This window comes from Kitasatospora sp. NPDC101176, assembly GCF_044768035.1.
Taxonomy (GTDB): Bacteria; Actinomycetota; Actinomycetes; order Streptomycetales; family Streptomycetaceae; genus Kitasatospora.
Map to the genome: position 1 here is coordinate 172,456 of NZ_JBIWPA010000001.1, position 112,705 is coordinate 285,160.

General features: G+C 74.7%; 96 protein-coding genes, 2 pseudogenes and 1 riboswitch (2 of these 99 running past the window's edge). Of the genes and pseudogenes, 39 read left to right on the forward strand and 59 right to left on the reverse strand.

From position 1 onward, the window contains the following. The 8 genes from ACIRS1_RS00685 to ACIRS1_RS00720 all read right to left on the reverse strand — a co-directional run. Positions 1-635, reverse strand: the 5' portion of a protein-coding gene (locus tag ACIRS1_RS00685) for a hypothetical protein (protein WP_360219838.1). The gene continues 247 nt to the left of window position 1, outside the view; 635 of the gene's 882 nt are visible here — the first part of the coding sequence; it begins with the start codon at positions 633-635; its stop codon lies beyond the left edge, outside the window. Beyond that, positions 632-1,591 carry a type II secretion system F family protein gene (locus ACIRS1_RS00690; RefSeq protein WP_402835720.1) on the reverse strand — a complete coding sequence of 320 codons (960 nt, stop codon included), beginning with the start codon at positions 1,589-1,591 and terminating at the stop codon, positions 632-634. The genes ACIRS1_RS00685 and ACIRS1_RS00690 overlap by 4 nt, the downstream gene beginning before the upstream one ends. Further along, positions 1,591-3,246, reverse strand: coding sequence for a CpaF family protein (locus ACIRS1_RS00695; protein WP_402835722.1), 1,656 nt, complete (start codon positions 3,244-3,246; stop codon positions 1,591-1,593). Before ACIRS1_RS00695 ends, ACIRS1_RS00690 begins: the two co-directional genes overlap by 1 nt. Continuing rightward, positions 3,236-4,861, reverse strand: coding sequence for a hypothetical protein (locus ACIRS1_RS00700; RefSeq protein ID WP_402835723.1), 1,626 nt, complete (start codon positions 4,859-4,861; stop codon positions 3,236-3,238). The genes ACIRS1_RS00695 and ACIRS1_RS00700 overlap by 11 nt, the downstream gene beginning before the upstream one ends. After that, positions 4,861-5,796, reverse strand: coding sequence for an SAF domain-containing protein (locus ACIRS1_RS00705; RefSeq protein WP_402835724.1), 936 nt, complete (start codon positions 5,794-5,796; stop codon positions 4,861-4,863). The genes ACIRS1_RS00700 and ACIRS1_RS00705 overlap by 1 nt, the downstream gene beginning before the upstream one ends. 176 nt (positions 5,797-5,972) lie before the next feature. Continuing rightward, positions 5,973-6,947, reverse strand: a complete 975-nt coding sequence (locus ACIRS1_RS00710) for a hypothetical protein (RefSeq protein ID WP_402835725.1) — start codon at positions 6,945-6,947, stop codon at positions 5,973-5,975. Then, positions 6,941-7,420 carry a hypothetical protein gene (locus ACIRS1_RS00715; protein WP_402835727.1) on the reverse strand — a complete coding sequence of 160 codons (480 nt, stop codon included), beginning with the start codon at positions 7,418-7,420 and terminating at the stop codon, positions 6,941-6,943. Before ACIRS1_RS00715 ends, ACIRS1_RS00710 begins: the two co-directional genes overlap by 7 nt. Positions 7,421-7,701: 281 nt before the next feature. Then, positions 7,702-8,556 (reverse strand): hypothetical protein, encoded by an 855-nt coding sequence (locus ACIRS1_RS00720; protein WP_360219857.1) that lies wholly within the window; start codon positions 8,554-8,556, stop codon positions 7,702-7,704. A gap of 198 nt (positions 8,557-8,754) precedes the next feature. Here ACIRS1_RS00720 and ACIRS1_RS00725 point away from each other — a divergent pair, with 198 nt between their 5' ends. The 3 genes from ACIRS1_RS00725 (at position 8,755) to ACIRS1_RS00735 (ending at position 11,439) form a co-directional block, all read left to right on the forward strand. Continuing rightward, positions 8,755-9,198: a pyridoxamine 5'-phosphate oxidase family protein gene (locus ACIRS1_RS00725; RefSeq protein ID WP_360219860.1), complete on the forward strand. Its 444-nt coding sequence runs from the start codon at positions 8,755-8,757 to the stop codon at positions 9,196-9,198. A gap of 187 nt (positions 9,199-9,385) precedes the next feature. Then, positions 9,386-9,838, forward strand: coding sequence for a MaoC family dehydratase (locus tag ACIRS1_RS00730; RefSeq protein ID WP_360219863.1), 453 nt, complete (start codon positions 9,386-9,388; stop codon positions 9,836-9,838). Positions 9,839-10,236: 398 nt separating this feature from the next. Further along, the gene (locus ACIRS1_RS00735) at positions 10,237-11,439 is read left to right on the forward strand and encodes an MBL fold metallo-hydrolase (RefSeq protein ID WP_402836280.1); all 1,203 of its coding nucleotides are present in this window, start codon (positions 10,237-10,239) and stop codon (positions 11,437-11,439) included. Between the two features lie 91 nt (positions 11,440-11,530). Here ACIRS1_RS00735 and ACIRS1_RS00740 read toward each other — a convergent pair whose 3' ends face one another. Together ACIRS1_RS00740 and ACIRS1_RS00745 are read right to left on the reverse strand one after the other, a co-directional pair. Then, complete coding sequence (locus ACIRS1_RS00740) at positions 11,531-14,269, reverse strand: DUF6493 family protein (protein WP_402835730.1); 2,739 nt, start codon at positions 14,267-14,269, stop codon at positions 11,531-11,533. Between the two features lie 92 nt (positions 14,270-14,361). Beyond that, positions 14,362-15,777, reverse strand: coding sequence for an SWIM zinc finger family protein (locus tag ACIRS1_RS00745; protein ID WP_402835731.1), 1,416 nt, complete (start codon positions 15,775-15,777; stop codon positions 14,362-14,364). Positions 15,778-15,913: 136 nt separating this feature from the next. Here ACIRS1_RS00745 and ACIRS1_RS00750 point away from each other — a divergent pair, with 136 nt between their 5' ends. Further along, on the forward strand, positions 15,914-16,813 hold the full coding sequence (locus tag ACIRS1_RS00750; protein ID WP_360219872.1) for an acyl-CoA thioesterase II: 900 nt from the start codon (positions 15,914-15,916) through the stop codon (positions 16,811-16,813). Positions 16,814-16,970: 157 nt separating this feature from the next. Beyond that, the gene (locus ACIRS1_RS00755) at positions 16,971-17,630 is read left to right on the forward strand and encodes a TetR/AcrR family transcriptional regulator (protein ID WP_402835733.1); all 660 of its coding nucleotides are present in this window, start codon (positions 16,971-16,973) and stop codon (positions 17,628-17,630) included. Positions 17,631-17,798: 168 nt separating this feature from the next. Here the strand turns inward: ACIRS1_RS00755 and ACIRS1_RS00760 are convergent, their stop codons facing one another. Continuing rightward, positions 17,799-19,148, reverse strand: coding sequence for a sulfite oxidase (locus ACIRS1_RS00760; RefSeq protein ID WP_402835734.1), 1,350 nt, complete (start codon positions 19,146-19,148; stop codon positions 17,799-17,801). A 523-nt stretch (positions 19,149-19,671) separates the two neighbouring features. Here ACIRS1_RS00760 and ACIRS1_RS00765 point away from each other — a divergent pair. From ACIRS1_RS00765 to ACIRS1_RS00780, 4 genes are all read left to right on the forward strand, one after another. After that, positions 19,672-20,442, forward strand: coding sequence for an alpha/beta fold hydrolase (locus tag ACIRS1_RS00765; RefSeq protein WP_402835736.1), 771 nt, complete (start codon positions 19,672-19,674; stop codon positions 20,440-20,442). A gap of 81 nt (positions 20,443-20,523) precedes the next feature. After that, the gene (locus tag ACIRS1_RS00770; protein ID WP_402835738.1) at positions 20,524-20,907 is read left to right on the forward strand and encodes a MerR family transcriptional regulator; all 384 of its coding nucleotides are present in this window, start codon (positions 20,524-20,526) and stop codon (positions 20,905-20,907) included. A 181-nt stretch (positions 20,908-21,088) separates the two neighbouring features. Beyond that, on the forward strand, positions 21,089-22,732 hold the full coding sequence (locus ACIRS1_RS00775; protein WP_402835740.1) for a BCCT family transporter: 1,644 nt from the start codon (positions 21,089-21,091) through the stop codon (positions 22,730-22,732). 120 nt (positions 22,733-22,852) lie between these two features. Beyond that, positions 22,853-23,032 (forward strand): hypothetical protein, encoded by a 180-nt coding sequence (locus tag ACIRS1_RS00780; protein ID WP_402835742.1) that lies wholly within the window; start codon positions 22,853-22,855, stop codon positions 23,030-23,032. 166 nt (positions 23,033-23,198) lie between these two features. On the opposite strand, the gene ACIRS1_RS00785 is transcribed toward ACIRS1_RS00780, so the two are convergent. Beyond that, positions 23,199-25,103 (reverse strand): DUF2398 family protein, encoded by a 1,905-nt coding sequence (locus tag ACIRS1_RS00785; protein ID WP_402835744.1) that lies wholly within the window; start codon positions 25,101-25,103, stop codon positions 23,199-23,201. A gap of 310 nt (positions 25,104-25,413) precedes the next feature. Between ACIRS1_RS00785 and ACIRS1_RS00790 the strand changes: the two genes are divergently transcribed. Next, positions 25,414-26,172: a lysoplasmalogenase gene (locus tag ACIRS1_RS00790; RefSeq protein WP_402835746.1), complete on the forward strand. Its 759-nt coding sequence runs from the start codon at positions 25,414-25,416 to the stop codon at positions 26,170-26,172. Between the two features lie 83 nt (positions 26,173-26,255). Here ACIRS1_RS00790 and ACIRS1_RS00795 read toward each other — a convergent pair whose 3' ends face one another. The 7 genes from ACIRS1_RS00795 to ACIRS1_RS00825 form a co-directional block, all read right to left on the reverse strand. Continuing rightward, positions 26,256-26,843 (reverse strand): hypothetical protein, encoded by a 588-nt coding sequence (locus ACIRS1_RS00795; RefSeq protein ID WP_363362972.1) that lies wholly within the window; start codon positions 26,841-26,843, stop codon positions 26,256-26,258. A 234-nt stretch (positions 26,844-27,077) separates the two neighbouring features. Then, positions 27,078-27,881 (reverse strand): exodeoxyribonuclease III, encoded by an 804-nt coding sequence (locus ACIRS1_RS00800; RefSeq protein WP_402835748.1) that lies wholly within the window; start codon positions 27,879-27,881, stop codon positions 27,078-27,080. Between the two features lie 96 nt (positions 27,882-27,977). Continuing rightward, the gene (gene ggt / locus ACIRS1_RS00805; protein ID WP_402835750.1) at positions 27,978-29,765 is read right to left on the reverse strand and encodes a gamma-glutamyltransferase; all 1,788 of its coding nucleotides are present in this window, start codon (positions 29,763-29,765) and stop codon (positions 27,978-27,980) included. A gap of 257 nt (positions 29,766-30,022) precedes the next feature. Continuing rightward, the gene (locus ACIRS1_RS00810) at positions 30,023-31,132 is read right to left on the reverse strand and encodes an ROK family glucokinase (protein WP_402835752.1); all 1,110 of its coding nucleotides are present in this window, start codon (positions 31,130-31,132) and stop codon (positions 30,023-30,025) included. Then, positions 31,129-31,944 (reverse strand): ATP-binding cassette domain-containing protein, encoded by an 816-nt coding sequence (locus tag ACIRS1_RS00815; protein ID WP_360214022.1) that lies wholly within the window; start codon positions 31,942-31,944, stop codon positions 31,129-31,131. Before ACIRS1_RS00815 ends, ACIRS1_RS00810 begins: the two co-directional genes overlap by 4 nt. Then, positions 31,941-32,972 (reverse strand): ABC transporter permease, encoded by a 1,032-nt coding sequence (locus ACIRS1_RS00820; protein WP_402835754.1) that lies wholly within the window; start codon positions 32,970-32,972, stop codon positions 31,941-31,943. Before ACIRS1_RS00820 ends, ACIRS1_RS00815 begins: the two co-directional genes overlap by 4 nt. Next, complete coding sequence (locus tag ACIRS1_RS00825; protein WP_360214018.1) at positions 32,969-33,988, reverse strand: substrate-binding domain-containing protein; 1,020 nt, start codon at positions 33,986-33,988, stop codon at positions 32,969-32,971. The genes ACIRS1_RS00820 and ACIRS1_RS00825 overlap by 4 nt, the downstream gene beginning before the upstream one ends. 310 nt (positions 33,989-34,298) lie before the next feature. Between ACIRS1_RS00825 and ACIRS1_RS00830 the strand changes: the two genes are divergently transcribed. Next, the gene (locus ACIRS1_RS00830; protein ID WP_402835756.1) at positions 34,299-35,444 is read left to right on the forward strand and encodes an alpha/beta hydrolase; all 1,146 of its coding nucleotides are present in this window, start codon (positions 34,299-34,301) and stop codon (positions 35,442-35,444) included. Between the two features lie 196 nt (positions 35,445-35,640). On the opposite strand, the gene ACIRS1_RS00835 is transcribed toward ACIRS1_RS00830, so the two are convergent. After that, complete coding sequence (locus tag ACIRS1_RS00835) at positions 35,641-37,233, reverse strand: PucR family transcriptional regulator (protein WP_402835758.1); 1,593 nt, start codon at positions 37,231-37,233, stop codon at positions 35,641-35,643. A 424-nt stretch (positions 37,234-37,657) separates the two neighbouring features. On the opposite strand from ACIRS1_RS00835, the gene ACIRS1_RS00840 reads away from it, so the two are divergent. The 5 genes from ACIRS1_RS00840 to ACIRS1_RS00860 all read left to right on the forward strand — a co-directional run bounded on the left by ACIRS1_RS00840 (position 37,658) and on the right by ACIRS1_RS00860 (position 44,574). After that, a complete protein-coding gene (locus tag ACIRS1_RS00840) occupies positions 37,658-38,545 on the forward strand; it encodes an FAD binding domain-containing protein (RefSeq protein WP_360214012.1) in 888 nt (295 codons plus the stop codon). Next, entirely contained in the window at positions 38,542-39,030 is a 489-nt protein-coding gene (locus tag ACIRS1_RS00845; RefSeq protein WP_402835760.1) for a (2Fe-2S)-binding protein, read from the forward strand. Before ACIRS1_RS00840 ends, ACIRS1_RS00845 begins: the two co-directional genes overlap by 4 nt. Then, a complete protein-coding gene (gene pucD, locus ACIRS1_RS00850; protein WP_360214008.1) occupies positions 39,027-41,393 on the forward strand; it encodes a xanthine dehydrogenase subunit D in 2,367 nt (788 codons plus the stop codon). Before ACIRS1_RS00845 ends, pucD begins: the two co-directional genes overlap by 4 nt. Positions 41,394-41,700: 307 nt before the next feature. After that, positions 41,701-43,191 carry an NCS2 family permease gene (locus tag ACIRS1_RS00855; protein WP_387897255.1) on the forward strand — a complete coding sequence of 497 codons (1,491 nt, stop codon included), beginning with the start codon at positions 41,701-41,703 and terminating at the stop codon, positions 43,189-43,191. A gap of 177 nt (positions 43,192-43,368) precedes the next feature. Next, positions 43,369-44,574, forward strand: coding sequence for an XdhC family protein (locus ACIRS1_RS00860; RefSeq protein ID WP_402835763.1), 1,206 nt, complete (start codon positions 43,369-43,371; stop codon positions 44,572-44,574). A gap of 195 nt (positions 44,575-44,769) precedes the next feature. Here ACIRS1_RS00860 and ACIRS1_RS00865 read toward each other — a convergent pair whose 3' ends face one another. Beyond that, positions 44,770-45,078 (reverse strand): hypothetical protein, encoded by a 309-nt coding sequence (locus ACIRS1_RS00865; RefSeq protein WP_402835765.1) that lies wholly within the window; start codon positions 45,076-45,078, stop codon positions 44,770-44,772. A gap of 159 nt (positions 45,079-45,237) precedes the next feature. Between ACIRS1_RS00865 and ACIRS1_RS00870 the strand changes: the two genes are divergently transcribed. Continuing rightward, positions 45,238-45,531, forward strand: a complete 294-nt coding sequence (locus ACIRS1_RS00870; RefSeq protein ID WP_402835767.1) for a hypothetical protein — start codon at positions 45,238-45,240, stop codon at positions 45,529-45,531. Between the two features lie 52 nt (positions 45,532-45,583). On the opposite strand, the gene ACIRS1_RS00875 is transcribed toward ACIRS1_RS00870, so the two are convergent. The 12 genes and pseudogenes from ACIRS1_RS00875 to ACIRS1_RS00930 all read right to left on the reverse strand — a co-directional run bounded on the left by ACIRS1_RS00875 (position 45,584) and on the right by ACIRS1_RS00930 (position 60,548). Further along, positions 45,584-46,204 carry a LysE family translocator gene (locus ACIRS1_RS00875; protein WP_402835769.1) on the reverse strand — a complete coding sequence of 207 codons (621 nt, stop codon included), beginning with the start codon at positions 46,202-46,204 and terminating at the stop codon, positions 45,584-45,586. Positions 46,205-46,363: 159 nt separating this feature from the next. Next, on the reverse strand, positions 46,364-48,121 hold the full coding sequence (locus ACIRS1_RS00880; RefSeq protein ID WP_402835771.1) for an SDR family oxidoreductase: 1,758 nt from the start codon (positions 48,119-48,121) through the stop codon (positions 46,364-46,366). Then, a complete protein-coding gene (locus ACIRS1_RS00885) occupies positions 48,118-49,065 on the reverse strand; it encodes a M24 family metallopeptidase (RefSeq protein ID WP_402835773.1) in 948 nt (315 codons plus the stop codon). Before ACIRS1_RS00885 ends, ACIRS1_RS00880 begins: the two co-directional genes overlap by 4 nt. Positions 49,066-49,203: 138 nt before the next feature. Beyond that, positions 49,204-50,289, reverse strand: coding sequence for a PDR/VanB family oxidoreductase (locus ACIRS1_RS00890; RefSeq protein ID WP_402835775.1), 1,086 nt, complete (start codon positions 50,287-50,289; stop codon positions 49,204-49,206). Positions 50,290-50,483: 194 nt separating this feature from the next. Further along, entirely contained in the window at positions 50,484-51,398 is a 915-nt protein-coding gene (locus ACIRS1_RS00895; protein ID WP_402835777.1) for a metal-dependent hydrolase, read from the reverse strand. Between the two features lie 252 nt (positions 51,399-51,650). Further along, positions 51,651-52,430, reverse strand: a complete 780-nt coding sequence (locus ACIRS1_RS00900) for an IclR family transcriptional regulator (RefSeq protein WP_402835779.1) — start codon at positions 52,428-52,430, stop codon at positions 51,651-51,653. 382 nt (positions 52,431-52,812) lie between these two features. Beyond that, positions 52,813-54,273, reverse strand: coding sequence for a catalase (locus tag ACIRS1_RS00905; protein WP_360213990.1), 1,461 nt, complete (start codon positions 54,271-54,273; stop codon positions 52,813-52,815). Positions 54,274-54,572: 299 nt separating this feature from the next. Beyond that, positions 54,573-55,619, reverse strand: a pseudogene (gene alc, locus ACIRS1_RS00910) (allantoicase); the annotation flags it as partial. Positions 55,620-55,628: 9 nt separating this feature from the next. Further along, positions 55,629-57,032 (reverse strand): allantoinase AllB, encoded by a 1,404-nt coding sequence (gene allB / locus ACIRS1_RS00915; protein WP_402835781.1) that lies wholly within the window; start codon positions 57,030-57,032, stop codon positions 55,629-55,631. Between the two features lie 125 nt (positions 57,033-57,157). Beyond that, positions 57,158-58,300, reverse strand: coding sequence for a glycerate kinase (locus ACIRS1_RS00920; RefSeq protein WP_402835783.1), 1,143 nt, complete (start codon positions 58,298-58,300; stop codon positions 57,158-57,160). Between the two features lie 445 nt (positions 58,301-58,745). Beyond that, entirely contained in the window at positions 58,746-59,633 is an 888-nt protein-coding gene (locus ACIRS1_RS00925; RefSeq protein WP_360213982.1) for a 2-hydroxy-3-oxopropionate reductase, read from the reverse strand. A 69-nt stretch (positions 59,634-59,702) separates the two neighbouring features. Further along, the gene (locus ACIRS1_RS00930; protein WP_402835786.1) at positions 59,703-60,548 is read right to left on the reverse strand and encodes a TIM barrel protein; all 846 of its coding nucleotides are present in this window, start codon (positions 60,546-60,548) and stop codon (positions 59,703-59,705) included. A gap of 214 nt (positions 60,549-60,762) precedes the next feature. Here ACIRS1_RS00930 and ACIRS1_RS00935 point away from each other — a divergent pair, with 214 nt between their 5' ends. From ACIRS1_RS00935 to ACIRS1_RS00965, 7 genes are all read left to right on the forward strand, one after another. Next, on the forward strand, positions 60,763-61,008 hold the full coding sequence (locus ACIRS1_RS00935; protein WP_360214040.1) for a thiamine-binding protein: 246 nt from the start codon (positions 60,763-60,765) through the stop codon (positions 61,006-61,008). Continuing rightward, positions 61,005-61,385 carry a helix-turn-helix domain-containing protein gene (locus tag ACIRS1_RS00940; RefSeq protein ID WP_402835788.1) on the forward strand — a complete coding sequence of 127 codons (381 nt, stop codon included), beginning with the start codon at positions 61,005-61,007 and terminating at the stop codon, positions 61,383-61,385. Before ACIRS1_RS00935 ends, ACIRS1_RS00940 begins: the two co-directional genes overlap by 4 nt. Before the next feature lie 240 nt (positions 61,386-61,625). Beyond that, complete coding sequence (gene uraD / locus ACIRS1_RS00945; RefSeq protein ID WP_360213976.1) at positions 61,626-62,129, forward strand: 2-oxo-4-hydroxy-4-carboxy-5-ureidoimidazoline decarboxylase; 504 nt, start codon at positions 61,626-61,628, stop codon at positions 62,127-62,129. A gap of 216 nt (positions 62,130-62,345) precedes the next feature. Then, positions 62,346-62,681, forward strand: a complete 336-nt coding sequence (uraH, locus tag ACIRS1_RS00950) for a hydroxyisourate hydrolase (protein ID WP_350602013.1) — start codon at positions 62,346-62,348, stop codon at positions 62,679-62,681. A 33-nt stretch (positions 62,682-62,714) separates the two neighbouring features. Further along, complete coding sequence (gene pucL, locus ACIRS1_RS00955) at positions 62,715-63,635, forward strand: factor-independent urate hydroxylase (RefSeq protein ID WP_360213974.1); 921 nt, start codon at positions 62,715-62,717, stop codon at positions 63,633-63,635. Between the two features lie 281 nt (positions 63,636-63,916). Then, positions 63,917-65,374, forward strand: a complete 1,458-nt coding sequence (locus ACIRS1_RS00960) for a nucleobase:cation symporter-2 family protein (protein WP_360213972.1) — start codon at positions 63,917-63,919, stop codon at positions 65,372-65,374. A 68-nt stretch (positions 65,375-65,442) separates the two neighbouring features. Further along, positions 65,443-66,828 (forward strand): 8-oxoguanine deaminase, encoded by a 1,386-nt coding sequence (locus tag ACIRS1_RS00965; RefSeq protein ID WP_360213970.1) that lies wholly within the window; start codon positions 65,443-65,445, stop codon positions 66,826-66,828. Positions 66,829-67,151: 323 nt separating this feature from the next. On the opposite strand, the gene ACIRS1_RS00970 is transcribed toward ACIRS1_RS00965, so the two are convergent. Then, positions 67,152-68,402 carry an MFS transporter gene (locus ACIRS1_RS00970; RefSeq protein ID WP_402835792.1) on the reverse strand — a complete coding sequence of 417 codons (1,251 nt, stop codon included), beginning with the start codon at positions 68,400-68,402 and terminating at the stop codon, positions 67,152-67,154. A 55-nt stretch (positions 68,403-68,457) separates the two neighbouring features. Between ACIRS1_RS00970 and ACIRS1_RS00975 the strand changes: the two genes are divergently transcribed. Then, positions 68,458-69,477, forward strand: coding sequence for an ArsR/SmtB family transcription factor (locus tag ACIRS1_RS00975; protein ID WP_402835794.1), 1,020 nt, complete (start codon positions 68,458-68,460; stop codon positions 69,475-69,477). A gap of 226 nt (positions 69,478-69,703) precedes the next feature. Here ACIRS1_RS00975 and ACIRS1_RS00980 read toward each other — a convergent pair whose 3' ends face one another. Beyond that, positions 69,704-70,105: a gamma-glutamylcyclotransferase gene (locus ACIRS1_RS00980; protein ID WP_387897239.1), complete on the reverse strand. Its 402-nt coding sequence runs from the start codon at positions 70,103-70,105 to the stop codon at positions 69,704-69,706. Between the two features lie 144 nt (positions 70,106-70,249). Next, positions 70,250-71,902, reverse strand: coding sequence for a malate synthase A (gene aceB / locus ACIRS1_RS00985; RefSeq protein ID WP_387897237.1), 1,653 nt, complete (start codon positions 71,900-71,902; stop codon positions 70,250-70,252). 188 nt (positions 71,903-72,090) lie between these two features. Here aceB and ACIRS1_RS00990 point away from each other — a divergent pair, with 188 nt between their 5' ends. Next, positions 72,091-72,888 (forward strand): IclR family transcriptional regulator, encoded by a 798-nt coding sequence (locus tag ACIRS1_RS00990; RefSeq protein ID WP_360213960.1) that lies wholly within the window; start codon positions 72,091-72,093, stop codon positions 72,886-72,888. A 186-nt stretch (positions 72,889-73,074) separates the two neighbouring features. Beyond that, entirely contained in the window at positions 73,075-73,638 is a 564-nt protein-coding gene (locus ACIRS1_RS00995; RefSeq protein WP_402835797.1) for a hypothetical protein, read from the forward strand. Positions 73,639-73,769: 131 nt separating this feature from the next. Here ACIRS1_RS00995 and ACIRS1_RS01000 read toward each other — a convergent pair whose 3' ends face one another. Beyond that, entirely contained in the window at positions 73,770-75,038 is a 1,269-nt protein-coding gene (locus ACIRS1_RS01000) for a hypothetical protein (protein ID WP_402835799.1), read from the reverse strand. A gap of 8 nt (positions 75,039-75,046) precedes the next feature. Further along, a riboswitch (cyclic di-AMP (ydaO/yuaA leader) is annotated at positions 75,047-75,205 on the reverse strand. Positions 75,206-75,648: 443 nt separating this feature from the next. Here ACIRS1_RS01000 and ACIRS1_RS01005 point away from each other — a divergent pair. Beyond that, entirely contained in the window at positions 75,649-75,978 is a 330-nt protein-coding gene (locus ACIRS1_RS01005; RefSeq protein ID WP_360213953.1) for a MoaF-related domain-containing protein, read from the forward strand. 60 nt (positions 75,979-76,038) lie between these two features. Here the strand turns inward: ACIRS1_RS01005 and ACIRS1_RS01010 are convergent, their stop codons facing one another. Next, positions 76,039-77,181, reverse strand: a complete 1,143-nt coding sequence (locus ACIRS1_RS01010; protein ID WP_360213951.1) for an alpha/beta hydrolase-fold protein — start codon at positions 77,179-77,181, stop codon at positions 76,039-76,041. Positions 77,182-77,565: 384 nt separating this feature from the next. On the opposite strand from ACIRS1_RS01010, the gene ACIRS1_RS01015 reads away from it, so the two are divergent. Next, on the forward strand, positions 77,566-78,003 hold the full coding sequence (locus ACIRS1_RS01015) for a PPOX class F420-dependent oxidoreductase (RefSeq protein ID WP_402835803.1): 438 nt from the start codon (positions 77,566-77,568) through the stop codon (positions 78,001-78,003). Positions 78,004-78,074: 71 nt separating this feature from the next. Here the strand turns inward: ACIRS1_RS01015 and ACIRS1_RS01020 are convergent, their stop codons facing one another. After that, positions 78,075-78,695 (reverse strand): TetR/AcrR family transcriptional regulator, encoded by a 621-nt coding sequence (locus ACIRS1_RS01020; RefSeq protein ID WP_402835806.1) that lies wholly within the window; start codon positions 78,693-78,695, stop codon positions 78,075-78,077. A gap of 138 nt (positions 78,696-78,833) precedes the next feature. On the opposite strand from ACIRS1_RS01020, the gene ACIRS1_RS01025 reads away from it, so the two are divergent. Then, positions 78,834-79,598: an SDR family NAD(P)-dependent oxidoreductase gene (locus tag ACIRS1_RS01025; protein WP_402835808.1), complete on the forward strand. Its 765-nt coding sequence runs from the start codon at positions 78,834-78,836 to the stop codon at positions 79,596-79,598. A gap of 155 nt (positions 79,599-79,753) precedes the next feature. Here ACIRS1_RS01025 and ACIRS1_RS01030 read toward each other — a convergent pair whose 3' ends face one another. The 5 genes from ACIRS1_RS01030 to ACIRS1_RS01050 form a co-directional block, all read right to left on the reverse strand. Then, a complete protein-coding gene (locus ACIRS1_RS01030; protein WP_402835810.1) occupies positions 79,754-80,341 on the reverse strand; it encodes a GNAT family N-acetyltransferase in 588 nt (195 codons plus the stop codon). Positions 80,342-80,442: 101 nt separating this feature from the next. Further along, positions 80,443-81,393, reverse strand: a complete 951-nt coding sequence (locus ACIRS1_RS01035; protein WP_402835812.1) for a phosphotriesterase — start codon at positions 81,391-81,393, stop codon at positions 80,443-80,445. Further along, positions 81,390-81,920, reverse strand: a complete 531-nt coding sequence (locus ACIRS1_RS01040) for a carboxymuconolactone decarboxylase family protein (RefSeq protein ID WP_402835814.1) — start codon at positions 81,918-81,920, stop codon at positions 81,390-81,392. The genes ACIRS1_RS01035 and ACIRS1_RS01040 overlap by 4 nt, the downstream gene beginning before the upstream one ends. A 16-nt stretch (positions 81,921-81,936) precedes the next feature. Then, the gene (locus tag ACIRS1_RS01045; RefSeq protein ID WP_402835815.1) at positions 81,937-82,593 is read right to left on the reverse strand and encodes a DUF4865 family protein; all 657 of its coding nucleotides are present in this window, start codon (positions 82,591-82,593) and stop codon (positions 81,937-81,939) included. A 224-nt stretch (positions 82,594-82,817) separates the two neighbouring features. Beyond that, positions 82,818-83,384 carry a TetR/AcrR family transcriptional regulator gene (locus tag ACIRS1_RS01050; RefSeq protein WP_402835817.1) on the reverse strand — a complete coding sequence of 189 codons (567 nt, stop codon included), beginning with the start codon at positions 83,382-83,384 and terminating at the stop codon, positions 82,818-82,820. A gap of 353 nt (positions 83,385-83,737) precedes the next feature. Here ACIRS1_RS01050 and ACIRS1_RS01055 point away from each other — a divergent pair, with 353 nt between their 5' ends. Beyond that, the gene (locus ACIRS1_RS01055; protein WP_402835819.1) at positions 83,738-84,727 is read left to right on the forward strand and encodes an aldo/keto reductase; all 990 of its coding nucleotides are present in this window, start codon (positions 83,738-83,740) and stop codon (positions 84,725-84,727) included. Between the two features lie 138 nt (positions 84,728-84,865). On the opposite strand, the gene ACIRS1_RS01060 is transcribed toward ACIRS1_RS01055, so the two are convergent. From ACIRS1_RS01060 to ACIRS1_RS01085, 6 genes are all read right to left on the reverse strand, one after another. Continuing rightward, the gene (locus ACIRS1_RS01060) at positions 84,866-85,939 is read right to left on the reverse strand and encodes an LLM class flavin-dependent oxidoreductase (RefSeq protein ID WP_402835821.1); all 1,074 of its coding nucleotides are present in this window, start codon (positions 85,937-85,939) and stop codon (positions 84,866-84,868) included. A gap of 3 nt (positions 85,940-85,942) precedes the next feature. Continuing rightward, entirely contained in the window at positions 85,943-86,848 is a 906-nt protein-coding gene (locus tag ACIRS1_RS01065) for an ABC transporter substrate-binding protein (protein ID WP_402835823.1), read from the reverse strand. An 86-nt stretch (positions 86,849-86,934) separates the two neighbouring features. After that, positions 86,935-87,681 carry an ABC transporter ATP-binding protein gene (locus tag ACIRS1_RS01070; RefSeq protein WP_402835825.1) on the reverse strand — a complete coding sequence of 249 codons (747 nt, stop codon included), beginning with the start codon at positions 87,679-87,681 and terminating at the stop codon, positions 86,935-86,937. Next, on the reverse strand, positions 87,678-88,484 hold the full coding sequence (locus ACIRS1_RS01075; RefSeq protein ID WP_387897506.1) for an ABC transporter permease: 807 nt from the start codon (positions 88,482-88,484) through the stop codon (positions 87,678-87,680). The genes ACIRS1_RS01070 and ACIRS1_RS01075 overlap by 4 nt, the downstream gene beginning before the upstream one ends. Before the next feature lie 110 nt (positions 88,485-88,594). After that, complete coding sequence (locus ACIRS1_RS01080) at positions 88,595-89,623, reverse strand: NrtA/SsuA/CpmA family ABC transporter substrate-binding protein (RefSeq protein ID WP_402835827.1); 1,029 nt, start codon at positions 89,621-89,623, stop codon at positions 88,595-88,597. Between the two features lie 191 nt (positions 89,624-89,814). After that, positions 89,815-90,783 (reverse strand): ABC transporter substrate-binding protein, encoded by a 969-nt coding sequence (locus ACIRS1_RS01085; RefSeq protein WP_402835829.1) that lies wholly within the window; start codon positions 90,781-90,783, stop codon positions 89,815-89,817. A gap of 586 nt (positions 90,784-91,369) precedes the next feature. Here ACIRS1_RS01085 and ACIRS1_RS01090 point away from each other — a divergent pair. Beyond that, positions 91,370-92,152, forward strand: coding sequence for an IclR family transcriptional regulator (locus ACIRS1_RS01090; RefSeq protein WP_402835831.1), 783 nt, complete (start codon positions 91,370-91,372; stop codon positions 92,150-92,152). A gap of 192 nt (positions 92,153-92,344) precedes the next feature. On the opposite strand, the gene ACIRS1_RS01095 is transcribed toward ACIRS1_RS01090, so the two are convergent. The 5 genes from ACIRS1_RS01095 to ACIRS1_RS01115 all read right to left on the reverse strand — a co-directional run bounded on the left by ACIRS1_RS01095 (position 92,345) and on the right by ACIRS1_RS01115 (position 99,013). After that, entirely contained in the window at positions 92,345-92,935 is a 591-nt protein-coding gene (locus tag ACIRS1_RS01095; RefSeq protein ID WP_402836283.1) for a winged helix-turn-helix domain-containing protein, read from the reverse strand. A 1,197-nt stretch (positions 92,936-94,132) separates the two neighbouring features. Then, positions 94,133-94,777, reverse strand: coding sequence for a GTP-binding protein (locus ACIRS1_RS01100; protein WP_402835832.1), 645 nt, complete (start codon positions 94,775-94,777; stop codon positions 94,133-94,135). After that, entirely contained in the window at positions 94,758-95,087 is a 330-nt protein-coding gene (locus ACIRS1_RS01105) for a DUF742 domain-containing protein (protein ID WP_402836285.1), read from the reverse strand. The genes ACIRS1_RS01100 and ACIRS1_RS01105 overlap by 20 nt, the downstream gene beginning before the upstream one ends. Before the next feature lie 335 nt (positions 95,088-95,422). Further along, positions 95,423-95,842, reverse strand: coding sequence for a roadblock/LC7 domain-containing protein (locus ACIRS1_RS01110; RefSeq protein WP_360213917.1), 420 nt, complete (start codon positions 95,840-95,842; stop codon positions 95,423-95,425). Between the two features lie 129 nt (positions 95,843-95,971). Next, positions 95,972-99,013: a nitrate- and nitrite sensing domain-containing protein gene (locus ACIRS1_RS01115; RefSeq protein ID WP_402835834.1), complete on the reverse strand. Its 3,042-nt coding sequence runs from the start codon at positions 99,011-99,013 to the stop codon at positions 95,972-95,974. A gap of 856 nt (positions 99,014-99,869) precedes the next feature. Between ACIRS1_RS01115 and ACIRS1_RS01120 the strand changes: the two genes are divergently transcribed. The 4 genes and pseudogenes from ACIRS1_RS01120 to ACIRS1_RS01135 all read left to right on the forward strand — a co-directional run bounded on the left by ACIRS1_RS01120 (position 99,870) and on the right by ACIRS1_RS01135 (position 104,096). Then, positions 99,870-101,819 carry an AMP-dependent synthetase/ligase gene (locus ACIRS1_RS01120; RefSeq protein ID WP_402835836.1) on the forward strand — a complete coding sequence of 650 codons (1,950 nt, stop codon included), beginning with the start codon at positions 99,870-99,872 and terminating at the stop codon, positions 101,817-101,819. 328 nt (positions 101,820-102,147) lie between these two features. After that, positions 102,148-103,278, forward strand: coding sequence for a polysaccharide deacetylase family protein (locus ACIRS1_RS01125; RefSeq protein WP_402836287.1), 1,131 nt, complete (start codon positions 102,148-102,150; stop codon positions 103,276-103,278). 202 nt (positions 103,279-103,480) lie between these two features. Then, a pseudogene (locus tag ACIRS1_RS01130) lies at positions 103,481-103,771 on the forward strand (nitroreductase/quinone reductase family protein); the annotation flags it as partial. 40 nt (positions 103,772-103,811) lie between these two features. Beyond that, the gene (locus ACIRS1_RS01135) at positions 103,812-104,096 is read left to right on the forward strand and encodes a hypothetical protein (RefSeq protein WP_402835838.1); all 285 of its coding nucleotides are present in this window, start codon (positions 103,812-103,814) and stop codon (positions 104,094-104,096) included. 114 nt (positions 104,097-104,210) lie between these two features. Here ACIRS1_RS01135 and ACIRS1_RS01140 read toward each other — a convergent pair whose 3' ends face one another. From ACIRS1_RS01140 to ACIRS1_RS01150, 3 genes are all read right to left on the reverse strand, one after another. Next, entirely contained in the window at positions 104,211-105,008 is a 798-nt protein-coding gene (locus tag ACIRS1_RS01140) for an SGNH/GDSL hydrolase family protein (RefSeq protein WP_360219625.1), read from the reverse strand. A gap of 522 nt (positions 105,009-105,530) precedes the next feature. Further along, on the reverse strand, positions 105,531-106,211 hold the full coding sequence (locus ACIRS1_RS01145) for a hypothetical protein (RefSeq protein ID WP_402835840.1): 681 nt from the start codon (positions 106,209-106,211) through the stop codon (positions 105,531-105,533). Between the two features lie 220 nt (positions 106,212-106,431). Then, entirely contained in the window at positions 106,432-107,280 is an 849-nt protein-coding gene (locus ACIRS1_RS01150) for a hypothetical protein (protein WP_402835842.1), read from the reverse strand. Between the two features lie 535 nt (positions 107,281-107,815). Here ACIRS1_RS01150 and ACIRS1_RS01155 point away from each other — a divergent pair. Then, on the forward strand, positions 107,816-108,985 hold the full coding sequence (locus ACIRS1_RS01155) for an exonuclease SbcCD subunit D (RefSeq protein WP_402835844.1): 1,170 nt from the start codon (positions 107,816-107,818) through the stop codon (positions 108,983-108,985). Beyond that, complete coding sequence (locus ACIRS1_RS01160) at positions 108,982-112,095, forward strand: AAA family ATPase (RefSeq protein ID WP_402835846.1); 3,114 nt, start codon at positions 108,982-108,984, stop codon at positions 112,093-112,095. Before ACIRS1_RS01155 ends, ACIRS1_RS01160 begins: the two co-directional genes overlap by 4 nt. 12 nt (positions 112,096-112,107) lie before the next feature. On the opposite strand, the gene ACIRS1_RS01165 is transcribed toward ACIRS1_RS01160, so the two are convergent. After that, a complete protein-coding gene (locus ACIRS1_RS01165) occupies positions 112,108-112,326 on the reverse strand; it encodes a hypothetical protein (protein ID WP_387897204.1) in 219 nt (72 codons plus the stop codon). Positions 112,327-112,490: 164 nt separating this feature from the next. Between ACIRS1_RS01165 and ACIRS1_RS01170 the strand changes: the two genes are divergently transcribed. Beyond that, positions 112,491-112,705: the 5' end (the start) of a DUF1990 family protein gene (locus ACIRS1_RS01170; protein ID WP_402835848.1), read on the forward strand. 352 nt of this gene lie beyond the right edge of the window; only the first 215 of its 567 coding nucleotides appear in the window; it begins with the start codon at positions 112,491-112,493; its stop codon lies off the right edge, out of view.

Sequence of the window (112,705 nt, forward strand, 5' to 3'; positions counted from 1 at the left end):
AGCGCGTCCAGTCCGGCCCAGGGCGGGAGCCGGTCGGTGGTGGCCCGGTCGAGGGCGTCGCGGATCCGGCGGAACACCGCGCCGCGCCCGACCGAGGCCGCGCGGTGCAGGGCCTCGGCGGGGCCGCAGTCGGCGGCCCGCTCCAGTGCGACGAGCTCCAGGTAGGCGGCGATGCCGTGCAGGTACTCGGTGCGCGCCTCCTTGGCCTCGCCGCGCACGATGGCGTCGGGGACGAACCAGAGCAGGCCGGCCAGCAGCGGCCCGGCCAGCAGCGGCAGGGCGAACGGCAGGCCGACGTCCATCACCACGGCCATCGCACCGAGGTAGGCCGGCAGCACCAGGCCGATCGCGGCGAACAGCAGCTTGTGCACCATGAAGCGGGCCGGGGTGCGGCCGATCAGGGCGAGTTCGCGGTGCGGGACGGACACCCCGCGCAGGTGGACCGAGCGCTCGCCGATCCGGTCGTACCAGCGGGGCCGCTCGTCGTCCGGGTCGACGGCCCGGTCCGCGGGGGCGCGGTGCAGCCGGTCCAGCGCCTGGCGCAGGTCCGGCGGGGCCGGCCGCAGTTCGGCGATCAGCACGGCGAGGCCGCCGGCCGCCGCGGCGCCGGCCAGCACGGACCAGGGGGAGATCACCGGACCTCCCCGAGCTGCTCGGCGGGCTCGTCCGCGCGCGCCGGGGTGCGGCGCCCGCTCCTGCTCCGCCGGTCCGGCGCCAGCAGCCGGGGCACCGGCGGGTGCGAGGCGAGGGCGCGCATCCAGGCGATGATCGCGACGAACAGGGCGGCGACCACCGCGAGCACGACCTGGCCGAGCACCGTCCCGTACGGCCGGGTGTACTCGCTGTTGAAGGAGCCGACCGTGACGACCAGCACGATGATGCCGACCAGCCAGCGGATGGTGGTGCGGTGCTTGGCCCGGTCGGCCTCGATGGCGCGGCGCTGGCGGACCTCCTCGCGCACCGAGTCGGCCATGTCGGACAGGGCGCGGGCGAGGCCCGGGCCGCTGTCGCCGGAGCGCAGGACGAGCGCGGCCAGCACCTTGTCGGCGGTGGCGTCGGCCAGGCTGTCGGCGAAGGCCTGCAGCGCCTCCTCGGGCCGCCAGCGGGCCTGCAGCCGCGCGGCGAGCTCGCCGATCTCCTCCTCCAGGGCGGCGGGGGCGGTGCGCCGGCTGGTGACGATGGCCTGGTTGAGGCCGACGCCGAGCAGCAGCACGTCGGCGATGCGCTGGGTCCACTCGGACAGCGCCTCCAGCCGTTCGATCCGGCGGGTGTCCGGGCGGGTGGTGTCGAACAGCCAGGGCAGGCCGAAGACGGCCAGCGGCACCAGGAGCGCGCTCAGCGGGATGCCGGTGAACAGCCAGCCGAGCGGCGCGCCGGCCAGGGCGACCGGCAGCTGGATCCGCCGCAGCCGCACCATCCGGGAGGAGGCGGTGCCGGGGGCGCCGTACCAGAGGATGTGGGCGCGCCCGGCCAGCGGGTTGTCCGGCCGGAGCGCCTCGTCCTCGTCCGCCGGCTCGCTGCCGCGGGCCCAGGCCACCAGGGCGACCAGGCCGCCCGCGACCGCCAGCCCGCACAGGGCGAAGAGCAGCATCACCGCGCGCCACCGCCGATCCGCAGCTGCAGCGGGGAGGCCCAGCTCCCGTACCGGGAGCCGAGCAGGCCGGCGTCGAAGCCGGCCCGGCGCAGGTCGTCCAGGCACTGCGGCGGGGTGTGCGGGACGGCCCGCGGCTCGCCGATGTCCAGCCGGGGGCCGAACACCGTGTTCAGCGCGGGCCGGCCGCTCTCGCCGAGGCCGGCGACCTCGAGGACGTGGGAGACGAAGCGGTGCCGGCGGCCGCCGACGGCGGTCTCGTCGACCATGGTGACGTGCACGATGAGGTCCAGGGCGTTGGCGGTGAGCCGGTAGGCGAGCGAGTCGGTCATGTGCGAGCCGTACTCGAGGCAGAGTTCGGCGATGCGGTCGACGACCATCTGCGGGCCGCGCGCGTGCAGGGTGCACATCGAGCCGCCCTCGCCGTTGGTCATCACCCGCAGCATCGGGACGACCTCGCCGGAGCGGACCTCGCCGACGATGATCCGCGACAGGGTCATCCGCAGCGCGGCCGGGATGAGGTCGCCGATCGTCAACTCGCCGGCCAGCCGGCCCTCGACGCGCTCCCCGTTGCCCTCCCTGGCCTCCATCGGGACGACCTGGCGCAGGTGCCCGAGGGTGTGCAGCCACAGCTCGAACTCGGACTCCAGGGTGCCGATCCGCTCGTCCGGCGGGATCTCGGCGGCCATCGCGCGCAGCAGGCTGGTCTTGCCGACGCCCTGGGTGCCGGTGATCATCACGTTCTTGCGGGCCCGGATGGCGGCGGCCAGGAAGGCCGCCAGGGTGCTGTCCAGGGTGCCGAGTTCGACCATCTCGGGCAGCGTCGCCGAGGCCACCCGGTGGCGCCGGATCGCCACGTACGGGCGGGGCGTGACCTCGGTCAGCGCCTGCAGGCGCATGCCGCCCTCCAGGCGCAGCGCCAGGGTCGGGCTGGCGGTGGAGAGGCTGCGCTCACCGCCGCCGTGCTGGCGGGCCAGGTCCTGGAGGAGCTCGACGAGTTCGGCGTCGCTGTCGGCCACCGGCGGGACCTGGCGCAGGGGTTGGTGCACCCGGGAGATCCACACGTCGTCGCAGCCGTTGATCAGGATGTTCTCGATCTCCGGGTCGTCCAGGTAGGGCTGCAGCCGCCCGGCCCGGAAGAGCAGGTCGAAGACCGCCTCGGCGAGTGCCCGGTCCTGCTCGCGGGTGGGCGGGATGCCGTGGGTCTGCGCGTAGGCGTCGGACCAGCGGGCGACGGCCTCCTCGATCAGCGCCCGGCCGCGCTGGCGGCGGGTGGCGCGGTCCGGTTCGGACCCGGAGGCGCTGGTCAACCGGGTGATCTGCTGGTGCAGTTCGGCCGCGACCTGGCGCTTGAGCTCGCGCGCCACCTGCGGGTCGACGGCCGGCCGGGTGGCGGCGCCGCGCAGGTCCAGCGAGGGCAGCCCCGGCGGGACGGCGGTCGGCGCCGCGGCGCCGCCCTGGTGGGCGTACGGCGGGGCGGGCTGCGGAACGGGCTGCGGGGCGACGGGGCCGGGCCGGTAGGCCTGCGCCGTCGCGGACGCCTGCGCCGCGGCGGGACCGGGCGCGGGAGCCGGAGCGGGTGCCGAGGCCGGGGTCGCCCAGGGCAGGGCGGCCGGGTCGGCGGTGGGGTGCTGGTGCAGGGGGCTACCGCGCACGGAGCACCTCCCCGGGGGTCTGCGGCCGCCGGCCGTCGGCGGACTGCTGGTCGGGTGTCCCGGCCGGCTGCTGGAGCCGGTACTGCTGCTCGTCCCGGGCGGCCGCCGGGTGGCCGTGGGGGTCCTGCGGGTCGGCCTGGCCGGCCCGGCCGGACGCGTTCACCGGATCGCGCGGGTCCTGCGGGTGCTGAGGCTCCTGCAGGTCCTGCGGGTGCTGAGGCTCCTGCGGGCCGTACGGGCCGTGCCGGCCGTGCCGGCCGTACGGCTGGTGGGCCTGCTGCGCCGGGTACGGGGCCTGGACGTGCGCCGGGAACGGCGCGGGCGCGGCGGGCTGGGGCGCCAGCCCGGCCAGCGGCGCCACCGGTCCGGTGGTGATCACCGGCGGGACGGGCTGCGGGGGCTGGTACGAGGGCTGCTCCCCCGCCACGGGGCCGTACGCCACCGGCCCGGGCCCCACCGGGCCGTACGCCGTCGGGCCCTGCGTCACCGGCCCGTACGCGACCTCGCCGTACGTCGCCTCGCCGTAGGGCACCTCGCCGTAAGCCACCTGGCCGTAGGTCGGCGGCCCGGAGGACGCGTCCCCGGAGCCGGTCCCGCCGTACGCCGCGGGCGCCGGGGGCGTTCCACCGCGGGCGGCCGACTCGTACGCCTGTGCCGGGACCGCCTCCGCCGGGACCGCCGGTGACCCGACCGTCGGGCGGTAGGCCGCCGGTGCGGGGGCCGCCACCGGCCCGGGCACGGACGGCCCCGGGCCCTGCGGCTGGGCCCGGTCCGGGGCGGTGGGCAGGGCGGGCACGGGCACCGGCGCCGACGCCGGCGCCGGGTTCGGCGCGAGCCGCTGGCGCCGCCGCCGGACCAGCAGCTGCACCTCGTCCGCCGCCGAACGGGCGGTGCGCATCAGCTCGGAGCGGATGAAGCGCCGGTCGGTGGTGTCCCCTCCGTCGGAGAGCACCCGGGCGGTGCGGACGGCGTGCGGCAGCAGCCCCAGCACCGGGAGCCCGAACTCGCGCGACACCTCCGCGCCCGAGTAGGGCCCCTCGCCGACCAGCAGCAGCCCGAGCGCGTCCGAGCCGGTGCCCGCCGTGGCGAGGTCCTCGGTGAGCGCGGACAGCCGGGGGCGGGCGGAGCTCAGGCCGCGCAGCGTGGTGCGGACCGTCACCGCCACCACGTCCGCCCGGCGGGCCAGCACCGCGCTCGTACCGGTGGCGCCGGAGCGGCCGAGGTCCAGGATGACGTCGTAGCCCTGCGGTTCGAGCCCGTGCAGCAGCTCGATCAGCGGCTCCCAGGTGTAGGCGAGACCGGGCGCCTGGGTGGGGTCGGTGAGGCCGGGCAGCAGCAGCCGTTCGGCGGTGCCGTCGGGCGACAGGTCGATCAGCTGTTCCCAGATGGTCTGGGCGAGCAGGCCGCGCCGGTCGGCGACGGCCAGGTTGCGCAGCCCGTACACCGCCTCGACCCGGCCCTCCAGGGCGCCGGCGAGCACCGCGCCGCCGTCCGGGTCGGCTTCCACCAGCAGGACCCGGCGGCCGGGCTCGAGCGGCCAGGCCAGCAGCAGGGCGAGGGCCGTCGTGGTCGCGCCGGGCGCGCCCGGGCCGCCGGCCACCGCGATCACCGCCATCAGGCGCCACCCGCCCCGGCGGGGGGCACGGGCGCCGTGGCCGCGCCGGAGGGTGCCCCGGTGGCGGCCCCGCTCGGCGCGGCGGTCGGCGCGGCCGTGCCGCCGGTGCCCGCGGTACCACCGGTGCCCGCGGTCGCGCCGCCCGCCGAGGCGGCGCGCGGCGCCAGCAGCACCTGGATCCGCCCGCCCGCCACCCACTGCGCCAGCCGGGGCCCGTCCGCGGCACCGACGGCCACGTCGATGACCTGGCTCCCGTCGGTGTCCACCCGGCCGACGGTGATGACGGTGGCGGGCATCGAGTCCGCCTTGCTGTTGTCCGGGGTGAAGACGACGACGATCTGCAGCCCCGGCTGGAGCCGACTGGCCGGCAGCTGGGTGCGCTTGGCGGAGACGCCGACGACGATCTGGCCGGGCTGGACGGCCAGGTTCTGCGCCAGGTCGGTCGGGGTGAGCATGGCACCGCGCTTGAGGTCGGTCGCGGCCCGCATGCCGACCGCGGTCCGCCGGTCCACGGCGGAGACCGGCCGCAGCGCCGGATCGCCCGCGATCCGGGCCACCACCAGGTCGTCGTCGGTGATCACCTGCCCCCACGGGACGTCCCGGGCGAGCGCCAGCACCGCGACCCGCTGGCCGGTGCTGTTGTAGAGCACCGCACCGCCCAGGCCGCCGGCCGCGATCAGTGCGACCGCCATCGCCAGCACGGCCGGGCGGCGGCGCCGGGCCCGCAGGGTACGACCGGGGGTGTGCGGCGCGGCTCGCTGGTCCTCGCCGCCCGCGCCGCCGCCCGCGCCGGCGCCCTTGCCCCGGCCGCCGGCCTTGCCCGCGCCGCGGCCACGGGCCCGGCCCGCGGCCGCTCCCTGGTCCGGGACCGCCACGGACACCGCGGCGCCCGCGGGTGTGCCGGATCCCGGCGTCGCGAATGTACGGTTCTCCACCGGGTTCCGCCCTTCCTCGTGCTCGTTCCGGGTCGTTGGTGCTGGGGGTCGAAGTCGTGGGGGGTCGAAGTCGTGGGGGGTCTAAGTCGTGGGGGTCGGAGTCGTGCTCGGCCCGTGTCGGCGCCGGTCCACGCCCGCGCCGGAGGCGGACCGCTCCGGGGTGGACCGGCCCGGTGTCAGTTGAGGACCTGCACCTCGGCGACCTTGAGCCTGATGTCCGTGGACTGCGGGATCTTGACGTCGAAGGTCTTCGCGTTCGGCCCGGTGACCACGACGTGCCCCACCCAGTTCGCCGTGACGGTGCCCGCGTAGACGCCGTCCTTGCGGTTGGCCGAGCCGACGGCGAACTCGTAGCCGCAGTCGGGCGACTTGGCCGCGCCGTACTTCGGGTCGTACGGCGTGCCGGCGGTGTCGCAGTTCACCGTGACGTCCTTGCCGAAGTCCCAGGTCACGCCCTTCAGCAGGGGCGTGACCGTCACCGAGGCGCCGGGGACGGAGAGCGTCTTGGGCGCCGGTGCGACGACGTTGTCGACCCAGAGCCAGACCGGCGCCTTCACCACGGCGGTGCCCTTGGGGGCGACGCCCGCGGCCGGCTTCGGGAAGCGCATCTCGTGGGCGTAGCTGACCCCGATGTCCGCCAGGTTCAGCACCGGCGGACCGGCCGGCGTGGTGGCCTCGAACACGATCTCGGCGCCGCCCATCCCGCCGCCCGTCTGCGGGCAGACCTTGGAGTAGAGCGCGCCCTCGGACGGCTTGTGCCCCTGCCACTCCGGGGCGCCCTCGGCGGGCGGGTTGTCCAGCGGGCGGTAGTAGCAGCCGGAGCCGCTGTTGAACCAGCCGAGCTCCGGATCGTGGCAGGCCCACTGCTGGTCGTGGTAGCTGCACACCTGCGGGCCGTCCTCGGTCCCGCCGCCGGTGCCGCCGGGCTGGCTCGGGCCGGGTACGGGCTTCTTCCCGCCGGAGTTGACCCCCGAACAGATCACGTCCGGATAGCACTGTTCGGCGCCGCCGCCCGGTGGTTCGTCCGCCGCCGCCGTGATCGCCGAGGCCAGCAGCAACCCGGCGGACAACGGCGCGAGGATCGCCAACCGCCCGGCCGGTTTCCTGGGGCTCGGCTTCCTTCGGTTCGTCGTGTTCAGCGCGTTCAGCATGTCCGGTCCACCTCCCGCTTGAAGTCGTAGATCAGCCAACGTGCTTGGAACCAGCGCAGGGACGCGGTCGCGACGTAGCGGTTCAGCCGCTGGCCCGGATCCTTGGCGGCGCGGGTGACGGCGTCGACGCGGCGCCAGTCCGACACGTCGACGCAGTCCTCGATCACCGCGGTCTGCGGATCGGATGTGAGATCAATGGTCTTCACCGCGGCGGAATTCCGCGGAGTACCGGTCATCACCATTTTGGCGTCGCGGAGTTGGCGGAGACCGACCAGGGCGTCGGCCAGCGCCCGGCCGGAGGAGTACGTCTCCAGAGCGAATCCGTCCGAATCCGTTCGCCCGAATGCGTCCGCCTGGGCCTGCCACCAGTCCTGATACGTCTTCAGGGCAAGCCGCCCCATCGCCCCTTCCGGCCCGTCGGTCGGCGCGATCGAGCCGTTTACCGAACCACCCGAAGGAGTTACCGGATCCACTCCCGCAACACTGGGTGCAGCCGTCCCGAGACGATCGACGGAACCACCGGCACCACTGCTCGCACACGCCCCGAGGAGCAACGCCAGAACCACCCCGCCGATCCCAACCGCCCCAGGGCGCAACACATTTCCGCGCTGCCGCATCGCCCCACCTCATCGCGACCGACCCGGTCAGTGATCCGTGGCCGCCAGAAGAATTCCGCTGTCCCGCCGGTGTTTCCGCTGGGGATCGATTCTTCGCCAACCCACCCCATCACGGCAACACCTCAGGCCCCCTGACCTTACGCGGAAGGCGGTTCCGTCGGGGCACTTTCCCGCCACAGAACGGCCAACAGTTCTTCGGAAAGCGACAATCCGGCCAATGCGCCCCTGACCGCGGCCCGATTGCGCATCAGGAGGCGCCCGCCCTGCGGCGGAACGAGCAGGCGCGCGCCCGGCGCACCCGAACTACCGGCCGGCTCGGCACCGTCGATCAGCGCCGCCACCGAGGGCTGGAGATCCAGCGGGGCGACGGCGGCCGGAGCACCCGGGACACCCTGGCGCAGGACGGTGGTCAGGGCCCGGCTGAACGACCCCTCACCGCCCGGCAGCACGGCGTCCCGGCCGCGTCTGCCGGGGGCGTAGCGGCCGACCCGGCCCCACAGCGGGACGCGCGGGTAGCTCAGCAGCTCACCGGCCCCGTCCTCGCCGCCACCGCGCTCCAGCGCCGCCCAGGTGTCCCGGTCGGCCACCGCGTCGACCAGCAGCAACGCCTCCTCCTGGTCCCCGTGCACCATCGCGCTGACCACCCAGTCCCAGGCCAGGCCGCGCCGGTAGGCGTTGTCGGCGGTGCTGCCGCCGGTGACCAGGGCGAGCCGGCGGCCGCGCGGGTCGGCCACCAACTGGCCGACCAGGCACACCACCAGCCAGCGGCCCGGGTGCTGGGCGGCGTCCCGGACGGCGGTCAGCATCGCGTTGGCGTCCGCGTCCGGCGCCACCCCGGTGACCCGGCAGCCGGCCGCACCCGCGTCGAAGCACATCCCCGGCAGCACCTCGGCGAGCAGCCGGGCGCCGTCCGGCGCCAGTGCCGAACCGCCGAAGCCCCGGTCCGGTCCGCCGTCCGCCCCGATCACCACCAGGTCGACCCCGCCCGCCATACGCCCGCCCCTCCCTCGCCGGCCCCGGCGCACCCGGGGTCGCCCGCCGCGCCCGCCGCCGCTGCGCGCGGGGGCGGGTGCCGTTCCACCGCCGGGCAGGCTACCGCTCCCGGCGTCCGCCGACGGGGCTCCCGGCCCGCCCGCTCCGGGACCATGGGCCCTATCGGCGCGCACGCCGACCGGAGGACGATCGGTCGCATGGAGCGCGAGGACCGTGTGGAGACCCTGAGCGAGGCCGAGTGCCTGCGGCTGCTCAGCACCGTGCCCGTCGGGCGCGTGGTGTACACCGAGCACGCACTTCCGGCCGTCCTGCCGGTCTCCTTCGAGGTCCTGGACGGGCGGCTGGTGCTCGCCGTGCGCCGGGGAAGTGCGACCGCGCGCGGGCTGGACGGCACGGTGGTGGCCTTCCAGGCGGACCTGCTGGACCCGGTCACCCGGACCGGCTGGAGCGTCCTGGTGCACGGACGGGCCGACGTGGTGCGCGAGCCCGACCAGGTGCGGCGGGTGCTGCGCTCCGGCCTGCGGCCGTGGGTGGGCGATCCGGAGCCGCTGTTCGTCGCGCTGGTGCCGGAGCTGGTCAGCGGCCGTCGGCTGTTCCCGACCGGGCAGGGCGCCGCGGGGCGCGGGGCGCTGCGGTCCTGAGGCCGGCGGCGGAGCCGACCGGGCCGGTGGGGCCCGGCGGGCCGAGTGGGCCGCGGAGCCCGGCGGGCCGACGAGTGCCGAGCGGACGGGTGCCGGGCCGTCACCCCCTGACAGATACCGGTGGGTAGGCATACGCTTCCGGCGTCCTGCACCTATCCCCCGGGCACGCCCCCTCCAGGAGCACACCGTGACGAGCTTCGCCTCCCTCGCCGACCTGACCGCCGCCGTCGGCACCGAGCTGGGCACCAGCGAGTGGCACACCATCCAGCAGCGGCAGATCGACCTGTTCGCCGAGGCCACCGGTGACCACCAGTGGATCCACGTGGACCCGGAGCGGGCCAAGGAGAGCCGGTTCGGCTCCACCATCGCGCACGGCTACCTGACCCAGTCGATGATCCCGGTGCTGGCGAAGGAGTGCTACAGCGTCGAGGGCGTGCGGATGGCGCTCAACTACGGCTCGGAGAAGGTCCGCTTCCCGGCACCGGTGCCGGTGGGCACGGCGATCCGGGCCACCGCCGAGCTGGTCTCGGCCACCGAGGTGGCGGGCGGGGTCCAGGCCGTGGTGCGGTTCACCATCACCAGCGCGGAGAGCACCAAGCCGCACTGCGTCGCGGAGACGATCACGCGGTTCTACGCGTAGCGGGCGCGGGTCCGGGGCGGCGCGTTCCGGCCCGGACCGACGGCCGGGGCGCCGGGCCGGCTCCACGGGTCGCCCCCGGCCGGCGCCGCGGGGTGGTCCAGGGCGCCGCCGCGGGGTGGTCCGGGGCGGTGGAGGGCGGTCGGGTACGCCGATTGGCCCGCCTCGAGCCGTCCACCAGGTCCGGCCGACCTGCGGCGAGTAACCTCCGACGAGATGGTTGTCGTACAGCAGTGGCCTCACCAGCCACCGAGGTGCGCGCCCCGGCACGCCCGGTAGCCGTGACCGTCCTTGGAGGAGCCGTGCCCCGCCCAGCCCCCTGGTTCGCCCGCCTCGCCGGTCTTTCCTCGCAGCTCGCCCCGCCGTCCTCCGATCCGGCCGCCGGTCCCGCCGCACCTGGACTGGCCGCACTGCCCCGCGCGGCCTGGCACCGGGTCCGGGCCGAGGCCTTCGGCGCCGACCCGAAGGGCGAGCGGCTGGCTCGCATCCACCGCTCCCCGCAGTTCGCCGACGGCGCCTTCCGCAACCCGGTGCCCACCCGCCGGCTCGTCTACGAGCGCAGCCCGCTGGAGGTCACCCGGGCCCAGCTGACCGGGGACAAGACCCGCCGGGCGCCGGCCGCCGCCGTCCCGGTGCACCGGCTGCTGCCGGTCGACCTCGCCACGCCCCCGGCGTCCGGACTGCGGCTGACCTGGCTCGGCCACGCCACCGTGCTCGCCGAGATCGGCGGGCGGCGGGTGCTGCTCGACCCGGTGTGGGGCGAGCGCTGCTCCCCGTTCGCCTGGACCGGCCCCAAGCGGCTGCACCCGATGCCGCTGCCGCTGTCCGAACTCGGGCCGGTGGACGTGGTGGTGGTCTCCCACGACCACTACGACCACCTCGACATGGCCACCGTCCGCGCGCTGATCGACACCGACGCGGTGTTCGCGGTGCCGCTCGGGGTCGGGGCGCACCTGGAGCACTGGGGGGTGCCGACCCGGCGCATCGTCGAACTGGACTGGTGGGAGTCCGCCGAGGTCGCCGGGCTCACCCTGACCGCCACACCGGCGCGCCACTACTGCAGCCGCGGACCGCGCACCAGCGCGCTGTTCCTCTGGGCGTCCTGGGTGGTGGCCGGCCCGGACCACCGGATCTTCCACAGCGGGGACACCGGGTACTTCCCCGGGTTCGCCGAGATCGGCCGCCGACTCGGGCCCTTCGACGCGACGATGATGCAGGTCGGCGCGTACAGCGACTTCTGGCCCGAGGTGCACATGACGCCGGAGGAGGGCGTGCAGGCCCACCTCGACCTGGGCGGCGAGCTGATGCTGCCGATCCACTGGTGCACCTTCAGCCTGGCGCCGCACCCCTGGGAGGAGCCCGCCGAACGGGTGGTCACGGCCGCCCAGACGCTCGGCGCCCGGCTGGCGGTGCCCCGGCCCGGCAAGCCCTTCGAGCCGGCCGCCCCTCCGGCACTACGGCTCTGGTGGCGTGCGGTCGCGGTCGCCGCCGCGACGCGCACCGTCGAGCCACTGGTCCGGGACGGGCGGGCGGCGGCGGCCCCGGTGCGCGAGCGGGCGGCGGCAACGGATTTCAGCGAACAGATTTCAAAGTCTGTTCGCTGAAAGTTGTTCGCTGAAAGTTGTCATCTGTTATCTGTCAGCTGTCAGCTGACAGCTGTCAGCCGCTACCCGTCAGCCACCAGCCATCAGTGCCTCACGCCGCGAGGACGTCCCGCAGGATCCGGGCCTCCCTGACCACCCGGCTCGACCCGGCGCGCTCCGCCGTGGCCGTCACCTCGGCCACCGGGCCGCGGGCGCGGGTGCGCCGGGCGCAGTCGGCCGCGAGGGCGAGCAGGTCACCGAGGCCCCGCGCGGACTGTCCGGCGCCGCCGAGCAGCCCCGGCAGGGCCGCCCCGAGCACCGACCACACCGTCCCGTAGGCGCCGGTACCCGCCGCCAGGGCGAGCGCCGAGGCGAGCCGGGTGGCCTTGACCGTACCGGGGCCGACGAGCACGCCCAGTTCGCGGCCGAGCAGCGCGCCGTCCAGCTCACCGCGCGCGGCGAGCACCAGCAGGGCGTCGACGGCCGCCGTCCGGTCCTCCGCGTCCCGGGCGCCCAGGCCGTACGCCACGGCCAGGTGCAGGGCCAGCCCGGCCGGGCCGCCCGCCTCGGCGAGGGCCGGCAGCAGCCGCGCGGTGTCCCGGGCGTCCCGGTCGGCGCCGCCGGCGAAGTGGTCGAGCCAGCGGGCGGCCAGCTCCTCCCGGTGCCACGGGAGCATCGCGGCCCAGTGCGCGGTGGGCCACCAGGGCCATTCGGCGATCTTGCGGACCCGGGCCGCGCTGGGTTCGGTGCCCTCCAGCAGCGCCCGGAACTCGGGGGCGAGCCGCTCGCCGTCCGGCCCCTTCGGCCCGGCGCCGGCGCCCGGCTGGGCGACGGCCACCCGCTGGAGGTCTTCCCACCAGCGCTCCCCGTAGATCCGGCCGTGCCGGGAGCCCCGCCCGGGGGCGAAGTACACCCGCTCGGACGGCTGGTCGGGCAGGCCCCCGGTGCGCAGCCAGTGCGCGACCCACCGCCCGGCGGGCGAGCCGAGCTCCCCGGCGGCCCGCAGCACCTCCGCGTCCGCGGTGGGCGCGACCCGCAGCAGCGCGGCGCACAGGTCGGCCCGGCCCGGGGTGACGCCGGCCGCCTCGTACCCGGCGAGCCGTTCGACCAGCACCCCGGCGGCGACCGCTCCGGTGGTGTCGGTCGGGGTGGCCAGCAGGAACGGCGGCCGGTCCGCGGTGACCTGCCGGGCGGCCTCCTCCATCCGGGCGGCGAGGACGGTGCCGTACACGGTGGTGTTCCGGCTGCGCAGCGGCGAACGGCCCTTGCCGCCGGGGAGGTCCCGGTCCCCCCGGTGCGGCGGGGCATCGCCGGCGACCGCGGCCGCCACGTGGAGGACGTCGCGGGGCGTGCAGTCGTACCAGCGCCCCACGCCGCTCCACGGGTGGACCCGGCGGACCGGTTCCAGGGCCTCGGCGAGCGCGGCGCGGTCCAGGTGGGCCTGGCGGACCAGGCCGTCCAGCACCCGTTCGAAGACCGCTACGTCCGGGCTCTCGGCGGCCAGCAGGGCGGACAGCTCCTCCGCCACCTCGGCGGCGGAGGCGATCGGCGCGCCGAGCGGGCGCGGCTGCGGGGCGGGCGGGAGGAGTTCGTCCCACCCGGTGTCCGGGTCCTCGCCGCCGACCGGGGCGCCGAGCAGTTCGCCGGCCCGCGGGTGGTGGGCGGGGTTCAGCGCCTCGGCGGCGAGGCGGAGCTCGGGCAGCACGGCCTCGCCCGCCGCGCGCAGGTGCTTGGCGACCACCCGCAGCGCCCGCTCCTGGACGCCCTGGTCCGGGTGCCCGAACGCGGCGGACGCCGCGAGCACCACCGGCCCGGACCGCGCGGGCTCGCGCCTGGCCGCGCGTTCCAGCCAGCCGAGCTGGGCGCGCACCAGCTTCTTCTCCGTCCGGAACAGCACCACCGCCGAGGCCTCGGCCAGCACCTCGGGCTCGGTCAGCCCGGCCTCGTCCAGCCCGACCAGCACCTCCTGGGCGTGTCCGGCGATCACGGACGGCGCGTCGAGCAGCGCCAGCACGTCCCGAACGCGGGCCGTGTACTCCTCGGGGGTCGGGGCGAGGGCGCGCAGCACGTCGAGGAAGGCCCGCTGGTCGGGGGACTTCCCGCCGCGCAGCAGCCGGGCCAGGCAGGCGTCGAGCAGCTCGGCTCGGTCCAGCTCGCCGGTGGCGGCGAGCTCGGCGAACGCCTCCGGCCAGGAGTCCCCGGGGCGGGGGCTGCGCTGCCAGGACAGCAACCACCCGATGTCGTCGAGTTCGAACACCCGGGGCGCCAGCACCGGGGTGAAGGCGTCCGCCCGCAGCAGCGCCGCGACGGTCGGCTGCGGGCCGCCGCCCTGGCGCACGGAGCTCGCCCACTCGCGGACGAAGGGCTCGTCCTGCGGCACCGCACAGCCGGTGCGCCGCACCACGGCCTCCACGAGCGGGTACATCGACCGGCCCCAGCCCGAGGCCGACCGGGCGGCGAGCCTGGTCGCCACCTCGATCTGCCACTCCACCGGCTGCGCCTCGACGAGGCGGCCGAGGGCCGGGTGCCGTGCCCAGTCGCGCCCGGTGAAGTCGCGCCCGGCGAGCCAGGTGGCGGCGCCGGCCGGGCCGGTGTGGCAGCCCGCCCCGGCGAGCAGCAGGGCGCCCCGGGCGCCGATCCCGTCGTTCGACCAGTCGTCGCGCAGCTCCTTGCGCAGGGCCTTGAGCGCGGGCAGGCACTGCCGCCGCTGCGCCGCGTCCAGGTCGTCGACCAGGGCGGGTATCAGCGACATCCGACCGCCCCGGACGGCCCTGAGCAGGCGCGCCACGCCGTCCAGCCGGCCCTCCGCCTCCGCCGTCGCCACGCCCGTGGCACCCGTGGCGCCCGTCACGCCCGTTCCCCCTGCCGCCAGGCCCGCCCCCGCCACGCCCGTCTCCACGCCTGTCTCCACGTCCGCCGTCACCGTCACGCCTCCCGCCCCGCTCATGCCCGGACCCCCCGGGCCCCCTGCGCCTCGCCGTCGGCCCCGCCCTGCTGCGCGCCCCGGCCGGCCGCCTCGCGCACCATGCCGACGGCCAGCGCGTGCTTGCACGGCCCGCGCCCGCCCCGGTACTTGGCCCACCACAGGCAGGTGCAGGAGGCGCGCCCCGTGTCGTCCGTGCGCACCCGCTGGATGTGGTCGTCCACCGTGACGACGGCCGTCGCGCCGCCCGGCTCCAGCCGCACCGCGCCCGCGGCGACCAGGGCCCGCGCGGCCCGCAGCCGCGGGTTGGCCGCCTCGGCCCGCCCCGCGTCGTACGGGAGCTGCCGGTGGAAGAACGCGGCCTCGGCGGTGTCGTAGCCGATCTGCCCGGCGGTGCCGAGCCTGGTGAGGGCGGCGCGCACCCGCGCGGGGGTGAGCCCGGACTGCTCGGCGAGGTCGGCGACCTCGATCCGCGGCTCCCAGGCGAGCAGCACCGCGACCAGCTCGGCGTCCTGGTCGACGGTGCCGGTGGCGAGCGCGCCGAGCACCCCGCCCTCGCCGGAGAAGCCCCGGGAGGCGTCGGGCGAGAGGGTGAGGGTGAGCCGCATGCCGGGCAGCACCACCTCCCAGGCCGAGGCCGCCGGGGCGTCGCCGGCGGCGGGCCCGTAGACCCGCAGGGCCGTCGCGTGCCGCAGGACGCGCTGCAGCGCGGCGAGCCGCTCGGGCCCGGGCAGGCAGACCGCGCCGGGCACCGGCCGGGTGGTGGGCCGCAGCGTCCGCCCGGCGGGGACGACCCGCAGCACGCTGCTGCGGCCGCCGCGCGGGAGCGAGCGCAGGAAGCGCACCGCCTCGGCGGCGGGCAGCTCGGCGCGCAGGTCGAAGCCGGCGGCGACGACCTGCGTCTCGGCGAATCCGCGCAGCCAGCGCTCCGGCAGCGGGACCTTCTTCTCGACCAGCGGCCCGTCGAAGGTGGTGACCTCCAGGGCGTCCGGCCCGACCGCGAGGTGCAGCGGGTCGGCGGGGCCGATCCTGGTCAGGGCCTCACGCAGCGGGTTGTTGACGTCGACGTTGGTGGTGCCGTGCCCGATGTCGTCGCCGTCCAGGCCGGCGCCGAGCACGTCGAGCCGGGCGTAGACGCCGCAGCAGCCGGAGAAGGACTCGAAGCGCAGCCGGTCCCCGTTGGCCGTCACGACCGGGTCGAGCGAGGCGCGCAACTGCGGCTGGTAGTAGCGGGCGGCGGCGACGTCGGCCACGGCGAGCAGCGCGGCGGCGGCCGGTGCCGGGTCCGTCAGGAAGCCCGCGAAGAAGCGCGGGTTGGCCGCCGCGCCGAGCGGGGTGGCGCCGCCGGAGGTGGCCAGGTCGAGGTGCCGCCCGCCGGCGCCGTCGAGGACGGCGGACGGACGCAGATAGGCGTACGCGTGTGCGGATTGCGTCATGCCGAGCACGCTAGGTGAGGGCACTGACAATCCGTCGGCCCGCGACCGCACTGGAACAGGTTCTACCCAACGGAAGGACCCCTGGACGTTACCCAGGTCACACCGCGGCACGGTTGGCTTCTGCCACTATGGGCCCGTGACAGACCTGACCGAACAGGAAATCCGCGCCACCCGGCCCACCGGCTCGTTCGCCGGACTGCTGGAGATCGAGCGCCTGGACGAGAACACGTTCCGGGGCCACTGCCACGCCGGGGCCCCGATGCGCGCCTTCGGCGGACACGTCGCCGCGCAGTCCCTCGTCGCCGCCGGGCGCACCTGCGACGGCGGGCGCGCGGTGCACTCGCTGCACGGCTACTTCCTGCTGCCCGGCGACCCGACCCAGCCGATCCGCTACGAGGTCGAGCGGGTCCGCGAGGGCGTCTCCTACACCACCCGCCGGGTAACGGCGCTGCAGAACCAGAACGCGATCTTCAGCCTCTCCGCCTCCTTCAAGCGCGCCGAGCCGGCCGGCGACCGGCACCGGGCGATCCCCCCGGTGCCCGGCCCCGAGTCGCTGCCGGACGCCTTCTCGGCCTGGGACCCGGCGCTGCGCGCGGCGATCCTGCGCACCGGCGGCTTCCGCGACCTCGAACTGCGCTTCGTGCCGTCCGACGCGCCCGGGGTGCCGCCGGCCGTGCCCGGGATGCCGCAGCAGTTCGTCTGGATGCGGATCGCCTCCCCGCTGCCGGAGGGCGACCCGCTGCTGCACGTCTGCGCGCTCACCTACCTGTCCGACCTGACCCTGGCCTCCACCTCCGGGCTGCACGAGCAGCCGAACTTCTTCCAGCGCAGCGAGCCGCCCCGGCTGCTGATCGCCTCGCTCGACCACGCGATGTGGTTCCACCGCCCGTTCCGCGCCGACGAGTGGCTGCTGTTCGCCCAGCGCAGCCCGTCCTCCTCGGACGGCCGGGGGCTGTCGCTCGGCGAGTTCTACGACCGGGACGGGAACCTCGTCGCCTCCGCCGTCCAGGAGGCGCTGCTGCGCCGGCTGCGCTGACCCGCGCCGCCCGGGGCGCGGGCCCGGCGGGCCCGCGGAACCGGCCGGCCCCCGGGCACGACCGGGCCCCCCGGGCACGCCGGTGACCACCCGGCGAACGGAAGGGGGCCGGTCGGCGTCATACTCCTGAGCGGCCCCGGCCCGTATCATGGTGCGGGTGACCAAGGTTGACCTGTCACCACGGCCGGTGGAGGCGATGTCTCCGCGTCAGCTCGAACGCCGCGAAAGCCTGATCGCGGCCGCGCTCGCCCTGGTGAACGAGATCGGCGTCGAGCGGCTGCAGATGAAGCAGGTCTGTGAGCGGTCCGGAGTCGCCCTGGGGACGGCGTACCGCTACTTCTCCTCCAAGGACCACCTCCTGGCGGCCGCGATCGCCGAGTGGCACCGCAGACTGCTGGCCGACCTGGTGGCGGAGCTGCGCGGCCCGCGCGCCGGGCTCGGCGCCACCGACCGGGCGGTGCGCTTCGTCCGCGGCGGCATGCGGGCCTACCAGCGCCAGCCCGAACTGGCCCGGCTGCGGGTGGCCGTCGCCGCCTCCACCGACCCGTTCGCCAGCGAGGCGCTGCAGGGCATGGCCCGGGCCGACAGCACCGCCCTCCAGGCCGTGACGACGGAGGTACCGGCGGCGGCCAGCGAACTGGTGCGGCACATCGTCGCGCACGCCTGGCAGGGCGAGCTGACCGCCTGGGTGACCGGCCGCACGACCCTCGGCGACGCCAGGCGGCGGCTGGAGGACGTGGTGCGGCTGGTGCTGAACCCGTACGAGCCGCCGTACCCGGTGCCGTACGAGGTCCAGCCCACCGGCCACCGCACCTGACGGCTCCGCCGGGCCCAGCGGCCCCGCCCGCGCCGGGCCCGGTGACCGGCACCGGTCCGGGCCGCGGCGGGGCGGGGCGTCGGGCGGGAACCGGCACGGGCCGGCCGACACCGGCGCGGGTGGCAGGGCGCGGCACGCCACCAGCCCCGGCCCGGGCGGCCGCGGCGGCTACGCCACCGTCACCGGGTGGGCCACCACCGCGCCGAACAGGTAGCCCTCCCGGTTGAACACCGCCCGCTCCGGCTGGCCGTTGCCCCGACGGTCGGTCGCCCGGGCCCGCAGCTCGTACGCGCCGGGGCCCTCGGGGCGCCAGTCGACGCTCCAGCGCGTCCAGTCGTGGGCGCGCGGCTCGTCCCGCAGGTCGGCGCGCCGCCAGCTGCGGCCGCCGTCCGTGCTCACCTCGACCGTGCGCACCGGGGCCGCGCCGGACCACGAGCGCCCGTGCAGCCGGTGGCCGCGGCCGGCCTCCAGCACCGCGCCCCGGGCCAACTCGAAGGCGCTCTTGACCACCTGGGCGGTGATCGGCGCGGTGCCGGCGGCCGGGTAGTCGGGGCCCCAGAGCCGGTAGAAGTCGGTGTTCCAGGGCGAGTACAGGGGGTGGTCGGCCACCTCGATCGTGCCCACCCACTTGATCGAGGCGATCCCCACCCAGCCGGGCACCACCAGGCGCACCGGCGCACCGTGGTCGGGGGTCAGCGGCTCGTCGTTCATCTCGTAGGCGAGCAGCACGTCGTCCAGTGCCTTGGCGACGGGCAGCGGCCGGCGCACCGGCCCGAGGTCGGTGCCGCCGGTGACGTAGTGCGGGTCGAGGCCGGCCGGCAGCACGTCCACGGCCGCCCGGGTCAACCCGGCCGCCCGCAGCACGTCGGCCAACCGGACGCCCCGCCAGCTCGCCGAGCCGATGCCCCCGAGGGTCCACGGCGTGCCCGGGACGGCCTGCCCCTGCTGGCTCGCGTAGAAGCTGCGGCCGTTGCCGGCGCACTCGATCAGCGCGCTGATCCGGGTGGACGGCAGGTCCTGCAGGTCCTCCAGGCCGAACTCCACCGGCTGCCCGGCCGCCGGGGCACCGCGCAGGCCGGTCCCGAACAGTTTCAGCCGCCAGGTGTCCGGGTCGATCAGCGGGGTCGCGGTGTGGTTGCGGACGAAGAACCGCTCCACCGGGACGTGCCGCCCGACGGCGGCGTCGCCGTCGGCGTCGCGCAGCGCGTCCCAGCGCATCTCGGCGTTGGTGCCGCGCGGGACGAACCACTCGGCGGGCAGCGGCTTGACGATCCCCGGCACGGGCCTGGGCACCTCCTCGGCGGCCGCCCGGGCCGGGGCGAGCACCGGGGCGGCCAGGGCGGGCGCGGCGAGCGCCCCGGCGGCGGCGAGCATCCGCAGCAGCGTCCGGCGGTCCACGCCGTCGGCCCGGGCCTCACCGGCCAGCCACTGGCGCCGGCGCAGGCGGTCGTAGGCGGCCTCGTCGAGCGCGGGGGCCCGGTCGGACGGCGTGGCGGGGGTCTGGACCTCGGCTGCCATCGGCGGCACTCCTTCGTTTCTCAGGGTAGGCGGTTCGGCGGTGGACGCGCGGCGGGCCGGGGCGGGGCCGGCCGGGCCCGCCCCGGCCCGGGGTGCGGCGGGGTGCGGGAGGCCGGGGGTGCGGCCGGGCCCGGGGCGCGGCTGGGCCCGTCAGGGCCTCGGGGGGTCGTTCGGCAGGGTCATTCGGCAGGGTCATTCGGCAGCGGGCCGCTCGAGGGGGCCTCGAGGGGGCCCGGAGCGGGTCAGCGGCCGGATCGACAGGCCTGGCGGCGGGCGCGGCGGCCCGGACAACAGCCGAGCGGACGGCGCGGCGGCATCCCGCCGGGCCGGGCGGCGGTCCGCCCGGTCGGCACCACGTCGCGGCGTCCCCCGGTCACGGTCCCGGATCCTACGGCGTGGCCGACCGCCCGTCAGGCGGATCCGCGATCCGGGGCTTGACCTTCCCACCGGTGTGAACACCTACCGTTCCGTCGTCGGCGCAGGTCCGCCGCCGCCCCGAAAACAGTGCCCCCGAGGAGCCGTCATGCCGTCCGTCCCCGCCCCGCTCGCCCGGATCGTCCAGGGCTCCGGCCCCGGCCTGCTGCTCGCGCACGGCGCCGGCGGCAGCGCCCGGGACAACTGGGGCCCGCTGATCGCCGACCTCGCCGCCCACCGCACCGTCGTCGCCCCCGACTTCCCCGGCTCCGGCGACACCCCCGGCGAACCGGACGAGCCGACCCTGGACGGGCTCGCCGACCGGCTGGTCGCCACCGCCGTGGAGGAGGGCCTGGACACCTTCGACCTGGCCGGCTACTCGCTGGGCGCCGCCGTCGCCGTCCGGGCCGCGACCCGCCACCCCGGCCGGGTCCGCTCGCTGTTCCTGCTCTCGGGCGTGGCCGGCGGCTCGGCGCGGCTGCGGCTGCTCACCGACCTCGTCGCCGAACTGGCCGACCGGCCCGCCGACCTGGCCCGTCTGGTGCTGACGGTCGTCCTCGGCGAGACCTGGGTGGAGGCGCTGCCCGCCGACGGGCTCGCCGCCCTCCAGGAGGCGCTCGGCGGCCCCGTCCCGGCCGGCCTGAAGCAGCAGTTCCGGCTGGCCGGCCGGGCCGACGTGCGCGACGAGCTGGCCGACGTCACCGTCCCGGCGCTGGTGGTCGGCACCGCCGAGGACGGCCTCGTCCCGCCGTCCCAGCACCGCGCCCTGGCCGAGGGCATCCCCGGCGCGCGCTTCGTCGAACTCCCCTGCGGGCACCTGCCGATGGTCGAGCAACTGCCCCGACTGCGGGAACTGGTGCTGGAGTTCGTCGAGGACTGAGCCCGCGGCGGTGCGCGGCGGCGGCCGGGACGGGCCGCCGCCGGTGGGAATGCCCTACGTCCGGCGGGTGTTCGCCCGGTCATGCGCATCGGAGAACTCGCCCGGCTGACCGGGGTTTCCACCCGTCTGCTCCGCTACTACGAGGAGCAGGGCCTGCTGCGGCCCGCCCGCACCGCGGCCGGCTACCGCGAGTACGGCGAGGAGGACACCGTCCGGGTCTGGCAGATCCGCAGTCTGCTCGGGGCGGGCCTGACCACCCGGGTGATCGCCGAGCTCCTCCCCTGCGCCAGCGGCCCCGTCCCGGTCCTGGAGGCCTGCCCCGACCTGCTGGCCACCCTGCGCGGCGAGCTCTCCGACCTGGACACCCGGATCGAGGAGCTCAGCCGCAGCCGCCGCGCCCTCTCCCGCTACCTGGCCACCGCGCACGCCCCGGTCGCCGACCACGCGGCCGGCCGGGCGGCCTGACGGACCGCAGGGCCCACCCGGGGCCGCCGCGGCGCGTCCTCCGCGGGCGCGCCCCGGGCCCGCCCACCCGGCGCGCCCTCCCGCCCCTCGCGGCACGAACTGGACATAGTGCGACATACGGCTCGGCTCCGACCGTGCCGGCACCCCAGCTCCGCCCCCCGAGGTACGAGAGGTCCGCCCGATGAGCAGCCAGTCGCCGCCGTCCGCGCCGCGCGTGAAGGAGCCCGACGAGCCCGCCGCGACCCTGCCCGCCGACCGGGCGGTCTTCGGGATCAGCGCCGTCCTGGTGCTGGGCGTGGTCGCCTGGGGCGTGTTCGCCCAGGACTCCCTCGGCCGGACCTCCTCCAGTGCGCTCGGCTGGGTCCTGCACAACTTCGGCTGGCTGTTCGTGGTGGCCGCGGACGTCTTCCTCGCGGTCACCGTGCTGCTCGCGTTCAGCCGCTTCGGCCGCATCCGGCTCGGCCGCGACGACGACGTGCCCGAGTTCTCCACCCTCGCCTGGGTCGCCATGATGTTCAGCGCCGGGATGGGCATCGGCCTGATGTTCTACGGCGTCGGCGAGCCGCTCCAGCTGTTCGCCGCCCCGCAGCCCGGCTCCGGCGTGGAGCCGCAGAGCGCGGCCGCCGCCCAGCAGGCCCTGGAGTTCTCGCTCTTCCACTGGACCCTGCACCCCTGGGCGATCTACGCGGTCGGCGGGCTCGCCCTCGCCTACACCACCTTCCGCAAGGGCCGCGGCAACCGCGTCTCCGCCGCCTTCGTCCCGCTGATCGGGCAGCGCGGCGCCGACGGCTGGGCCGGCCGGGCGATCGACCTGCTCGCCGTCCTCGCCACCGTCTTCGGCTCCGCGACCAGCCTCGGCCTCGGCGCGCTGCAGGTCGCCGACGGCCTCGGCTACATCTCCTCGGTGCGCAACACCCAGAACGCGCAGCTGGTCATCATCGGCTCGCTCACCGCCGCCTTCGTGCTCTCGGCGTTCTCCGGCGTCCACAAGGGCGTCAAGTGGCTCTCCACCTCGAACGTCGTACTGGCCTCGCTGATCATGCTGTTCGTCTTCGTGTTCGGCCCGACGGTCTTCGTGCTCGACGCGATCCCGTCGTCCGTCGGCGGCTACCTCTCGGACCTGCTGGTCATGTCCACCCAGACCGGTGCCTTCACCGACGAGACCTGGCTGGGGTCCTGGACCGTCTTCTACTGGGCGTGGTGGCTGTCCTGGGCTCCCTTCGTCGGCACCTTCATCGCGCGCATCTCGCGCGGCCGCACCATCCGGCAGTTTCTGCTCGGCGTGCTGCTGGTGCCGAGCGGGGCCACCGTCGTCTGGTTCTGCGTGATGGGCGGCACCGCGATCCGGCAGGTCACCACCGGCGCGGCCGACCTCGTCGCGACCATCCCGCAGGGCGCCGAGGCCTCGCTCTTCGAGATGCTGCGCTCGCTGCCGCTCGGCTCGGTCACCAGCGTGGTCGCCGTGCTCCTGGTGATGACCTTCTTCATCACCAGCGCCGACTCCGCGTCCCTGGTGCTCGGCTCGCTCTCCAGCCGCGGCTCGCTGCACCCGCGCACCTGGCTGGTGGTCGTCTGGGGCGTGCTGATGGGCGGGGTCGCCGCCGCCCTGCTGCTGGCCGGCGGGCTCACCGCGCTGCAGAACGCCACCATCCTGGTCGCGCTGCCGTTCGTGGTGGTGATGCTGCTGCTCTGCGTCTGCCTGATCAAGGAGCTCCGCGAGGACCCGGCCGCCGGGCCGTCCCGGCTGCACCCCGCGCACGGCCTGCGGGACGCCGTCAAGGTCGCCGTCGGGGAGGCCCTCGCCGAACGGACGCCACCCCGCTGACCAGCACGTACGCCCCGCCCGGGCCGCGGTGGGGCGTACGCGGCCAACCGACGCCCAACCCCCGTCCGGACTTCACCCGCGCGTACCGACCGTTCACACCGCCCTGGAACCCTCCCTGTCATGAACGCCAGCCCTCAGGCGCCCGACCAGGAACCGCGCTTCCCGCTCCCCCAGCGCCACCGCCGCCTGCTCGCCTGCACCGCCGTCCTCGCCTCCATCGCCCTCGGCGCCCTCGGAGTCGGCGCCACCGTGGAGACCGTCGAGCGCGGGACCGTGGCCACCGCCACCGCGAGCAGATAGCGGCCCCGCCGCCGCCTTCCGGCCGTCCCCTCCTCCGTCCGGCCCGGACCGGGCTCCGCACCGGGCACGCGGGGATTCCGGACCTCACGCCTCCCCTGCCGCAGTCCTGCCCAGCCCCCGCACGCCGCCACCCGACCGGGAGCGGCCCGCGGGGGCTGCGGCCGTCTCAGACCGGGCCGGCCTCGCCGCAACCCGCGTCGGCTCCGGCCGGGCGGGAGTGGCGGCCGGTGCCGGGGGCGGGGCGCAGGTCAGGGGCGGGCGCGTAGCGGGCCGCGGGCGGGCGCAGCAGCCAGCCCGGGGGCCACGTGCCGCGCGGGGTGGGAGCGATCAGGCCGAGCCCGTGGAGCAGGTCGAGGGCGTCGCGGCGCAGCGCGGTGCGGTCGGCGAGGTAGTCGCGGCGCCAGCCGGCCGGGAGCGCGTACTCGTCGGCGATGTCGCCGAGGAGCCCGTCTATCAGCGCGTCGGGGATGGGGACTCCGTCGCCGCAGATGGGCTCGCCGGGCAGCGGGCGGACCTCCTCGACGAGGCGTTCGAGCAGCAGCAGGGCGGCCTGGGCGTGGGTGTCGGCGCCGGGAAGGGCGAGGTCGGTGAGTTCGCCGGCCGGGTCGAGCAGGGCGACGCCCTCGGCCCGCAGCTCGGTCTCCAGGCCGAGGAACTCGGCGAGCGCGGCCGGGCCGCTGAGCCGGTGCTCGTGCAGCCAGGCCCGCCGGTCCTCGGGCAGGTCGGCGGCGAGGACGGCGGGCGTCTCGGCGAGCAGGCGGCGCACGGCGGTGGCGGGTTCGGCCTCGGCGGCCCGGCGGACGAGGTCGCCGGCGTCGGCGGCGAGGGCGGGCGGGCCGGCCGGGACGGCGCGGGCGAGTTCGCGGTCGACGGTGAGCAGCACGGCCCCGCGCGCAGCAGTGGGAGCGGCCCCGTCCGGCGGCCCGGCCGGATCCGGCCCGTCGGCCTCGTCCCGGCCGTCTCCCCGGTCCTGCGGGTCCGCCGGCAGGCCGTCGAGGACCTGCCAGTCGGCCAGCACCGCGAGGGCCGCGGCGCGCTCGGCCGCGGTGGCGGCGAGCCCGGGCGCGGCGGTGCACAGGGCGTCCAGCAGCCGCCCGTGCGGCAGTTGCCCCGGGGCGTCGACGAGCAAGGCCAGGGCGAGGGCGAGTTGGGCGTAGCCGGCGGGCGTGAAGGGCACACCGGTGGCGGGGTGCACGAGGCGGCGGGCGGTGCCCGGGCCGAGGCCGGCCTTGTAGAGCCGGGCGTGCCGGGGGCCGACGGCGAGGCGGTAGCCGAGCAGGGTGTCGAAGCGTTCGGTGAGCCAGTCGCGGTGACGGTGGATCAGCGGGAATCCGTCGGCGTGCGGGCCGGCCGCGGTGACCAGCGGGTGGGCGAGCAACAGGCGTGCGGCGATCCGGCGTTCGGCGGCGAGCGGGTCCGCTGCGGGCGGGCCGGCCGGGCCGGGCGCGGGGGCGTCCTGGCCGGCGCGGTCCTGGCCGCCCGGCACCGGGCGGGGTCGTTCGGGCCTGCGGTGCCGGCCGGGCCCGCCCGGTTTGGCGCCTGACCGGACGACGGGCAGCGCGGAAGCGTCCCGACGGGCGCGGCGCAGCGCGCCGGCGGTGCGGGCCTCCCGGGCGCGCAGGGCCGCGGCGGCGTGCGCGGTGGGGCCGTGCCACCAGCTGACGCCGGGGTCGGCGGCCGCTTCGGCGGCGGCGCCGAGGTGGCGGGCCGGGTAGAGGCCGAAGGCGGCGGTGCAGAGGTCGTCGGCGGCGCCGGGGGCGGCGGCGGCGAACCAGTGGGCGAGCCGGAGCAGTCCGGGGTCGGGGGACAGCCGTGGGGTGCGGCCTGCGGCGGCCGGCGCCTGCGGGGCGTCAGCGCGGGGGCCGGGCACGGCATCGGACGGGCCCTCGCCGGTGCGGGCCGGCGGGCCGGCGGCGGCCGCTGCGGCCGCGGGTTCCACGGGGCTCGCGGCAGCGGGTCCGCGTACGGCGAGCAGGGCGTCGGCGCTCCCCCGCCCCGTTCCGCCCGCGCGCCCGTCCGGCCGGTCGGCGGCCACCCGGGTGGCGCCGACCGCGTAGTCCTGCTGCTCCATGTCGGAGACCAGACTAGACGGTGGCCGCGCAGCCGGTGGCGGCTACCGGTCGTGCGCCGGGGGCGGCCGCGAAAGTGGCCGCCCGCCCTCCGCCACCTCCCGTGCCCGGGCGCGCCGCGCCGCCGCGCCGTCATCCGCCCTTCTCCGGCGGGGTTACGCACCGGTAACCCCGGTCTTCCGCCGCACCGGCCGGTCGCTTAGGGTCGGTCCCGCCCGCACGTCACACACCGCGACGTCCCACCCCGCGACGTCCCGTCCCTCTACGTCCCACCCCGTGCCGTCCCGCCCCACCCCGGAGGTCCGCAGCCGCATGAGCATCCGTACGACCACCCGTGCCGTCCTCGGCGGGCGCCTGCGCCCGGCCGCCGGCCTGCTCGGCGGCTTCGCGGCCACCTCGGCGGCGCACCTGGGCGCGATCCTGTCCGGCTCGCCGGTGCTGCGCAACGCCACCAAGCCGGCCCTGATGCCGCTGCTGGCCGCCCACAGCGTGACGGCCGCCACCGCCGCCGGGCGCCGGGCGCCGCGGCAGTTGGCGCCCGCGCTGCTGCTGAGCGCGGGCGGGGACGTGCTGCTCCAGCTGAAGACCGACCCGGCGTTCCTGGCCGGCATGGGCTCGTTCGCGGCGGCGCACGTGTGCTACGTGACGATGTTCGTCCAGCGCGGGGCGCTGAACGAGCGCCGCCGGGCGCTGGTGGTGGCGGCCGCGTACGCGACGGCCTGGGCGGCCGTGATCGGGCGGCTCTGGCCGGACCTGGGGGACCTCCAGGTGCCGGTGGCCGGCTACAGCCTGCTGCTCGCCTCGACGGCCGTCACCTCGGCCGGCCTGGGCTGGCGGACCGGGCTGGGCGGTGCGCTGTTCCTGCTCTCCGACACGCTGATCGCCACCCAGCTGGCGAAGTGGAAGGAGCTGCCGGGGCATCAGTTCTGGATCATGGCGACGTACGTCCTGGCGCAGTACCTGCTGGCGAGCGGGACGCTCCGGCACGAGCAGGAGCACGGCGGCCCCGACCGGTCCGACGCGCGCGACCGCACGGCCGCCGGTCACCGGTTCTCCCCGCAGACCGTCTGAGACCCGTCCGCGCGCCGCCGCACCCGTCGGGGCCGGGGGCGCGCGGACGGGTCCGGGGGCGCGCGGACGGGGCGGCGGGGCCGTCAGGCGCCTCGTCGGCGCAGCAGCCAGAAGCCGCCGATGCCGCCCGCGACGAGCGCCAGGCCGCCGGCGAGCTCCGCCGGATCGGCCGCGACCGAACCGCCGAGGCCGGTCTTCACCGCGCCGTGCGGGGCGACCTGCTGGCTGCCGGCGCCGGACTGGCCGAGCGAGCCCGCCCACTCGCCGGCGGCCTGGCCCCACTCGCCGAGGGTCTTGTCCGGGGTGGCGGCCGCGACGGTGGCGACGGTGACGCTGGTGGAGAAGGTGCCGCCGTCCGGGCAGGTGCCGTCGACCTTGCTGTCCCCGGCGTGCTGGCCGGCCAGCCGGGCGGAACCGGTGTGCTTCCCGTCGGCGCCCAGGGTGAGGGTGGCCGGGCCGCCCTCGAAGGCCGCCGAGTGGGCGGTGATGGTCTTGGCGTCGGGCTTGTCCGACTTCTCGCAGGAGACCGTGACCGTCACGGTCTGGCCCGGTGCGGCCTGGGACGGACTGACCGAGGCCGCGCCGTCCCTGGCGGAAGCGAGGGGGGCCGTCAGGCCGGTCAGCACCGTCGCGCCGATCAGGGCGGCGGCGGCCGTACGCGTGGGGCGCATGCCGGAACCTCCGGGATTCTCGGGCGCAGCCGGGGGAACTCCGATGTCCACGTGGTCGAACGACTGCACCCGGTTACTCACCGACGGTAGGGAGGCCACCGGGGCCCGGCCACCCGGTCTGGACCGTCCGGGTGAGCACCCCTCACCGTGCGTGAGCCGCCGCCGACGGCCCTGCGGCGCGTCGACGGCGGCCCACCTGCTGCGGCCCGCGCGCGGCGACTCACCCTCGGCGACTCACAGGTCGAGGTCCACCACGACCGGCGCGTGGTCCGAGGTGCCCTTGCCCTTGCGGGCCTCGCGGTCCACGTAGCTGTCGGTGACGGCGTCGACGAACGGCTTGTTGGCGTAGGTGAGGTCGATCCGCATGCCGCGGTTCTTCGGGAAGGCCAGCTGGCGGTAGTCCCAGTAGGTGTAGGGGCGGTCGTACTTGAGCGGACGGGGCATCACGTCGTGCAGGCCGACCTCGCCGAGGGCGGCCAGCGCGGCCCGCTCGGGCGGGGTGACGTGGGTGAGCCCCTCGAAGGCGGCGACGTCGTAGACGTCCTCGTCGGCGGGGGCGATGTTGAAGTCCCCGAGGACGGCGAAGGGGCGCTCGCCGGCGGCGTCCCCGGCGGCGGCCAGGCGCAGCGCCTCCAGCCACTCCAGCTTGTAGCGGTAGTGCGCGTGGTCGACCTCGCGGCCGTTGGGCACGTAGACCGACCAGACCCGGACCGGGCCGCAGGTGGCGGCGACGGCGCGCGGCTCGACGTCGGGCAGCAGGGCGCCGTCGGCGAGGTAGCCGGGCTGGCCGGGCAGGTCGCGCACGACGTCCTCGAGGCCGAGCCGGGAGACGACGGCGACGCCGTTCCAGCGGCCGGTGCCGTGGGCCGCCGTCTCGTAGCCGAGGGCGCGGACCTCGTCGTGCGGGAAGGCGTCGGCCGCGCACTTGAGCTCCTGGAGGCAGAGCACGTCGGGCTTGGCGCTCTCCAGCCACTCCAGGAGCTTGGGCAGCCGGGCGGTGACGGAGTTGATGTTCCAGGTGGCGATGCGGACGGTCACGGCGGGCGGCCTTCCCGGTGGTTCGGTACGGACAGGGGTGGGCCCCGCGGGAGGCCCACCCCGAACATACCGCCCGGCACCGACGGCCCCGGCCGGTCAGCCCGCGGGCCGCACCACCGCGGCCGAGCCGCCGCCGCGCCGCACCGGCTCGGCGGCCGCCACCCAGCGCCCGTCCGGCAGCCGCTCCACGCCGGTGGCGGCGCCGATCTCGGCGACGGGCGCGAAGACGTGCCCGAGCGCGTCCAGCCCGGGCCGCTCGGGCAGCGCGAGGAAGCCGGGCTCGGCCTGGGTGGCGGCGGTGTTGCGCTGGCTGGCGCGCGGCGCCGCGATGGCCTGCTCCAGGCTCAGGCCCCGGTCGAGCCGCCCCAGCAGCACCTGCAGGGTGGTCGTGATGATGGTGGCGCCGCCGGGGCTGCCGGTGGCGAGCAGCGGTTCGCCGTCGCGCAGCACGATGGTCGGGGAGATCGAGGAGCGCGGGCGCTTGCCGGGGCCGGGCAGGTTGGGGTCGGGGACGCCGGGGGTGAGCGGGGCGAAGTCGAAGTCGGTGAGCTCGTTGTTGAGCAGGAACCCGCGGCCGGGGACGGTGATGCCGCTGCCGCCGGTCTGCTCGATGGTGAGCGTGTACGAGACGACGTCGCCCCAACGGTCGGCGACCGTCAGGTGGGTGGTGTTGGGGCCCTCGTAGGGCTCGGCGACGGCGGGGCCGGCCGAGGCGCAGTCGGCGGGGTGGCGCGGGTCGCCGGGGGCGAGCGGGCTGGTGAGGGCGCGGCCGGGGTCGATCAGGCAGGCCCGGGAGGCGGCGTAGCGCGGGGAGAGCAGCTGCGCGGTGGGGACGTCCTCAGAGGCCGGGTCGCCGACCCAGCGGTTGCGGTCGGCGAAGGCGATCCGGGAGGCGTCCAGGAAGTGGTGGTAGTACTGCGTGCCGTCGTACGCGGAGAGCTCGCCGTCCTCCAGGATGCCGAGGGCCTCGCCGACGGTGGTGCCGCCGGAGCTGGAGGGGGCGATGGAGTAGACGTCGTAGTCGCGGTAGGCGACGTGGGTGGGGGCCTGGCGGCGGACCTGGTAGGCGGCGAGGTCGGCGGTGTCCACCCTGCCCGGGCGGGCGTTGCGGCCGGAGGCCGGGTCGACCGGCGGGTGCTGCACGGTGTCGGCGATCTCCTTGGCCAACTCGCCCTGGTAGAAGGCCTTGACGCCGTCCTTGGCGAGCAGCCGGTACGTCGCGGCGAGGTCGGGGTTGCGCAGCACGGAACCGACCGCGGGGAGGTTCCCGCCCGGCAGGAAGGTCTTCGCGGTGGCCGGGAAGTCCTTGAACCGGCTGTAGTTGTCGGAGGTCTGGCCCCGGAAGGTGTCGTCGACGACGAAGCCGTTCTCGGCGATCCGCTCGGCGGGCTCCAGCACGTCGGCGAGCGGGCGGCTGCCCCACTGGCGCAGCGCGGCGTCCCAGGTGGCGGGGGTGCCGGGGACGCCGACGGACAGGCCGCTGGTGACGGCGTCGGCGAAGGGCAGCGGTTTGCCGTCCTCCAGGAACAGCCCGGTGCCGGCGGTGCGGCCGGCCACCTCGCGGCCGTCGACGGTGTGCACCCGGCCGGTGGCGTGGTCGTAGTAGACGAAGTACCCGCCGCCGCCGATGCCGGAGGAGTAGGGCTCCGTCACCCCGAGCGCGGCGGCGACGGCCACCGCCGCGTCGACCGCGTTTCCGCCCTTGCGCAGCACCTCGATCCCGGCGGCGGTGGCGTCGGCGTCGACGCTGGCGACGGCGCCTCCCCAGCCGACCGCCTCCGGCACCTTCGGCGGCGGCGCGGCGGCCCCGGCCGGCCCGGTGGTGGACCAGACGAGCGCGGTGGCGAGCAGCAGTGACGGTGCGAGACGGGCCAGCGCCCTCATCCGAGTCCTCCTGAGTCGACGTCAACTCAGTTGTTCCACAGGCGACATGGATCCGACAACCACACCGCGACACTACCGGCGGGTAGCCTGCGCGTCGGGCGAGGCGAGGCAGAGAGGGGCAGAGAGGGGCGGGGAGGGGGCGGGGAGGGAACAGATGACAGACTTCAGATGACAGATTTCAGCGAACAGATAACGTCATCTGTTCGCTGAAATCTGTCTGCTGAAATCTGTCCGCCGAAACCCGTCCGCCGGACCGGTCAGCCCGCCGCGCTGCGCTCGACCCGGCGCCGCTTGATCGTGCGGAAGCGGCGGGCGACCTGGCGGGCGAGGTCGGCGGCGCCGACCAGACCCGCCTCGTTGCCCAGGGCGGCGTGCACGATGGCGGCCTCCGGGCGGAAGCCGCGCCCGGTGAGGGTGCGGCGGAAGGTGTCCCGGGCCGGGCCGAGCAGCAGGTCGCCGGCCTCGGAGACGCCGCCGCCGATGACGAAGCGGCCCGGGTCGAGCGCGGCGGCCAGGTTGGCGATGCCGACGCCCAGCCAGGTGCCGACCTCGTAGAGCAGTTCGGTGGCGGTCGGGTCCCCGGCCCGGGCGGCCTCGGTGACCAGCGGGCCGGTGATGCCCTCGACCGCGCCGCCGGCCCGGGCGAGCAGCGGCTGCACCACCGGGGACTCCTCGGCGACCAGCTCGCGGGCGTCGCGCACCAGCGCGTTGCCGGAGGAGTACTGCTCCCAGCAGCCGCGGTTGCCGCACGGGCAGCGGTGGCCGCCGGGCAGCACCTGCATGTGCCCGAACTCCCCCGCCAGGCCGTACTTTCCGCGGTCGACGTAGCCGTCGCGCACCACGGCGCCGCCGATGCCGGTGCCGAGGGTGAGCATCACCATGTGGTCCTCGCCGCGGCCGGCGCCGAAGCGCCACTCGGCCCAGGCGGCGGCGTTGGCGTCGTTCTCGACGATCACCGGGAAGCGCAGCCGCTCGCTGAGGGCCTGCTGGAGCGGTTCGCCGCGCCAGTTGAGGTGCGGGGCGAAGAGCACGGTGGAACGCTCGGCGTCGACCCAGCCTGCCGCGCCGATGCCGACGGCGTGGACGTCGTGCCGGTCGGCGAGCTCCAGCACCAGGTCGACGATGACGTCCTCGACGACCTTGGGGCTCTTGCTCTTGTCCGGGGTGTCGGTGCGCAGCTTCTCCAGCACGTTGCCCTCGCCGTCCACCACTCCGGCGACCACCTTGGTGCCGCCGATGTCGACGCCGATGGTGGGCAGCCGCAGTATCCCGGCGGGCAGGGCACGGCGGCGGCGCTCGGCCCGCGGGCCGAGGCCGAGCAGGGTGGGCAGGACGGCCGGCCGGGTGCCGCCTTGGGGGCTGTTCACGGCTGCGGACGCTCCTCACGAGGGGTGGTGGGGTCGGGGCGGGCCAGCTCGTGCGAGAGTTCGGCGAGGTCGGAGCCGCCGGCCATCTCGGTGGTGAGCTGTTCGAGGCCGATCGCGGCACGCGGGTGGCTGCCGGCCATCCGGCCCCGCTTGAGCAGGGTGAAGTGGTCGCCGACCAGGTACGCGTGGTGCGGGTTGTGGGTGATCAGGACGACTCCGAGCCCGGCGTCGCGGGCTGCGGTGACGTACTTGAGGACCACCCCGGACTGCTTGACGCCGAGCGCGGCGGTCGGCTCGTCCAGGATGAGCACCCTGGCGCCGAAGTGCACGGCGCGGGCGATCGCCACGCACTGGCGCTGCCCGCCGGAGAGGGTGCCGATCGGGCGGTCGACGTCGTGCAGGTCGACGCCCATCCGGGCGAGCGCCTCGCGGGTGGTGGCGCGCATGCCCTCGGCGTCCAGGCGCAGCCCGCCCCAGCGGCGGTGGCCCTGCTCGGAGCCGAGGAAGAAGTTGCGCCAGACGGGCATCAGCGGGACGACGGCGAGGTCCTGGTAGACGGTGGCGATGCCGAGGTCCAGGGCCTGCCGCGGGGAGGTGAGCCGGACCTCCTCGCCGCCTACGGTGTAGGTGCCCTCGTCGTGCTGGTGCAGTCCGGCGATGATCTTGATCAGGGTGGACTTGCCGGCCCCGTTGTCGCCGAGCACGCAGCTGATCTCGCCGGCGTGCAGGGTGAGCGAGACGTCCTGGAGGGCGCGGACGGTGCCGTAGGTCTTGCCGACGCCCTCCAGCGCGAGGAGTTCTTCGCTGCTCATCGCGGCCCCCGTTCGGCCTGGCGCTTGACGTAGGCGTTCAGCAGGGCGGCGAGCAGCAGCATCGCGCCGAGGAAGAACTTGAACCAGTCCGGGTTCCACTGGGCGTAGATGATCCCCTTGCTGACCATGCCGAAGATCAGCGCGCCGAGCGCCGAGCCGACCACCGAGCCGTAGCCGCCGGTGATCAGGCACCCGCCGATGACGGCCGCGACGATGTAGATCAGCTCGTTGCCGACGCCCTCGCCGGACTGCACGGTGTCGAAGGAGAACAGCAGGTGCTGGCCGAGCACCCAGGCGCCGAAGCCGACGCCGAGGTAGAGCAGCGTCTTGGTCCGGGCGACCGGCACGCCCACCGCGCGGGCGGCGGCCGCGTCACCGCCGACGGCGAAGATCCAGTTCCCGAAGCGGGTGCGCAGCAGGATCCAGGTGCCGACCGCGAGCAGGCCCAACCACCACCAGACGGTGGCCTTGACGGTCAGTCCGCCGACGGTGACCTCGGAGGCGAACAGCCAGCGGCAGGAGGCGAAGCCCTGCATGTCGGAGATCGGCTTGGTGGAGACGGTGCCGGATACCAGCTTGGTGACGCCCAGGTTGGCACCGGTCAGCATCAGGAAGGTGCCGAGGGTGACGATGAAGCTGGGCAGCCGGGTGCGGCCGAGCATCCAGCCGTTGAATCCGCCGACCGCCAGCGTGACGGCGAGCGAGACGGCCACCCCGACCCAGGTCACCGCGGTGAACTGGTAGGAGACCATCGAGGAGGTCAGCGCGGCGGTGGTGACCAGCACGCCGGCCGACAGGTCGAACTCGCCGCCGATCATCAGCAGCGAGACCGGGACGGCCATGATCCCGATGGTGGACGCCGCGTAGAGCACGGTGCCCAGCGAGGAGACCCGGAGGAAGGGCCCGGCCGCGGCGGCGAAGACCAGGAACACCGCGACGGCGGCGATCAGCGAGCCGAGTTCGGGGCGGGCGAGCAGGCGGCGCAGCGCGGCCGGGCGGTCCTGGGCGAGGACGTCGGTGGCGGTCACCGCGTCCCCCTCGCGACGTACTCGGCGAGCGCGTCGGCGTCGTCCCTGGTCAGGATCTGCGGTCCGGTCGCGACGGGCTTGCCGCCGCCGAGCATGTCGAGGTTGCTCCGGTAGAGCCAGAGCAGGTCGACGCCCTCGTAGCCCTGCAGGTAGGGCTGCTGGTCGACGGCGAAGCCGACGCTGCCGGACTTGAGGCCGGCGACGACCTGCTGCCCGAGGTCGAAGGTGTCCAGCTCGACGGGGCGACGGGCGTCCTGGATCGCCTGCAGCCCGGTGGCGGCCATCGGGCCGGAGAGGGTCAGGACGGTGTCGACGGACGGGTCGGCCTGGAGCTTGGCGGAGATCGCGGCGCGGGCGTCGGGCATGTTGACGCCGTCGACGTAGAGCACCTGGAAGGTGCCGCCGGCCTTGGCCTGGGCGCCGGCGCAGCGCTGCTCCTGGCCGACGTTGCCCTGCTCGTGGATGACGCAGAGCACGTTCTTGCGGCCGCGGCCGGCCAGCTCGGTGCCGGCGGCTTGGCCGGCGGTGGACTCGTCCTGGCCGATGTGGGTGAGCGCGCCGAACTTCGCGGAGAACTCCTGGCCGGAGTTGATGGTGATCACGGGGATGCCGGCGGCCCTGGCCTTGCCGAGGACGTCGGCCATGGCGTCGCCCTTGGCGAGGGTGACCAGCAGGCCGTCGACCTTCTGGTCGATGGCGGCCTGGACGAGCTGGACCTGGTTCTGGGTCTGCGCGTCGTTGGAGTACAGGAAGGTGATGTTGTCCTTGGCGGCGGCCTGCTCGGCGCCCTTGCGCACGCTGTCCCAGAAGGCGTCGCCGGCTCCGGCGTGGGTCACCATGGCGACCTTCCAGCGCGGGGTGGTGACGGCGCTGCCGGCGGCGGCCGCCGCCTTGGCGCGGGCCTCCTCGGCGCGTCTGCCTCCGGTACTGCTGCAACCGGCCGCGGTGACCGCGAGTGCCAGGACGGCGCACACGGGCCAGATGCGGCGGGACGGGCGAAAGCGGGTTGTGCTCATCCCCCTATCCTCTCTGGCCGCCCGCCGCGTGATCGCACCGCCTCGCCCGGCGGGGTGCACGGCACGGGAGGTAAGGTGCCTCGGGGGACCTTCCTGGAAGTTCGCTGGACATCTCGTCCGGACGACCGCCGTCCGGGTGGCGCCGACAACGCCGACCCACCGCAGGTTCAGCACGGAGACGTGATGTTCCTCTCAGGTTCCGCACAGATTCGGACGGCAACCGATCATCGGTTCACAGCCGTCCAATGCCATTGGAGTGCGTCCGGGCGAGTGGGGTCCGGACGGCCAGCGACCCGGATACGAGAACTCGATGCAACTGACAGGTACGCCATTCTTCGTCCTCACCGTCATCCTGGTGCCGGTGTCCATCGCGGTGGCGTTGCTCTTCTGGGGAAAGGTCCCCGGACCGAACCCGGTGCGGATCCTGTCCAGGCTCGTCATGATCATGTTCTGCCAGGTCACGGCCGTGCTGATGGTCTTCGTCATGGTCAACAACGCCAACCTCATCTACGGCAGCTGGGACGACCTCCTCGGCACCGGTGACCACGTCCGGGCCGTGCCCTCCGTCCCGCCGGCCGAGCCGGGCGCCCCCGCCGGCCAGAACGGCGGCCAGAACAGCGGCGACGCCGCCAAGCAGCCGCCGAAGGTCGCCCAGAAGTTCGGCGGCGTCAACGACCCGGCGGTGCCCGGCGACGTCCAGAAGACCGAGCTCAAGGGCCAGGTGTCCGGCGTCGACGGCGAGGTGCTGGTCTGGCTGCCGCCGCAGTACAACGACCCGGCGTTCAAGGACAAGAAGTTCCCGGTCGTCGAGCTGATCCCCGGCTACCCCGGCTCCTCCTCCACCTGGTACGGCACCCTCAAGGTCTCCGAGCAGCTCAAGCCGCTGATGCAGCAGGGCAAGGTCGCCCCGTTCATCCTGGTCTCGCCGCGCACCCTGCTGCTCGGCAACCACCAGGACGCCGGCTGCACCGACATCCCCGGCAAGGTCAACGCCGACGCCTGGCTCACCCGCGACGTGCCGCAGATGGTCCTGGACAACTTCCGCGCCGACCCGTCCGCCGACCGCTGGGCGATCGCCGGCTACTCGGCTGGCGCCCACTGCGCGGCCAAGCTGTCCCTGGCCCACCCCAACCGCTACCGCGCCGCCGTCTCGATGTCCGGCTACAACGACCCGGCCTCCGAGGGCGACTCGCTGGTGGGCAAGGACCCGAAGCTGCGCGAGGCGAACAACCCGGTCAACATCCTGAAGGCCGCCCAGACCCCGCCGAAGGTCTCCCTCTTCATCAGCGGCAAGAAGGGCGACGGCCTGGAGGACGCCCAGGCGATCCAGGCCGCGGCCAAGGAGCCGACCAAGGTCCAGATCCAGGAGACCCCGGGCCCGCACTCCACCGAGCTGTGGAAGGGCATGGTCCCCAGCGCCTTCGAGTGGCTGACCGGGGTCATCCCGGTGCAGTGACCGCCCCCTGAGCACCCGGCAGGGCCCGCCGCGCACACCGCGGCGGGCCCTGCGGCGTTCCCGGACCCGCCGGAGGGCGCGGGCCCGCCGGAGGCCGGACGGCGATCCGGGTCCCCGGGCACCGCGGACCCGCCGGAGGCCACGGGCCCGCCGGAGGGCACGGATGTCGTGGACGCCGCGCGGGCCCGGGGAGCCGTCAGGCCAGTTCGAGCGCCAGGTAGAAGTCCACCCGGTCCTCCAGCCGGGACAGGTCACGCCCGGTCAGCTCCTCGATCCGGCCGATCCGGTAGCGCAGGGTGTTCACGTGGACGTGCAGCTGGGCGGCGCAGCGCGTCCAGGAGCCGTCCGAACGCAGGAACGCCTCCAGGGTGCGGACCAGGTCCGCCTGGTGCTCGATGTCGTACGCGATGACCTTGTCCAGCAGCCGGCTGCGGAAGGCCCGGCGGACCTCGTCCGGAACGGCCGCCAGCAGCAGCACGTGCGAGGCCAGCTCCTCCGGGCCCGCCACGCAGACCCGGCCGACCCGGGCGGCGGCGATCCGTCGGGCGTGCCGGGCCTCCTCCAGGGCGCCGCGCAGGCCGCCGGCCTCGGCCGCGGGGGCCGAGACGCCGAGGGTGATCCGGCCCTCCGAACCGAGTCCGGCCTCCAGCGGGGCCAGCAGCTCGCGCAGGGTGTCGGCGGGCACCGCGGCGTCCAGGGCGGGCAGGACCACCACGGCGCCGGTGCCGGCCCCGGCGATCAGCGCGCGGTCGCTGGTGCCGCCGAGGGCCTCCTCCAGCACCGCGCGCACCATGCCCTCCGGCAGACCGGTGCCCTCCGCGCTGACCACCAGCCAGGAGCCGTCCTGGACCTGGGCCCTGGGCTCGGGGCTCTCGTAGCGGGCGGCCATCGCCGAGGAGGCGTACAGAGCGCGGCTGATCTCCGCCGGATCCGCGTCGCGCTGCAGCCGGTCCAGCAGTTCGTCGGCGAGTCGGCGGCGCAGCCGGCGGCCCTCGTCGCGGCGCTGGCGCTCGGCGGCGACCAGCCGGGCCAGGTTCTCGGCCAGCTGCTGGCGCTTGGTGGTCCACTCGGTGACGTCGCCGGCGACGGCGAGCATCCAGTCGGCCAGCGGCGCGTCCTGCTCGGCCGAGGCCGCGGCGGGCAGCAGCGAGTAGGAGCCGCCGGCCAGCCGGGCCCGGTGCGGGGGGCGGCGGCGCTGGCGCTGCGCGCCCAGGTGGGCGCGCACCAGCTGGTCGCGGTCCTCGGCGGACAGCCGGTCGGCGGGGCCGGCGATCACCGCGCCGGTGGGGGTGAGCACCCAGCAGTCGAGGTCGAGGTCGCCGCCGAGCAGGTCCAGCACGGCGTCCAGGCCGCCGCCGCCGGCCGCCGAGACCAGCAGGCGGTGCCGGTCGACGAGGGCCGCGAGGTCGGCGGCCCGGTCGGCCGACACCTGGCGGCCGATGAACTCGGTGACGGTGCCGAAGGCGATGTCGTCCGGTACCGCCAACAGGGGCATCCGGTGCCGTCGACAGGCCTCGACCAGGTCCTCGGGCACCGGGCCGACCTCGGCCTCGCCGGCCGCCAGGGCGACGGCGCCGCCGGCCACGATGGTGCGCACGAACCGCTCGGAGTCGGCCGGGCCGGTGCGCCAGAGCATGCCGGTGAGCACCAGCTCGCCGCCGTGCAGGTAGCGCCCGGGGTCGTGCAGGTCCGTGGTCATCACGCCGCTGACCTGCCGGTCCAGCTCGTCCTCCGCCGTGAGCAGGCGCAGTCGCGGGGCGCCGGGGGCGAGCAGGTCACGGACACGCATCCGCGGACTCCTAACGGGCTGGGGGTGAGGGTGGGGGGCCCGGGCACGCTGCCGGGGGTCACAGTGTGCCCGAACATCCGTGCTCGGCGTTACGTACCACCGGGCCGCCGGATCACGGGCCCGTAGCTTGCGAATCACGACCGGATTACGGTCGTAGGTAGCACCCGGTGAACACCTGGGCTGCGGAATTGCGCTCCTTAGAGGAACGTACAGGATGCCGGGCTGGAGCACAGCCGGGGCTTCATGCCATCGGTGACTGCCAGTGGGCCCCGTCACAGCGGTTCACTGGGCGACACGCCGCCGGACACAACCCGGTGACCGGGGCCCGACGCGGAGGCGACGAAGCGGTTAGCGAGGTCCGAACACCGAGTTCCGGGCACTGTGCCCACCCGTTCGGCAGGCGACGACTTGAGGAGACACCCGCATGGAGTTCCTTCGGCCCGCTACCTGGGACGAGGCACTCGCGGCGAAGGCTGAGTACCCGACCGCGCTGCCCATCTCGGGCGGTACGGACGTCATGGTCGAGATGAACTTCGACGTGCACCGGCCATCCGCGATTCTCGACCTGAACCGCGTCACCGAGCTGACCGAATGGTCGAACGACGGCAGCGTCGTCAAGCTCGGCGCCTCGGTCCCGTACGCCCGGATCATCGACGAGCTGTCCGGGCCGCTGCCCGGGCTGGCGCTGGCGGCCCACACCGTCGGTTCGCCGCAGATCCGCAACCGCGGCGGCGTCGGCGGCAACCTCGGCGGTGCCTCCCCCGCCGGTGACGCGCACCCCGCGCTGCTGGCGGCCGGCCGCGACGTGTTCGTCGAGGCGGCCTCGGTGCGCGGGACCCGGATGATCCCGATCGACGAGTTCTACGTCGGGGTGAAGCGCAACAGCCTGGAGGCGGACGAGCTGATCCGGGCCGTGCACATCCCGGTCGCGGACGGCCCGCAGCAGTTCTCGAAGATCGGCACCCGCAACGCCATGGTGATCGCGGTCTGCGCCTTCGGCTTCGCCCTCCACCCCAAGAACGGCACGGTCGGCACCGGCATCGGTTCGGCCGCCCCCACGCCGCGCCGCGCCGTCGAGGCCGAGGAGTACCTGCAGGGCGTGCTCGCCGAGCGCGGCCTCTGGGAGTCCGGCGGCCTGCTGGGCACCGAGGTGATCCAGCGCTTCGGCGAGCTGGTGAAGGCCGCGGCCTCGCCGATCGACGACGTCCGCGGCACCGCCGAGTACCGGCGCCACTCCCTGGCCGTGATGGCCCGCCGCACCCTCACCTGGTGTTGGAACGACTACAGCAAGCAGATCAGGAGCGCGGCATGAGGGTCACTTTCACCGCCAACGGCAAGCCGGTCGAGGCGGACGACGTCTGGGAGGGCGAGAGCCTCCTGTACGTGCTGCGCGAGCGGGTCGGCCTGCCCGGCTCGAAGAACGCCTGCGAGCAGGGCGAGTGCGGCTCCTGCACCGTCTACCTGGACGGCGTGCCGGTCTGCTCCTGCCTGGTCGCGGCCGGCCAGGTGCAGGACCGCGAGGTGCGCACCGTCGAGGGCCTGGCCGAGGAGAACGGCGAGCTGGGCCTCGTCCAGCAGGCGTTCATCGACGCCGGCGCCGTGCAGTGCGGCTTCTGCACCCCCGGCCTGCTGGTGCAGACCGACGCGCTGCTGGAGCGGGACGCCCAGCCGAGCGACAACGACATCCGCGAGGCGCTGTCGGGCAACCTCTGCCGCTGCACGGGCTACGAGAAGATCATGGACGCGGTGCGGCTGGCGTCCGCCCGCAAGTGCGCCGGGGAGGCGGAGTCCGCATGAGCACGCGCACCATCCAGGGACAGAAGAACCTCCAGAACATCGACCAGGCGTCCAAGGACGGCATCGGCGGCTCGCCGCTGCGCCCGGACGGCAACCTGAAGGTCAAGGGCGAGTTCGCGTACTCGTCCGACATGTGGCACGAGGACATGCTCTGGGGTATGGCGCTGCGCTCGCCGCACCCCCGCGCCAACATCCTCTCCGTCGACATCTCCGAGGCGCTCAAGGTGCCCGGCGTGTACGCGGTGCTCACCCACCGGGACATCCCCGGCTCGAAGTACTACGGCCTGGAGATCCAGGACCAGCCGGCGCTGGCCATCGACAAGGTCCGCTACCACGGCGAGGCGATCGCGCTGGTCGCGGCCGACCACCCGGAGACGGCCCGCCGCGCGGTGAAGAAGATCAAGGTCGAGTACGAGGTGCTCACCCCGATCGTCACCGAGGAACAGTGCCTCGACCCCGAGACCCACGGCTACGTGCACGAGCCGCACGAGTACAAGTCGCACGGATACGGCAACATCTGCCACGAGCAGAAGCTGGTCTCCGGCCTCGGCGTCACCGACGAGGTGCGCGCGCTCGCGGACGTCGTCGTCAGCGGCGACTACGAGGTCGGCATGCAGGACCAGGCCTTCCTCGGCCCCGAGTCCGGCCTCGCGGTGCCCGCCGAGGACGGCGGCATCGACCTGTACATCGCCACCCAGTGGCTGCACGTCGACCGCCAGCAGATGGCCCCGGTGCTCGACCTGCCCGAGGAGAAGGTCCGGCTCACCCTGGCCGGCGTCGGCGGCGCCTTCGGCGGCCGCGAGGACCTGTCGATGCAGATCCACGCCTGCCTGCTGGCCCAGCACACCGGCAAGCCGGTGAAGATCGTCTACGCCCGCGACGAGTCCTTCTTCGGCCACGTGCACCGCCACCCGGCGAAGATGCACTACGAGCACGGCGCCACCCGCGACGGCAAGCTGGTCTACGCCGACTGCCGGATCGTGCTGGACGGCGGCGCGTACGCCTCCGCCTCGCCCGCCGTCGTCGGCAACGCGGCCTCGCTCGGACACGGCCCGTACGTGATCCCGAACGTCAAGATGCACGCCATCGCGCTGTACAGCAACAACCCCTCCTGCGGCGCCATGCGCGGCTTCGGCGCCGTCCAGGCCGCCTTCGGCTACGAGACGCAGATGGACAAGCTGGCCGCCGCGCTCGGCATGGACCCGGTCGAGCTCCGGCAGCTCAACGCGATGTCGGAGGGCGACCACATGCCCACCGGCCAGCAGATCGACTCGCCGGCCCCGGTCGCCGAACTCCTGCGCCGCGTCAAGGACATGCCGCTGCCGCCGCCGCTGGACACCGAGCACCTGGACGTGCGCCAGCTGCCCGGCGCGCTGTCCAACACCTCGCACGGCGAGGGCATCGTGCGCGGCGTCGGCTACTCGGTCGGCATCAAGAACGTCGGCTTCTCCGAGGGCTTCGACGACTACTCCACCGCCCGGGTGCGCCTGGAGGTCATCGGCGGCGAGCCGGTCGCCATGGTGCACACCGCGATGGCCGAGGTCGGCCAGGGCGGCGTCACCGTGCACGCGCAGATCGCCCGCACCGAGCTGGGCGTCGAGCTGGTCACCATCCACCCGGCCAACACCGAGGTCGGATCGGCCGGTTCGACCTCCGCCTCCCGCCAGACGTACATGACCGGCGGCGCGGTGAAGCTGGCCGCCGAGGCCGTCAAGCGGGCGCTGATCGAGAAGGGCCGCCGCCGCTACGGCTGGACCCACGACGACATCACGCTCAACGGCGGCAAGGTCGTCTCGGCGGGCTCCGGCGCGCTGGTCTCCATGGTCGACCTGCTCGGCGACGAGGCCATCGACCTCACCCGCGAGCACCACCACCGCCCCACCGTCCCCTTCGACAAGGAGACCGGCCAGGGCTTCGGCCACGTCCAGTACACCTTCTGCGCCAACCGCGCGGTGGTGGACGTGGACGTCGACCTCGGCCTGGTCAAGGTGGTCGAGCTCACCGCTGTCCAGGACGTCGGCAAGGCGCTCAACCCGCTCTCCGTCGTCGGCCAGATCCAGGGCGGCTGCACCCAGGCGCTCGGCCTCGCCGTGATGGAGGAGATCATCGTGCGGGACGGGAAGGTGCGCAACGCCTCCTTCACCGACTACCTGATCCCCACCATCCTCGACACCCCGCCGATCCCGGTGGAGATCCTCGAACTGCCCGACCCGCACGCCCCGTACGGGCTGCGCGGCGTCGGCGAGGCCCCCACCGTGTCGGCGACGCCGTCGATCGTGGCCGCCATCCGCAACGCCACCGGCCTCGCGCTCACCCGGATCCCCGTCCGGCCCGAGCACCTGACCACCGAACAGCCCGGCTGACCCCGGGACCACGACCTCCCCGGGGCGGCGACCGTCTTCCCCGCCGCCCCGGGGCAGCACAACCCCACACAGCACCACCCCCACCACGCAGTACAGGCACCCCCATGCACCACCAGCCGACACGCGAAAGCCCCATCCCGCTGCCTCTCCCACGCCGGGGTTCTGCAGCGGTGCGCACCACCTACGCACCGCAGGCACCGCCACAGTGTGCGCCCAGTGAGTCGAACAGTCCCCCTGCGCCAACCTCGTTGACTGGCGATCAGGTCGGCTCGCCCACCCCAACCCCCTTTGACACTTGGGAGTGGACATGACCCGGATCCCCACGGAAGCCGGCACCACCGAAGAAAGACCCGCCGAGGACGACACCACAGCGCCGTCCCCGGAAGCACGCCCGAAGAACGCGCTGGACTCGTACTTCAAGATCTCGGCCCGGGGATCGACGCTCGCCAACGAGCTGCGGGGTGGCCTCACCACCTTCATGGCGATGGCGTACATCATCCTGCTCAACCCGATCCTGCTCGGCGGCGCCGACAAGACCGGCTTCAAGCTCGACCACGCGCAGCTGACCACCGCCACCGCGCTGGCCGCCGCCGTCACCACCATCCTGATGGGCGTGATCGGCAACGTGCCGCTCGCGCTCGCGGCCGGCCTCTCCGTCTCCGGCGCCGTCTCCGCGATCGTGGTCCCCAACACCACCTGGCCCCAGGCCATGGGCCTGTGCGTGGTCTACGGCCTCCTGATCGTCCTGCTGGTCGTCTCCGGCCTCCGGCAGAAGATCATGGACGCGATACCCCTGCCGCTCAAGCACGCCATCACCATCGGCATCGGCCTGTTCGTCGCCCTGATCGGCCTCGTGAAGTCCGGCTTCATCCACCACGGCCCGGACCCGTTCGGCCCGCCCGTCTCGCTCGGCCCCAAGGGCGAACTCGTCGGCTGGCCCGTCCTGGTCTTCGCGATCACCCTGCTGACCATCTTCGTGCTGCTCGCCCGCAAGGTGCGCGGCGCCATCCTGATCGGCATCGCCGGCGGCACCGTGGTGGCCTTCGTCGTCAACGCCACCGTCACGCTGCCCGAGCACACCTGGGCCAGCTCCGTCCCCGAGTGGCCCGGCAGCCCGATCGCGGCCCCCGACTTCGGACTCTTCGGCAAGGTCGACCTCTTCGGCGCCTTCGGCAGCCAGGGCATGGGCGCCATCAGCGCCTCGGTCGCGGTCTTCGCCCTCGTCCTGGCCGGCTTCTTCGACGCGATGGCGACCATCATCGGCGTCGGCACCGAGGCGGGCCTCGCGGACAAGCAGGGCCGGATGCCCGGCCTGTCCAAGGCGCTGTTCATCGACGGCGCCGGCGGCGCGGTCGGCGGCGTGGTCGGCGCGTCCGGACAGACCGTGTTCGTCGAGTCCGCCACCGGCGTCGGCGACGGCGCCCGCACCGGCCTCGCCTCCACCGTCACCGGCGCCATGTTCGCCCTGATGCTGTTCTTCTCCCCGCTCGCCGGCATCGTCCCGGTCGAGGTCGCCTCCGCAGCCCTCGTCGTGATCGGCTCGATGATGATGAGCCAGGCCCGGCACATCGACTGGTCGGACCGCGAGGTCGCCATCCCGGCCTTCCTCACCTGCGTCCTGATGCCGTTCACGTACAACATCACCGCGGGCGTCGCCGCCGGCGTCATCTCGTACGTGACCATCAAGGCCGGCACCGGCAAGTGGCGCGAGCCCAGTGCGCTGATGTGGATCCTCACCGTCGTGTTCCTGGTCTACTTCGCCCTCACCCCGGTCAAGTCCCTGCTGGGGGCCCACTAAGCGGCACCGCCGCCGTACGGGATCGTTTCCCGTACGGCGGCGTTCCGGCACCGGCCCCCGCCGCCCGTCCACGCCCTCCACGCCGTCCGCCCCGTCCGCCCCCACGAACCACGGCCCCCGCCCCCGACCCCGCGGCCCGCCGGCCCGCCGGCCCCCGACCGACAAGGAGCCCCCGACATGCAGGACATCGCCGAGCAGCTGCAGGCCTGGCACGCGTCCGGGCGCTCCTTCGCCGTCGCCACCGTCGTCGGCGTCTCGGGCAGCGCGCCGCGCGACCCGGGCGCCGCACTGGCCGTGGACGCCGCCGGCGAGGCGGTCGGCAGCGTCTCCGGCGGCTGCGTCGAGGGTGCCGTCTACGAGCTGTGCCAGGCCGCCATCGAGTCCGGCGAGCCGGTGCTCGAACGCTTCGGCTACAGCGACGAGGACGCCTTCGCCGTCGGCCTGACCTGCGGCGGAATCCTCGACGTCTTCGTCCAGCCGGTCGTCCCCGGGGCCGACGCCGGACTCGACGCCGGCATCGCCTACATCGCCTCCGGCACCCCGGTGGCGCTCGCCCGGGTGATCGCCGGGCCCGGCGCACTGGCCGGCGCCACCGTCGCCGTCACCGCCGACACCCACCACGGCGCCCTCTCCCCCGCCCCCACCGTCGTCGGCGCGCTCGAGCGGGCGATCGTCACCGAGGCCCGCGCCATGCTCGACGCCGGACGCACCGGGCGCATCGTGCTCGGCCTGGACGGCCGCCCCTGCGACGAGCACGAGCAGGGCACCGTCACCTGCTTCGTCGAGTCCTACGTGCCCGCGCCGCGGATGCTCGTCTTCGGCGCCATCGACTTCGCCGCCGCCGTCGTGCGGATCGGCAAGTTCCTCGGCTACCACGTGACCGTCTGCGACGCCCGCCCCGTCTTCGCCACACGGCGGCGCTTCCCCGACGCCGACGACGTCGTCGTCGACTGGCCGCACCGCTACCTCGACTCCCAGCTCGACCGGATCGACGGGCGCACCGTGCTCTGCGTGCTCACCCACGACGCCAAGTTCGACATCCCGCTGCTGGAGCGCGCCCTGCGGCTGCAGGTCGGCTACGTCGGCGCGATGGGCTCGCGCCGCACCCACCGGGACCGCGAGACGCGGCTGCGCGAGGTCGGCCTCACCGAGGCCGAGATCGGCCGGCTGCGCTCCCCCATCGGGCTCGACCTCGGGGCCCGCACGCCCGAGGAGACGGCCGTCTCCGTCGCCGCCGAGATCGTCGCCCACCGGCGCGGCGGCAGCTGCCTGCCGCTGAGCGCCGGGGACGGGCCGATCCACCACGAGGCCGCCGCGCAGGCCCCCGCCACCGACGCGCCCTCACCCGCCGCCCTCACCCGGGCCTCGTCGCACGCGGCCTGAGCGGACCGCGGTCTGGGCCTGGGTCTGGGTCTAGGTCGGTGTCTGGGCCTGGGTCTAGGTCGGTGTCTGGGTCTGTGTCACGGTCGGGGCCGCAGCCGGTGTAACGGCCGGGGCCGCGGTCGGGATCGGGAGGCCCGGCCCGGGGGCGGGTGCGGCGGTCGGCTGCGGACCCGGCGGCGGCGGTCACCGGCCGGCTCAGCCCTCCGGGACGGGGGCGGTGACCACCGCGTGCGCCTCCAGGATCCGCGGCGGCACGGTCGGGATGCCCACCTCCTCGAGGATCGGCATCAGCACCTCGCTGAACCGGATGAACGCCCCGCGGGCCTCCCACACGTCCGTGACGTGCCAGCCGTCCTCCGTCGGCCCGGCCGTGTGCGAGAGGAGGCCCGGGACCGGCAGGTCCGAGGGCTGGTGGAGGCCCTTTCCGCCGGTCAGCCGGTAGATCGCGGCGTCGTACTGGGCCTGGGTGACACCGGGGATGTCGAAGAGCACGATGATCGCCATGGGTCGCTCCTGCGCGCTCGGGAATGGCGATTCCCATGCAGCCCCGGCGCCGTCACCGCGGCCAGTCCTGGGCGGCCGGCCGAGTGACGTTGCGTGCCCACCGCCGCGGCGGGACGCTGGAGTTGCGGACTCGCCCGAGCCCCGGGAAGGAGCGGCGTCATGCGCGCGCTGCTGGAGATCGAGATCGACACCGAGACGTCCAACAGGCTCATCGCCGACGGCTCGATCGGCGAGAAGTTCGAACGGCTCCTCGGGAACCTCAAGCCGGAGGCGGCCTACTTCTTCGCCCGCAACGGACGCCGCTGCCAGATCATCGTCGTGGACGTCCCCGACGAGGCGGCGCTGCCGTCCATCTGCGAACCGTTCTGGCTCGAGATGAACGCCGACATCGACGTGCACCTCTGCATGAACGCCCAGGAACTGCGCGAGGGGCTCTCCCGGCTCGGCCGCTGAGCGGGGCGGGCAGCGAGGGACGGGCGGCGGCGGACGGGCGGCGGCGGGCGGCTCAGTCCGAGAGGGCCAGCTTCAGGCCGAAGCCCACCACCACGATCCCGGTGACCCGGTCCATCAGTCGGCGCGCGGCCGGGCGGCGCAGCCAGCCGCGCACCGCCTGCGCGAAGCCCACCAGGACCGTCGACCAGAGCAGGCCCTCCACGACGTGCACGCAGGTCAGCGCCACGCCGGCGGCGAGGTGCGGCGCCCCGGCCGGGATGAACTGCGGCAGCACCGCCACGTAGAAGACCCCCACCTTGGGGTTGAGCAGGTTGGTCAGCGCACCGCGCCGCCAGCCCTGGACGAACCCGCCGTGCGCGGGCCCCTCCTCGGCGACCGGCTGCCCGCTCCTGCCGCGCAGCATCCCGACGCCCATCCAGACCAGGTACGCGGCCCCGCCCCAGCGCAGCGCCTCGTAGGCCAGCTGCGAGGCCGTCAGCAGCGCCGTCACCCCGGCCGAGGTGAGCGAGCCCCACACCAGGGTGCCGGTCTGGATCCCCAGCACGACCCCCCACGCCTGCCGCCGCCCGCCCAGCGCGGACGTCCGCAGGACCAGTGCCGTGTCGAGCCCGGGCGTGAGCGTGAGCAGGCCCACCACCAGCGCGAATGACCAAAGAGCCGTCGTCATCTCCATGGACCTCGATCCTGTCACACCCTCCGGGGCAGCCCGCGGCCCCGCCCCCTCGCCGGGTCGTCCCGGCGGTCGTGCCGTGCGGTCGTCCCGGACGGTCGTCCCGATGGTCGGTCCGGCGGTCGTGCCGGTGGGGGCGGGGTGCCGTGGCAGCGGGCCCGGTCAGGTGACGTCGAGGCGGGCGGCGAGGCGCAGCAGGGCCGGGCTGAGGCGGCTCAGGAAGCGGGCGGCCTTGGCCTCGGGGGTGACCGGGACGACCGGCCGGTTGGTGCGGACGGCGTCCAGGATCGCCGTGGCGACCTTCTCCGGGGGGAAGCCGCGGCGGGCGTAGAGCCGGGCGGCGCGGGCCTGCTTGGCGGCCTGCTCGGCGTCGGTGGTGGCCGAGAAGGTGGAGGTGCGGGTGATGTTGGTGTTGACGATGCCGGGGCAGATCGTCGAGACGCCGATGCCGTGCCCGGCGAGCTCGGCGCGCAGGCAGTCCGAGAGCATGAACACCGCGGCCTTGCTGGTCGCGTAGGCGGTGAGAGCCTTCGAGGGCAGGTAGGCGGCGGCCGAGGAGACGTTGACCAGGTGGCCGCCCCGGCCGCGGTCGGCCATCAGCGCGGCGAAGGCGCGGCAGCCGTGGATGACGCCCCAGAGGTTCACGTCCAGGACGCGCTGCCACTCCTTCTCGGTGGTCTGCAGGAACGTGCCGGAGTGGCCGATCCCGGCGTTGTTGACCACCACGTCGGGCACGCCGTGCTCGGCGGCCACCGCCTGCGCGAAGGCGTCCACGGCCGCGCCGTCGGCGACGTCCACCCGGTAGGCGTGCGCCGGCGGGCCGATCAGCGAGGCGAGTTCGGCGGTGCGCTCGGCGGCGGCGAGGTCGAGGTCGCAGACCACCACGCGGGCGCCGTCCTCGGCGAAGGCCAGCGCCGTCGCCCGGCCGATGCCGCTGCCGCCGCCCGTCACCACCACCAGCCGGCCGTCCCCCAGGGACCGTGCGGACCGCTGCGGGGCCTGCGCGCCGCCGCGCTCGATCCGGCCGGTGAACTCCCGGACCAGCCCGGCCACGGTGGCCCCCTGCTCCAGCAGCGCCGACCAGTGCCCGGCGTGCAGCGTCCGCCGGGTCAGGTTCGGCACCCAGCGCTCCAGGCCCTCGGAGAGGTAGGTGCCGACGTAGCGGTCCCGGGTGAGGGTGACCAACTGGACCGGCACCTGCGTCGGGCGCTCCCGCGGACTGCGCAGCGCGGGGCGGAAGTTGGCCCGGTACAGCTCGATGCCGCGCACCGCGTCGCGGCGCAGGCTGGGCTGCGGGTGGTCCGCCCGCGGGGTGACACGCTCCAGGTCGCGCAGCACCCGCGGCCAGGCCCGGGCCAGGCCCAGGCGCCACACGCCCGGCGCGAGGAAGGGCAGGTGGAAGGCGGTGATGTACCAGGAGTGGACGCCCTGGTGGAGCAGTTGACCGAGATGGCGCGGAGTGGGCCGGCGCATCCGGTGGCGCAGCCAGTAGCCCATGTGGTCCAGGCAGGGGCCGGACATGGTCGTGTAGGAGGCGATCCGGTGCTCGGCGCCCGGCTCGGTGACGGCCTCCCAGGACTGCAGCGAGCCCCAGTCGTGGGCGACCACGTGCACCGGGCGGTCCGGGCTGACGGCGTCGGCGACCGCGAACAGGTCGTCGGCCAGCTGTGCCAGCCGGTAGCCGTCGCGGGTCGTCGGCACACCGGACTCGCCGGCGCCGCGCACGTCGTAGCGGACCACGTGGTGGTCGCGCGCGAGGTCGGCGGCGACGTCGTCCCAGACGGCGTGGGTGTCCGGATAGCCGTGCACCAGCAGGACGGTGGGGGCGTCCGGGTCGCCCTGCTCGAAGACGGCGAGCGGCAGACCGCCGGAGTGGACGGTGCGGCGGCGGACGGTCCCGGCGGGGGCGGGGGTGCTCATCGGGTGGCCTCCAGGGTGGCGGTCGAGGGGGTCGGCTCGTCGGTTCGCCCGGTCGTCGGCCCGGCGGGGGCGGAGGCGGGGGACGGCGCGGGCGCGGGGGCGGCCGCGGTGCCTGCGGCGTCCTGCCAGCGGCGGACGTGCGGCAGGTCGTCGTCGAGCCAGTGGGCGTCGTCCTCCGTCACCACCAGCAGCTCCTCGAACTTGATGCCCACGCCGCGGAAGCCGATGTGCGGCTCGACCGCCCACAGGCCCGGGGTGGGCGCGTGCCGGGACGACCGACCGTCCGCCCACAGCGGCGAGCGGCCGTGCAGCCGCTCGGTGACCAGTTCGCGGCCGAGGGTCTGCAGGGTCCGCACGCCGAAGCCGAGGACGTTGACCCCGGCCGGGCCGCGCGCGGTGGTGCGGGTGACCTGGTGGCCGATCACCCGGCCCGGGTACACCCGGTGGCGGTTGTCGTAACCGTGCGCGGCGATCTGCGCGTCCACGGCCGCGTACACCTGGTCCAGCGGCTTGCGGGCGCGCACCTCGGCGAGGATCAGCTCCCGGTACACCTGGAGGTCCGCGGCGAGGCGGTCCCAGACCGGGTTCTCGCCGACCTTGCCCCCGTAGCCGATGTCGGCGGTGTAGCCGTCGACGACGGGCGCGCAGTCCAGCACGTACGGCATGCCCTCCTCCAGGCGGCGGTTGCCGGCGAAGAACTGCAGCGGGGTGCGGAAGTGCCGGAACGCCGTGCGGTCGCCGAACCAGGCGAAGGGGACGTGGAAGAAGTCCTGCACCCCGGCCGCGACCAGACGGCGGCGCAGCTCGGCGGTCGTCTGCCGTTCGGTGACGCCCGGTTCGATCCAGGCGGCGACCTGTTCGGCGCAGTGGTAGGCGAGCTGCTGGGTCTCCCGGAAGCGGGCGAGGTCGCGCTCGTCGTAGGGGAAGGTCGGGGGGTTCGCCATCCTTGGCTCCTTCGGCAGGTCGAGCACGAGGTCGGACACGCTGCGGGTGCGGCGCCCCGTACGCCAGGCTGCGCCGGGTGCACCGGGGCGTTGGGTGCGCCAGGGTGCGCCGGGGCGTTGGGTGCGCCAGGGCAAGCCCTACAGGTCGAGCACCAGGGTCTCGCCCTCGGCGGCCCGGGAGACGCAGGGCAACAGGGCGCCGGCGGCGCGCTGCTCGGGAGTGAGGCGGCGGTCCCGGTGCTCGGGCGTACCGGCCACCAGGCGGACCTCGCAGGTGCCGCAGAAGCCCTGGTGGCAGGAGTACGGGAGGTCCGGCCTGGCCTCGCGCAGCACGTCCAGGGCGGAGCGGTCCGCGGGGACGTCCAGCTCCGGGCCGTCGGCGCCCAGACGCAGCGTGAAGGGCGCGCCGTCGGTGACCGGGGCGGCACCGAAACGCTCGAAGTGCAGGGCCCTGGCCGGGGATCCGTCCAGGGCGCGCTGCACGGCGGTGAGCATCGGGGCCGGGCCGCAGCAGTACACGGCCGCGCCGCGCGGGGCGTGGGCGAGCAGTTCGGCGCCGCCGGGCACGCCGTGGCCGTCGTCGGTGCGCAGCACCACCCGCCGCGGGTCCAGGGCGCGCAGCTCGTCCGTGTAGGGCAGGGTGTCGGCGCTGCGGCCGGTGTGCACCAGGCGCCAGTCGAGGCCGAGCCGCTGCGCCTCCCGGGCCATCGGGAGCAACGGGGTGATGCCGATGCCTCCGGCGAGCAGCAGGACGGCCGGTTCGGAGCAGAAGGCGAAGCCGTTGCGGGGCCGGCGGGCGGTCAGTCGGCTGCCGGGGTGCAGGGCCTCGTGGACCTCGACGGAACCGCCGCCGCCACCGGGGAGGCGGCGCACGGCGATCCGGTAGGCGGCGCGGTCGGCCGGGTCGCCGGTCAGCGAGTAGTGGCGCTCACGGCCGGAGGGCAGGGCGAGGCGCAGGTGGGCGCCGGGCTGCCAGGGTGGCAGCGCCCCGCCGGAGGGGTCGGCCAGGGTCAGCTCGACGACCTCGGCGGCCAGCTGTCGGCGGGCCCGGACGACCAGCTGGAGCGGTGGGGTGGGGCGGCTGAGGGGCCGGCGGGGGTTGCGGCGCAGCAGCGGGCTGCCGAGGGCCGGGGAGTAGCGGTCGCCGAAGGCGGTGAGCCGGCGCATGAAGCTGTCGGCGCGGGGGCGGCCGTAGAGGTCGGGGGGCGGGTCGAGCAGGTCCATCCGGCGGTCCTTGGCGTCAGGGCGGGGTGGGAACGGCAGGCGGGCGGGGGTCACGGCAGGCGGCGGGGTTGGGCGGGCGGACTTCTGCGAACAGATCACAGAGTTCAGATTTCAGCGAACAGATAACAGGTAACAGATAACGTTCTCTGTTCGCTGAAATATGTCAGCTGAAACCCGTCCTCCCCCGCCACTCCTCAGCGACCCGCGGCGGCGCGGGCGGCCGGGGAGGTGGCGAGGTAGCCGAGGGCCTGGCTGGAGGACCCCTCCTGGGTGGGGTGGTAGCCGGGCCGCAGGTAGCGCAGGCCGGAGCGGACCGATTGGAGCGGGTCGGGCAGCAGGCCGCGCTTGGCGATCCGCCCCGCCTCCCGCCAGGTGGGCTTGAGCCGGCCGTTCAGCGTCGGGTCGGCGGCGAGCAGGAAGCGGGCCCCGCGCACCCAGAGGTGGACCAGCAGCGGCCCGGAGACGGCCATGCCGCGAACCCTCCGCAGGTAGCCCGGGTCGAGGTGGACCATCAGGTCGAAGGCGACGCTGCGGTGCTCGACCTCCTCGGCGCCGTGCCAGCGCAGCAGGTCGAGCATCGTCGGGTCGGCCTCGGCGCGGTCCAGGCCCGGGGAGTTGAGCGCCCAGTTCCCGAGGAAGGCCGTGAAGTGCTCGATCGCCGCGATGAAGGCGACCCGCTCGATGATGTTCTCGCGCCGGCGGGCCGGGGAGAGCCCGGGCTTGTCGCCGAGGACGCGCTGGAACAGCCAGGAGATCTGCCGGACGTAGGGGCGCGGGTCGAGCCCCTGGCCGAGCAGGTGGTCGAGGACCTCCTGGTGGGCCTCGGCGTGGATGGCCTCCTGCCCGATGAACCCCAGGACCTCCTCCCGCAGTTGCTCGTCGCGGATCAGCGGCAGCGCCTCCTTGAACACCTTGACGAACCAGCGCTCGCCCTCGGGCAGCAGCAGGTGCAGCACGTTGATCACGTGGGTGGCCATCGGCTCGTCGGGGATCCAGTGCAGCGGCAGCCGGGACCAGTCGAAGCGGACGTCCCGGGGCTCCAGGACGAGGCTGTCGTGCACGCGGGCGGCGTCTGCGGCGAGGGCGGGAACGGGGGTGGTTCGGGGCATGGCAGGCCCTCCTGACCTGGGGGCGGCGGCTCGGCTCAGGGAAACGTACTCGCGGGTAGTGACCGGGACAAGGGTTTCGGCGACTCTTATCGACATCGAGTCTAATAAGTGATGTGCACCGCCGGACGGCCCGCGAAACACGGCCGGGAAGGGCTGCTGCGGAACATCGCTCCGGCCACCCGACCCCACGAACGCGCGGGGCCCCGCCGGATCACTCGGATCCGGCGGGGCCCACGGGGGCGACCGCGGCGCTCAGACCGCCATCGCCAGCATCAACGGCGCCGCCCTGGCCGCCAGCAGTTCCGCCGCGGCCCTCAGCCGGTGCACGTTGTCCACCGGCATCGAGGTCGCCAGGCAGCCCACCGTGCTGCCCGCCGTCACGGGCACGGCCGCGCAGACCGTGCCGAGCGCGTACTCCTGGATGTCCAGCACCGGCACGGTGGCCGGCTGCCGCTCCAGCCGGTGCATCAACTGGTCGGCGTCGGTGACCGTCCGGGAGGTGAGCCGGGCGACGGGGTGCCGGGAGAGGTGGTCGCGACGGCCGTCCACGTCGAGCTGACTGAGCAGGCACTTGCCGATCGCGCTGGCGTGCGCGGTGGCCCGGAAGTCCACCCACTCCTGCACCGCGGGCGCGTAGTCGGCCGCGGCGACGGCCTCGACGGTCAACTCCCCGTCGTGGTAACGGCTGAAGTAGACGGCTGCGCCCAACTCATCGCGCAGCTCAGCGAGTTTGCGGTTCAGCCGGGCCTTCACCAGCTGCTCCCGGTTGTGCTGGCCGAGCAGGGCGAAGGTGCCGCCGAGCACCCAACCGCCGTCCTGGCACTGGAGATAGCCCTCGATCTCGAGGATCTCCGCCAGCTGCCGGACGGTCGGCAGGCCGAGCGAGGTCTCCCGGGCGAGGGCCACCAGGGTGGCCCCGTCGGGGTGGCGGTCGACGGCTTCCAGCAGTCTGAGGGCGTACTGCAGGGAGGTGAACGGGCTGCTCTGACCCTGGTCCGGCGCGGCGTGGCGACCCGGGGCTGGTGTCGACATGTCGTCCCCTTCCGATGTCCCCCCACGGAGCGACCGCGGGCACCGTCCAGCCTATCGACCCGGGGGCTCCGGCAGGCGAGGTCCGTGAAACTCCGTGAACATTCCGTGGAGCCGTTCCCAGCGGATCCCCAGGAAACTCCCAGCCGCCGCCCAGCCGGCTCCCAGCCCACCCCCGGCCACCCCCGCCCCGCCGCCGACCGCCGCCGTCCGCGCCCGGCAGGCCGGGCGTACACGAACAGGCCCCTCCCCCACTGCCCTGGGGGGAGGAGCCCGTCGTGCGGCCGCCGGGGTGCGGGCCCCGGCGACCGGTGAGGGTGCGTCAGTCAGTCGGTCGGCCGGTCCCGCGCGGGTACCGCCGTCCCGCGCGGCCGCCGCCCGGGTGTCAGCCCTCGTCGCCCGCGCGCAGCTTGGCGACGGCCGCCTCCAGGCGGGCGCCGTACTCCTCGTCGGCGGCGTGGAAGTGGGCGAGGTTCTTCTCGACGACGTCGTCGCGGGTCACCTGGGCGAGGAAGCCCGCGATGTTGTTGATGAGGCGGGTCTTCTCGCCCGCGGACATCAGCCGGTACAGCTCGCCCGCCTGGAAGAAGTCGTCGTCCTTGGTGTGGGCGGGCGTGGTGTAGGTGCCGGTGTAGCCGTTCAGCTTGACCGGCGCGGCGAGCGCGTCGTCGGTCTGGGCCGGGCCGTCGTACGAGTTGGGCTCGTAGTTCTTGCCGCGGCCGGACTTGTTGACGGCGTGCAGGCCGTCGCGGCCGTAGTTGTTCGCCTCGGTGGCGCGCGGGGCGTTCACCGGCAGCTGGGTGTGGTTGACGCCGAGGCGGTAGCGCTGGGCGTCCGCGTAGGCGAACAGGCGGCCCTGGAGCATCTTGTCCGGGGAGGGGCCGATGCCGGGCACGAAGTTGTTCGGCGAGAACGCGGACTGCTCGACGTCGGCGAAGACGTTCTCCGGGTTCCGGTTGAGCACCAGGCGGCCGACCTTGACCAGCGGGTAGTCGGCGTGCGGCCACACCTTGGTGAGGTCGAACGGGTTGAAGCGGTAGTCGGCGGCCTCGGCGACCGGCATCAGCTGGACGTAGAGGGTCCAGGACGGGAACACGCCACGCTCGATGGCCTGGTGCAGGTCGCGCTGGTGCGAGTCGGCGTCGGCGCCGAGCACCTCGGCGGACTGGTCGCCGTCCAGCGAGCGGATGCCCTGGTTGGTCTTGAAGTGGTACTTGACCCAGAAGGCCTCGCCCTGGGCGTTGACCCACTGGTAGGTGTGCGAGCCGTAGCCGTTCATGTGGCGGTAGGAGGCCGGGATGCCGCGGTCGCCGAAGAGCCAGGTGATCTGGTGGGTGGAGGCGGGCGAGTGGGCCCAGAAGTCCCAGACGTTGTCCGCCTCCTGCACGCCGGTGAACGGGTCGCGCTTCTGCGAGTGGATGAAGTCGGGGAACTTGATCGGGTCCTTGATGAAGAACACCGGGGTGTTGTTGCCGACCAGGTCGTAGTTGCCCTGCTCGGTGTAGAACTTCAGCGCGAAGCCGCGCGGGTCGCGCACCGCGTCGCTGGAGCCCAGGTTGCCGGCCACGGTGGAGAAGCGCAGGAAGACCTCGGTGCGCTTGCCGACCTCGGCGAGGAAGTCCGCGCGGGTGTACTGCGACACCTCGTCGGTGACCTCGAAGTAGCCGTAGGCGCCGGAGCCGCGGGCGTGCACGACGCGCTCCGGGATGCGCTCGCGGTTGAAGCGGGCCAGCTTCTCCAGCAGCTGCTGGTCCTGGATCAGCAGCGGGCCGTACTCGCCGGCCGAGGCCGAGTTCTGGTTGTCGGCGACCGGGGCGCCGGACTCCGTGGTCAGGTTCTTGGACATGGAGGGTCCTTCAGGTGTCGATAAAGGCGGTGCGGAGAGTGGTCTGACGGCCGCCGGGCGGGCGCCGGGGCCCGCCCGGGGCGCCGTCAGATGCCGAGCAGGCGCCAGAGCGCCGAGCGGCGGCGGGACGAGTGCTCGCCGTCGGGGCCGTCGGCGGGCTGGAGCGCCGCGACGGCGGCGGTGACCGCGGCCTGGTCGGCCAGCGGGCGGGCGGCGGCCAGCGCGGCGGCCTCCTCGGCGCTCAGGCCGGCCTCGGTGAGGGCCGCGGCGGCCTCGGCGGCCGGGACGGCGTCGAACCAGCGCAGCGCGAGGGCCGCACGGCCGGACTCGGTGAGGCGGCCGGTGAGACGGAGCCGGGCGAGGCCGCCGTCCGGGTAGACGTTGATGCGCACGTGGGTCACCGGGCGGCCGACGTCGAGCCGGAAGCGGTGCCGGGTGTCGGGCTGCAGGCGGGTGCGGGGCAGGATCTCGAACCACTCGCCGTCGGCCGGGTCCGCCCCGGTCGAGGCGTCGAAGCCGACGAGGTCGGCCCAGCCGGGGGCATTGGCGACGAAGTGGGTGGTGTCCACCTCGGCGGCCAGGACCTCACCGCCCCCGGCCAGGGCGATCTGCACCCAGTCGTTGGCCTTGTCGCGCCGACGCCGGGTCTCCCAGCCCTCGCCCATGACGGAGGCGCGACCGGGAGCGTTCAGGTTGTGCGGGGAGGAGAAGTAGCGGTCGGACGCCGCCTCGGCCACGCCGCCGTACTCCTGGGCGGCCAGGTCGAAGGTGAGGCCGTCCAGTTCGCGCGGGTCGGGCAGCACCTCGCCGTGCACCCGCAGCCGGGCCACGCCGCCGTCCGGGAAGATGTTGAGCCGGACGTGGGTGTAGCGGGCGGCGTCCTCGACGGCGAACTCGTGGGCGGTGTCGCCCTGGAGCGGGGTCCGCGGGACGAGGGTGGTCCACTCCGCGCCGGCCAGTTCCCCGGGCGAGGGGTGGCCGGGGACGGAGGCGGCCTCGACCGAGGCGCTCTCCGGGTAGTTGCCGGTGAAGTGCGCGGTGTCCACGACGAGGCCGCGGATCACACCGGCGGCGCCGAGCCGGACGATCGTCCAGTCGTGGTCCTGGTCGGTGGGGTGCGGCTGGTCGGCGCTGACGCCGCGGCGGCGCTTGGACTCCCAGCCGTCCATGATCTGGCCCTTGTGGCCGAAGGTGTGCGGGCGGAACTCGGCGGGCTTGGCGACCAGCAGGTTCTCGGCGTCGGCGAAGGTGTCCTCGTTGGTGGCGACGACGCCCGCACCCAGCAGCCGCGAGGCCAGGTCGACCAGCTCGGTGAAGGGAGCGCTCGGGGTGTCGGCAGGGGTCACGGAGTCTCCTCAGGACGGGCGATCGGTCGGGGTGGTGGGGTCGGCGGCGGGCCGGGTGAGCTGGCGGCCGAAGGGCTCGGCGCCGGTGTCCACCACGCGGCCGCGCAGCCAGGTCGTGCGGACCACGCCGGTCAGCGTCCGGCCCGCGTACGGTGTCACCGGGTTGCGGTGGTGCAGTCCGGCGGCGTGGACGGCGAACTCGCCGTCGGGGTCGAAGGCGACCAGGTCCGCGTCGCGGCCCACCGCGATGGCGCCCTTGGTGGCGGTGAGGCCGGCCAGTTCGGCCGGTCCGCCGGACATCCAGCGGACCACGTCGACCAGGCCGTGGCCGCGGCGGCGGGCCTCGGTCCAGATCGCCGGCAGGCCGAGCTGCAGCGAGGCGATGCCTCCCCAGGCGGCCGCGAAGTCGCCGCTGCCGCCGTACTCGGGCAGCAGCTTGAGGTCGGGGGTGGAGGGGGAGTGGTCGGAGACGACGGCGATGAACTCGCCGTTCGCCAGGGCCTCCCAGAGCCGGTCCCGGTTGCCCTCGTCGCGGATCGGGGGGCAGCACTTGAAGGCGGTGTCGCCGTCCGGCACCTGTTCGGCGGCCAGGGTCAGGTAGTGCGGGCAGGTCTCGGCGGTGACGCGCACGCCGTCCTCGCGGGCCTGGCGCAGCAGCGGCAGCACGGCCGCGGAGGAGACGTGCAGGATGTGGACGCGGGCGCCGGTGCGCCGGGCGGTGTCCAGCAGGTCGGCGACGGCGGCGGTCTCCGCGTCGGCCGGGCGGGAGGCCAGGAAGTCCCGGTAGTGGACGCCGGGTTGCTGCGGTGCGGCGGCCAGGACGGCCGGGTCCTCGGCGTGGATGATCGCCAGTGCCCCGATCCGGGCCTGCTCGGCCAGCGCGGCCTCCAGGTCGGCGGCCTCGACGTGCGGGAACTCGTCGACGCCGGAAGGGGCGAGGAAGCTCTTGAAGCCGAACACGCCCTCGCGGTGGAGGGGTTCGAGGTCCGGCACGTTGCCGGGCACGGCGCCGCCCCAGAACCCGAGGTCGACCCAGGCCTGGCCCTCGGCGGTCTTCCGCTTGGCTACCAGTCCGTCCACCGTCGTGGTGGGCGGGATGGAGTTGAGCGGCATGTCGATGATCGTGGTGACGCCGCCGGCCGCGGCGGCCCGGGTGGCGGTGGCGAAGCCCTCCCACTCGGTGCGGCCGGGCTCGTTGACGTGCACGTGGGTGTCGACCAGGCCGGGCAGCAGGGCGGTGTCGCCGAGGTCGGTGAGGCCGCCCGCGACGTCGGGGCGGTCGCCCGCGAGGAGCGAGCCGTGGGTGGCGATCTGCTCGATCTTCCCGTCCCGGATCAGCACGTCGGCGGGGCGCTCGCCGTCGGGCAGGACCACCCGTCGGGAGCGGATCACCGCTGGCTGGCTGAAAGGCATGGGGGACCTCCGAAACCTGGGAGTTGGGGGTGGGTGCCTGAGGGGGTCCGGGCCGGGGAACCGAAGGATTGCCGGGAGCCTAGGCCCGTCTTCAACAAAACGTCAATGGAGGAACGTACGAGTGGTCAGCCGGTCAGCAGGCGGCCGGCCAGCCGCTCCCCCGCCACCTCGGCGAGCTCGCCGGCCCTGGTCATGCTGTCCCCCGGCTGCTCGGCCAGGTCGGTGAGGGCGACGGCGTCGGCGAAGCCGGCGGCCCGCCACTCGGGCTCGGAGAGTTCCAGCCGCCCTGCCACAGCGGCCACCCGAACCCCCGCCCGGGTGGCCGCCGCGGCGACGCCGGCGGGGGCCTTGCCGTGGAGCGTCTGCGCGTCCAGGCAGCCCTCGCCGGTCACGACGAGGCGTGCCCCACGCACGGCCTCGTCGAAACCCAGCAGTTCGAGCAGCAGCTCGATACCGGGTCGCATGGTGGCGCCGAGCAGGGCGAGGGCGGCGAACCCCACCCCGCCCGCGGCCCCGGCGCCGGGGGCCTCGCGGACGTCGCGCCCGGTGGCCAGGGCGACCTCGTCGGCGAAGCGGGTCAGCCCCTCCTCGAGGACCACCAGGTCCTCGCCGTCGGCGCCCTTCTGCGGCCCGTAGACGGCGGTGGCGCCGCGCGGGCCGAGCAACGGGTTGTCCACGTCGCAGGCGACCACGATCTCGACGCCGGTCAGCGCGTCGGCCAGCGGCCCGAGGTCGATGTGCGCCAGCTTGCGCAGCGCGGCCCCGCCCGGCAGCAGTTCGGCGCCGTCCGCGTCCCGCAGGCCCACGCCGAGCGCCTGGACCATGCCCGCGCCGCCGTCGGTGCAGGCGCTGCCGCCGAGGCCGAGCACGATCCGCTCGGCGCCGAGCGCCACGGCCCGGCCGATCAGCTGGCCGACCCCGTAGGAGCCGGCCGCCAGCGGGGCGGTGCGGCCGCCGGGGAGCCTGGCGAGTCCGGAGGACTGGGCCAGCTCGACCACGGCGGTGTCGCCGCGGACGGCGAGCGCGGCGTCCACGGGCAGGCCGGTCGGACCGGCCACCTTGGCCGGGACGCGGGTGAAGCCGGCCGCGAGCGCGGCGGCCAGGGTGCCCTCGCCGCCGTCGGCGACGGGCAGTTCGCGCACCTCGACGCCGGGCGCGGCGCGCCGGATGCCGGCCGCGATCCGGGCGGCGACCTCGGCGCCCTCCAGGGTGCCCTTGAACTTGTCGGGAGCTACGACCACGTGGCCCTGGTGGGGGGTGACGGGCATGGTGTGGTCCTCACTTCCGTACGGGTGCGGCGAGGTTTCGCCGGCGTGTGCCAAGCATGTGCCCGGGTGCTGCGGGGGTGCGAGCCTCCGGGCGGAGAACGTGCGCCCGCGGTCAAGGGCGCTGCGCCCGCGGAGCCGCGGCACGCCGCCCGGCCGTCCGGACGCGGGGTGCGACCCCCTCCCCGCCGTTCCCCTCGTCCCGCTTCCGACGTACGAGGGGCTCCCCTCGGCGGGGAGGGGGCCAGGCGAAGCGCAACAGGCACGACCGAAGTGCCCCCGACAGGGAGTGTGCGCATCACCGGTTGGTTCGACCGGCGGGCGGGCGGATGAGCCCCGGTCCCGCACGCCGGTCGGGCATGGCCTCCTGGTGGCGCGGGCACGACCGGATGAGGTACACGCCACCAGGAGGAGTCGGTGGGGGGCTCGCGGGGAGCCCCCGGGGGTGTTACTTGACCTCGCGGCCCGAGAGGCGCTCGACGCCGCGCAGCAGCGCCGAGTGGTCGAGCGAGCCGTCGCCGTTGGCGCGGGCGGAGGCGACCAGCTGGGCCACCACGGCGCCGACCGGCAGCGCGGCGCCCACGGCGCGGGCGGCGTCGGTGACGATGCCCATGTCCTTGTGGTGCAGGTCGATGCGGAAGCCGGGGGCGAACTCGCGGTTGAGCATGTTCGCCTTCTTGCGGTTCAGCACGGTCGACCCGGCCAGGCCGCCGCCGAGCACGTCCAGCGCGGCGGCGAGGTCGACGCCGGCGTTCTCGAGGAACACCACGGCCTCGGCGAGCACCTGGATGTTCACGGCGACGATCAGCTGGTTGGCGGCCTTGACGGTCTGGCCGGCGCCCGCCGGGCCGACGTGGACGACCGTGGTGCCCAGGGCGTCGAACAGGGGCTTCGCCTCGGCGAAGTCGGCGGCCTCGCCACCGACCATGATCGACAGGACGGCCTCGACGGCACCGGCCTCGCCGCCGGAGACCGGGGCGTCCAGGGTGCGGACGCCCTTCTCCTTGGCGGCCGCCTCGACCTTGATCGAGGTCTGCGGGGTGATCGAGGACATGTCGATCACCAGGGTGCCGGGCCTGGCGTTCTCCAGGACACCCCCCTCGCCCAGGATGACCTGCTCGACGTGCGGGTCGGCCGGGACCATGGTGATGACGACCTCGGCGTCCTTCACCGCGTCCGCGATGGAGGAGGCGCCGTGACCGCCGGCCGCGACCAGCGCGTCGATCTGGGGCTGGGTGAGGTTGTAGCCGGTGACGTGGTGGCCGGCCTTGACCAGGTTGGCGGCCATCGGGCTGCCCATGATGCCGAGGCCGATGAAGGCGATCTTGCGGCTCATCGCGTCGTTCCTTACGTCGTTCGTGGAGTGGGGAGGCGGGGGGCTTGCGGGGCGGCGGGCCCGGCGGCGCTACTCGGCGGCGCGGTGCTCGCGCGGTAGCCACCCGAAGCTGTCGGCGCTGACGCCGGTGGAGGGGCGGTACTCCAGGCCGATCCGGCCGGTGTACCCGGCGGCGGTGAGCCGCGTGAAGAGGTCCTCGAAGTCCAGGTCGCCGGTGCCGGGTTCGTTGCGGCCCGGGGTGTCGGCGATCTGCACGTGGCCGAAGCGGTCGGCGTAGGCGTCGATGACGGCCGGCAGGTCCTCGCCGTTCCTGGCCAGGTGGTACAGGTCGCAGAGGAACTTCGCGTTGCCCAGGCCGGTGACGGCGTTGACCTTGTCGACCACCTCGACCGCCGCGGCGGCGGAGACCAGCGGGTAGTCGGGGGACTCGGCCTCGTTGAGCGCCTCGACGAGCAGGATGGCGCCGACCTCGTGGGCGGCCCTGGCGGCGATCACCAGGTTCTCCAGCGCGAGGGCGTCCTGCTCGGCGGGCTCGACGCCCTCGACGCGGTTGCCGTAGAGCGCGTTGAGCGCCTTGGTGCCGAGCGAGGCGGCGAGCGCCACGGCCACCGGGACGTTGGCCCGGAAGCGGTCCTTCTCGGCCGGGACCGAGACGGTCCCGCGCACCCCGAGGGTCAGGTCGTCCAGGAAGTTGAGCCCGGTGAGCTGCACGCCCGCGTCGCCGAAGGCCTTGCGGAGCGCGTCCAGGTCGGCCTCGGCCGGGGTGGCGTCGGCCCCGAAGGGCCACCAGAGCTCGGCGGCGGTGAAGCCGGCCGCGGCGGCCGCGGCGGGGCGCTCCAGCAGCGGCAGTTCGCTGAACAGGATCGACAGGTTGACCGTGAAGCTGTGCCGGGAAGCGGCCGTCACGTCACTCACCTCTCACTCTCTTCCGAGATCCTCAACTTCCACGATCCGGAAGAGGGATTCTGCTTGGTGGAAGCATGTCCGGCCCGTCGAGCGGGTGTCAAGACCGCCGCAACATTTTGTTGAAGAAGCCCCGGGGCGACTCCCCCACCAGCACCGCGACTGTTCGATCGACCAGCCCCTGCCCGCCCGCACCGCCGATCGCTACAGTGAGCACGTGCGATTGATGGTGGAGTTCACGACAGAACCGTTCGAACTGGACACGTTCCCCGAGCACGCCGCGGCGGCTCGCAAGGTCGTCGACGAGGCCGGCCTGGCCGTGTCGGTCGGCCCCTTCGGGACCGGCGCCGAGGGCGAGGCCCAGCAGGTCCTCGACGCGGTGACCAAGCTGCTCCGGGAGACCCTGGACGCCGGCGCGACCCGGATCTCCGTCCAGGTCAGCGTGTTGGGCCAGGAGGGCGGTGCGCCGTGACCGAGCACCTGGAACACCCGCTCGCGGCGGCGATAAAGCCACTGCTGGACGCGGTCGGCGCGACGCCCGTCCCGCTGGACGAGGCGAAGTCCGAGGACGTCGTCCTGGAGTGGGAGGGCGCCCCGGCCCTCGCCGTCCGGCTGCCGCACCTGAGCAGTGCGCTGGACCGACTGCTGGCCGAGATGGGCCGCCAGTTCGACGGCCGCCCGCTGGCCGAGCTGGACCGCTGGGAGAAGCAGCGGGTCGTCGCCCTCCTGGAGGAGCGCGGCGCCTTCACCGTCCGGCACGGGGTCGAGACGGTCGCCTCGGCGCTCGGCGTCAGCCGCTTCACCGTGTACAACTACCTCAACCGCCAGGACGGCTCGAAGTCCTCCTGACCGCCACCGGTCCGACGCTGTCGAATCGCCCGACCGGAGGCCCTCCGGACGGGTGAACCCCGCCGGTACGGCCAGTCTGGATCAGCCCCCGGCGGGGCACACTTGGCGAATCGCACACGAAACGGCCCGGCGACGGAGGCCGGTTCAAAACATAACCACCAACCGTTCAACAAAGTGTTGACGGCCGGGTGGGGTGGATCTAGCTTGTGCGGGTGGCACCACTCTTCAGGAGGTCCACCTGTGACCAACCACCCCCACGCCCTTGACGCCCTGGCCGCGGCCGACGCCGCGGACCTGAAGGCGATCCTGCTGGAGATCTGCTCCAGCCCCGGCTGGGCCGACGCCGTCGCGCAGGCCGAGCCCTGGTCCGACCGCGAGAGCCTGCTCGCCGCCAACGCGGCGGCGATGGCCTCGCTCACGGTCTCCGACCTGCACGACGCGATGGCCGGCCACGCCCGGATCGGCAAGCCCAAGGCGGGCGACGCCACCTCCGAGCGGGAACAGGCCGGCATCCAGGGCGTGGACCGAGCGCTCCTCGACGAACTGCACGAGGCCAACGCGGCCTACGAGGCCAAGTTCGGCCACGTGTTCCTGATCTGCGCGACCGGCCGCACCGCGGCCACGATGCTCGCCGCCCTGCGCGAGCGCCACCCCAACGACCCCGCCGTCGAGGCGGAGATCGTCCGGGGCGAGCTGCGCAAGATCAACGACATCCGGCTCAACCGGCTGCTCGACGAGTCCTGACGGCACCGGGCGGGCCCGGCGGGCGCGGATCCGGCGATCCCGGTCCCACCTCCGGCCGCACCCGACCGGACCCGCGCCCGGACCGACAGCCGGGTCCGCACCCGGTCCGCACCCGGACCCGCGCCCCGCGGAACACGCCCGCCGGGGCACGCCTGACGTACCGTCAGGATTCACCGACGCAGCATCACCTCTGCCATCAGTAAGGTCACTTCACCCATGACTGGCATCTCCACCCACGTGCTCGACACCAGCCTCGGCCGCCCGGCCGAGGGTGTCCCCGTCGAGCTCGCACTGCACACCGAGGGTGGCTGGCAGGTGCTCGGCACCTCCGCCACGGACTCCGACGGCCGGGCCAAGGACCTGCCGGCCGTGGAGGCGGGCTCGGTCGTCCGGCTGCTCTTCGACACCGCCGCGTACTACGCGCGCAAGTCCGAGGAGACGCCGTTCTTCCCCGAGGTCTCGATCGTCTTCACGGTCGCGCCCGCGCAGCACCACTACCACGTGCCGCTGCTGCTCAACCCGTTCGGATACTCGGTCTACCGCGGAAGCTAGTAGACCGACCTGGAAGCATTTAGGAGCCACGTCATGGCCCACGTGCTCGGTCAGAACCAGTACGGCAAGGCGGAGAACCGCATCGTGCGGATCTACCGCGACTCCACCCGGCACGAGATCAAGGACCTGAACGTCTCGGTCTCCCTCCAGGGTGAGTTCGAGGACGTCCACCTCACCGGCTCGAACGCCAACTGCCTCCCCACCGACACCACCAAGAACACCGTGTACGCCTTCGCCAAGGAGTACGGGATCGAGTCGGCCGAGGCCTTCGGCATCCTCCTGGCGCGCCACTTCGTCGACGACACCGAGCGCGGCGTCGTGCACAGCGCCCGGATCCGGATCGAGGAGTACGCCTGGGACCGGATCAAGACGCCGGACAACTCGGCCCGCTTCATCGGCTCGGAGGAGGTCGGCCACTCCTTCGTCCGCAACGGCCAGGAGACCCGCACCACCGAGGTCGTCTACGACGGCGAGTCCGTCCAGGTCATCTCCGGCCTGAAGGACCTCATCGTCATGAACTCCACCAACTCGGAGTTCTGGGGCTACATCAAGGACAAGTACACCACCCTGCAGGAGGCGTACGACCGCATCCTCGCCACCCAGGTCACCGCCCGCTGGAAGTACGGGTACAGCGGCCGTGACGGCGAGGCCCAGCCCAACTGGAACCGCTCCTACACCCACGTGCGGCGCCACATGCTGGAGGCGTTCGCCGAGACCTACTCCTACTCGCTGCAGCAGACCCTGCACTCGATGGGCACCCGGGTCCTGAACAACCGCGCCGAGGTGGACGAGGTCCGCCTCGAACTGCCGAACAAGCACCACTTCCTCGTCGACCTGGAGCCGTTCGGCCTCAAGAACGACAACGAGGTCTACTACGCCGCGGACCGCATGTACGGCCTCATCGAGGGCACCGTGCACCGCGAGGGCGTCGTACCGGTCATCCCGGTCGTCTGACCTCCCCCCACCCCATGGACACCGCCCGGAATCGCCGCACCCTCCGGCCCCCTACGGCCGGTCGAGTCCGGGCGGACGGCAGTACCCGCACCACCGGCACCACCAGTTTCTCCACCCCCACCCACCGGAGTTCGTGTTCGCCTCGCGGCGGCCGGCCCGGGGCACCGGAGAGGCCGGCCGAGGGACCCTTGCACCGCCGTCCCGCCCTCGGCCACCGCAGTACCGGCCAGTCTCCAGCGCCACGGGCGCGCCGGGAGTCACGAGCACAAGAGGGGCTCGACATGGCACCCAGCACCAGCAGCAAAGACGGCGGTTCCACCCCAGCGAGAACGCCCGGCCCGGGCGACGCGTCGGCCCACGCCGGCACGTCACCCGGGTCCGGCACCCACCCCGTGGACGAGGTGCTGCCCCCGGTGAAGCTCGTCTCCACCGGACTGCAGCACGTCGCCGCGATGTACGCGGGAGTCGTCGCACCCCCGCTCATCGTCGGCGCCGGCGTCGGGCTCTCCCCCGGCGAACTCGCCCTGCTCATATCGGCCAGCCTGTTCACCGCCGGACTGGCCACCCTGCTCCAGACCCTCGGCGTCTGGAAGATCGGGGCGCGACTGCCGTTCGTGAACGGCGTCTCCTTCGCGGGGGTCGCACCCATGATCGCCATCGCCCAGGAACACGGACCGAAGGACGCCCTCCCGGTGATCTTCGGAGCGGTGATCGTCGCGGGGCTCCTGTGCTTCCTCGCGGCACCGTACTTCTGCAAGCTCATCCGGTTCTTCCCACCGGTCGTCCAGGGCACCGTGATCACCCTCATCGGGGTGTCCCTGCTCCCGGTGGCGGTCAACTGGGCGCGCGGCGGATCGCCGAGCGCCCCCGGGTACGGCTCCATGCGGGCCATCGGCCTCGCCGCGATCACCCTCGTCGCGGTGGTGCTCTTCAACCGGCTGCTGCGCGGGTTCTGGCAGCAGCTGTCCCTCCTGCTCGGCCTGGCGCTCGGCACCCTGATCGCCCTCCCGCTGGGCCTGGCGGACTTCGGCGCGGTCCGGGACGCGAAGGTCTTCGCGCTCCCCTCCCCGTTCCACTTCGGCGCACCCCAGTTCGACGCCGCCGCGATCGCCTCGCTCTGCATCGTCATGGTGGTCTCCATGACCGAGTCCACCGCCGACATGCTCGCCCTCGGCAAGATCGTCGACCGCGAGGCCGACGAACCCACCCTCGCCGCCGGCCTGCGCGCCGACGGGCTGGCCACCGCGCTCAGCCCGGTCTTCAACGGCTTCGCCGCCAGCGCCTTCGCCCAGAACATCGGGCTGGTGGCGCTGACGAAGATCCGCAGCCGCTTCGTGGTCGCGGCCGGCGGAGGCATCCTGATCCTGCTCGGGCTCTTCCCCGTGCTCGGATCGGTCGTCTCGCTGGTACCGCAGCCCGTCCTGGGCGGCGCCGGGATCGTGCTCTTCGGCACCGTCGCGGCGAGCGGTATCCGCACCCTCGCGGAGGCGGGAATGGAGTCCAGCTCGAACACCATCCTGGTGTCGGTCTCGCTCGGCGTCGGCATCATCCCGATCGCGGTGCCGACGTTCTACGACTCCTTCCCCGAGGCCGTCCGGACCCTGATGCACTCCGGGATCTCGGCCGGCTGCGTGATGGCCGTCCTGCTCAACCTGCTCTTCCACCACGTCGGGGCCGCCCGCCGGACCGGGTCCGGCCAGGCCCCCGGCGCGACGGTGCCGACGGCGACACCGTCCTGACCGGCCCGGGAGGGGCGCACGCCGCTCGACCTGCGCCCCTCCCGGCCCTCCCCCATAGGAGTAACACCATGGCAGTCCAGCCCCCGCCCGCCGACCAGCGGATCGTCATCGAGAACGTCGCGATCGCGACCGTCGACGCCAACGACACCGAGTACGCCCGCGGCCACGTGGTCATCCTCGGCAACCGGATCGAGTCGGTCGGCGACGGCCCCGCCCCCCAGTGGCTGGACAACGTGGTGCGCCGGATCAACGGCGAGGGCCACCTGATCACCCCCGGCCTGGTCAACACCCACCACCACTTCTACCAGTGGATCACCCGCGGCCTCGCCCAGGACGACATCCTCTTCGACTGGCTCGTCGCCCTCTACCCGACCTGGGCCCGGATCGACGAGAAGCTCGTCCACGCCGCCAGCCAGGGCTCCGCCGCCGCGCTCCTGAAGTCCGGCTGCACCACCGCCTCCGACCACCACTACGTGTTCCCCAAGGACGGTGGCGACGTCCTCGGCGCCTCCATCGAGGCCGTCCAGGAGCTCGGCCTGCGCTTCACCGCGCTGCGCGGCTCGATGGACCGCAGCAAGAAGGACGGCGGCCTGCCGCCGGACCACGCGGTCGAGAAGCTCGACGACATCCTGGCCGCCTCCGAGGCCGCCGTGGACCGCTACCACGACTCCTCGTTCGGCTCGATGCTGCACGTCGCCATCGCGCCCTGCTCGCCCTTCTCCGTCTCCACCGACCTGCTGCGGATGTCCGCCGAACTCGCCCGCCGCAAGGGCGTCCGGCTGCACACCCACGGCTCGGAGACCGCCGAGGAGGAGCAGTTCTGCAAGGAGCTGTTCGGCATGGGCCCGACCGACTACTTCGAGTCCGTCGGCTGGCTCGGCGAGGACGTCTGGATGGCGCACTGCGTCCACATGAACGACTCCGACATCGCCAAGTTCGCCGAGACCGGCACCGGCGTCGCCCACTGCCCGTCCTCCAACGCCCGCCTCGCCGCCGGCATCGCCCGTGTCCCCGACATGCTCAAGGCCGGTGTCCCGGTCGGCCTCGGCGTGGACGGCACCGCCTCCAACGAGTCCGGCGAGCTCGGCACCGAACTGCGCAACGCCCTGCTGATCAACCGCCTGCACGGCTACCCGACCGCCCTCACCGGCCGCCAGGCGCTGCGCCTGGGCACCATGGGCGGCGCCCGGGTGCTCGGCCGCCAGAACGAGATCGGCTCGATCGAGGCCGGCAAGCTCGCCGACCTCGCGCTGTGGAAGGTCGACGGGGTCATGCACTCCTCCATCGCCGACCCGGTCGCCGCGCTCACCCTCGGCGCCCTGCCGCCGCTGGCCGTCCTCTTCGTCAACGGCAACGCCGTCGTCGAGAAGGGCGAGCTCACCACCGTCAACGAGGACCGGATCGCCCGTGCCTGCGCCCGCGCCGCCAAGGAGCTCGCCGCCCGACCCGTGTGACACCCCACGAACTCCGGGCCGCCCAGGGACGGTGCGTGACCCGGACTCCGCGAACCGGCCCCTCGGGCCGGCGAGCGGACCGCGGCCCCGGACCCACGGCGAGGGTTCGGGGCCGCGGCGTGTCTCCGACCCGCTCCCACCCCCGTGAGGAGCGGGTCGGACGATCTGTGGGGGCCCGGGGGCGCTCTCCCGTGCGGGGCCGCTTCCCCTCCGGGTGCCCGCTCTCCCCGGGGGCCGCTTCCCCTCCGGGTGCCCGCTCTCCCCGGGGGCAGCTTCCCCGAGGTCGCTTTCCCGAGGTCGCTTTCCCGAGGTCGCTTTCCCGGTCAGTGGACGGCGGCCGGCCGCGCCGCGCGCCGGGTGACCACCGGGAACGCGGTACCCGCGAGGACGAACAGCCCCGCCAGGACCACCCAGCCCGCCACGCCGTGGTCGACCACGGTCAGGGCCACCACCATCGGGCCGATCACGTGGGCCGCCGCCTGGCCGCTCATGAACACGCCCTGGTACTCGCCGTGGGCGCGCGGATCGGCCAGGTCCAGGCTCAGGGTCCAGCCGCCCGCGGAGGTGAGGAGCTCACCGAGGCTGTGCACCAGCGCCCCGGCCAGGACCACCCCCGCCGCCAGAGCGGCCGAACCGTGCCGGGCCGCCGCGTAGCACAGGCAGCCGACCGCCAGCAGCAGCGCGCCCCGGGCGCAGGCCCGGGCCGCCGAGCGGACGTCGTCCACACCACGGCTCGCCCGGACCTGGAACACCACCACCAGCAGGCAGTTGACCACGTCGACGGCCGCGACCACCGCCGCCGGCGCGTCCGTCGCGAGCACGATCCACAACGGGATTGCCACCGTGAGCACCGGCAGTTGGAGCTCCAGCACCGCGTGCAGCGCGGTGACGAGCAGGTAGCGGCGGTCGCGCAGCGCCGTCCGCCGCCGCGCCACCGGAGCCTTCGCGGATGCACTCTGACGCTCCGTCAGCTGCTCGTCGGGCAGGCCCGCCAGCAACGCCGTCGCCCCCAGGAAGGTCACGGCGTCCAGGGTCATCACGGTGACGTACCCGGCGTAGCTGTCGGCCTGCAGTGCCAGCGCCGCACCACTGGAACCGATCACCAGCCCCGCGTTCATCACCGAGCGCAGCAGCGCCCGCGAGCGCACCTGGCTCTCGGCGGGCAGCGTGCGGGCGATCAGCGCGCTGCGCACCGCCGCCGCACCGCGCTCCAGCACCGTCGCCACGCAGGCCAGCGCCACGAAGGCGGCGAAGGAGTGAACGAAGGCGTAGCCGAGGACGGCGAGCGCCTCCAGCGGCCCGACCACCAGCAACAGCCGACGGCTGCCGACCCGGTCGGCCAGCCGGCCCATCGGCACCCCGGCGCACACCCCGCAGACGCCGGCCACGCTCAGCCCCAGCGCCACCCGACCAGGGGTCAGGCCCACCGAACGGGTCAGGAACAGCACGGCGACCGTGACGAACAGGCCGTTGCCGATGGTGTTCACCAGGCTCATCAGGGCGAGCCTGCGCAGCAGTGGATCGGCCGGCAGCAGCCGGCGGACGGCGGAGCGGCGCACCGCGGTGGAGGTCATGGCAGTAGGACAGCGGGCTTCCCAGCGCGGCGGAACTCTTTTACCGTTACGGTCAATGTTCGAGTTCCACTTGGGCGTCGACGACCTCGCCGCCACCTGGTTCGGCTACTCCGCCCTGCAGGAGGCGGTGTTGAGCCTGCGCGCCCGCCGCTCGCCCGGCCGCTACCCCGAGCAGCAGCCGTGGATCGCCGGCTGGCAGGACCGCTACGAGACGTTGGACACCGCGCTGTTGGAGGCGATGATCGCTCCGGTCGGCTTCGTACCGGACTTCCTCACACCGCGTCCGCTCGGCCCCCGCCCCGACTTCGCCGCCGAGTTGACGCGTCTGGCGGCCACCCCCGCGGAGGTGGTGCGGGCCGACGTGCTGGAGGCGTACCGCGGCGGCGGGAACCCCAGCCCGCTGCCGCCGGCGCTGGCCGCGCTGATCGACGACCCGGTGGAGCTGGCCGGACGGACGGCCGAGGCCCTGGACGCCTACTGGACGCGGTGCCTCGCCCCGGCCTGGTGGCCGCGCGCCCGGTCGGTCCTCGAGGCGGACATCGCCTACCGGGGGCGAATGCTCTCGGAGCGCGGGGCGGAGGGGCTGTTCGCCGACCTCGACACCAGGCTGACCTGGCACGCCGGGGTACTGCGGCTCGTCGACCCGCACCCGGCGGTGAAGGCGGTGGGCACCACGGTCGACGTCGCCGGCCGGGGGCTGGTGCTGATACCGACGCTGTTCGGGCTGGGCGCGCAGACCGACGTCACGCAGGCGGGGCCGCCGCTGGTCTGCTATCCGGCGCGCGGCAAGGCGACCATGGCGGAGGGGCTGGGCACCCGGCGGCCGGCCCGGGCGGACGCGGCGCTGGCGGGGCTGATCGGGGCGCCGCGGGCCCGGCTGCTGGCGATGCTGGCGACCCCGGCGAGCACCACGGAGCTGGCGCAGCGGCTCGGGGTCACCCCGGGCGCGGTCAGCCGCCACCTCGGCGCGCTCGCCTCGGCGGGTCTGCTGGACCGCACCCGGCACGGCCACCGCGTCCTGTACCGGCGCAACGGGCTGGGCGACGCGTTGGTGGAGGGCAGGGGCGGCGGGTGACGGGGGCGGCGGCGGTCGCTGCGGGGCGGGGCGGCGGCTGCGGGGCGGGTGACAGCGTTCGGCGAACAGATTTCAGCTGACAACTTTCATCATCTGTTATCTGTCGGCTGTTATCTGTCCGCTGCCATCTGTCTGCTGTTATCCGTCGACTGTCGCCTGTTCGCCGCCGGCTGCCCACCCCGCGCCCGGCACGCCCCGGACATCCGGACACCTCGGACGCCTCGCCTCAGGCCGTGCGGCCCAGCGTGGCGAGGTAGGCGCGCCAGCCGCCGTGGTGGGTGATCTCTCGGTGGACGCCCCGCTCCAGCTCACCGCGGGCGAGCAGCATGGACAGGCACGCGGAGCCGTCCTCCAGCTTGATCACGCCGAGCTCCAGCTCGCGCGGCTCGCCGGGGAGGATGACGTCGCGCAGGTGGTCCAGGGAGATGTCGTACAGCTCGCCCACGATCGCGCTGTCGACGCCGGAGTCGGCCAGCAGGCCGGGGCAGACGTCCTTCTCCCCGTCGACGTCGATGGCGAAGAACCGGTAGCCGGGGGCGGTACGGGCCGGGCCGACCAGCGCGTCGGCGACCTTGGCGTGGAAGGGGCCGCCGACCATGGCCTGGCCGTTGAAGAAGATGCGTGCCACGGGTGAACTCCTCACCGGGAAGGGCCGTCCCGTACGACGACGAGAGGACAGGTGGATTCGTCGCCGTACGGAACGGAGCAATGGGCCGGCGGGACTGCTACAGCCTGGCAGGCGGCAGCGGTGGCGTCGGCGGATAGATTGGGCTCAGCCCAGCAGGGGGAGCGCGGGGAGGGTCAGGAAGTCCGCGAACTCCTCGGCCAGGGCGACCTGTTCGAAGAGCTGGGCGGCCTCGCGCCAGCGGCCGCCGGCGTAGGCGTCCTCGCCCAGTTCGGCCCGGAGCTCGGCCAGCTCGGTGGCGACCAGGGTGCGGACCAGCTCTGCGGTGGCCTTCTCGCCGGTGTCGGTCAGGACGACGCCGTTGTGGATCCACTGCCAGATCTGCGAGCGGGAGATCTCGGCGGTGGCCGCGTCCTCCATCATGTTGAAGATGCCGACCGCGCCGAGGCCGCGCAGCCAGGCCTCGATGTAGCGGACGCCGACCTGGACGGCGTTGTGCAGGCCGGCACGGGTGCAGGTGCCGCCGGCGCCGGCGATGTCGAGCAGCTGGGCGGCGGTGACGGGCTCGGCCGGACCGGGGTCGTCCTTCTGGTTGGGACGCTCGCCGAGCACCGCGTCGAAGCAGGCGCGGGCGACCGGCACCAGGTCGGGGTGGGCGACCCAGGAGCCGTCGAACCCGTTGCCGGCCTCGCGGTCCTTGTCCGCCTTGACCTTCTCCAGGGCGGCGGCGTTGACCTCGGGGTCCTTGCGGCTGGGGATGAACGCGGCCATGCCGCCGATCGCGTGGGCGCCGCGGCGGTGGCAGGTCTGCACCAGCAGCCGGGTGTAGGCGGCCATGAACGGCGAGGCCATGGTGACGGTGTTGCGGTCCGGCAGGATGTAGTGCTCGCCGGCGTCGCGGAAGTTCTTGACGATCGAGAACAGGTAGTCCCAGCGTCCGGCGTTGAGGCCGGCGGCGTGGTCGCGCAGTTCGTGGAGGATCTCGTCCATCTCGAACGCGGCGGTGATGGTCTCGATCAGGACGGTGGCCCGGATGGTGCCGTGCGGGATGCCGAGCCGCTCCTGGGCGTGGGTGAAGACGTCGTTCCAGAGCCGGGCCTCGAGGTGGCTCTCGGTCTTCGGCAGGTAGAAGTACGGGCCGGAGTTCGGGTCCTCGGCGCCCTTGGCGATCAGCCGCGCGGCGTTGTGGAAGAAGTACAGGCCGAAGTCGAGGAAGGCGCCGGCGACCGGGGTGCCGTCGACGAGCAGGTGCGTCTCGTCGAGGTGCCAGCCGCGCGGGCGGACCACGACGGTGGCGAGTTCGGCGGCCGGCTTGAGCGCGTAGGACTTGCCGGCCGGGGTGGTGAAGTCGATCCGGCCCTCGAAGGCGTCGATCAGGTTGATCTGGCCGCTGACCACGTTCTCCCAGGTCGGGGAGGTGGCGTCCTCGAAGTCGGCGAGCCAGATCCGCGCCCCGGAGTTGAGGGCGTTGATGACCATCTTGCGGTCGGTGGGGCCGGTGATCTCGACCCGGCGGTCCTGGAGGGCGCGGGGCGCCTCGGCGACCTTCCAGTCGCCGGCCCGGACGTCGGCGGTCTCGGGGAGGAAGTCCAGCGTGCCGGCCTGCGCGATCTCCGCCCGGCGGGTCTTTCGTCGGGCCAGGAGTTCCTGTCGGCGCGCCTCGAACGTGCGGTGGAGGCCCACGACGAAGGCGACGGCCTCCGGGGTGAGCACCTCCTCCGCCCGGTGGACGCGCGGACCGGCGACAGTGACGACCGGAGCGGCGGGAGAGGCGCCGACGGGTCCCTGATCTGTAGCCATGGGCAGGACACTCCTAAGCGGTTGAGCCTGGCGAAGGGAGCTCCGGTGGGAACTTCCTTGATCGGAACCCACCTGTCGGCGGGTTCGATTCTGTAAGGTGGAGACTAGTTTCCGCGATACAGAATTTCAACGGTTTGTTGATGTGATCGCCGGGACTCTACTCCTCCCCGACAGCGAAGGGAACGCCGGTGGTTGCGACCCCCGACACAGCATCGACGACGGGCACCGACCGCGCGAGCGGCGGCGTGCAGTCCGTCGAGCGCGCCTTCCAGCTCCTGGAGGCGCTGGCCGACTCCGGTGGTGTCGCCACGCTCAGCGAGCTCTCCACCAGCTCCGGCCTGCCGATGCCGACCATCCACCGCCTGGTTCGTACCCTCGTCCAGCAGGGCTATGTGCGCCAGGACACCGCGCGCCGCTACACCCTCGGCCCCCGGCTGATCCGCCTCGGCGAGACGGCCGGCCGCCTGCTCGGCAGCTGGGCCCGCCCCTACCTGGCCGAACTCATGGAGGCCACCGGCGAGACCGCCAACCTGGCGGTGCTGGAGGGCGGCGAGGTGGTCTACGTCGGGCAGGTGCAGTCGCGGCGCTCGATGCGGATGTTCACCGAGGTCGGCCGGCGGGTGCAGCCGCACTGCACCGGCGTCGGCAAGGCGTTGCTCGCCCAGCTGCCCGAGGAGGAGGCGCGCGCGGTCCTCGGCCCCAACCCGCTGCCCGCGCACACCGAGTACACCGTCACCGACCCGCAGGAGCTGCTGGAGCAGCTCGCCGAGGCGCGCGAGCGCGGCTACGTGGTCGACGACCAGGAGCAGGAGATCGGCGTGCGCTGCATCGCGCTCGCCGTACCGGGCGCGCCCACGCCCACCGCGCTCTCCGTCTCCGGCCCCGAGGCCCGGATCCGCGCGCTGGAGGAGCAGGCCGGCGCCTCCGCGCTCGTCCCGGTGATGCACCACATCGCGGCCCGGCTGGGGCAGGTCCTGGCTCCCTGAACGGGCTCAGCCCCTCTCCCGGTGCGCCGGAGGTCCGACGGGCCGACTTCCGGTGCACCGGTGCGCCCGTCCAGGCGAACGGCTGGCGGGTTGTCCGGGCCCCCGGCGGCCGCCCCGCCACCCTGGGTGCGGGCGCGGCGCGCGACGGCGCGGGCCGCCGGAGCGCAAGGGCACGGGTGAGTCGCGATGGAACGCAGGAGTACGGGGCGTCGGGGATCCGGTGGGGTCGGGCTGGTCGCCGTGGTGGCGGCGGGTTGCGCGGTGGCGGTGTTGGCCGCCGGGCCGTCCTGGGCGCTGCGCCGCCCCGAGCCGCGGCCGGTGGTGGACGTCGGCGCGACCCTGGTCAAACCCTCGAACTCCGACCTGGAGGTGGTCCGGATCGACCCGGACCCCGCTCCGCCCGGCGGCAGCACGACGATCCACGCCTTCGTCGGGAACGGCGGCCCCGACACCACCGCCTCGCCGTTCACCGTCGTGGTCACCCTGCCGGAGGGGGTCACCCCCGAGGAGCCGTTCTTCCCCGAGGACTGCGAGGTGTTCCAGAACGGCCACCGGGTGCGCTGTGTCTTCCCGGCGGGGCTGAAGTCGGGGCGCAGCGCGACCGCGCTCGTCCCGGTCCGGCTCTCCCCCGACCTCCCGCTCGGCCCGCTCCAGGGCGGCTGGGTCGCGGTGCGCAGCGCGGACGACAAGGACGAGACCAACAACCGGAAGCCGTTCGAGATCAGGGTGGTCGAGACGACCAACGACTGAGCCGGTACGCCCGAGCGCCCGGGGCCGAGTGGTCGGCCCCGGGCGCTCGGGCGTCAGCAGCCGGGAACGGGCTGCCGGCGGTGATCACGTGAGCCGTCGGGCCCGAGCGGCTGGACCCGACGGCTCACGCGTCAGCGGTAGACCCGGACGTAGTCAGCGGCCATGCTGAGCGGCGTGGTCCCCTGCGGCGCCGGGTGGTACTGCCCCGCGCAGACCGAGAGGTTGAGGATCAGGTACGCCGACCAGTTGGCGCCGACGCCCTTGCCGTCCGAGAAGACCTTGACGCCGTTGACGTACCAGTCGACCGAGTTGGCGCCGTAGTAGGTGCCGATCGTCACCCACTGGTCCTTCGCGACGGCACTGGCGTCGGTGTAGTACTTGGCGTTGCCGGGGTTGACGTGGTTGGTCAGCTCCAGCAGGTTCGGGTTGTCGGGGTGGTACTCGAAGGAGTCGATCTCCCCGTTGCCGTTCTTCCAGGTCCACAGGGCCGGCCAGGCGCCGGAACCGGACGGCAGCTTGACCCGGGTCTCGGCGTAGTCGCCGGTCTTGACCTGGAAGCCCTCGCTGGAGCCCTCGGTGGTCAGGAAGCCCGCGTTCCAGGCCTGCTTGCCGTTCTCCAGGGTGGTGCCGCTCGGCGCGGCGGTGAAGGTGGCGACCCCGTTGGCGACGCTGACGTTGTTCTTGTTCAGCAGGTCGAGCTTGTTGTCGTCCGGGTTGTGGTTCCCGTACCTGTAGGCGGTGCTCTTGTCACCGACCCAGCGCGAGCCCCAGGTGATCGAGCTGTTGAACTCGTCGGACCAGGTCAGCGCCTTGCCCGCGACCGGGGAGGCCGGTGTGCCCGCCGAGGGGCTCGCCGTGGCACCGGGGGTGCCGGTGGGGGACGGCGTCGGGGTGGCGGTGGGGGTCGCGGTGGGAGCCGGGGTCGGGGTCGCCGTGCCGGAGACCACCAGCTGCTGCGAGGGCAGGTTGTGCCAGGCGCCGCCGAGGTCCTGCCAGAAGCCGAACTGGCTGTACGTCCCGGCCGGCAGCGCGCGGGCACCGCTGGTGAAGGACAGCCCGCTCGGGCAGATCTGCACGTTGGAGAGGTTGCCGGGGAAGTCCAGGTTGGTGCCGCGCGCGTCGCGCACGCCCACACCCACCGTCTTCGCGGTGACGCAGGCCGAGGAGTGGACGGTCAGCGAGGCGGTGGCGGCCTTGTTGGCGACCATCGTCGCGGGGGCCAGCCGGTCCTGGGTGACGGTCGGGGTGGTGGCGGCGTGGGCGGCGACGGTCGCCGGGAGGCCCAGCAGACCGGCACCGCTGACGGCGACCGCCCCGGTGGCGGCGAGGGCGGCGAGGCGGCCCCGGTGGGCCGGGCGGGCGTGGCGCGGCGTGCGGCGCCGGAGGGCAGGCTGGTGCATGGGGTGTCCTCTGCGACGCCTGCGAGGTGAGCTGTCGGGTTCGGGCTGCAGTTGCCCGGCCGCCGGTGGGAGCGGCTTCACCCCTAGCCGCGACCCGCACGCGGGAGAGCGTGCGGGCCGGGCGCTGACCTTGGTTCCCCCGCTCCCGTCCACTGTGGTCCTCGGTTGCCCGCCGGCGGGTGGACGGGACTCGGCGTCCCGGCGGCGGGGTCCGCGTGGCGGACGGCCGTTGCAGGCTAGGCAGACCGTCCGTGAACGGACAACTCTGCCGGGCGGGTTGTCGTGCAGCTCACAGTGGTGTCGATCAACGACGCTGCGTGGCGGTCGAGTTGATCATCCCCTCGGCCGAGCCGGGCGTCCACCCGGCTCCCGGCCTCCGCAGCCGGCACCCGGCGGCCGGAGGACGGCTCGCCGGTGCCCCCGAGGGACGTCCGGCGGGCACCCGCCCGGTGCGCCCTCCGGCGCGGCCGACTCCCCCGGCCGCGCCCGGCACAACTGCACCCGCCGGGCTCGCCCGGTCGGATAAATTGGAGGTCCGACATCTTCCGCAGTGCACAAGACCACACGGACCACCGTGCGCACCCCACCGGGAACGAGGTACCGCCCCACCATGACCGCGCCCCTGCCCGCCTTCGCCGGCCGCACCTACCTCTTCCGGGCCGACAACGGCGCGGCCTTCCGCAACGCCTACTCGGCCGACGGCACGCGGCTGCGCTGGGAGGGCCTCGGCGAGTCCGCGGGCCAGTGGGAGGACGTGCGGCTGCACGTCGCCGAGGTGGCGCCGGAGATCTACTTCGTCAGCTGGACGGAGCAGAGCGGGATCACCGTCAGCCACGTGATGGACCTCGGCAGGCTGACGGTCCGCGCCTTCTGGACCTTCGAGGGCGAGGGCGGCCGGGTGGGCGAGCTGCACACCGGGACCCTGGAGCGGGTGGCCTGACCGATCGGTCCGGTCGGTCCGGCCGGGGCCGCTGCGGTCAGGGGCCGGTCGGGCCGGGGCTCAGACGGTCTGGTTGGGCACCTTGAGGTGCTGGGACAGCCACTCGAGCGAGGAGGGCAGCAGCGCGCTCCACGTCTCGAAGTTGTGGCCGCCGTTCTCCAGCATGCTGTAGGACACCTTCATCGGGTCCTTCACCGCGTCGACGAAGGCCTCGGTCTCGCGCCGGTAGTCGCCGTCGCCCTTCTTGGTGCCGGCGAGAAGCACGGACACCTTAGGCTGCGGCAGGTTCTTCAGCCGCCACAACAGGTTCGCCTCGTTGCGGCGCTGGCTGCTGCCGCCGAACAGGTCCCCCGTGGTCGGGTCGTCCGCCGCGTCGTAGTAGGCGGAGAGCGCGACGGCCGTCGGGAAGACGTCGGGGTGGCGCATGGCCAGCTTGAGCGCGCAGTAGCCACCGGTGGAGTTGCCCATGAAGGCCCAGGCCTGCGGGTCCGCGGAGACCCGGTAGCTCGCCTGGATCGCCGAGGGGACGTCCTTGGTGAAGTACGTGTCGGACTGCGCGCCGCCCGGGATGTCCTCGCACTCGGTGTCCTGCGGCAGGGCGGGCGAGGGACGCACCAGGACCATGACGGTCGGCTGCATCCGGCCCTCCTGGAGCAGCTTGAGCGCCGCGCCGGGGTAGTTGAAGCGTGTGATCAGGTTCTCGGCGATCCCGGGGAACCCGGTGCTCACGATCACCGCCGGGAACTGCTTCTGCGCGTACTCCGGCTGGAAGTACTGCGGCGGCAGGTAGACGTAGCCCTCGGTGGAGAGGCGGCTGACCGCGCCGTCGATCCGCACCTTGCGGATCTCCCCCGACTGGGCGGGCTCGCGGCCCATCGCGCCACCGCCCTTGACGGAGGCGTGGCCGATCGTCTCCACGAGCAGGCGCCCGGAGGCGTCCGCCTTGTTGTGGATGACCACCGGCCCGGTGTCGCCGGTGCCCAGAAGGTCGTCCCAACTGCTGTAGAAAGCGAAGTAGTTGTTGGCCACCAGGCCGAGCGCAGCGAGCACCGCGAGCTGGGTCGCGAGCAGTGCGCCGATCCTCCCCAGGACCGCCTGCCAGGTCGCTCTCGCGAGTCTGGGCCAGAGCCAGACCGTGCCGGCCATCATCACGACGGCGATCAATACGGTCAGCGCCAACACCTTGTGGCTCGTCAGACCCATGTCCTGCTTGCTCCCACGCCTCGAACTCCAGTCCCCTCCGCTGGGGACATCCGAGGAGGTCACCCCGGTTCCCCCCGCCGGGGCGCGAGGATCAACCCTAGCGTCCGGCTGGGAGAAGGCTGACGACGGCTGGGAGGTCACCGGGAGTCTGCTGGTCGTTTCCGGGTAACGGATGACAGGTGACAGAGTTTGAAATCTGTTATCTGTCGTCTGAAATCTGTCAGCTGTCAGCTGTTGTCACCGCGCGGGCGGACCGGGCCCGCGGGATGGCGGACGACGGCCGCGGCCCGGCACCGACCGTCGCCGCCCTACCGACACACCGGCGACGCACCCCCTACCCTGAGCGTGCATCAGGTCGAGACGGACCGACACGGAAGGCGACCCATGGGCGGCTGGACGGACGACATCCGGGCACGGGTGCGGGAGCCCCGGATCTGGTACGTGGCGACCACCGGGGCGAACGGGGCCCCGCACGTCACGCCGATGTGGGTGGACCTGGCGGGCGACCGGGTGTTCTTCAACACCACCGTCGGGCGGGTCAAGGAGCGCAACCTCCGCCACGACCCCCGGCTCTGCCTCTCCCATGCCGATCCGGACGACCCGTACGACCGCGTCCAGATCCACGGCCGGGCCGTGGAGTTCGTGACCGGCGAGGAGGCGGACCGCCAGCTGGACCGCCTGGCCCGGAAGTACCTCGGCTCGGACCGCTACGAGTGGGGCGTGCCGGGCGAACGGCGCGTCACCGTGTTCGTCGAGCCCACCCGGATCCGCCGGGTCGTGGGGGTCGAACCACTGCCGGCCGCCGCCCGCCGGAGCGACTGACACGCCGGAGCGGGCCGGCGGGGGGTTCGGGGGCGTAGCGGCACCGGGGCGGGGCCACGCCCCCGGGGGCTTCAGGACACCCGCTCCCAGAGCCGCAACCCGGCCGTGAGCTCCCGCATGCAGCGCGCGCCGAGGTCCTGCGGGGAGTCCGGGCCGGTGGCGGGCGCGTCGGAGGAGGCCCACTGCTCCAGGGCCACCCGGATCGCCGCGGTCGCGGCGGCGGCGGCCAGCCGGATCTCCAGCGGATCGGTGCCCGCCGGGCAGCGCTCGGCGAGGACGGCGCGCAGCCGCGCCTCGGAGTCGGCGTGGACGCGCTGCCAGGTGCCGTCCAGCCGCGGGTCGCGCAGCAGGCTGCGGGTCCACCGCATCATCTCGGCGCCCGCCTCGTCGACCGGCGTCAGCGACGCCGCCGCCGCACTCTCCAGCGCCCCGCGCAGCGGCAGTCCGGCCGGGCTCTCGGCGAGCCGGTCGACCCACTGCCGTCCGCCCGCCGCGAGCAGCGGGGCCACGGCGTCCTCCTTGACCGAGAAGTACCGGTAGAAGGTGCGCAGCGAGATCCCCGCGGCGAGGGCGATCTCCTCGGCGGTGGTGGCCTCCGCCCCCTTGTCGGCGAAGAGCGCGGCGGCGGTGCGGGCGATGTCGAGCCGGGTGGCGTCACGGCGGCGCTGGGTGAGGGTCGGGCGTCCGGTCACGAGGGTCAGCCTACGCGGGACTGCGCCAGCTCGGCACGCCCTGGCAACATGGCTCGACAAGCCTTATTGGCACGTTATGTCACCTAGGCGTACCGTGTCTCTTGAGGTCGAGAGACCACGAACGAACGGAGTACCACCATGGAGCGCTTCAGCGGACGGAACGTCCTGATCACCGGCGGCGGCTCTGGCATCGGTCAGGCGACCGTGCACCGGATCCTCGCCGAGGGCGGACAGGTAGTCGCCGTCGACGTCAACGAGGACGGCCTGAAGAGGACCCTGGACCGCGCCACCACCGACGGAGTCGCGGACCGGCTGACCATCCAGGTCCTGGACATCTCGGACGAGCCGGCCGTCGTCACCGGCGTGGCCGCGGCGGTCGCCGGCCTCGGCGGGCTGGACGTCCTGGTGAACGCGGCGGGCATCCTCCGCTCCTCGCACACCCACGAGACCACCCTGGACTTCTGGAACCGGCTCCTCGCGGTCAACCTCACCGGCACCTTCCTGATGACCCGCGAGGCGCTCCCCGCCCTGCTCGCGGGCGGCAAGGGCGTGGTGGTCAACTTCAGCTCCACCTCGGCGAGCTTCGCCCACCCCTACATGGCCGCGTACGCCGCCACCAAGGGCGGCATCCAGTCCTTCACGCACGCCATCGCCGCCGAGTACGCCAAGCAGGGGCTGCGGGCGGTCTGCGTCGCACCGGGCAGCATCGACAGCGGCATGACCAACGACCCCGGCCTGCCCTCCGACGCCGACTTCAGCCTGCTGGCCAAGCTCTCCCCCGCCCTCGGGCGGGGCTTCGCCGGCCCGGAGACGGTGGCCGGGGTGATCGCGATGCTGGCCTCCGAGGACGGCGCCTTCGTCACCGGCACCGAGCTCCGCATCGACGGTGGCACGCACATGTGACGCGCCGGGCCGCCGGTTCCCCGCGGCGCGGGACGGACGCGCCGGGCCCGCGCCGCTCCCCCGGGGGCGGCACGGGCCCGGCGGCGCGTGGTGGCGGGGGCGGCTGGCGAGGGCGGCTGGCGGGGGCGCGTGGGGTCGCCGGGGTGGTTCGGCGGTCAGGTCATGGGCTTGGCCATGACGATCTCGCGCACGCCCGTGACCGCGTCGGCGCCGGCGGCCGGGGCCGTGTGGGCGTCGGTGTCCGCGGCCGGGGCCGTGCCGGCGTCCGCGGCAGCGTCCGTACCGGGGCACACGGTGAAGCCGTGCCGGCGGTACAGAGCGAGCGCGGGCTCGTTCCCGGCCAGCACGGCGAGGCGCAGCACGGTGCCCCCGGACGCCCGGGCCCAGCGCTCGACCTCCGCGATGAGCAGGTCGGCGACGCCCCGTCCGCGCGCCTGCGGCCCGACCCACACCGAGCGCAGCTCCCTTACGCCGTCCGCCCCCGGGACACCGTCCGCCAGGCCGATCGGGGTGCCGTTCGGGCCGCCAGGGCGCTCCGGGCCGTCGGCGCCACCACCGGTCAGCAGGGCCGCCACGTGGTGCGCTCCCAGCAGGTGCAGCCGGGCCCGCCACCGCTTCTCGCCGCCGTGCCGCCAGTCCGTGAGGCGGGGCCGGAAGGCGTGCGGCGCGTCGGTGAGGGCGGCGAGGCGGAGGTCCCGCCACAGCGGCCAGTCGTCGGTCGTGAGGATCCGCAGGGTCACCATGGCGGTCACGGTAGGTCGCCGGGCGACGGGTGGACGGCCGCACCGCTTGGTGCCCGTCCGCGTCGGGGCGCGTGGTCAGGGCGGGCGGTCAGGACACGCGGTCAGGGCGTGCGCCAGTCGGCGGCGAAGGCTGCGGCCGGGTTGGTGACGAGGAGGAGCTCGGGCAGCTCGGGGCCGAACTCCCGGGCCAGCCTCGGTGCGAGGGCGGTCAGCAGGTGGGTGGGACCGGGAGCGTGCCGGGCGGACCTGGTGGTGGTGTCCCCGCCGAGCAGGAGTTGTCCGGCGTAGCCCGCCTCGGCGAGGGCGGCGATGGTGTCGAAGAGGTGGTGGTCGGTCGCGTGGTTGGCCCGCGAGGGGCCGTCCAGCGCGATGTAGGCGCCGGTGGCGGCGAGTTCGCGGTGCAGCCGCAGGTCGGGGAAGCGGTTGAGGTGGCCGAGCAGGACGTGTCGCGGCGCCACGCCGTGCCGGTCGCAGAGCAGGTCCACCACGTCCGGTGCGGCGGTGCCCAGTTCGTGGTGGACGGCGATCGGGGCGCCGGTCGCGTGGTGGGCCTGCGCCGCCGCCGCCAGGACCCGCCGGGTGTGTTCGGCCAGCCCGTGGTACTCGCCCGCGACCTTGATCAGCCCCGCCCGGACCCCCTCGGGTGCTCCCGGCAACCCGGTGGTGAGCTCGGTGGTGAAGCGCTCGGCGAGCCCGTCGTAGCGGGCGCCCAGGGTGTCCGGGTCGTAGTGGGCCGCCTGGTGCATGCCGGTGGCGGCGACCACCTGGACGCCGGTCGAACGGGAGAGCCCGGCGAGGGAGTCCGCCCCGCGGCCCATGCCGTGCGGGGTCCACTGGACGAGGGAGCGGCCGCCGGCCGCGGCGAAGGCTCGCAGGACCTCCTCGGCGGCTGCCGGGTCGTCCAGTTCCTGCCCGGGCAGCAGCGGACTGCGCAGGAAGAGGTGGTCGTGGGAGTCGGTGACGCCGAGTTCGGCGGGGTCGAGGTCGCCGAGAACGGTGCGGACGGTTCGGGCGGTGCGGGCCGTCCGGTCGGTACCGACGGACGGGCTCATGCGGGCGTCCCTTCCGGCGTCGCGGCCTCGGCGAAGGTCGCGGTGGCGACGCGCAGTCCGGCCAGGGCCTTGGGGACGCCGACGTACGGGGCCAGGTGGACCATGACCTCGACGACCTCCTCCCTGGTCATGCCGATCCGCAGGCTGTTGCGGACGTGGTCGGCGAGCTGGGGCTCCACGCCGCCGAGGGCGGTGAGGGCGGCAAGGTTGGCCACCTGGCGGTCGCGCAGGGCGAGGCCGGGGCGCTGGTAGGTGCCGCCGAACAGGCTGGTGACGATCCAGTCGGGGAAGCCGGGGGCGAGGCCGTCCAGACCGCCCAGGGTGGCGGCGGCGACCGGGCCCGCGAGTTCGGCGAGGAGGGCGTACCCGGCCTCGCGGTCCAACGGGGCCGGGGTGAGGTCGGCGGGCGTCATCGTCGCGGGGGTGGTCGGGGGGCCGGCCGTGGGACCGGTCCCGGGGGCGGTCGGGGGCGTGGTCGGGGGCGTGGCGGCGGGACCGGTCGGGGCGGTGCTCGGGGAGGTGGTCACGGGTTGAGGAAACCTTTCACCAGTGGCGGCCGCTGGGCAGCCGGTCGAGTTCGGGGCGGGACAGGTGCAGCACCTGATAGTGGATGCCGGGGGCGTCGTCCGGGGCCGGGCCGTGCCGGAGGGTGAACCGCACCAGCTCCCAGCGGCTCGGGTCCACGGCGACGGCGGCGGTGTGCAGGGCCGACCAGCCGGCGGGACCGCCGTATCGGGCGGGGTCCGCGACGTCGGCCACGGCCTGCCGGACCGCCTCGGCCGGGTCGGCGGACTCCGGCAGCCGGACGGTGTGGAGGGTCGCACTGGTCGGAGGCGTGGCGTTCGTGACCGGCACGGTCGCGCCGCCCGGCGTCGGGGCCGCGCCGGTGGTGGCCGCCGGGCCGTGCACCAGACCGGCGCCGAGCCAGTGCCGCACGACGGGGCGGCCGAAGTCCGCGCTCAGACCGCGGAAGCCTGGGCCCCAGAGGAAGCCGTTCATCCCCTCGGCGGTGCGCCAGAGGTAGAACGGCGCGTAGGCGTTGACCGGCGAACCGTCCTGTCCGCGCTCGCGGACCAGGTACGCCTTGAGGCCGAGGCCGGGGTGGTCGTCGAGCAGGTGTCCCCTGTCGGCGACGCGCTTGCGGATGATCCCCATGTCGTAGTCGGCGGGGAGGGTGATCTCGTACTGCATGGCGTGCACGGCGAGCTCCTCGGGTCGGTGGGCCGGCGGCGACCGGGTCTTCGGGCCGGGTCCGCACGCCGGGTCTCCGCGCCGTACGGAGGTGGCGGGACGACGCGGCGGACGGACGCGCGGGACGGGCGCGCGGGACGGGCGCGCGGGACGGGCGCGGCGGAGGGGCGCACCGGAGGGCCCGGACGGGTGGTGCCGCCGGCTGCTTGCAGGTCCGTCCGGACACCCGCGGATCAGGCCGTGCGCTGTGCGGCGAGCAGGCCGAGCGCCCCGCGGACGGCCTGCTCGAAGGGCTCGGCACGGCCGGCCGCGCGCGCCAGCACGTAGCCGCCCTGGACGACGGCGACCACGGCGGCGGCGGTGTCGGCCGGGTCGAGGCCGGGCGTGAGCTCGCCCGCGGCCTGCCCCTCGGCGACCAGGCCCGCGATCCGCCCGCGCAGCCAGTCGAAGGTCTCCTCGACGGGTCCGCGCAGCTCGGGATCCGCGATGACGTCCGGGTCCTGGGCCATCCGACCGATCCGGCAGCCGCGCAGCACGTCGCGGTCGCGCCGCAGGTAGGCGGCGATGCGGTCGTACGCGCTGCCCGGCGAGGCGAGGTCCGCCTCGGCGACGCCGCGCATCTGCTCGGCACTGCGGCGCAGGGCGGCGGCGGCGAGGTCGGGCTTGCCGGTGAAGTGGTGGTACATGCTGCCCTGGCCGACGCCGGCGCGCTGCTGGATCGCCTTGGGGCTGGTGCCGACGTAGCCGCGCTCCCAGAGGAGCGACTGGGTGCTCTCGATGAGACGGTCCTGGGTGCTCATGCGGATCACTGTACATACCAGTAGGTACAGAATCCAGGGTTTGCCCGATCTCCACCGTCGACCGCGCCGGGGACGGGCCCCACGCCCCGGCCACCCGGACCTCGCCGGGAAGCGCCCGGGAAGCGCCCGGGAAGCGTGCCCCCCCCCGGCGGCCACGGCCCCTCGACGGCCCGTCTCCCCGTCCCCGCCGAGCGGCATTCCGTCGCGACCGGTGGCGCGCGTCACGCCGCCTCCCCCGAGGCGCTCCTGACGCCCCGCCATGGCCGCTCGCCCGGACCGCCGCGAGAACGGGCTCCGGTCGAACACGAGGCAGGGGGCTTGATCCACCGCGGGCGGCTGGCAGGATGTCCGGCATGAGCTACCTCGCGGCGGATGACCGCTATGCCTCGATGACGTACCGCAAGGCCGGCCGCAGCGGGGTCCGGCTGCCGGCCGTCTCGCTCGGCCTCTGGCACAACTTCGGCGACGCCCAGCCGCTGGAGGTCCAGCGGGCGGTGCTGCGCCGGGCCTTCGACCGGGGCATCACCCACTTCGACCTCGCGAACAACTACGGCCCGCCGTACGGCAGCGCGGAGCGCAACTTCGGCTACCTGTTCGCCCAGGACTTCCGCCCGTACCGGGACGAGCTCTTCATCGCGAGCAAGGCGGGCTGGGACATGTGGCCCGGCCCGTACGGCGACGGCGGCAGCCGCAAGTACCTGCTGGCCAGCCTGGACCAGTCGCTGGACCGAATGGGGCTCGACTACGTCGACGTCTTCTACTCGCACCGCTACGACCCGGACACTCCGCTCGAGGAGACGATGGGCGCGCTCGACACCGCGGTTCGCTCGGGCAAGGCGCTGTACGCCGCGATCTCCAACTACCCGGCCGAGAAGCACCGCGAGGCCGTGGCGATCCTGCGCGAGCTGGGCACGCCGGCCCTGCTGAACCAGTCGGCCTACTCGATCCTCAACCGCTCCGTGGAGGAGGGCGTGCTGGACGCGGTGGGCGACACCCAGACCAGCCTGATCGCCTACTCGCCGCTGGCCCAAGGGCTGCTGACCGACCGCTACCTGTCGGGAGAGGTGCCGACGGGATCGCGGATGTCGGTCGGGAAATTCCTGACCGAAGAGGCGCTCAGCGGGCCGAAGCTGGAGCGGCTGCGGGCGCTCGCCAAGGTCGCCGAGCGGCGCGGGCAGACGCTGGCCCAGCTGGCCCTGTCCTGGGTGCTGCGCGATCCGCGGGTGGCCTCGGTCATCATCGGCGCGAGCAGCGTGGCTCAGCTGGACCAGAACATCGACGCGCTGGCCGGCGGTCCGCTGACGACGGAGGAGCTGGCGGAGATCGACCGGCTGAGTATCTGAGTGCGGGAACGACTGACAACTGACAGCTGACAGATTTCATCATCTGTCAGCTGTCAGTTGTCATCTGTTCGCCGTCATCTGTTCGCTGCCACCTGTAGGCTGTCGACTTCCAGGCGTCAAGCGGCCGTCCGTCAGCGCTCAGCGGTGGATCCCCAGTGCTGGCAGAACCGTTTCTGCAACTCGATGGGCCTCCTCCAGCAGCGGGTTGCCGGAGAGGATGAAGGTGTCGACGCCCAGCGACTCGAACTCCTGCAGCCGCTCGACCACCTGGGCCGTCGAGCCGACCACCGCGGTGCCGGGGCCCGGGCGGAACAGGCTCATTCCCGGCCACAGGTTCGGATGGGTCTCCAGCTCCCGGGCCCGCGCGGGAACCCTGCCGCCGTGCTGGCGGAACTGCCGCTGCCAGCCCACGCCGTCCTCCCCCTTCGCGCCGCCCAGCTGGCGGGCGTAGGTCGCCTCGCTGGTGACGTCGAGCAACCGGTCGGCCGCCGCCCAGGCCTCGTCCTCGGTGTCGCGGACGATCAGGTGCAGCCGCAGTCCGATCCGCAGCGTCCGGCCGTGTGCCGTGGCCCGCTCGCGGACGAGGTCCAGCTTCTCCTTCAGCAGGTGCGGCGGTTCGCCCCAGGTCAGGTAGACGTCCACGTGCTCGGCCGCCATCTCGATGCCGGCCGCCGAACTGCCGCCGAACCACAGCGGGATGCCACCGGGCTGGACGGGCGTGAGCTCCCGCAGGCTCGCACCCGCGTTCTTCAGGTCGTAGAACTCCCCCTTGTGGTCGAACACTTCGCCCGCGGTCAGGCGCTTGACGATCGACCAGTACTCGCCGCTCAGCCGGTAGCGGTCGTCGTGCTCGACATCCAGCCCGTACTCGCGCAGCTGCGCCGTCGACCCGTTGACCACGTTGAACCGCAGCCGGCCGCCGTGCAGGTGGTCGAAGCTGAGCGCCATCTTCGCCAGCAGGGTCGGCGAGACCAACCCCGGGTGGACGGCCAGCAGGGGCTTAAAGGCCGGGGTGGTCGCCGCCGCGACCGCACTGCCGAGCGTCCACACGTCATGGAGATCGGTCGCGAACAGGGCGCCCGTGTAGCCCAATCGCTCGACACTGCCGGCCAGTTGCTGGAGGTAGCGCAGGTCGACGGGGCGACGGCCGGCCGGCTCCCAGGGGTAGTGCCCCTCGCGCGGGATGACGTACCAGAGGACTTCGGAGGCCACGGTTCAGACCGCCTTGGCGAGCGCGGCGGCCACCGGGGCCTCCAATGCGGGCAGATGGGCGTCGGCGACGGTCAGCTCGCGGTCGACGAAGCCCACCGCGTGGAAGATGTCCGCGGCCTCCTGCTGCTCCGCGACGAAAGCGGCGGAGGCGGGCTCCAGCCGCCAGGGCAGCGAGGACAGGGCCACCTCCCAGTCGGCCGGCGAACCGCCCAGGTCCTCCGCGGCGATCCGGGCCGCCTCGGCCGGGTGGGCGGCCACCCAGGCGTCCGCACGGGCGAGCGCGGCGGCGATCGCCGCGACCACCTCGGGGCGGTCGGCCGCGAACTCGCGGCGGGTGAAGAAGACGGAGCGGTCGGTGATGACGTCGCCGGTGCGCACCAGCTCGCGGAAGTCCCCGCTGCGGCGGGCCGCGGCGAGTTCCGCGCCCTGGGCGATCCAGCCGGCGATCTCGCCGTCGCGCAGCCGCGCGGCCTGGTCCTCGCCGGGCGCCGGACGCACCGGGGTGACGTCCTGACCGTACGAGAGACCGTGGGCGCGCAGGGCCTTGGCGAGCAGGTGGGTCTGCCAGGAGCCGACGCCGAGCACGACGGTGCCGCCCGCGAGGTCCGCCACCGTCCGGACCGGGCCGGCGTCCAGCACCAGCAGGGCCCCGTGGTCGGGGCGGGGAGCGGACACCGCGGCGTAGGCGATGTCGTGGCCGGCCGCCTGGGCCGTGACCGGCGGCGTGGAGCCGGTTCCGCCGAAGTCGATGGTGCCCTCGGCGAGCAGGGCGCCGGTGCGGGTGCCGTCGGTGTAGTGGTGGAAGGCGCCGGCCTCCCCGAGCGGGGCCAGTTCCTCGTCCAGGTAGGGAAGTCGGGCGAGGTAGTAGAGCGAGGGGTTGCTGGCGTGGACGCCGAGGGTGACGGTCATCTGGTCAACTCCGTTGATGCGGGGTGGTGTTGTTCGATCCGGTGGCGGTCCACCGCGGAGGTGGGTGGACCGGTGGGCGGGGCGGGTCAGTGGACCCCGAGGTCGGCGAGCAGTCGACGGCGCAGCTCGGCGAAGGCCGGGTCGGCCGGGTCCCGCGGGTGCTCGACGGCGACCTGCTCGTCCCGGACGAGTCGACCCTCGCGCAGGACGGCCACCCGGTCGGCGAGCCGGACGGCCTCGTCGACGTCATGGGTGACCAGCAGCACCGCCGGGCGGTGGCGCCGGACCAGGTCACCGACCAGGTCCTGCATGCGCAGCCGGGTCAGCGCGTCCAGAGCGGCGAACGGCTCGTCCAGGAGCAGCAGTTGGGGTTCACGAACGAGCGCCCTGGCCAGGGCGACGCGTTGCGCCTCCCCACCGGACAGGGTGGCCGGCCAGGCCTCGGCGTGCTTGTCCAGGCCGACCTCGGCGAGCGCCTTCAAGCCTGTCCCGCGCGTCGTGGCGCCACCCGGCAGTCCGATCGTGACGTTGGCCAGCACCCGCCTGGAGGGGATGAGTCGGGGCTCCTGGAAGACCACCGTACGGACCGGCGGGACGAGCACCGTGCCCTCGTCGGCCTGGTCCAGCGCCCCGAGGATGCGCAGCAGGGTGGTCTTGCCCGTGCCGCTCGCGCCCAGCAGGGCGACGAACTCGCCGCGGGCGATCGAGAGGTCGACGCCGTCGAGGACGGCCCTGGTGCCGAACACCCGGCGCAGGCCGCGCAGATGAACGGCGGGGGCAGCAGGACGGGCAGAAGCGGCAGCAGCCGGGGGCAGGGCCTGGGTCGTGCTCATCGGGCGGCTCCCTGGACGGCCTGGCGCCAGGGCATCAGCACCCGCTCCAGGATGCGCACGACACCGTCGGCGGTGAGTCCGAGCAGCCCGTAGATCAGGATGCAGACCGCGAGGACGTCCGTCCTCGAGTAGTTCTGTGCCTGGGCCATCAAGTAGCCGATTCCTTCAGTGGAGTTGATCTCCTCGGCGGCGATCAGCGCGATCACGCTGAGCGTCATGGACAACCGCAGCCCGGAGAGCAGTGCGGGCAGCGCTCCGGGCAGGACGACGGTGCGCACGATCGCCCAGCGGCCGAGTCCGAAGCTGCGCATCGCCTCGACCAGCTTGCGATCCGTGGTGCGCACACCCCCGGAGGCGGAGACGTACATCGGGAAGCTGGTGGCCACCCCGATCAGGGCGACCTTCGCCGTCTCGGTGATGCCGAACCACACCATGAACAACGGCACCAGCGCCAGGAAGGGGACGGTTCGCAGGACCTGGATCGCGGAGTCGAGCAGCTCCTCACCGAGGCGGGTGAACCCGGTGAGCACGCCGAGCACCAGCCCCGCACCGGCGCCGAGCAGCAGGCCGAGGCCGGCCCGGGTGAGGGAGACCGTGAGGGCGTCGACGAGCTGGCCGTTGCCCCACAACTCGCCGACGGCCTCGGCCACCTGGGCCGGCGATGCCAGGACGTCCGGAGTGAGCGCACCGGTGGCGGAGGCCACGGCCCAGCCGCCGAGCAGGGCGAGCGGCCCCAGGGTGCGCAGGGTCACGGCGAGGGCTCGCGGGCGGGGCCGCTGCCGGACGGCCCGCGGGGTGACCAGTCCGACGGGCTGGGCGGGGTCGACGGGCTGGGCGAGGTCGGCGGGGTCGACGGGGTCGGCGGCTCCGCCGGGCGGGAGTGCGCCGGGTGTGCGGCCGGGTGCGGCGGTGGTCACTTGGCACCGCCGCCGAGCTTGTCGATGTCGATCAGGTACGGCTTGACGTCCACGAGTTGCTTGGTGACCTTCTGGTCGGCGAAGAAGCGGGCGACGGTGGCGAAGCGGGCGGTGTCCGCCTCGGTGATGGCGCCGGCCGGGGCGCTCTGGGCGCTGACCTTCACCGCGACATCCTTCTCGGCGGGGGTGACGGCGGTGGGGCCGGAGTCGGTGAAGACGTTGAGGTAGGCCGCCGGGTCGGCCTTCTCCTTGAGACCGTTCTCCCGGAGGTAGTCGTAGAAGGTCCTGACCACGTCCGGGTGCTTGTCGGCGAAACCGGTGCGCACGGCCCAGACCGCGTAGTTGTCGGATCCGACCTCCTTCCCGTCGACCAGGAAGTGCGCCGCGGAGTTGGCGATGGCGGGGGTGGAGAAGGTGTTCCAGGTCGCCCAGGCGTCCACCTGGCCGGAGTTGAAGACGCCTGCCGTCTGGTCGGCGCGCAGGTAGACCCGTTCGACCTTGTCGGCCGGGACTCCGCTCTTCTCCAGCGCCTTGAGCAGCAGGTACTCGCTGGTGCCGCCCTGGGAGACCGCGACCTTGCGGCCGACCAGGTCCTGCACGGTCCTGATGGGCGAGTCGTTCTTCACCAGGATGCCCTCGCCGACGCCGTCGGGGTCGGTGCGGGCGAACAGCTTGAAGCCGGGCTTCTGGGCCAGTGCGGCGACGGCCGAGGTGATCGAGCCCTGGGCCACGTCGAGCTGGTCGGCGGACAGCGCCTGCGCGGCGGGGGCGAACGGGCCGGCGCTGCCGGTCCAGGCGACCTTGGCGTGGACGGCGGCCAGGGCCCGGTCCAGGGAGCCGTCCTTCTTCCCGCGGGCGAGGAACCCGTTGTTGCCCGGGTCGGGCAGGCGCAGCACGATGTCGGCCCTGTCGCCGGCCCCGCCGCCGGCGGAGGCCTTGGCTCCGTCCGCGGACGAGCCGCAGGCGGCCAGGGCGGTGGTGGCGAGCAGCGCTGCGGCGGCCAGGGCGAGGCGGGAGGTGTTCACGGGGGTCTCCAGGCGAGGGGCGGGCAAAATGGGCTGGCGAGGGGTGGGCAGTGGGCTGGTGAGCGACGGTGGACGGATGGCTGGCGACGGATGACGGATTTCAGATGACAGATTTCAACATCTGTCATCTGAAATCTGTTACCTGAAATCTGTCAGTTGAAAGCGGTCGGCCCGGGAGCCGTCAGGGCGGCTCAGCCGGCGGCCGGAGTGGAGCGGCGGGTCCGCAGCAGCTCGCGGGCGGCGCGCAGTGGTTCCGGGTCGGCCCAGGAGTGGACGTCGACCGGCGCGGCGAGGAATCCCGCCTCCCCGAGGAATCGTTCCTGCTGCGCCAGCAGGTCGAGGCGTTCGTCCGAGAGGTCCAGGTGCAGGGTGCGGTGGCTGCCCGGCGCGTACGCCCCGGCGACGCCCTCCGCACCTGCGCCGGTCTCGGCCCGCAGGATCCGGACCACCTCCGCCGGGTGCTCGGCCGCCCAGTCGGCGGCCTCCAGCAGGACCGCGAGGAAGCGGACGACCAGCTCCGGCCGCTCGTCCAGCAGCCGCTGGTGGACGGTCACCGGCCGGGGCGTCCCGTTGTTGACCCGGGCCCGGCGGTCCGGCGCGGCGTCCAGCTCCACGGCCACCTCCGCCCCGACCCGGCGGGCCGCCTCGACGGCGAGCGCCCCCTTCACGTACACGGCGTCCACCACCCCGTCCCGTAGCGCAGCCAGTTCCGCGGCCCACTGGCCGCCACCCGGAGGGCTCGGGACGTCGACCGGCTTCGCGTCGGCCAGGGTGAGCCCGGCGAGGCCGAGGGCCCCGCGGAAGCCGGCCAGCGCCATGGCCCGCCAGAAGTCGATGCCGATGTCATGATGTGGGATCGCCAGTCGCAGTCCCCGCAGGTCGCCCGGCCCGGAGAGGCCACTGCCCGCCCGGACCAGGACGACCTGGCGCTCCTCGATCCAGGTCAGGCCGATCAGTCGGGTGGCCTCACCGCGCGAACGGGCCCACAGGGCGGGCACGTTGCCGCCCTCCCGGAAGAGGCCGGTCAGCGCGTGGGTGTAGTGGTGGTCGACGGCCACCTCCGGCGGGGCGTCCTGCAGCGAGCGGACGGCGATGCCGTCGGCGGCGAACTCCCGCGCGAGCCGGCCCTGGTCGGCGGCGATCCCGGTGGCGGTGGGCACCGGGCACCGGGTGAACCAGAGGGTGTCGAGAGGGCCCGACGGGCTGAAGGCGCTGGATGCGCCGGAAGTGCCCGGCGTACCGGACCTGCCCGACGTACCGGGAATACGGGGAGTGCTGGGGGTACGGCTTGGCACGGGATGCGTCCTCTGTGGAGGGCTTCGCCGGATGGCGGACGGCAGTTGGCGGATGGCGACGGGTCGGAAGGGCGCCCGGAGGGCCGCAGCGCCGGGGGCGGCGGGGAGTCACCGCGCCGGTGGAGAACCGGGTCGTGCGGTGCGACCGGGGAGGGGAAAGGCGTCAGCGACGACACGCGCGGGAGGCGGGGCACCGGTGGTTCGTCACGGTGTCGCTCCTTCCTGCGCGTCGGGTGTCGCGGTGGTGCGTCGGGCTGGGCGTCCGGCGCGATGCGAGGAGCGTTCCACGCCGATCGAGCCGCGGGCAAGGGTTTGCCACATCATGGGAGCACTTGTTCATCAACGGCATGCCATTGCAACGTCGTCGACATATTCCCGAAGCAATGGCTGCCCTACGCTGAGAATCCCTCCGGCGGTCCGACCGGAAATCCCCACCGAAACGCGAGGTGCCATGGCCGAGGCCGCCACCGCCGTCCAGAGTCCGCCGGCCGGTGCGCAGGCCGTCCAGCGTGCGCTGGGGCTGCTGCACTGCTTCCACGACAACGGCCCCGACCTGAGCGCCTCCGACCTGGCCCGCCGGATGGACCTCTCGGTCTCCACGGCGCACCGCCTGGCCCGGACCCTGGTCAGCGCCGGCTTCCTGGAGCAGGACGAGCAGACCGCCCGCTACCGGCTCGGCCCGGCCGTCGCCGAGCTCGGCCAGCTCTCCTTCCACCGGCGCGGACTGCACCTGGCCGCCCCCGAACTGGACCTGCTCTCCCGGCGCACCGGCGCGACCGCCGACCTGGCGATCCGCAGCGGTCCGCACGCGGTGATCCTGGTCGGCGCCTCCGTCCGCCCGGACAGCGGCCTCGGACTGCGTCGGCCGCTGCACTCCACGGCCCTGGGCAAGGTGCTGCTGGCCTGGCCGCGCCCGGGCGAGGCGGCGGTCTCCGCACTCGGCCCGCTGGCACCGTTCACCGAGCGGACGATCACCGAACCGGCACTGCTCGACGAGGAGTTGGCGAAGGTGCGGTCCGCCGGGTTCGCCCTCAACGACGGCGAGTCCGCCGCCGGGGTGCGCACGGTGGCCGTTCCGGTGCTGGACGGCTCCGGACTGGCCCGGTTCGCCCTCGCCGTCCGCTCGACCCCGGCGCACCTGACCGACGACCGGCTGGAGTGGTTCCTGGGCCACGCCCGCACCTGTGCCGACGCGCTCGCCGTCCTCCTGCTGCCACCCGACCAGCGGGCCTGACCAGCCGGGCCGACCAGCCAGGCCCGACCAGCCCACGCGACCAGCGGACCTGACCCGCAGGCCTGACCCGCGCCCGCGACCGGCAGCCGCAACCGGCGCGCCCGACACGACACCTGGACGAACCGTCACAACAGCACGGCGGACCGCCCGTTCCGCGGGGAACAGGCGGTCCGCTACCGGGCGGTTCGCCGATCAGGCACCCGGGGTGTACTTGTAGCCGACCCGACGCACCGTCACGATGGTCTCCCGGTAGGCCGGTCCGAGCTTGCGGCGCAGCCGGGCGACGTGGACGTCGACCGTGCGGCCGTCCCCGACGTGACCGTAGCCCCACACCGCCGAGACCAGGTGGTCGCGGGTGTGCACCCGCTGCGGGTGCTCGGTGAGGTGGGCGAGCAGTTCGAACTCGAGGTACGTGAGGTCGAGCAGCCGGCCGTCCACGTAGGCGTTGCGTCGCTCGGTGTCGACGGTGATGCCGCGCCCGGCGGGCCGGACCGGACGGGCTCCGGTGGGAGCGGGCGCCGATCCGGGCACGGTGACGGAGGGAGCGGCGGCCGGACCTGCGGACAGCCCCGCCGGAGCGCCCACCGCGGTGTCGGCCGGCACCAGCACCAGGTACCCGACCATCGGGTTCCCGGCGGCGCCGAACTGCGAGCCGTACTGGGCGAGCAGCCCCTGCGGCAGCGCACCCTGCGGGAGGGCGGCGACGACGGTCGCCCCCTCGGGGAGCGCGGCGAGCAGGGCCTGCGGCGCCTGCGGGAGCGCCGCGCCCGGAGCCGGGATCACGGCGGCCGGCGGGAGCACCGCACCCGGCTGGGGCGCGGCGGCCGCGCCGACCTGACGGGGCGGGGCGGCGTGGGAGGTGCGCACGGGTGCGCCGGGCCATCGGTCGGCGACCGGGGCGGCGTGCGGGACGGAGGAGCCGGGGGCGCCGGACGTGCCGGGCCCGACCGGGGCGACGCCCGGGAGGGAGCGGACCGCGCGCAGGTGCGGCGTCGCGGTGGGCGGGTTCAGGGTGGCCGTGGAGGAGGAAGACATGGTGTACCGCTCATTTCGCGCGTGACGGACGGGGTGGAGTCGTCTGCGCGTCGACCGGGCGTCGTGCGGGGCTGATCCGGGATCAGCCGGCGGAGGGCCGGGACGCGCTGGGCGAGCCCGGACACGTCTGATCGAACAGGTGCGGCTGCCGGGACGGCCAGAACGGCTCGAGGTCGAGGCGACCCCTCCGACTGTCCTCGGCGCGGTCGGCGCGCCCGTTCCACCGCCCGGCCGGTCCGCCGTCGCACACCGCGGAGACCGCCCCGGTCCTGCGGGGGCGGCCGGCGGTGCCGGGGGCGGGGCTGGTGCAGGCGATGTTCACTGGTGGTCTCTCCGCGAGGCGGGGCCGGACGGCCCGCCGCGGGCACGCCGGGTGGGCGGGCCCGCGATCGGCCTGGTCAACGGGGGGTGATGGTGCGCCGGAGGGCTGCCGGACGGGCCGGGGCGCCTGCGGCGGACCGGGAAACGGTCAGCCGGTCAGCGACAACAGGCGCTGCAGATCAGGGCCTGGTCGATGTAGCGGCGGGCGGTGAGTGCCGGCGTGACGGGGGCCGGGACGGTGGCGGCGCGTCGCTGGTCGACGGTCATCCTGAGGCCCTCCCCCTGGCTCTGCACTGCGGCGCGATCGCTCGGAGCGCGGTCGCGTGAACGGAACGTTTCCGGCCCTCCCGGCGGCACGGCCGGGCGGCCTTCGTGTCCAGAGCCTTCCACGCCGCGCCGGTCTAGGCAACCTTCAGCACATGAAACGTCCGGGATGCGGACACCGGAATGAGACGGCGGGCGATGCACGGGCGCCTCGGCGGGCGGCTGGGCGGGCGGCTCGGCAGAACCCGCGACTGCGCGGAGCACCACGAGCGGGGCGGCCCCGACCACGATCCGTCGGGCCGGGGCCGGGCGGGCGCCGCATGCGGGATCACGCTCCACCGGAGCATGATTGACGCTTCGTCAGGTTTGGGCCGGGGTCGGGGCACGGTGACGGCGGGCGGCCGCGTGCTCGACCAGCGCGACCAGGAGGTCCTTGCCGTCCTCGCGCAGCCGGGCGTCGCACAGCAGCACGGGGATCCCCGGGTCGAGGTCCAGCGCGTCCCGGACCTCGTCGGGCGAGAAGCGCTCGGTGCCGTCGAAGCAGTTCACCGCGACCACGAAGGGGATGCCGCGCTGCTCGAAGAAGTCCACCGAGGGGAAGCAGTCGGCCAGTCGCCGGGTGTCCGCGATCACGACCGCACCGAGCGCGCCGCGCGCCAGCTCGTTCCAGACGAACCAGAAGCGGTCCTGCCCCGGCGTGCCGAACAGGTAGAGCGCGAGCCCGGGCCGCAGGTCGATCCGGCCGAAGTCCATCGCCACGGTGGTGGTGCGCTTGTCCTCCACGCCCTCGGTGTCGTCCACCGGGCGGCCCAGTTCGCTGAGCTCCTCCTCGGTGCGCAGCGGCCGGATCTCGCTGACGGCGCCGACCAGCGTGGTCTTGCCCGCGCCGAAGCCGCCCGCGACCAGGATCTTCACCGCGACGGCCGGGCCGCCGCGCCAGCTCGGGTCGTTGGCGCGGTCGGCGGGGGCGGTGGCGCCGTCGTGGTCAGAGCGCACGGAGTCCATTGATCACGTCTCGCAGCAGGCGCTCGTCCGGGAGCTCGGCGAGCGGAACGGGTCGGGTGACGCTGATCAGGTCGGCGTCGTAGAGGTCGCCGAGCAGCACCCGGACGACGCTGACCGGCAGGTCGGTGTAGGAGCCGAGTTCGGCGACGGACAGCGGCTCGCGGCGGCACCAGGCCAGGATGGTCTGGTGCTCCGGGTCGAGGACGTGCGCGGGCACGGCCCCCGCGTCCGGCCCGGGCTCGGCGGCGGTGATCAGCGAGATGAGGTCGAACAGGCCGTCCTCGACGGGCCGGGCGCGCCCGCGGGTCATCGAGAAGAGGCGCACCACAGGCCCGGCCTCGTCGTCGAACCAGCGGTCGTCGACCGGGGTGCGGGGACGGAACAGGTCGACCTCGAGCGCCTCCGGACCGCCGTCGTCCGCGCCGTCGTCCGTGCCGTCGTCCGTGCCGTCGTCCGTGCCGCTCGCGCCGCTCACAGCGTCGACCGGATGCGGGGCGACCAGGCGCGGGGTGACCACGCCGTCGGCCCCGGCCGGTCCGTCCGGGCCAGCCGTCACCCCGGGCACGCGCGGCCCGGACGGCTCGGACGCCCCGTCCGGGCCGGTCCGCCCCGCCGTCTCGCCCTTCGGATCCGCCATCGGACCGCTCATCTCACCGGCGGGGCGGTTTCGGTGCGCGGCTCGGCGGCCATGTGCTCGCCGACCCGCTTGACCAGCAGCGCCATCTCGTAGGCGATCTGGCCGATGTCCGCCTCGGCCTCGCTCAGCACGGCCAGGCAGCTGCCGTCGCCGGCGGCCGTGATGAACAGGAAGGCCTCGTCCAGCTCCACCATGGTCTGACGGACCCCGCCGACCTTGAAGTGCCCGCCGGCGCCCTTGGCCAGGCTGTGGAAGCCCGCCGCGACGGCGGCCAGGTGCTCGGCGTCCTCGCGGTCGAGACCGCGGGAGGCGCCGGTGGCCAGACCATCGCTGGAGAGGATCACCGCGTGCCGCAGGGCCGCGACGCGCCCCACCAGGTCGTCCAGGAGCCAGTTGAGGTCCCCGGACGGCTGCGTCGAAGTGGTCATGAATCAGTTCCTTCCGCTGGAGCAGGTGGTGCGGGTGAAGCGGTTGTGCGGGTGAAGCGGTCGTGCGGGTGAAGCGGTCGTGCGGGTGAAGCGGTCACGCGGGTGAAGCGGGTGAAACGGGTCGTACGGTCATTCAGACGTTCCAGGACGTTCGGATGTTTCCGGCCCGCCGGGTCGTCCGGGCCCGGGCCCGTCGGTCCGCGCCCGCGCGTCGGGTCGTCCCGATGACGGTACGGGCCCCTCCGGCGCCGGGTTCACCGGGTTCACCGGGTTCAGGCGCACCGGCTGGCCGGGCGGCACCCGGCGGGCCAGCGGCGCTCGGGTCGCCTCGGACGGCGCGGGCAGCGCCATCGGCGCGGGGGCCGGGCTGATCGCCCGGCGGGACGGGTCCGGAGGCTGCCAGGCGGGGACGGCTGCGGGCCGGGGGCTCGCCGGTGCCACGGGGGCGGTGAGGCCGCGACCGCGGGTGAAGCCGCGCTGGAACGAGGCGAAGGCGGCCCGCGCCTCCTCGGGCGAGCGCTCGCGCGCCGGTTCGCCGTCCCCGCTGCCCGCGCCGTCGCCGGCGGCGCCGCCGTCGGGGCCGGCCGCGGCACGGTCGCGGAGCCGGTTGGCCAGCTGCTCCTTGAGCTGCGGCGCGAGGTTGGCCTGCCGGACGCGCCGGGGCAGCCCGCCCGGAGTCCGCTGCACGGGCTGCGGCTGCGGGTCCGTCGGAGCGGCGGTACCCACGGCGGCACCCGCGGCAGTACCGGCGACGCCCACAGGGCCGGCAGGGTCGGCGCCACCGACGGCGTCCACGGCGTCCACGGCTGCGTCCGCGAAGGCCGGCGCCTCCCCGCGGCGGTGCCGCCCCGTCCCGGGCGGGCCCTCTCCGTCGGCCACCGGGCCGCCGGACGGTGACGGTGCCGGCACCAGGACCGGCCCGCCCTTGGTGCGCGAGGCCCGGCGAGGCAGTCCGCCCGGTGTACGGCCGGGCTCGGGCAGGGACGGGCGGGGCCCGCCGCTGCCGCCCCGGTGCCGACCACCGGCGCCGGTACCGCCACCGACGGCCGTCGGCCGCGCCGCGGGCACACCGCTGAGGCCGTTCGCACCACTCGCGCCACCCGCGCCGTTCACGCCGCTCGCCCGGCCGGTGCCGGTGGCACCGCCCGTGCCGCGCGCGACGCCCGGCGCGTCCGCTCCGGTCCCGGCGAGCGGGGGCACGGCGACCAGGTCGCGCTGCCCGCGCCGGGCCGGGCCCGACCGCTGTCCGGCCTGCGGCGGCTCGGGCCGCCCGTCCGGCGCTTCGGCGAGCAGCTCGCGCGGGATCAGCACGACGGCCGTCGTCCCGCCGTACGGGGAGGGGCGCAGGTGGACCCGGATGCCGTGCCGCCGGGCGAGCCGGCTGACCACGAACAGGCCCAGCCGGTCCGTATCGGCCAGGTCGAACTCCTGCTCCACGGCCAGGCGCTCGTTGATCTCGGCGAGCAGCTGCTCGCTCAGCCCGAGCCCGCGGTCGTCGATCTCCAGGGCGAAGCCGTGCGCGACGACCTCGCCCTGCACGGTGACCTGGGTGGTCGGCGGGGAGAACACCGCGGCGTTCTCGACGAGCTCGGCGATCAGGTGGGTGACGTCGGCGACGGCGCTGCCGAGGAGGCCGGTCCCCGGGAAGGGCCGGACGATGACGCGGGCGTAGTCCTCGACCTCGCCGACCGCCGCGCGGACCACGTCCACCATCCGGACCGGCTTGCGCCAGGCGCGCCCCGGGGATCCGCCGGCCAGGATGATCAGGCCCTCGGCGTGCCGGCGCATGCGGGTGGTGAGGTGGTCGACCTTGAACAGGTCCTCCAGCTCCGCCGGGTCCTCGGTGCGGCGTTCCATGGTGTCCAGCAGCGTGAGCTGGCGGTGCAGCAGGACCTGGCTGCGCCGGGCCAGGTTGACGAAGACGGCCGAGACGCCGCGGCGCAGGTCGGCCTGTTCGACGGCGGCCTCGACGGCGGCCCGCTGGACGGCGTTGAAGGCCTGCCCGACCTGCCCGATCTCGGCCGAGCCGAACCGCAGCTCGGGGGCCTCGGCGGCGACGTCCACCGCCTCGCCGCGGCGCAGCCGCAGCATCACGGAGGGCAGTCGGGTGCCCGCGAGTTCGTTGGCGGAGTTGCGCAGGCCGATGAGTTCGCGGGCCAGGCCGCGCCCGATCCGGTAGGAGATCAGCACCGACAGCACGACCGCGACCAGGCCGATCGCACCGGCGATGCCGCCGCGCCAGAGCAGTCCGATCGCCGCGGCCCGCTCGCGGTCGCCGATCCCGGTGGCGATGCGGGAGTTGATGGCGGCGAGGTCGCCGAGCGCCCGGTCGGCGGTCTCCCGCCAGGAGTCGCCGTTGATGGCCTGGGCGACCCGTTCGGGGCCTCCGGCGCCGACGAAGTCCGCCTCGGCGCGGGCGAGCGCGGCCCAGGCCTCGCCCCCGCGCAGCGCGATGTAGTCGGCCTGGTCGGCGGGTTCGAGCTCGGCGATGTAGACGGTGAACAGGGCCTGCTGGTTGTGCAGGGCGTCCAGCGCGACCTGGTACTGCTCGCCGGTGGGCCTGGCGACGCCGGCGCGCAGGCCCTCCATGGCCGCGTCCTCCTGGGAGAGGTACTCGCGGGCGCGCACCAGCTCGATCAGGATCGTCCCCTGGCGGGGGAGTTGGCCGGTCTGCCGGGCGACGTAGGCGGAGCGGAACCCGAACACCGGCTTGACCAGGTCGCTGTACTGGTCGAGCGCGAACTCCCAGTTGAGCGCGGAGCGGCCGACCTGGGCGCGCAGCGGGCCCATCTGGTCGGCCGCGGCGACGATCTGCAGGAAGCGGCCGCGCTGGGCGCTGGAGAGCTTGCCCCCGGAGCCGTCCATCTTCTGCCGCAGGACGTCGAGGCTGTGGTCGGTGGCGGTCTTGGCGCGCTCGTAGGCGTCCTTGGCGGCCCGCGAGTTCGGGTCGGCCAGGCGCTGGACGGCGGCCCGCCGCTCGTTCTGCAGGTCGGTGGCGTACTGGTCGACCGGAGTCCCGAACTCCTTGTACGTACGGGTGATCTCCAGCTGGCCCCAGACGTCTCCGGTGGTGGCGAGGGTCGCGTACACCCACAGGGCGGTGAGGGCGACGATGGGCACCAGGAGCAGCGCGATGATCTTCGCGCGGATCGAGCTGCTGCGCAGACGCATGGAGTCCTCGGTCGGGAAGTGCCAGGCGCGGACGGGGAGCGGTTCGGAACGGTGGGGCGGTCCGGGCGGCGGGAGCCGGCCACGGGCGGTGCTGCTGTGCCGGTGTTGCGGGCGGGGCTCGGAGCCGTGGGGGCGGTCCGGGCCGGTCGGGCGGTGTCGGGGTCGTGAGTGCGCAGGTCCTGCGGGGGTCCTGCACGGGTGTCGGGTGCGGTGCGGAAGGGGCCGCGGTGCTGGTCGGCGTGGATGGTGCGTCGTCGGATCGGGCCTGGCCGGGAGGCCCCCGGCCGCAGGTCTGCGAGAGCCTACTACGCCCTGACCACTCGTTCGAGGGTCGAACCCACCCACTTCTCCGGCTCGACCGGGACACGTCAGGAAGCGGTCCCGATCATCGCCGCCAGCCGTCCGGATCGTCCCCGGACGCCCCGTTTGCCCCGGTGGTCGGCCGCACACGACTCCTCCCCGCGCCCGACACTTTCCGTGCGGCCCGGTGCCGATCTCGTCGCGTCACGGTCACAACCCTGGGCAGCGAAACGACGATCCGATAGTTTCGCTGCACCTGCGCTGCCCGGCAGCACCGCCATGCCCTCCGGGCGCCACGGGCACGGAACGGCCCGCGAACGGCCCGGTCGGCGACAGCCGCCGGCGGTGGCACGGGCCCTGCGGGGCACCGGCTGACGGCACGGCACCGGCTGTGGCGGTGACACCGCCGACGGCACGGCACCGACGGTGGCGCACGGGTCCGGCCCCGGTGCGGGTACGGGCCCCGGCCCGGCGCGGGTACGGCAGGACCACGGGCACGGCAGGAGCACGGCGCGGGCGGTACGGCCGCGGGACGCGAGACGCGAACGGGGGGAATGTGCGCGAGTTCACCACCCCCGCCCTGGCCGGGCCCGGGGCCACCGGAGGACTCGCCGACTCGCTCTACGACACCGCCGAACGCACGCCCGACCTCGTCCAGCTCGCCCGCCGCACGCCACCCCCCGCCGGCGCCGGCCACGGCGGCCACGGCGGACCTGGCACCGGCTACGGCAGTCCGGGCACCGGCTACGGCGGTCCCGGCAGCCAGGCCGGTCCCGGCGCCGCCGGAAGCCCGGACCCGTCGGAGCAGTGGGAGCCCGTCACCGCGCGGGAGTTCCGGGACGAGGTGCTCGCCCTCGCCAAGGGCCTGCTCACCCGCGGCGTGCGCTACGGCGACCGGGTCGCCCTGATGTCCCGCACCCGCTACGAGTGGACGCTGTTCGACTACGCGCTCTGGTCGATCGGGGCGATCACCGTCCCGGTCTACCCGACGGCGGCCGCCGAGCAGGTGCGCTGGATCCTCGCCGAGACCCAGGCCGTCGCGTGCCTGGTCGAGGACGAGGACGCCGCGATGACGGTCGGGGCGGTCTGCGACGCGCTGCCCGACCTCACCGGCATCTGGCAGCTGGACCGCGACTGCGTGGCCGCGATCGTCGAGGACGGCCGCGACGTGCCCGACTCGCTGGTGCACCGCCAGCGCCTCGGCGTCGCCGCCGGGAACATCGCCACCGTCGTCTACACCTCGGGCACCACCGGGCGCCCCAAGGGCTGCCTGATCACCCACGCCAACCTGGCCGCCGAGGCCGACGCCCTGCTCGGCGGCTGGGGCGAGGCCTTCCGGGACACCGGCGGCGGCCAGCCGTCGACCCTGCTGTTCCTGCCGCTGGCGCACGTCTACGGCCGGGCCGTCCAGATCGCGGCGATCCGCGGCGGGCTCCGGATCGGCCACGTCCCCGAGGTCTCCACCGACGCGCTGCTGCCCGCCCTGGCCTCCTTCCGGCCGACCTTCCTGAACGCCGTCCCCTACGTCTTCGAGAAGATCTTCCAACAGGCCCGGCAGGCCGCCGAGGACGCCGGGCGCGGGGAGCTCTTCGAGCAGGCCCGGCAGGTGGCCGTCGACTGGGCGGCCGCCCGGGAGCAGAAGGTGTTCGGCCGCGGGCCGGGCCCCGGGCCGAAGCTGAGGTTGCGCCACCTCGCCTACGAGCGGACCGTCTACCAGCGGCTGCGGGCCGTGCTCGGCGGCCGGGTGCGCAGCGTGATGTGCGGGGGATCCTCGCTCCGCCGGGACCTCGGCCTCTTCTTCACCGGCGCCGGACTGCAGCTCTACGAGGGGTACGGGCTGACCGAGACGTCCGCCGCGATCACGGCCAACCCGATCGGCCGGCAGAAGCCGGGCACCGTCGGACACCCGCTGCCGGGCTGCTCGGTCGCGCTCGCCGACGACGGCGAGGTCTGGGTGCACGGCGACTCGGTCTTCGGCGGCTACCTCAACCACCCGCAGTGCACGGCCGAGTCCCTGGTCGACGGCTGGTTCGCGACCGGCGACCTGGGGCGGCTGGACGAGGACGGCTACCTGACCATCACCGGCCGCAAGAAGGACCTGATCGTCACCAGCAGCGGCAAGAACCTCGCCCCGTCGGCGCTGGAGGAGCGGGTGGCCGCGCATCCGCTGGTCTCCCAGTGCCTGGTGGTCGGCGACGACCGGCCCTACGTGGCCGCGCTGATCACCCTCGACCCCGGCGCACTGGCGCACTGGCTGAAGACCCACGGGCGGGAACAGCTGGACCCGTGGGCGGTGCTCGCCGACGAACAGCTGCACACCGAGATCCAGCGCGCGGTGGCGGCGGCGAACACCGCGGTGTCGCGGGCCGAGTCGATCCGCGCGTTCCGGCTGCTGCCGCGGGAGTTCAGCCAGGAGCAGGGCCTGCTGACGCCCTCGTTGAAACTGCGCCGGGCGGCCATCGCCGAGTACTACGCCGAGGACGTCGCGGAACTGTACGTCTCCTGAGCCGGCGCGAGCGCCGCCCCGATCCGGCCCGCCGCCCCTCCCTCACCGGCACGTCCGATAGGTCGGTGAGCCTCCGGTTCCACCACCCTTGCACGGTACGTCTCCTGACGGGTCGTCTTGTCCTCTTTGCGGCCGGGCGGGCGGCACTCGGTTCACCCGCCGTTCCCTTGACGGGCCGATTGGTCCAGTCCATTGTTTCTCCTCGGTCCGCGTGCGGCGCACCACCCGCTCCCGCCCCTCGGGGAGCGCCCCGGTTCCACGGTCCCGATTCCGCCACGCCCTCCCCACGGGCGCGGCTCCCCCACCCCGCAGGAGTCCTCACGTGTCGATGTCCACGCGCCTGTCCGCGCTGGCCGCCTCCGTCGCGCTGCTCACCGCGCTCACCGCCCCGGTGGCCACCGCGACCCCCGGAGCCGCCGGGGGCACCGGCGGCCCGACCGTCAACCTGGCCACCAACCCCGGCTTCGAACTTCCCTCCCCCGACCTCGCCGACTGGGGCAGCGTCCCCGGCTGGAGCTGCACCGGCGGCCCGGCCGAGGCCGCCCTCACCACCGCCGCCCCGCACTCCGGGAGCTCCGCGCTCACCGTCACCCCGGCCGGCGACGACTCCACCGGCGAGTGCGCACAGACCGTCTCCGTCCAGCCCGACACCACCTACACCGCCTCGGCCTGGGTCCGCGGCTCCTTCGTCTACCTGGGCGCCACCGGCACCGGCCGCGACGTCGCCCCCGCCTGGACCGCGAGCACCGCAGGCGGCTGGCAGCAGCTCACCACCCGCTTCACCACCGGCCCCAAGGCCCGCAGCGTCCGCCTCTACGTCCACGGCTGGTACCAGCAGGGGCCGTTCTCCGTCGACGACGTCCGGGTGGACGGCCCGGCGCCCACCCCGGCCGTCGCCGCCGGCTCCGTCCCGACCGGCGACAAGGTCGTCTTCTTCACCGTCGACGACGGCTGGCAGCGCACCCCCGAGGCGGAGCGGTTCATCGCCGACCACCGCCTGCCGATCACCGCCTTCCCGCTGCCCATGCCCGCCGGCACCGACCCGGGCTTCTTCCGGCGGGTCACCGCCGTGCCCGGCTCCTCCGTCCAGGACCACAGCGTCTCCCACTCCGACCTCAGCACGCTCCCGCTCGAACGGCAGCAGGTCGAGATCTGCGACGCCCGCGACGCCCTGACCCGCCTGTTCGGCACCGCCCCGGTGGTGTTCCGGCCGCCCTACTTCGCCTGGAACGCCGACACCCTGCAGGCCGCCGCGAACTGCGGCATCCGCACCGTCCTCACCGCCGACGCCGACTTCAGCTGGGGCGCCTCCAACATCTGGCACCCCGGCACGCTGCAGCCGGGCGACGTCGTGCTGATGCACTGGACCGACACCCTCGCCACCGACCTCCAGCGCGCCCTGGCCGCCGCCGACGCGGCCGGCCTCAAGCCCGCCGGCCTGGCCGACTACCTGCACTGAGCCACCGCCCCACCCCGCCGGGCCGCCGCTCCCACCCCGGAGCGGCGGCCCGGCCGCGCACGGGCCGTCGACGTCCGTCCGTCGACTCCTTCCCGCCGCCGTACACCGATGCGCCGGTGCGCCCCGCACCCCTGAACCCCTGCACCGCGTGTGGTCGTGACTCCCCCACCCCTCGGGAGAGCCCACCCACACCCGTGGCCGCGTCGGCGGCCCCTTCGAGGGCGGCGGCCCGCTGCTGCCCACCACCGCCGGGGCCCGTTCGGGGCACCCTCGCACCGTGCCGCTCGGGTACCGAGGCGGAGGGACTGCTCCCGGTCGCCGCCGCGGCGGCCGGAGCGCACCCGACCACCCCCCGTGGTACCGCAGTCTGGTCGCCCTGCCCGCAGTCCGGTGCGGACTCGGCGCCGACTCCTTCGAGGCCGTCGCCGTGCCGGCCGAGGGCGCCCGGCGGGACCGGCGGTTCGCAGCCGCCGTCCGGAAGCAGCCCGGCGACGGCGACCACCGGGCCGTCACGCGGGCGGGAGCCGGCCGGGGTGCTGGAACGCCTCGGCGAGGACCACCGGGCCGTCCGGCGGGTCAGGGAGGAGCCGCCGGACGGCCCGGTGGTCCTGCTCGCCGGGATCGAGGTCACCGATCCGGAGCGGATGCGCTCCGAACCGGACCGGATGGCGGAGCTGCTGGAGGCGCACCTCGACCACGAGGAGCACCAGGAGCACCAGGAGCACCAGGAGCACCAGGAGCACCAGGAGCACCAGGAGGCGGAACTCCCGTTCCCGGGCCAGGGAACGGGAACGACGACAAGGCCGGCCGGCGCCTGAGCAACGGCCGGTGCCGCCGGCTGCGCCCCTCCTCGGGGAGCAACCGGCGGCACCGGTGCGTACGGGGGACCGGCCTCGCGGTCCCGCGTCAGCGACGCGCAGCGGGGCTGTGCGTCAGGACCGGGTGAAGACCGGGAGGTAGCCACCGGACTGGCCGGAGGCCTTCGGGTGGTAGCTCTCGTCGACCGGCAGGGTGGTGCTGTTGAGCCAGGTGGTCAGCGAGCCGCAGATCTCGTGCTCGGTGAACGCGCTGCGCACGTCACCGAAGGTGAAACCGGCGTTGGCGACCCGCTTGGCGATGACCTCGTCCAGCGTGTCGGCGGCGCCGTTGATCGCGGCGCGCTTGGTGTCGCCGATGCCGAAGATGCAGCTGCCGCCGACCTTGTAGAGGTGCGGGTAGCCCAGCACGACCACGTGGGCGTTGGGCGCCTTGGCGTGGATCGCCGAGTACACCTTGTCCAGCTGGGCCGGCAGGGTGTTGCGGGCGTAGTTCTGGGCCGCGTTGACGGCGTTGAGGCAGGAGCTGTCCGACTCCAGCACGCAGGTCTTCATCGTGTCGGCGAACCCGGCGTCGTTGCCGCCGACCGAGATGCTGACCAGCGTGGTGCCGGAGCTCAGGGCGGAGATCTGGTTGTTGAGGATGTCGCCGGTTCTGGCACCCGAACAGGCGACGAACGAGAAGGATGACGGCGCGTGCGCGTTCTTCCACAGGTACGCGTACGAGTTGGTGCTCCGCTTGCAGTTACCGCTGTCGCTCAGGTAGCTGCCGGCGCCGACGCCGGCGGAGTAGGAGTCCCCGAGCGCGACGTAGTTGACCCCCGCCGCGTTGGCGGACGACGCGGTGAAGAGCGTGGTCAGAGTGAGGAGAGCCGCTATCGCGGCAACGGACAGTGCACGAGCTGGACGGAGCATGACACCTCCTGATGTGGCATTGGTCACAGAAGGAATACCAGGAGGTAGGTGAACCGGGAAGCGCTCATGCCAAGGATATTGACGGACCGTCTGACAACGCAGAAGTGAACCCCGGCCCACAGTGCGTGAGTTGACGCTGGTCAAGGCGGCCAATGCCGACGGGCGTCGGTCATCGCGCGTAGAGAGTGGTCGGCCGAACGGTCAGCGAGTGGTCAGTCGGCGGTCAGTCGAAAGGGCGGTCGGGAGGCGGCCGGGGGGTGCCCGACCGGGCGCGCCCGACGGTGGAGCGGCGGCCGGTGAAGCGCCCCGACGGTGGAGCGGTCGCCGGTCGAGTGGCGGCCGGCCGGTGATCAGACGGCCGCCACCCGGCTCGACGCGGCGGCGGGCGGACCGGGCACCAGCCGTCAGCCGGGGACCGGCCCTCGACCCGGGATCAGCCTTCCCCGAGCGCCACCCGTCGGCCGAGGGCAGGCCGGCGACCGCGGACCAGCCGTCGGCCGGAGGCCGTCCGTCGGCCCACGATCAGCTGTCGGCCGGGTGACGGTCCTCGGGGCGAGGGGCACCCGGCTCGGCGGGGCCCTGGTCGAGGCCCGGGTAGGCGGGACCGGGGAAGACGGTGCAGCCCCCCACCGGAAGCTCCTCGATCGTCTCGTTCGCGGCGACGGGCACGCCGAGGCGGTGCGCCGCGGTGGCCACGGCCGCCCGGGCCTGCCGTAGCCCCGGCGCACCCCAGCCGAGCAGCTCGACGGCGAGCCCGGGCGCGACCAGCAGCCGGCGGTAGTGCCGCCCGGAGGCCGGGTCGGCCACGCTCGGGCCGACCGCCCGCAGCGGCGCCGCCATCCGGACCCGCGCGCATTCGTGCCCGCCGTTCGCCGAGCCCACCCGGTCGTAGAGGTAGCCCAGGTAGTACGGTCTGCCGATCACCGCCTGGGCCTCCTCGGCCGCCTCCCGCGCGAGGGCGCGGGCCGGATCGCCGGCGTCCTCCGGCTCCAGCGAGCCGCCGGGCAGCGAGCAGATCCCGTCCCGGGGGTTGACCAAGGTCAGCACCCGGCCGTCCGGGGCGAACAGCCACCCCCAGGACTGCTTCACCGGCAGGTCACCGGGCACCTGCTCGCCCGGGCGCCAGGGCCACCCCGCGGTGGGACGCCGGCGCACCCTGCCGAGCAGCTCGGCGATCTCCGCGCTGTACTCGATCCGGCTCATGCGTCCCCCTCTCGGTGTCGGGCTCGCCGGACCGGCGGTGCGCGGGGCGGACCTGCGGAGCACGGTACGGAGCGGAGCGGCCGGAGCGTCGGCGTGGGGGCACCACACGCTCCTGCTGTTGATCTTCTCCGAATCTTCCCCGAACAGGCGGTCGATGAACAGTCCCCAGCGCCGCATGGAGGATGCGGCGCCCGGAAACCCCCTGATCACCCCGGCGACGTCACCCCCGCGACCCACCCCCCTCCCCCTCGCCCGGGAATCCGGGCACCGGGAACCCCGGTCGGGGGACCACCCCCGGCGGGAACGGCAGACCGCGCGCCGCGTCGTCGGCCAGCTCGTCGAACACCTCGTGGACCGTCATCGGCCGCAACCGCCCGCCGGCCAGCGCCCAACCGCGCACCAGCGCACCGCCGGGCGCGGCCGGATCGCCGTGCAGCAGCAGCGCCCCCGTGCCGCCGCCGGCCACGCCCGCCGCCAGCGTGACGCAGAACGCCTCGGTGTCCCGCCCCTCGGGACGGAGGCTCCCCGCCCGGACGCGGAGGTCCACCGCCGAAGTGAGCTGCTCGCCGTCCTCAGGGCCGTGGCAGCGCAGGGTCAGCAGGTGGCCGCCCTCCCCCGCGCCCGCGGCCAGCGCGAGGTAGACCGCCGTCACGTACCCCATGACCGCCGCCAGCCTGCGCCGCCCGTCCTCGTCGTCACCGACGGCCTGGAGCAGCGCGACCCCGGCGACGGACATCCGCACCCGGGCCCGGTGGTCGTCCAGCAGCACCGGGAGCAGCCCGGCCAGCCGCTGCCCGGCGTAGACGAAGGGCTCGCCGGCCAGCTCCGGATCGGCCGCGTAGGCGACCCGGGTGGCGGGCGCCCGGGGATCGAGGCCGAGCGCCGCGCAGTAGTCCTCGTAGTCCCCCGCCTCCAGGACCCTGAGGTGCACCTCCAGGCCCCGACGGTGCAGCGCGCGCAGGTGCGACTCCACCCGCCGCAGGTACTCCGGGTGCGCGAGCCGCCCGAACAGCCCGTGGCGCGCCAGGGCCGCGAAGTCGGCGGCCGCCGCCGCCAGCGCGACCGCCACCGGCTCCGGCGGCGGGGCTCCGCCCCGGACCCGCCCGCCCCGCCGACCGGACGCGGCGCCGCCTCCCGCACCGCCGCCGGGCGGCCCGTCCCCCCGCGGCGGCCGCGCCCCGCCGGGTCCTCCCCCGCCGCCGCCCTCGCCGGGCGCCGGCCCGCGCCCGGCGCGCACCAGCGCCCTCCGGCGCACCCGGGACCGCCCGAACCCGCCGGCCGCCCCGGACCCGCCTTCCGCCCCGGACCTCCCGGCGGCCGCGACCGCTCCGGAGCCACCGGAGCCCACACCTTCCGACGACCACACCCGCATGGTTCCTCCCACCCCGCACACCCGACGACGGACACCGCCGGCCGCCCCGACCCGGAGCCGCCGACACCAGGGAACATACACAGAGCCACTGACAATCCACCCCGAGTGATCGGAGGGGCGGGCCGGGGCGCCCCACCGCAGGGTCCGGCGCCGTCCCGGACCCGCCCGCCGGGACGGACGGGGCGACTGGTCCGGACGGGATTGTCGGTGCCGGACGTTAGGGTCGGGGACCATGCGACTGCTGCATACCTCCGACTGGCACCTCGGCCGCTCCTTCCACCGGGAGAGCCTGCACGACGCCCAGCGCGCCTTCCTGGACCACCTGGTGGACGTGGTCCGGGAGCAGCGCGTGGACGCCGTGCTGGTCGCCGGGGACGTGTACGACCGGGCGCTGCCCGCGCTGGACGCGGTCGCGCTGTTCGACGACGTGCTGCACCGGCTGGCCGGGCTGGGCGTGCCGACGGTGTTCATCAGCGGCAACCACGACTCGGCCCGCCGGCTGGGCGTCGGCGCCGGGCTGATCGGCCGGGCCGGCGTGCACCTGCGCACCGACCCGGGAGAGTGCGCCGTCCCGGTGCTGCTGGCGGACGAGCACGGCCCGGTGGCGGTCTACGGCCTGCCGTACCTGGAGCCGACGCTGGTGCGCGAGCGGTTCGGGCTGGAGCGCGGCGGGCACGCGGCGGTGCTCGGCGCGGCGATGGACGAGGTCCGGGCCGATCTGGCGGCCCGCCCGGCGGGCACCCGCGCGGTGGTGCTCGCGCACGCCTTCGTGACCGGCGGCACGGCGAGCGACAGCGAGCGGGACATCGCGGTCGGCGGGGTCGCCTCGGTGCCGGCCGCGGTCTTCGACGGCGTGCACTACGCGGCGCTCGGCCACCTGCACGGCTGTCAGACCCTCGCCCCGCACCTGCGGTACAGCGGCTCCCCGCTCGCCTACTCCTTCTCCGAGGCGAACCAGCGCAAGACCATGTGGCTGGTCGACCTCGCCGCCGACGGGTCGGTCGCCGCGGAGCGGGTCGACTGCCCGCAGCCGCGCCCGCTGGTCACCCTGCGCGACGGTCTCGACGCGCTGCTCACCGACGAGGCGTACGCGCCCCACGAGCAGTCCTGGGTGCAGGCCACCCTCACCGACGCGGCCCGCCCGAGCGAGCCGATGGAGAAGCTGCGCCGCCGCTTCCCGCACACCCTGCAGCTGCTCTTCGACCCGGAGGACGCCGACGCGGAGCCAACGCGCTCCTACGCGGCCCGGGTCAGCGGCCGCGCCGACCTGGAGGTCGCAGAGGGCTTCCTGCGGCACGTGCGCCCCGGCGCGGAGCCGGACGGCGATGAGCTGGACTGGCTGCGCACCGGGTTCGAGAGCGTCCGGGAGAACACCGACCGGAAGGCGGACCTGCCCCGATGAGGCTGCACCGGCTCACCGTGACCGCCTTCGGCCCGTTCGCGGGCAGCGAGACGGTCGACTTCGACGCGCTCGCCGCCGGCGGCCTGTTCCTGCTGCGCGGGGCGACGGGCGCGGGCAAGAGCAGCGTGCTGGACGCCGTCTGCTTCGCCCTGTACGGGGACGTGCCCGGCACCCGCCGCGCCAACCGGCTGCGCAGCGACCACGCCGACCCGCGCCGGCTGACCGAGGTCCGGCTGGAGCTGACGCTCGGCGGGCGGCGGCTGCAGATCACCCGGCTGCCCGAGCAGCGCCGCCCGAAGAAGGTCGGCACCGGCACCACGGTCGAGCGCCCGCAGACCCTGCTGCGGGAGTGGGCCGCGGACGCGGGCGACGGCACGCCCGGCTGGCGGGCGGTCAGCAAGTCCCACCAGGAGGCCGGCGAGGAGATCCACCGGCTGATCGGCATGAACCGGGAGCAGTTCTGCCAGGTGGTGCTGCTGCCGCAGGGCGACTTCGCCCGCTTCCTCAAGGCCGATTCGGAGGAGCGCGGCAAGCTGCTCCGGCGGCTCTTCGACACCGAGCGCTTCCAGCAGGTCGAGGCGTGGCTCGCGGAGCAGCGCCGGGCCCAGGAGGCCGCCGTCCAGGCCGGTCGGCGCCGGCTGCGGGACCTCGCCAGCAAGGCCGAGCAGGCGGCCGGCCCGGATGCCGAGCCCGCCGCGGACTGGGTTCCCGCCGAGGAGGACGCCGCGGACCTGACCGCCGGGGTGCTCGGCTGGGCGGCCGTGCTGCGCGGCGGAGCGGCCGAGCAGCTCGCGGTCGCCGAGGCGGCGTTCGAGGGTGCCGAGGCCGCGCAGCGGGCGGCCCAGGCCGATCGCGGGGAGGCCGAGGAGCTGGCCGGCCGCCAGGACCGCCACCGGGAGGCGCTGCGGCGGGCCGACCGGCTGGCCGCAGCGGAGGCCGAGGCGGCCGCGGACGGCCGGCGGCTGGCGGCGGCGCAGGCGGCCGTCGGGGTGGAGTCCGCGCTGCGGCTGCGCGAGGGCGCGGCCGACGCCCTCGGGCGGGCCCGGGAGGACGAGCGCCGGCACCGCGCGGCGCTGGCCCGGCCGGACGCGGACGCCCGCGTCCCGGTCGGCGGGGGCCGCGGTGCCGGTGAGGTCGGCGCGGAGGAGGCCGGTGCGGGCGGCGAGGAGGCGGGCCCGGCCCTGGCCGAGGCCCCCGCGGCGGCCCTGGCCGAGGCCGAACGGCGCCTGCGCGCGGAGCTGGTCCGGCTGGAGACGGCCCGGACGCAGGAGCGGCGCTGCGCCGAACTCGCCCGCGAGCAGCGGCTCCTGGACGAGGAACGCCGGCGGGCCGAGGAGCTCGCCGAGGAGGCCGAGGACTGGCTGGCGGAGTACGACGAGCGGCTCGACGGCCTCCGGGCTCAGCAGTCCGAGGCCCGGGCCGCGGGCCTGCGGGTGGAGCAGCTGGACGGGCAGCGCGCCGAGTCGGCAGCCCGGCTGGACGCCGCCCGGGAGCGCGACGGGCTGCGGGCCCGGATCGCCGCCGAGGAACCGCGGGTGAGCGCGCTGCGCACGGCTGCGCTGGACGCCCGCGAGCACTGCCTGAGCCTGCGCGAACGCCGTCTGACCGGAATGGCGGCCGAGCTGGCCGAGCAGCTGCGGGCGGGCGAGGCCTGCCGGGTCTGCGGATCGCCCGAGCACCCGGCACCGGCCGAGGCCGCCGGGGCCCTGGTCGCCGCGGGCGACGAGGAACGGGCACAGCGGGCCCAGGCCGTCGCCGAGCAGGCCTGGACGGCGGCCGACCAGGCGCTCACCGCGCTGCGGGTCCGCGAGGCCACCGCGGCCGGGGCGGCCGGGCCGGAGGCCGTGGACGCGCTGGCGCGAGCTCTCGACGAGCTGGCCCGCGAGCACCACGAGGCGCTGCACGCGGCGGAGGCGCTCGGCCGGGTCGAGCAGGAGGTCGCCCGGCTGTCGGCGGACCAGACCCGCCGACTCGCCGAGGTGCGCGAGGCCCGCGAGCGCGGCGCCGTGCGCACCGACCGCCTCCAGGCGCTCGACCTGGAGCGGCGGGAGCTCACCGCGCTGGTGTCCGCCGCCCGCGGCGAGGCCGCCTCGGTCGCCGACCGGGCGGCGGAGCTGGAGCGGCTGGTCGAGCTGGTCGCCGCGGTGGCCGGGGCCGCCGCCGCCCGTGACCGGGCCCTGGCCCGGTTGGGCGACGCGGAGGAGGAGCTGACCAGGGCCGCCGCCGCGGCCGGCTTCCCGAACGCCGGAGAGGCCCTGGCGGTGCTGCTGCCCCGCCCGGAGCGCGAGCGGTTGGAGGCGCGGGTCGAGCGGCACCGCGCGGAGTCGGCCGCCGTGCGGCGCGAGCTGGCGCTGCCGGAACTGGCCGAGGCCGCGGCCCGCCCGCCGGTGGACCTGCCGGCCGCGGCGGCCGCGCTCGCTGCCGCCACCGACCGGCTGGGCCGGGCGCACGCCGCCCGGGCGGCGGCCGGTGAGCGCTGCGCGGCACTGGCCGCGATCGGCCGGCAGCTTGGCGAGCTGGCCGCCGGGTTGGCGCCGGCGCTGGAGCGGTACGGGCGGATCAACCGGCTGGCCGCGCTGGCCGCCGGCACCTCCACCGAGAACCGGCTGCGGATGCGCCTGGAGTCGTACGTGCTGGCGGCCCGGCTGGAGCAGGTCGCGGCGGCGGCGAGCGACCGCCTGGTGCGGATGTCCGGCGGCCGGTACACCCTGGTGCACAGCGACGACCGGGGCAGCGGCAACAAGCGCTCGGGCCTGGCCCTGCGGGTGGTGGACGCCTGGACGGGCACCGAGCGCGACACCGCGACGCTCTCCGGGGGCGAGGGCTTCTTCGCCTCCCTCGCGCTCGCCCTCGGCCTGGCCGACGTGGTCACCGACGAGGCCGGCGGCATGCCGCTGGACACCCTGTTCATCGACGAGGGCTTCGGCACGCTCGACGAGCAGTCCCTGGAGGAGGTGATGGACGTCCTCGACGGCCTGCGCGAGCGGGACCGCGCGGTCGGCATCGTCAGCCACGTCGCCGACCTGCGCAGCCGGATCCCGGCGCAGCTGCTGGTGCGCAAGGGGCGGCACGGCTCCACCCTGGCCCTGGCCGGGAGGGAGGACGCCTGAGCCCGCCGGGCGTCAGCCCGAGCAGGCGATCCGCTGCGCCTGCTGCCAGGCGCAGACCGGGCAGAGGGTGCTGCCCGGGTGGTCGGCGGGCAGTTCGGTCGGCTCCCCGCACAGGACGCAGTCGGCCCGCGGCCCGGCCTGCGCCGGGGCGGGCGCCAGCGCGGCCCCGGCCCCGGTCTCCGGGGCGAGCCCGCAGACCGTCGTGTCCTCGTCCCTCGTGCCGTCGCTCATGCCGCCTTCCTACTGCGCGGGCGGTGCCCTCCGCAAGGCGGGAGCCACGCAGGCCCCGGGGCCCCGGCCCGGCCCCCTCCCCGGCACCGGTCCCCAGACCTGGCCCCGGCCCCTTCCCCGGCCCGCCGAGGGGGCCCGCGCCGCCCCCGGCTACGGTGGGCCGCATGCCCGCCGACCTCCACCACCGCCTGCTCGCGGCCCGCGCCGCCGCCCCCTCCTACCCCGAGGTGGGCGCCACCCGGGGCGGCCCCCTGCCGGCCGGCTACGCGCACCTGCGGCGCCGGGTGCACCTCGGCCACGGGCCGCAGGTGCTGGCCCGGGCCGGGCGGTACGTGCTCGGCTGGGGCAGCCAGCTGGGCACCGGGTTCGCCGTGTACCC

Excerpts from the sequence above, each read along its gene's own strand:
- ACIRS1_RS00745 (WP_402835731.1), bottom strand. The coding sequence starts at position 15,777 with ATGACGCAATCCGCACACGCGTACGCCTATCTGCGTCCGTCCGCCGTC.
- ACIRS1_RS01050 (WP_402835817.1), bottom strand. The coding sequence starts at position 83,384 with ATGAGCACCCAGGACCGTCTCATCGAGAGCACCCAGTCGCTCCTCTGG.
- ACIRS1_RS01030 (WP_402835810.1), bottom strand. The coding sequence starts at position 80,341 with ATGGTGACCCTGCGGATCCTCACGACCGACGACTGGCCGCTGTGGCGG.
- ACIRS1_RS00865 (WP_402835765.1), bottom strand. The coding sequence starts at position 45,078 with ATGGCGATCATCGTGCTCTTCGACATCCCCGGTGTCACCCAGGCCCAG.
- ACIRS1_RS00870 (WP_402835767.1), top strand. The coding sequence starts at position 45,238 with ATGCGCGCGCTGCTGGAGATCGAGATCGACACCGAGACGTCCAACAGG.
- ACIRS1_RS01015 (WP_402835803.1), top strand. The coding sequence starts at position 77,566 with ATGGGCGGCTGGACGGACGACATCCGGGCACGGGTGCGGGAGCCCCGG.
- ACIRS1_RS00845 (WP_402835760.1), top strand. The coding sequence starts at position 38,542 with ATGAGGGTCACTTTCACCGCCAACGGCAAGCCGGTCGAGGCGGACGAC.
- ACIRS1_RS00775 (WP_402835740.1), top strand. The coding sequence starts at position 21,089 with ATGAGCAGCCAGTCGCCGCCGTCCGCGCCGCGCGTGAAGGAGCCCGAC.
- ACIRS1_RS01165 (WP_387897204.1), bottom strand. The coding sequence starts at position 112,326 with ATGAGCGACGGCACGAGGGACGAGGACACGACGGTCTGCGGGCTCGCC.
- ACIRS1_RS00700 (WP_402835723.1), bottom strand. The coding sequence starts at position 4,861 with ATGGCGGTGATCGCGGTGGCCGGCGGCCCGGGCGCGCCCGGCGCGACC.
- ACIRS1_RS00785 (WP_402835744.1), bottom strand. The coding sequence starts at position 25,103 with ATGGAGCAGCAGGACTACGCGGTCGGCGCCACCCGGGTGGCCGCCGAC.
- ACIRS1_RS01160 (WP_402835846.1), top strand. The coding sequence starts at position 108,982 with ATGAGGCTGCACCGGCTCACCGTGACCGCCTTCGGCCCGTTCGCGGGC.
- ACIRS1_RS00815 (WP_360214022.1), bottom strand. The coding sequence starts at position 31,944 with ATGAGCAGCGAAGAACTCCTCGCGCTGGAGGGCGTCGGCAAGACCTAC.
- ggt (WP_402835750.1), bottom strand. The coding sequence starts at position 29,765 with ATGAGGGCGCTGGCCCGTCTCGCACCGTCACTGCTGCTCGCCACCGCG.
- ACIRS1_RS00925 (WP_360213982.1), bottom strand. The coding sequence starts at position 59,633 with ATGAGCCGCAAGATCGCCTTCATCGGCCTCGGCATCATGGGCAGCCCG.
- ACIRS1_RS01070 (WP_402835825.1), bottom strand. The coding sequence starts at position 87,681 with ATGAGCACGACCCAGGCCCTGCCCCCGGCTGCTGCCGCTTCTGCCCGT.
- ACIRS1_RS01025 (WP_402835808.1), top strand. The coding sequence starts at position 78,834 with ATGGAGCGCTTCAGCGGACGGAACGTCCTGATCACCGGCGGCGGCTCT.
- ACIRS1_RS00770 (WP_402835738.1), top strand. The coding sequence starts at position 20,524 with ATGCGCATCGGAGAACTCGCCCGGCTGACCGGGGTTTCCACCCGTCTG.
- ACIRS1_RS00860 (WP_402835763.1), top strand. The coding sequence starts at position 43,369 with ATGCAGGACATCGCCGAGCAGCTGCAGGCCTGGCACGCGTCCGGGCGC.
- ACIRS1_RS01110 (WP_360213917.1), bottom strand. The coding sequence starts at position 95,842 with ATGACCACTTCGACGCAGCCGTCCGGGGACCTCAACTGGCTCCTGGAC.
- ACIRS1_RS01065 (WP_402835823.1), bottom strand. The coding sequence starts at position 86,848 with ATGACCGTCACCCTCGGCGTCCACGCCAGCAACCCCTCGCTCTACTAC.
- ACIRS1_RS01155 (WP_402835844.1), top strand. The coding sequence starts at position 107,816 with ATGCGACTGCTGCATACCTCCGACTGGCACCTCGGCCGCTCCTTCCAC.
- ACIRS1_RS00725 (WP_360219860.1), top strand. The coding sequence starts at position 8,755 with ATGGAGCGCGAGGACCGTGTGGAGACCCTGAGCGAGGCCGAGTGCCTG.
- ACIRS1_RS00905 (WP_360213990.1), bottom strand. The coding sequence starts at position 54,273 with ATGTCCAAGAACCTGACCACGGAGTCCGGCGCCCCGGTCGCCGACAAC.
- ACIRS1_RS00975 (WP_402835794.1), top strand. The coding sequence starts at position 68,458 with ATGTTCGAGTTCCACTTGGGCGTCGACGACCTCGCCGCCACCTGGTTC.
- ACIRS1_RS00885 (WP_402835773.1), bottom strand. The coding sequence starts at position 49,065 with ATGGCGAACCCCCCGACCTTCCCCTACGACGAGCGCGACCTCGCCCGC.
- ACIRS1_RS00835 (WP_402835758.1), bottom strand. The coding sequence starts at position 37,233 with ATGCGTGTCCGTGACCTGCTCGCCCCCGGCGCCCCGCGACTGCGCCTG.
- ACIRS1_RS00960 (WP_360213972.1), top strand. The coding sequence starts at position 63,917 with ATGGCACCCAGCACCAGCAGCAAAGACGGCGGTTCCACCCCAGCGAGA.
- ACIRS1_RS01005 (WP_360213953.1), top strand. The coding sequence starts at position 75,649 with ATGACCGCGCCCCTGCCCGCCTTCGCCGGCCGCACCTACCTCTTCCGG.
- ACIRS1_RS00760 (WP_402835734.1), bottom strand. The coding sequence starts at position 19,148 with ATGGCAGCCGAGGTCCAGACCCCCGCCACGCCGTCCGACCGGGCCCCC.
- ACIRS1_RS00790 (WP_402835746.1), top strand. The coding sequence starts at position 25,414 with ATGAGCATCCGTACGACCACCCGTGCCGTCCTCGGCGGGCGCCTGCGC.
- ACIRS1_RS00780 (WP_402835742.1), top strand. The coding sequence starts at position 22,853 with ATGAACGCCAGCCCTCAGGCGCCCGACCAGGAACCGCGCTTCCCGCTC.
- pucL (WP_360213974.1), top strand. The coding sequence starts at position 62,715 with ATGGCCCACGTGCTCGGTCAGAACCAGTACGGCAAGGCGGAGAACCGC.
- ACIRS1_RS00970 (WP_402835792.1), bottom strand. The coding sequence starts at position 68,402 with ATGACCTCCACCGCGGTGCGCCGCTCCGCCGTCCGCCGGCTGCTGCCG.
- ACIRS1_RS00765 (WP_402835736.1), top strand. The coding sequence starts at position 19,672 with ATGCCGTCCGTCCCCGCCCCGCTCGCCCGGATCGTCCAGGGCTCCGGC.
- ACIRS1_RS00710 (WP_402835725.1), bottom strand. The coding sequence starts at position 6,947 with ATGCTGAACGCGCTGAACACGACGAACCGAAGGAAGCCGAGCCCCAGG.
- ACIRS1_RS01100 (WP_402835832.1), bottom strand. The coding sequence starts at position 94,777 with ATGGACTCCGTGCGCTCTGACCACGACGGCGCCACCGCCCCCGCCGAC.
- ACIRS1_RS01010 (WP_360213951.1), bottom strand. The coding sequence starts at position 77,181 with ATGGGTCTGACGAGCCACAAGGTGTTGGCGCTGACCGTATTGATCGCC.
- ACIRS1_RS01125 (WP_402836287.1), top strand. The coding sequence starts at position 102,148 with ATGTCCACGCGCCTGTCCGCGCTGGCCGCCTCCGTCGCGCTGCTCACC.
- ACIRS1_RS00890 (WP_402835775.1), bottom strand. The coding sequence starts at position 50,289 with ATGGACCTGCTCGACCCGCCCCCCGACCTCTACGGCCGCCCCCGCGCC.
- ACIRS1_RS00855 (WP_387897255.1), top strand. The coding sequence starts at position 41,701 with ATGACCCGGATCCCCACGGAAGCCGGCACCACCGAAGAAAGACCCGCC.
- ACIRS1_RS00900 (WP_402835779.1), bottom strand. The coding sequence starts at position 52,430 with ATGTCGACACCAGCCCCGGGTCGCCACGCCGCGCCGGACCAGGGTCAG.
- ACIRS1_RS01035 (WP_402835812.1), bottom strand. The coding sequence starts at position 81,393 with ATGAGCCCGTCCGTCGGTACCGACCGGACGGCCCGCACCGCCCGAACC.
- ACIRS1_RS00720 (WP_360219857.1), bottom strand. The coding sequence starts at position 8,556 with ATGGCGGGCGGGGTCGACCTGGTGGTGATCGGGGCGGACGGCGGACCG.
- ACIRS1_RS00895 (WP_402835777.1), bottom strand. The coding sequence starts at position 51,398 with ATGCCCCGAACCACCCCCGTTCCCGCCCTCGCCGCAGACGCCGCCCGC.
- ACIRS1_RS00830 (WP_402835756.1), top strand. The coding sequence starts at position 34,299 with ATGCAACTGACAGGTACGCCATTCTTCGTCCTCACCGTCATCCTGGTG.
- allB (WP_402835781.1), bottom strand. The coding sequence starts at position 57,032 with ATGCCTTTCAGCCAGCCAGCGGTGATCCGCTCCCGACGGGTGGTCCTG.
- ACIRS1_RS00880 (WP_402835771.1), bottom strand. The coding sequence starts at position 48,121 with ATGAGCACCCCCGCCCCCGCCGGGACCGTCCGCCGCCGCACCGTCCAC.
- ACIRS1_RS00920 (WP_402835783.1), bottom strand. The coding sequence starts at position 58,300 with ATGCCCGTCACCCCCCACCAGGGCCACGTGGTCGTAGCTCCCGACAAG.
- ACIRS1_RS00995 (WP_402835797.1), top strand. The coding sequence starts at position 73,075 with ATGGAACGCAGGAGTACGGGGCGTCGGGGATCCGGTGGGGTCGGGCTG.
- ACIRS1_RS00795 (WP_363362972.1), bottom strand. The coding sequence starts at position 26,843 with ATGCGCCCCACGCGTACGGCCGCCGCCGCCCTGATCGGCGCGACGGTG.
- ACIRS1_RS00825 (WP_360214018.1), bottom strand. The coding sequence starts at position 33,988 with ATGAGCACAACCCGCTTTCGCCCGTCCCGCCGCATCTGGCCCGTGTGC.
- ACIRS1_RS01090 (WP_402835831.1), top strand. The coding sequence starts at position 91,370 with ATGGCCGAGGCCGCCACCGCCGTCCAGAGTCCGCCGGCCGGTGCGCAG.
- uraH (WP_350602013.1), top strand. The coding sequence starts at position 62,346 with ATGACTGGCATCTCCACCCACGTGCTCGACACCAGCCTCGGCCGCCCG.
- ACIRS1_RS01000 (WP_402835799.1), bottom strand. The coding sequence starts at position 75,038 with ATGCACCAGCCTGCCCTCCGGCGCCGCACGCCGCGCCACGCCCGCCCG.
- ACIRS1_RS01115 (WP_402835834.1), bottom strand. The coding sequence starts at position 99,013 with ATGCGTCTGCGCAGCAGCTCGATCCGCGCGAAGATCATCGCGCTGCTC.
- pucD (WP_360214008.1), top strand. The coding sequence starts at position 39,027 with ATGAGCACGCGCACCATCCAGGGACAGAAGAACCTCCAGAACATCGAC.
- ACIRS1_RS00875 (WP_402835769.1), bottom strand. The coding sequence starts at position 46,204 with ATGGAGATGACGACGGCTCTTTGGTCATTCGCGCTGGTGGTGGGCCTG.
- ACIRS1_RS01145 (WP_402835840.1), bottom strand. The coding sequence starts at position 106,211 with ATGAGCCGGATCGAGTACAGCGCGGAGATCGCCGAGCTGCTCGGCAGG.
- ACIRS1_RS01140 (WP_360219625.1), bottom strand. The coding sequence starts at position 105,008 with ATGCTCCGTCCAGCTCGTGCACTGTCCGTTGCCGCGATAGCGGCTCTC.
- ACIRS1_RS01055 (WP_402835819.1), top strand. The coding sequence starts at position 83,738 with ATGAGCTACCTCGCGGCGGATGACCGCTATGCCTCGATGACGTACCGC.
- aceB (WP_387897237.1), bottom strand. The coding sequence starts at position 71,902 with ATGGCTACAGATCAGGGACCCGTCGGCGCCTCTCCCGCCGCTCCGGTC.
- ACIRS1_RS00840 (WP_360214012.1), top strand. The coding sequence starts at position 37,658 with ATGGAGTTCCTTCGGCCCGCTACCTGGGACGAGGCACTCGCGGCGAAG.
- ACIRS1_RS00935 (WP_360214040.1), top strand. The coding sequence starts at position 60,763 with ATGGTGGAGTTCACGACAGAACCGTTCGAACTGGACACGTTCCCCGAG.
- ACIRS1_RS00965 (WP_360213970.1), top strand. The coding sequence starts at position 65,443 with ATGGCAGTCCAGCCCCCGCCCGCCGACCAGCGGATCGTCATCGAGAAC.
- ACIRS1_RS00690 (WP_402835720.1), bottom strand. The coding sequence starts at position 1,591 with ATGCTGCTCTTCGCCCTGTGCGGGCTGGCGGTCGCGGGCGGCCTGGTC.
- ACIRS1_RS01105 (WP_402836285.1), bottom strand. The coding sequence starts at position 95,087 with ATGACCCGCGGGCGCGCCCGGCCCGTCGAGGACGGCCTGTTCGACCTC.